General features: G+C 32.7%; 84 protein-coding genes, 5 tRNA genes and 2 pseudogenes (1 of these 91 cut by a window edge). 33 read left to right on the top strand and 58 right to left on the bottom strand.

What is annotated here, in order from left to right:
- The 34 genes and pseudogenes from NNH57_RS05995 to NNH57_RS05830 all read right to left on the bottom strand — a co-directional run.
- The coding region (locus NNH57_RS05995; RefSeq protein ID WP_254504116.1) for an ATP-grasp domain-containing protein at positions 1–794 on the bottom strand (794 nt) is incomplete at its 3' end.
- On the bottom strand, positions 763–2532 hold the full coding sequence (locus tag NNH57_RS05990; RefSeq protein ID WP_108808441.1) for an asparagine synthase-related protein: 1770 nt from the start codon (positions 2530–2532) through the stop codon (positions 763–765). The genes NNH57_RS05995 and NNH57_RS05990, both read right to left, overlap by 32 nt.
- 12 nt (positions 2533–2544) lie before the next feature.
- Complete coding sequence (locus tag NNH57_RS05985; protein WP_082994896.1) at positions 2545–3954, bottom strand: glycosyltransferase family 39 protein; 1410 nt, start codon at positions 3952–3954, stop codon at positions 2545–2547.
- Positions 3954–5045, bottom strand: a complete 1092-nt coding sequence (locus tag NNH57_RS05980) for a glycosyltransferase (RefSeq protein WP_108808440.1) — start codon at positions 5043–5045, stop codon at positions 3954–3956. The genes NNH57_RS05985 and NNH57_RS05980 overlap by 1 nt, the downstream gene beginning before the upstream one ends.
- Entirely contained in the window at positions 5046–5876 is an 831-nt protein-coding gene (locus NNH57_RS05975) for an FkbM family methyltransferase (RefSeq protein WP_108808439.1), read from the bottom strand.
- 19 nt (positions 5877–5895) lie between these two features.
- Positions 5896–7338, bottom strand: a complete 1443-nt coding sequence (locus NNH57_RS05970) for a lipopolysaccharide biosynthesis protein (protein WP_159099266.1) — start codon at positions 7336–7338, stop codon at positions 5896–5898.
- A 58-nt stretch (positions 7339–7396) separates the two neighbouring features.
- Positions 7397–8362, bottom strand: a complete 966-nt coding sequence (locus NNH57_RS05965) for a Gfo/Idh/MocA family protein (RefSeq protein WP_408608262.1) — start codon at positions 8360–8362, stop codon at positions 7397–7399.
- Between the two features lie 76 nt (positions 8363–8438).
- A complete protein-coding gene (locus NNH57_RS05960; protein WP_074408228.1) occupies positions 8439–9035 on the bottom strand; it encodes an acyltransferase in 597 nt (198 codons plus the stop codon).
- Between the two features lie 28 nt (positions 9036–9063).
- A complete protein-coding gene (locus tag NNH57_RS05955; RefSeq protein ID WP_132066187.1) occupies positions 9064–9636 on the bottom strand; it encodes a hypothetical protein in 573 nt (190 codons plus the stop codon).
- A gap of 569 nt (positions 9637–10205) precedes the next feature.
- The gene (locus tag NNH57_RS05950) at positions 10206–10520 is read right to left on the bottom strand and encodes a DUF3467 domain-containing protein (protein ID WP_025665932.1); all 315 of its coding nucleotides are present in this window, start codon (positions 10518–10520) and stop codon (positions 10206–10208) included.
- A 65-nt stretch (positions 10521–10585) separates the two neighbouring features.
- Positions 10586–14884: a DNA-directed RNA polymerase subunit beta' gene (gene rpoC, locus NNH57_RS05945; protein ID WP_074408230.1), complete on the bottom strand. Its 4299-nt coding sequence runs from the start codon at positions 14882–14884 to the stop codon at positions 10586–10588.
- A 98-nt stretch (positions 14885–14982) separates the two neighbouring features.
- A complete protein-coding gene (gene rpoB / locus NNH57_RS05940; RefSeq protein ID WP_074408231.1) occupies positions 14983–18792 on the bottom strand; it encodes a DNA-directed RNA polymerase subunit beta in 3810 nt (1269 codons plus the stop codon).
- 136 nt (positions 18793–18928) lie between these two features.
- The gene (gene rplL / locus NNH57_RS05935) at positions 18929–19306 is read right to left on the bottom strand and encodes a 50S ribosomal protein L7/L12 (RefSeq protein ID WP_025665929.1); all 378 of its coding nucleotides are present in this window, start codon (positions 19304–19306) and stop codon (positions 18929–18931) included.
- Between the two features lie 68 nt (positions 19307–19374).
- Positions 19375–19896 (bottom strand): 50S ribosomal protein L10, encoded by a 522-nt coding sequence (gene rplJ / locus NNH57_RS05930; RefSeq protein WP_024768884.1) that lies wholly within the window; start codon positions 19894–19896, stop codon positions 19375–19377.
- 15 nt (positions 19897–19911) lie between these two features.
- Entirely contained in the window at positions 19912–20607 is a 696-nt protein-coding gene (gene rplA, locus NNH57_RS05925) for a 50S ribosomal protein L1 (protein WP_074408232.1), read from the bottom strand.
- Positions 20608–20625: 18 nt separating this feature from the next.
- Positions 20626–21063: a 50S ribosomal protein L11 gene (gene rplK, locus NNH57_RS05920; protein WP_024768886.1), complete on the bottom strand. Its 438-nt coding sequence runs from the start codon at positions 21061–21063 to the stop codon at positions 20626–20628.
- A gap of 75 nt (positions 21064–21138) precedes the next feature.
- The gene (nusG, locus tag NNH57_RS05915) at positions 21139–21693 is read right to left on the bottom strand and encodes a transcription termination/antitermination protein NusG (protein WP_024768887.1); all 555 of its coding nucleotides are present in this window, start codon (positions 21691–21693) and stop codon (positions 21139–21141) included.
- Between the two features lie 9 nt (positions 21694–21702).
- Positions 21703–21901 (bottom strand): annotated as a pseudogene (gene secE / locus NNH57_RS05910) (preprotein translocase subunit SecE).
- Positions 21902–22003: 102 nt separating this feature from the next.
- Positions 22004–22076 (bottom strand) — tRNA-Trp (locus tag NNH57_RS05905).
- Between the two features lie 58 nt (positions 22077–22134).
- A complete protein-coding gene (gene tuf / locus NNH57_RS05900; protein ID WP_074408233.1) occupies positions 22135–23322 on the bottom strand; it encodes an elongation factor Tu in 1188 nt (395 codons plus the stop codon).
- A gap of 58 nt (positions 23323–23380) precedes the next feature.
- Positions 23381–23452: transfer RNA gene (locus tag NNH57_RS05895), tRNA-Thr, on the bottom strand.
- Positions 23453–23683: 231 nt separating this feature from the next.
- Positions 23684–23756, bottom strand: a tRNA-Gly gene (locus NNH57_RS05890).
- A 101-nt stretch (positions 23757–23857) separates the two neighbouring features.
- Positions 23858–23939: transfer RNA gene (locus tag NNH57_RS05885), tRNA-Tyr, on the bottom strand.
- A gap of 128 nt (positions 23940–24067) precedes the next feature.
- Positions 24068–24141, bottom strand: a tRNA-Thr gene (locus NNH57_RS05880).
- A gap of 101 nt (positions 24142–24242) precedes the next feature.
- Positions 24243–24545, bottom strand: coding sequence for a ribosome hibernation-promoting factor, HPF/YfiA family (gene hpf / locus NNH57_RS05875; RefSeq protein ID WP_074408234.1), 303 nt, complete (start codon positions 24543–24545; stop codon positions 24243–24245).
- A 71-nt stretch (positions 24546–24616) separates the two neighbouring features.
- On the bottom strand, positions 24617–25507 hold the full coding sequence (locus NNH57_RS05870; RefSeq protein WP_074408235.1) for a tyrosine-type recombinase/integrase: 891 nt from the start codon (positions 25505–25507) through the stop codon (positions 24617–24619).
- Between the two features lie 123 nt (positions 25508–25630).
- Positions 25631–25825: a 30S ribosomal protein S21 gene (rpsU, locus tag NNH57_RS05865; RefSeq protein WP_024768892.1), complete on the bottom strand. Its 195-nt coding sequence runs from the start codon at positions 25823–25825 to the stop codon at positions 25631–25633.
- A gap of 88 nt (positions 25826–25913) precedes the next feature.
- Positions 25914–27293: an alpha-amylase gene (locus NNH57_RS05860; protein WP_074408236.1), complete on the bottom strand. Its 1380-nt coding sequence runs from the start codon at positions 27291–27293 to the stop codon at positions 25914–25916.
- A gap of 242 nt (positions 27294–27535) precedes the next feature.
- A complete protein-coding gene (locus NNH57_RS05855; protein WP_074408237.1) occupies positions 27536–28702 on the bottom strand; it encodes an acyl-CoA dehydrogenase family protein in 1167 nt (388 codons plus the stop codon).
- A 148-nt stretch (positions 28703–28850) separates the two neighbouring features.
- On the bottom strand, positions 28851–29729 hold the full coding sequence (locus NNH57_RS05850) for a ComEA family DNA-binding protein (protein ID WP_108808436.1): 879 nt from the start codon (positions 29727–29729) through the stop codon (positions 28851–28853).
- A 14-nt stretch (positions 29730–29743) separates the two neighbouring features.
- A complete protein-coding gene (locus NNH57_RS05845) occupies positions 29744–31345 on the bottom strand; it encodes an alanine/glycine:cation symporter family protein (RefSeq protein WP_074408239.1) in 1602 nt (533 codons plus the stop codon).
- A gap of 99 nt (positions 31346–31444) precedes the next feature.
- Positions 31445–32461 (bottom strand): potassium channel family protein, encoded by a 1017-nt coding sequence (locus tag NNH57_RS05840; protein ID WP_074408240.1) that lies wholly within the window; start codon positions 32459–32461, stop codon positions 31445–31447.
- Positions 32458–32679 (bottom strand): PspC family transcriptional regulator, encoded by a 222-nt coding sequence (locus tag NNH57_RS05835; RefSeq protein WP_024768898.1) that lies wholly within the window; start codon positions 32677–32679, stop codon positions 32458–32460. Before NNH57_RS05835 ends, NNH57_RS05840 begins: the two co-directional genes overlap by 4 nt.
- A gap of 29 nt (positions 32680–32708) precedes the next feature.
- Positions 32709–33989 (bottom strand): DUF2851 family protein, encoded by a 1281-nt coding sequence (locus NNH57_RS05830; protein ID WP_074408241.1) that lies wholly within the window; start codon positions 33987–33989, stop codon positions 32709–32711.
- Between the two features lie 195 nt (positions 33990–34184).
- Here NNH57_RS05830 and NNH57_RS05825 point away from each other — a divergent pair, with 195 nt between their 5' ends.
- The gene (locus NNH57_RS05825; protein WP_108808435.1) at positions 34185–35039 is read left to right on the top strand and encodes a peroxiredoxin family protein; all 855 of its coding nucleotides are present in this window, start codon (positions 34185–34187) and stop codon (positions 35037–35039) included.
- Between the two features lie 374 nt (positions 35040–35413).
- On the opposite strand, the gene NNH57_RS05820 is transcribed toward NNH57_RS05825, so the two are convergent.
- The 3 genes from NNH57_RS05820 to NNH57_RS05810 all read right to left on the bottom strand — a co-directional run bounded on the left by NNH57_RS05820 (position 35414) and on the right by NNH57_RS05810 (position 39237).
- On the bottom strand, positions 35414–36394 hold the full coding sequence (locus tag NNH57_RS05820; RefSeq protein ID WP_074408243.1) for a helix-turn-helix domain-containing protein: 981 nt from the start codon (positions 36392–36394) through the stop codon (positions 35414–35416).
- A gap of 147 nt (positions 36395–36541) precedes the next feature.
- The gene (locus NNH57_RS05815) at positions 36542–37903 is read right to left on the bottom strand and encodes a pyridoxal-phosphate dependent enzyme (protein WP_074408244.1); all 1362 of its coding nucleotides are present in this window, start codon (positions 37901–37903) and stop codon (positions 36542–36544) included.
- A gap of 92 nt (positions 37904–37995) precedes the next feature.
- Positions 37996–39237 carry an ABC transporter permease gene (locus NNH57_RS05810; protein ID WP_108808434.1) on the bottom strand — a complete coding sequence of 414 codons (1242 nt, stop codon included), beginning with the start codon at positions 39235–39237 and terminating at the stop codon, positions 37996–37998.
- An 8-nt stretch (positions 39238–39245) separates the two neighbouring features.
- On the opposite strand from NNH57_RS05810, the gene NNH57_RS05805 reads away from it, so the two are divergent.
- The 4 genes from NNH57_RS05805 to NNH57_RS05790 all read left to right on the top strand — a co-directional run bounded on the left by NNH57_RS05805 (position 39246) and on the right by NNH57_RS05790 (position 45826).
- Positions 39246–40523 (top strand): exo-beta-N-acetylmuramidase NamZ family protein, encoded by a 1278-nt coding sequence (locus tag NNH57_RS05805; RefSeq protein WP_108808433.1) that lies wholly within the window; start codon positions 39246–39248, stop codon positions 40521–40523.
- 114 nt (positions 40524–40637) lie between these two features.
- Positions 40638–42749: an ATP-binding protein gene (locus tag NNH57_RS05800; protein WP_165944068.1), complete on the top strand. Its 2112-nt coding sequence runs from the start codon at positions 40638–40640 to the stop codon at positions 42747–42749.
- A gap of 182 nt (positions 42750–42931) precedes the next feature.
- Positions 42932–45091, top strand: a complete 2160-nt coding sequence (locus NNH57_RS05795) for an ATP-binding protein (protein ID WP_108808432.1) — start codon at positions 42932–42934, stop codon at positions 45089–45091.
- Positions 45092–45181: 90 nt separating this feature from the next.
- Positions 45182–45826 carry a response regulator transcription factor gene (locus NNH57_RS05790; protein ID WP_025665910.1) on the top strand — a complete coding sequence of 215 codons (645 nt, stop codon included), beginning with the start codon at positions 45182–45184 and terminating at the stop codon, positions 45824–45826.
- Between the two features lie 60 nt (positions 45827–45886).
- Here the strand turns inward: NNH57_RS05790 and NNH57_RS05785 are convergent, their stop codons facing one another.
- Positions 45887–46813 carry a PorP/SprF family type IX secretion system membrane protein gene (locus tag NNH57_RS05785; protein ID WP_108808431.1) on the bottom strand — a complete coding sequence of 309 codons (927 nt, stop codon included), beginning with the start codon at positions 46811–46813 and terminating at the stop codon, positions 45887–45889.
- A 3-nt stretch (positions 46814–46816) separates the two neighbouring features.
- Positions 46817–52279, bottom strand: coding sequence for a T9SS type B sorting domain-containing protein (locus NNH57_RS05780; RefSeq protein ID WP_108808430.1), 5463 nt, complete (start codon positions 52277–52279; stop codon positions 46817–46819).
- A 263-nt stretch (positions 52280–52542) separates the two neighbouring features.
- Here NNH57_RS05780 and NNH57_RS05775 point away from each other — a divergent pair, with 263 nt between their 5' ends.
- The 13 genes from NNH57_RS05775 (at position 52543) to NNH57_RS05715 (ending at position 66955) form a co-directional block, all read left to right on the top strand.
- Complete coding sequence (locus tag NNH57_RS05775) at positions 52543–52962, top strand: hypothetical protein (RefSeq protein WP_074408586.1); 420 nt, start codon at positions 52543–52545, stop codon at positions 52960–52962.
- A gap of 82 nt (positions 52963–53044) precedes the next feature.
- Entirely contained in the window at positions 53045–53389 is a 345-nt protein-coding gene (locus NNH57_RS05770; protein WP_074408251.1) for a zinc-ribbon domain-containing protein, read from the top strand.
- Between the two features lie 30 nt (positions 53390–53419).
- Positions 53420–54034: a hypothetical protein gene (locus tag NNH57_RS05765; protein WP_074408252.1), complete on the top strand. Its 615-nt coding sequence runs from the start codon at positions 53420–53422 to the stop codon at positions 54032–54034.
- Positions 54035–54078: 44 nt separating this feature from the next.
- Entirely contained in the window at positions 54079–54762 is a 684-nt protein-coding gene (locus tag NNH57_RS05760) for a Lipl32 family lipoprotein (protein WP_074408253.1), read from the top strand.
- Positions 54763–54872: 110 nt separating this feature from the next.
- Positions 54873–55079, top strand: a complete 207-nt coding sequence (locus NNH57_RS05755; RefSeq protein WP_074408254.1) for a hypothetical protein — start codon at positions 54873–54875, stop codon at positions 55077–55079.
- A gap of 22 nt (positions 55080–55101) precedes the next feature.
- Positions 55102–55866: a hypothetical protein gene (locus NNH57_RS05750; protein ID WP_074408255.1), complete on the top strand. Its 765-nt coding sequence runs from the start codon at positions 55102–55104 to the stop codon at positions 55864–55866.
- A 20-nt stretch (positions 55867–55886) separates the two neighbouring features.
- Complete coding sequence (locus NNH57_RS05745; protein WP_074408256.1) at positions 55887–56930, top strand: SPFH domain-containing protein; 1044 nt, start codon at positions 55887–55889, stop codon at positions 56928–56930.
- Between the two features lie 32 nt (positions 56931–56962).
- Positions 56963–58033, top strand: coding sequence for a DUF6620 family protein (locus NNH57_RS05740; protein ID WP_074408257.1), 1071 nt, complete (start codon positions 56963–56965; stop codon positions 58031–58033).
- 112 nt (positions 58034–58145) lie between these two features.
- Positions 58146–58874, top strand: coding sequence for a hypothetical protein (locus NNH57_RS05735; RefSeq protein ID WP_074408258.1), 729 nt, complete (start codon positions 58146–58148; stop codon positions 58872–58874).
- Positions 58875–59007: 133 nt separating this feature from the next.
- Entirely contained in the window at positions 59008–59445 is a 438-nt protein-coding gene (locus NNH57_RS05730) for a hypothetical protein (protein ID WP_074408587.1), read from the top strand.
- Between the two features lie 515 nt (positions 59446–59960).
- On the top strand, positions 59961–64760 hold the full coding sequence (locus NNH57_RS05725) for a tetratricopeptide repeat protein (protein ID WP_108808429.1): 4800 nt from the start codon (positions 59961–59963) through the stop codon (positions 64758–64760).
- A 56-nt stretch (positions 64761–64816) separates the two neighbouring features.
- Entirely contained in the window at positions 64817–65416 is a 600-nt protein-coding gene (locus NNH57_RS05720; protein WP_108808428.1) for a hypothetical protein, read from the top strand.
- A gap of 309 nt (positions 65417–65725) precedes the next feature.
- A complete protein-coding gene (locus tag NNH57_RS05715; RefSeq protein WP_132066162.1) occupies positions 65726–66955 on the top strand; it encodes a hypothetical protein in 1230 nt (409 codons plus the stop codon).
- A gap of 140 nt (positions 66956–67095) precedes the next feature.
- Here the strand turns inward: NNH57_RS05715 and NNH57_RS05710 are convergent.
- Positions 67096–67515, bottom strand: a pseudogene (locus tag NNH57_RS05710) (YkgJ family cysteine cluster protein); the annotation flags it as partial.
- Positions 67516–67878: 363 nt separating this feature from the next.
- Between NNH57_RS05710 and NNH57_RS05705 the strand changes: the two are divergent.
- Entirely contained in the window at positions 67879–68559 is a 681-nt protein-coding gene (locus tag NNH57_RS05705; protein WP_074408264.1) for a Lipl32 family lipoprotein, read from the top strand.
- Positions 68560–68652: 93 nt separating this feature from the next.
- Here the strand turns inward: NNH57_RS05705 and NNH57_RS05700 are convergent, their stop codons facing one another.
- Positions 68653–69147, bottom strand: a complete 495-nt coding sequence (locus NNH57_RS05700) for a YkgJ family cysteine cluster protein (RefSeq protein WP_074408265.1) — start codon at positions 69145–69147, stop codon at positions 68653–68655.
- 70 nt (positions 69148–69217) lie between these two features.
- Here NNH57_RS05700 and NNH57_RS05695 point away from each other — a divergent pair, with 70 nt between their 5' ends.
- A complete protein-coding gene (locus NNH57_RS05695; protein ID WP_074408266.1) occupies positions 69218–69928 on the top strand; it encodes a class I SAM-dependent methyltransferase in 711 nt (236 codons plus the stop codon).
- Between the two features lie 201 nt (positions 69929–70129).
- On the opposite strand, the gene NNH57_RS05690 is transcribed toward NNH57_RS05695, so the two are convergent.
- From NNH57_RS05690 to lodA, 3 genes are read right to left on the bottom strand one after another with little or no spacing between them, the layout of a single operon-like run.
- On the bottom strand, positions 70130–71797 hold the full coding sequence (locus tag NNH57_RS05690; RefSeq protein WP_074408267.1) for an FAD-binding oxidoreductase: 1668 nt from the start codon (positions 71795–71797) through the stop codon (positions 70130–70132).
- On the bottom strand, positions 71797–72981 hold the full coding sequence (gene lodB / locus NNH57_RS05685) for a lysine-epsilon-oxidase maturase LodB (RefSeq protein WP_074408268.1): 1185 nt from the start codon (positions 72979–72981) through the stop codon (positions 71797–71799). Before lodB ends, NNH57_RS05690 begins: the two co-directional genes overlap by 1 nt.
- Positions 72944–74992, bottom strand: coding sequence for a CTQ-dependent lysine 6-oxidase LodA (gene lodA / locus NNH57_RS05680; RefSeq protein ID WP_074408269.1), 2049 nt, complete (start codon positions 74990–74992; stop codon positions 72944–72946). The genes lodB and lodA overlap by 38 nt, the downstream gene beginning before the upstream one ends.
- 444 nt (positions 74993–75436) lie before the next feature.
- Here lodA and NNH57_RS05675 point away from each other — a divergent pair, with 444 nt between their 5' ends.
- A complete protein-coding gene (locus tag NNH57_RS05675) occupies positions 75437–76207 on the top strand; it encodes a hypothetical protein (RefSeq protein WP_074408270.1) in 771 nt (256 codons plus the stop codon).
- Positions 76208–76310: 103 nt separating this feature from the next.
- On the opposite strand, the gene NNH57_RS05670 is transcribed toward NNH57_RS05675, so the two are convergent.
- Entirely contained in the window at positions 76311–76685 is a 375-nt protein-coding gene (locus NNH57_RS05670; protein ID WP_074408271.1) for a hypothetical protein, read from the bottom strand.
- A 111-nt stretch (positions 76686–76796) separates the two neighbouring features.
- On the opposite strand from NNH57_RS05670, the gene NNH57_RS05665 reads away from it, so the two are divergent.
- Positions 76797–77468, top strand: coding sequence for an RNA polymerase sigma factor (locus tag NNH57_RS05665; RefSeq protein WP_074408272.1), 672 nt, complete (start codon positions 76797–76799; stop codon positions 77466–77468).
- Here the strand turns inward: NNH57_RS05665 and NNH57_RS05660 are convergent.
- The gene (locus tag NNH57_RS05660; RefSeq protein ID WP_108808426.1) at positions 77465–79087 is read right to left on the bottom strand and encodes an amidohydrolase; all 1623 of its coding nucleotides are present in this window, start codon (positions 79085–79087) and stop codon (positions 77465–77467) included. The genes NNH57_RS05665 and NNH57_RS05660 overlap by 4 nt on opposite strands.
- A gap of 303 nt (positions 79088–79390) precedes the next feature.
- On the opposite strand from NNH57_RS05660, the gene NNH57_RS05655 reads away from it, so the two are divergent.
- From NNH57_RS05655 to epsC, 5 genes are read left to right on the top strand one after another with little or no spacing between them, the layout of a single operon-like run.
- On the top strand, positions 79391–80221 hold the full coding sequence (locus NNH57_RS05655) for a class I SAM-dependent methyltransferase (RefSeq protein WP_108808425.1): 831 nt from the start codon (positions 79391–79393) through the stop codon (positions 80219–80221).
- 51 nt (positions 80222–80272) lie between these two features.
- Positions 80273–81670, top strand: coding sequence for a nuclear transport factor 2 family protein (locus NNH57_RS05650; protein WP_108808424.1), 1398 nt, complete (start codon positions 80273–80275; stop codon positions 81668–81670).
- Between the two features lie 4 nt (positions 81671–81674).
- Positions 81675–82430 (top strand): DUF6503 family protein, encoded by a 756-nt coding sequence (locus NNH57_RS05645; RefSeq protein WP_074408276.1) that lies wholly within the window; start codon positions 81675–81677, stop codon positions 82428–82430.
- Between the two features lie 4 nt (positions 82431–82434).
- Positions 82435–82848 carry a DoxX family protein gene (locus NNH57_RS05640; protein WP_108808423.1) on the top strand — a complete coding sequence of 138 codons (414 nt, stop codon included), beginning with the start codon at positions 82435–82437 and terminating at the stop codon, positions 82846–82848.
- Positions 82849–82858: 10 nt separating this feature from the next.
- Complete coding sequence (epsC, locus tag NNH57_RS05635) at positions 82859–83596, top strand: serine O-acetyltransferase EpsC (RefSeq protein WP_108808422.1); 738 nt, start codon at positions 82859–82861, stop codon at positions 83594–83596.
- 17 nt (positions 83597–83613) lie between these two features.
- Here the strand turns inward: epsC and NNH57_RS05630 are convergent, their stop codons facing one another.
- Entirely contained in the window at positions 83614–84309 is a 696-nt protein-coding gene (locus NNH57_RS05630) for a LytR/AlgR family response regulator transcription factor (protein ID WP_074408279.1), read from the bottom strand.
- A 31-nt stretch (positions 84310–84340) separates the two neighbouring features.
- Complete coding sequence (locus NNH57_RS05625) at positions 84341–85357, bottom strand: sensor histidine kinase (protein WP_108808421.1); 1017 nt, start codon at positions 85355–85357, stop codon at positions 84341–84343.
- A 230-nt stretch (positions 85358–85587) separates the two neighbouring features.
- Here NNH57_RS05625 and NNH57_RS05620 point away from each other — a divergent pair, with 230 nt between their 5' ends.
- Genes NNH57_RS05620 through NNH57_RS05610 form a run of 3 tightly spaced genes read left to right on the top strand, consistent with a single transcriptional unit; the run spans position 85588 to position 89374 of the window.
- Positions 85588–86592, top strand: a complete 1005-nt coding sequence (locus NNH57_RS05620; protein WP_074408281.1) for an SMP-30/gluconolactonase/LRE family protein — start codon at positions 85588–85590, stop codon at positions 86590–86592.
- 24 nt (positions 86593–86616) lie between these two features.
- Positions 86617–87120 (top strand): ankyrin repeat domain-containing protein, encoded by a 504-nt coding sequence (locus NNH57_RS05615; protein WP_082994899.1) that lies wholly within the window; start codon positions 86617–86619, stop codon positions 87118–87120.
- A gap of 28 nt (positions 87121–87148) precedes the next feature.
- Positions 87149–89374: a carbohydrate binding family 9 domain-containing protein gene (locus NNH57_RS05610; protein ID WP_108808420.1), complete on the top strand. Its 2226-nt coding sequence runs from the start codon at positions 87149–87151 to the stop codon at positions 89372–89374.
- Between the two features lie 12 nt (positions 89375–89386).
- Here the strand turns inward: NNH57_RS05610 and NNH57_RS05605 are convergent, their stop codons facing one another.
- From NNH57_RS05605 to NNH57_RS05595, 3 genes are all read right to left on the bottom strand, one after another.
- Positions 89387–90505 (bottom strand): helix-turn-helix domain-containing protein, encoded by a 1119-nt coding sequence (locus NNH57_RS05605; RefSeq protein ID WP_074408283.1) that lies wholly within the window; start codon positions 90503–90505, stop codon positions 89387–89389.
- Between the two features lie 61 nt (positions 90506–90566).
- Positions 90567–91340, bottom strand: coding sequence for a LytR/AlgR family response regulator transcription factor (locus NNH57_RS05600; protein ID WP_108808419.1), 774 nt, complete (start codon positions 91338–91340; stop codon positions 90567–90569).
- Positions 91341–91382: 42 nt separating this feature from the next.
- Positions 91383–92426 carry a sensor histidine kinase gene (locus NNH57_RS05595; protein ID WP_074408284.1) on the bottom strand — a complete coding sequence of 348 codons (1044 nt, stop codon included), beginning with the start codon at positions 92424–92426 and terminating at the stop codon, positions 91383–91385.
- Positions 92427–92658: 232 nt separating this feature from the next.
- On the opposite strand from NNH57_RS05595, the gene NNH57_RS05590 reads away from it, so the two are divergent.
- Positions 92659–93858 (top strand): hypothetical protein, encoded by a 1200-nt coding sequence (locus tag NNH57_RS05590; RefSeq protein WP_108808418.1) that lies wholly within the window; start codon positions 92659–92661, stop codon positions 93856–93858.
- A 173-nt stretch (positions 93859–94031) separates the two neighbouring features.
- A complete protein-coding gene (locus NNH57_RS05585) occupies positions 94032–95132 on the top strand; it encodes a nuclear transport factor 2 family protein (RefSeq protein ID WP_108808417.1) in 1101 nt (366 codons plus the stop codon).
- Positions 95133–95256: 124 nt separating this feature from the next.
- Here NNH57_RS05585 and NNH57_RS05580 read toward each other — a convergent pair whose 3' ends face one another.
- The 5 genes from NNH57_RS05580 to NNH57_RS05560 form a co-directional block, all read right to left on the bottom strand.
- The gene (locus NNH57_RS05580) at positions 95257–97050 is read right to left on the bottom strand and encodes a DUF885 domain-containing protein (protein ID WP_108808416.1); all 1794 of its coding nucleotides are present in this window, start codon (positions 97048–97050) and stop codon (positions 95257–95259) included.
- Between the two features lie 162 nt (positions 97051–97212).
- The gene (locus NNH57_RS05575; protein WP_074408287.1) at positions 97213–97569 is read right to left on the bottom strand and encodes a hypothetical protein; all 357 of its coding nucleotides are present in this window, start codon (positions 97567–97569) and stop codon (positions 97213–97215) included.
- Positions 97570–97741: 172 nt separating this feature from the next.
- Positions 97742–98554: a M23 family metallopeptidase gene (locus NNH57_RS05570; RefSeq protein WP_074408288.1), complete on the bottom strand. Its 813-nt coding sequence runs from the start codon at positions 98552–98554 to the stop codon at positions 97742–97744.
- 182 nt (positions 98555–98736) lie between these two features.
- Positions 98737–100515 carry a TonB-dependent receptor gene (locus NNH57_RS05565; RefSeq protein ID WP_074408289.1) on the bottom strand — a complete coding sequence of 593 codons (1779 nt, stop codon included), beginning with the start codon at positions 100513–100515 and terminating at the stop codon, positions 98737–98739.
- A 29-nt stretch (positions 100516–100544) separates the two neighbouring features.
- Positions 100545–103562: a tetratricopeptide repeat protein gene (locus tag NNH57_RS05560; RefSeq protein ID WP_108808415.1), complete on the bottom strand. Its 3018-nt coding sequence runs from the start codon at positions 103560–103562 to the stop codon at positions 100545–100547.
- A gap of 368 nt (positions 103563–103930) precedes the next feature.
- Between NNH57_RS05560 and NNH57_RS05555 the strand changes: the two genes are divergently transcribed.
- On the top strand, positions 103931–104614 hold the full coding sequence (locus tag NNH57_RS05555) for a cell division ATP-binding protein FtsE (protein ID WP_024768942.1): 684 nt from the start codon (positions 103931–103933) through the stop codon (positions 104612–104614).
- Between the two features lie 101 nt (positions 104615–104715).
- Here the strand turns inward: NNH57_RS05555 and NNH57_RS05550 are convergent, their stop codons facing one another.
- Together NNH57_RS05550 and typA are read right to left on the bottom strand one after the other, a co-directional pair.
- A complete protein-coding gene (locus NNH57_RS05550; protein ID WP_108808414.1) occupies positions 104716–105057 on the bottom strand; it encodes a tRNA-binding protein in 342 nt (113 codons plus the stop codon).
- A 412-nt stretch (positions 105058–105469) separates the two neighbouring features.
- A protein-coding gene (gene typA, locus NNH57_RS05545) for a translational GTPase TypA (protein ID WP_108808413.1) crosses the window boundary here: on the bottom strand, positions 105470–107151 show its 3' portion. It continues 118 nt past the right edge of the window; 1682 of the gene's 1800 nt are visible here — the last part of the coding sequence; the start codon falls outside the window, past its right edge; its stop codon occupies positions 105470–105472.

Genomic DNA, 107151 nt, shown 5'->3' with positions numbered 1-107151 from the left:
GCAAAATCAAAAAGGCCATCGGGTGCTTCGGCTTCTAATCCATAGAAATAATTATCATATCCACCACCACTGGCTTTAATACCACGCCCTTTCAATAATGGCCTTTTAAATACATATAGTTTTTCTCCAAAAATGTAAATCTTCCAATCATTCTGCAGATTTGGTATAAAATCTTGTAGTATAAATTTTTGCCTATATAGAGATTCTCTTATGTATCCTTCATGTTTGAGAGATCTTCCATAGTCTCTTAAATCACTACGATAATTACGTTGATTTATTTGTTTGACTTTAGTGATTAATTCTTTTTCAGATTTTATTAAGCAAACTCCCGTTCCCGAAGCACCTTCAGAAGTTTTAAAAACAACAGGGTAGGTAACCTTATTCAAATGCATCAAAAGATCTTTCATAGAGCCATAGACCTGTGCATTAATATTATTTGTCAAGTCTTCGAATTGCCTCATAAGCTCCATAAAAACTTTATTATTATTAGCTCTTAAATGTTTGTATGCAGGAACTACATTCGCACCAGATAACTCTAATGCATATATCACATCTTCTATATAGGATTTATATTTATACCCAATATCTTCTGAAGAGGTATAGATCACATCTTTATCTTTAAAAGTACCTTCACTTAGGTTAATTTCATTGAAATAGGTATACGCCAACCGAAATCCCATATCATTAAAATAGTCGGATAGCTTATCTTTATCCATCCCGCTACGATAAGGAGTATCAAAATGTTTAGATCCAAATTTTGTTTTATAATCCATTAATGCTATTATAGACTTCATAGGTGTTTGTTTTTGATGAAACAGAATGATTAGACATATTGTGTAGTATGGACAAAGACATTAATAATGTATCTCGATATTTTTCTGGTGTATAGGGAGATAAATCGGTAAACATTGTATTTAATCGTTTACTATTAAAAAGTAATTGATCACTATTTATGGTCAAGCGTAATTCTTTCTCATTTGCTTTGACTCCAGAAATAATACCCAGATTGTCTAAATTGGTTTTTGTAACTTTTTTAAGTAGTTTTTTCTTTAAAAACGGAAGAATAATATTATGAATATACTTAGGGTCTCTTACGTCTATAGGGCGATATCCCTTTCCTGTTACCTGGGTATAAATCTGTTGATTAGTCTTCTTTATGATATCTGTATACAGGTATTGACCTTTCATCCTTTTTATAGGATTATCTGTAAAAAAGTCATTATTAGCTCCTCCATACTTTGTAGTAAGTAATGTTTTTACAAAATTATAATCAAGAAATGGTGTTCTAACCGAAACGTATTTTTGCTGTAGCGCAATCCACTGTCCAAAGAATTTTCTAAAGATTTCTTCGAATACAAAAATGTAAAATTGTTGATTCCTTGTTATATCCTGAGGAAGAGATTTTTTGTATTCTATAATTTCTTGGGTAAGTTCATCTAGCTCTACAGCAAATGCAGATGTATTTAAAACGCGAAGAGGTTCTGCATTTTTTATACTTTCTACTAATTCTTCTTCGTTTTGTATTTTAAAGACATTTGTTAATGTTTCTGAAGTGACCGCACCGGCCGAATGTAATGCTCTAAACAATTCGCTTCCTCCTGCTCCGGACAATAAATATTTCGAGTTTTCTGAAACCTTTTTTGTACTATATAAAAAATGAGGATATAAAAGTCCATTTCCCAGATAACCCGATGTGGTATATTCTAGTGCATTTTGGTAATACTCTGATGATATATATTGAGTAACCCCAAGGTCAAAATATTGATATGGTATTTTTAAAGTTTTAGCATTGGCCAAAGGAATACTTACATCATCATTTTCTGGCTTACCAAAAGAAAATGTCTTAAATTTTTGATGGTGATATGTGGCACAACTAACCAATGTTCTTCCATCAAAACCACTTGTAAATGCAATATCAAATTCTTCTTTTGGAAAATATTGTTTTGCGGTCTCTATAAATAGATTACTTAACTGATCTACCGTTTTTTTACCTCCTTTTGGATACGGAACAAACAAACTGGCAATATCAAAATGTTTGGTAACAGTAATTTTATCATTTTTTAAAGTAATAAAAGAATGACAGGGAAGCAAATTGATATTTTTATATAGCGTTCTATTAAAAAAACCATAGTTAAACAAAAGGTTTTCGAGAATAAACTTTTTATCTATTTCTGGTTTTGTAGTAAGATGCTCATTAATTAACTGTAATGATGATGATATTATACAATCATTCTCTGTATAATAAATGGGTAGCATGCTAAAAAAACTATTGTATATTTTTATAGCATTCTCTTTGGCTACAATGGCATAAAAATGCCCTTTAAGCTTAGCAATTTCATAATCATTAACACTAAAAACTTCTTCGACAGAACCTATATAATCACCAACAACTATTACTTTAAACTTTCCAATATTATATTCAAAATAGTTTGTACCCGTAAATAACAAATACCAGTTAGAGGTTAACCTGAGTAATTTTTTTTTCTCTGATTTAGATATCTGCTTTTTATGAAGTAGTATAAAGTCACTCATAGTTTTTCCTGTTTATAATAGTCCACGATTTGATAATTTAAATAAATTCCACATCAATATTGCTGCAAAAATGAATGTTAGATAGCTTAACCAATGCTGATTACGTTTGGGGTATTTTGTAGCAATACCATCTGCCATAAAAATGATTAAAAATGGCAGTGATAGTATTTGAAATCGATCCTGAAATGATATTCCGGATATAGCAAGAATTATAATATATAGTATAGCAAATCCACCAACAAAAATGACTCTTCTATTTTTGGTTTTATAAGCATTATACAATCCTAGAAATACAAAAAAGTATAGGCAGTTTCGTACAATTTCGTTTTGAAAATGTGAATAAATCCCTAATTGTGCTGCTTCAAAATCTAATAATGAAGGAAAAGGAGTAATAATCGCACCAGCAATTAAAAGTGGACTTACAAGAGCTGCTGTATAACTTATTCCTCTCTGTTTAGAAGTATTACTTAACTCATTACCAAATTGATCTTTACTTGCTTCTATTGCTATTTCTACATGCTTATCCATTCCTAATTTTTTCATTACAAAAAAACTTCCGGCGATAAATAGTATTGAAATAAATACAGCCGACATTTTATAATTTTTATTAGACGTCTTATAAAACAAAATCTGTAGTAGTACGCAAAAGATGAGTAAGGGAGCTAGTATTACTCTGAAGTAAAAAAGTATCCCAAAATGAAGTAGAATAAGTAATGAATATAGAACTCTAAATTTTCTCTGTATGATGATTAGTTGGGTTAGATAAGCAATATTTGCAATCAGGAATATCATAAATGTTTCTTTTAACAAAAAACCTGTAAACCATAACAATGCTGGCATTAACATCGTAATAATTCCTGCCATACGAGCTCTTTTTTCATCATAAGAAATCCTGGTTATTTGATATATTCTTATAACCGTGATACTCCCCAGTAGAGCATTGAAAATTTTTATAATCAAAATATTCTTTCCAAAAATGAAATAGAAAAAACCGATAATAATAGAGAATCCATAATCAGATTCATTTTTCCAAAAGCCAGATAAAACACCAAATATGTGTCTTCCGTCTTCTATCGCATCTGCTACTATTGATCCAGAATAATGGTAGTTCCAGGAGTCTGATGCTCCAATTTCCATAGGTAAATTTGCTGGATCATAGAGCATTGTAAGTATATATAGAACTCCAATTGAAATGAGACGATATATAAAGCTGTGCAGAAAAATCCTTTGTATAAAATTGTCTTTTTTTTCCCAAGATTGAGAATAATATTGTAGTCCTGTTACAAAAAGAATAATGGTTCCGAAGCCTGCAAATAGAATTGGTAATGGCATAATGTAATCTGGAAATATCACTACATGAAGTAACAGTATTCCTACTGTAAAAAACATGATAACATTAGTATTTCTCTTTGTCCAGTACATTATGCTGATTTACTTTGATAGGATTGGTTTACCTTTTGTATTTCATAACAGTCTTCAAAACACGATTTAGCATTAGCTGCCATTATTTTTTTATTAGCTTGTGATAATTCAATAAATTTTAGAATTGCAGATGTTAGCGAGGGTACTTCAAAATCCTCGATAAGAAATCCATTATAACCGTCTATAATAATATCTTTGATTCCTCCTGCTGGGGTACTAATTATTGGCACTCCCATTGATAAAGCTTCTAGAATTACAATAGGCATACCTTCCTGGGCAGAGCTTACAATCAAGGCGTCTGCATCCAGTAAAAAGTCTGCTGCATTTTTTTTGGGCCCTGCTAAGAATACATTGGGGGTATTAATTCTCTTAAGTTCATCAACCAGAATCATATCTGTCTCGCGTCCTATCTGAATACACATAGCATCAGGATACTTAGCATACACTTCTCCAAAACTTAAGGATAGTAGTTTATAATTTTTATGACGATTTATATTTCCTATTGCCAGAAAACGTTGTCCTTTTTGCGGTTGTATTGAGAAACTATTCCAAAATGTTTTTATTTCGCTTGCCGCTCTTTCTGGGTAGTGACTTTTTATTCCGTTAGGTATAACTGTTGACTTTAGTTTTGGTAAATTTTTCTTGAGATCCTTATAAATAGTTGGGGCGACACATACATGTAAAATTCTATTGTTTAAAAAACGAAGTTTATTTAAATACCCGAGTACTAATTTCCAATTCTCGAAACTACTATGAATGGTATGTATATAAGATATTTTGGGTTTTAATATTGAGATCCCGTAGATATAGTATAACGGATTATGTAAGTGTACAAAAATGGTTTTAGGAGTTAATTTACCAAGGAGAATATATAGATTAATAAATTGTTTTATACTATACTTTTGGGTCCAGTCCAATTGGTATAGATGAATTTCTTTTGTTATTTTATCAATATAGTTTTTATTCGGATCTGTTATTTTTAGAGCAATGATGGATACATCATTTGATTTTGATTGTTCATTGGCAAGTTGAACAACAAAATTTTCTGCTCCTCCGATATCCAGGGATGATATGACATGTACAATTTTCATCTATCGTTGTTTTCCATATATCCAGCTATCTATTATCTGATGTCCCGTTTGATTATAGGAAACCTGAAAATTATTAGCTTTTAAGAATTTTGACATTTTAATCTTAATCTGTCGGTCATCATCAAAAAGAAAATCATGACAGGAGATAGCAACATTTTTAGTAATCTTGATTGCATTTTCCATACCTTCTATCATTTGTAGTTCGGATCCTTCTATATTAACCTTAAGAAAATCAATGTTTGTTATATTCTTTTTTTCTACAAAATGATCTAAAGTGATCCCATCTACTTCTACCCCTTTGGATTCTTTATTTATGTAATCAACTTGATAATTATTCGATTCTTCAATCCATAATTTTTGATTACTATCGGTAATAGCCAGATTTAAATTTTCGGAAGTTTTAATTTGGTTTTTAGCACATAATTCTACAAGTTTTTGATGACTTGCTCTACTAGCTTCGATAGAATATATTCTACCTTCATTTTCTGTTTTTTCGTCAAAAAATAACGTTTCTGTCCCTATTCCTGCACCAATATCGACAATTACATCTCCTTTTTTAGGCGTATAATATTGACAAGCTATCCGTTCGATACTTCGATAAAGCTTCTTCTTACTAAAATTGAAATATGGTTGTTGTACCAAATAAAGATATTGCTCTCTATTTTTTAACCAATACATATCATAATCTGCATCATATTCTACTTGATTATTAGAGTCTTCAAGTATCCTACTAATCCATCCTAAAAAAGATGCTTTACGGGTTTTTCCCGGAATCAAAGCCATAATACCATTGAGGATTCCTGATATCATTTTTTTTATGATTTGTTTCATCTCTTTAGATTTTTAAATATTACTTTGTCGTTATCTTGCTAGTAATAAGGTTCTGAATTTCAATCAATTCTTTAAACTTCAATATATAGGATAGTACATAGTATATCCCTAAACTTATTCCTACTCCTATGATGAGTTGAATTAAATAGCTACTAAATATTCCACTAATAAAAAAACCTATTCCTGTAGCTACCGTACTAACCAACAGGTATGGAAGAAGATCTACTAATTGGTCAAAACCTGAATAATCAATATATTTTTTGGTATAATATGAGTTAATAAAAAAACCTAAAAAAGAAACCAAAATATATCCAATACTTAACGGAATCAACCCAAACTTATAGGTCACCAGGATTGCAACAATAGTGAGCACATTTTTTATGAGTTCTAATTTTAAGAATAAATCAGACCTTCCTTTGGCATTCAGAAAATTAAGATTGATATACTGTAATGGATGAAAAATAATTTCTAATGATAATATCTGAAGTAAAACAACAGTTGGTAACCATTTACTAGTGATTAAAACCAAAATAATTGGTTTGGCATAAAATATAAGTACAGTAATAATAGGAAATAATAGGAAGCCCGTAAGTTTAACACTTCGCTCTAAAAGATTTTTAACTTTTGAATCTTCCTCTATTACTTTTACCAAAACAGGAAAAGTAACACTTTGAAGAATCGTGGTTACCAGAGTTGCAGGAATTTGCTTAAATAAAGTAGCTCTGGTAAAATATCCCAGTTCTTCTGCTTTATAGATTTTACCAATAATGATGAGATAAATATTCTTAAAAAAGATTTTAAGTAGCCCAGAAATCATTAGTTTAGAACCAAATCTAAAAAGAGCATTAAACGATTGTTTATCAAAAATCAAACTAGGTTTCCATTGATTTAAGATCCAGAATAAAATCGCAATTGATAGACTTCTTACAATGGTTTGATATACTAAAGCCCAGACACCATATCCATTAACAGCCAGATAAATACCAACAATCCCCCCTAGTAGTGCAGACACAATATTGATTATAGCCAGTGTTTTAAAATCAATTTTAGTGGTAAGAAATGCTCTGTGAACAATGGTAGTGGATACAATTATAATATTGATCCCAATAACTTTTATAATATCCACTAGTATTGGTGTTTCATAGAAATCTCCTATAAAACCAGATCCAATAAATAAAATGCCATATAGCATAAAACCTACAATGATATTAAAGAAAAATATTGTAGAGTAGTCATTATTATTTACATTTTTTTTCTGTACCAATGCAGTAAAAAACCCACTATCTACTAAGGACTGAGATATTGCAAGAAAAATAGCTATCATTCCGATAAGGCCGTAGTCTTCTGGCATAAGTATTCTTGCTAATACAATACCTAAAATGAATTGTATCATTAGCGTCGAAAACTTATCAATACTACTCCATACTAATCCAATAGTTGTTTTTCTTTTCAAAATACTCACGAGTAGTTGTTTTTATTTAAAGTAACCAAATTTTAAAGCCAAATCTTGTACTGAAAAATTAGGTATACTGTACTTTTTTCGACCTGTTTAGAAAAGGGTGATATTCTCCTCTTAACGGGCTTAATTCTGTGTTTCTAATATCTTGTACTAATTGTATAGACGGTTTTGCATCGACCAATCCAAAGCCATTATTTTTTAGAATTTCTATATAACTTTTGGTATGTAATTCTGTAAAGCCAGAGCTAAACTCAATTTCTTTTCCATCAACGAGGATAGAACGATATGTTCTTTGGTTTTTCATTTTAACAGACTCAGGTATATTTTCATAATCTATAGATAGAAACCATCTTACACGTGCTTTTTCTAGTTCTAAATATCCAGAGGCATTATAAAGATCATGTTTATGTACAATGTTCTCTGTTGCTCCTCCAAATATCCAAAGTAGCATATCAAAAAAATGAACTCCTATATTAGTTGCTATTCCTCCTGATTTACCGATTTCTCCTTTCCAGGAGCTATTATACCAACTACCTCTAGAGGTAAGGTAGGTAAGGTCTATATCATATATTTTATCTTTGGGTCCTTCATCGACCATTTTTTTAAGAGCTACTATACTATGGTGTAATCGCAACTGCAAGATTGTATTTACTTTTCTCTCACATTCTGCCTCAATTTCAATGAGAGGCTCTATATTCCAAGGATTTAAAACAAGAGGTTTTTCGCAGATTGCATTGGCTCCTCTGCGAAGTGCCATTCTTATATGGGCGTCATGTAAATAGTTTGGTGTACAAATACTTACATAATCTAATATAATTCCTTTTCTTCTTTTAAGTTTTTCGAGGTGTCTGTCGAAACGTTCAAATTCTACAAAAAAATCGGTATCTGGGAAATAACTATCTAATACTCCTACACTATCAAATTTATCTAGTGCAGCCAGAAGGTTATTATCTGTTTCTTTAATAGCTTTAAGGTGTTTTGGAGCCACATAACCTGCTGCGCCAATCAATGCAAAGTTTTTTTTCATCATCATGTCTTTTTTAATTACACTTTAAGATATTTAATCATGTATCTGATAGTACAGAATAGGGGTACAGTAGGAATCAAAATTCCTTTTTGACAGGTTGTGTTTTAAAAACTTGTTGATTATCTAATTTATAGATTTCATTGCTTTCGGGGCAAATAGCAATGTCTTCTTTATCGAACTCTAAACGATGACCATACTCGCTCATCCAGCCAATTTGTTTAGCTGGATTTCCTACCACAAGTGCATATGGTTTTATATTCTTGGTTACAACGGCTCCTGCACCGATAAAAGCATATGCGCCAATATCATGACCACAAACTATGGTTGCATTTGCACCGATCGTTGCTCCTTTACCTACGTTTGTTTTGCTATATTGCCCTCTTCTATTTACTCCACTTCTTGGGTTTACAACGTTGGTGAATACACAAGATGGCCCCAGAAACACATCATCTTCACAAGTAACACCTGTATATACAGATACATTATTCTGTATTTTCACATTATCTCCTATAATAACTTGTGGAGAAATCACTACGTTTTGACCAATATTGCAATGTTTACCTATATTACAATCGGTCATAATATGAGAAAAATGCCATATTTTGGTATCCTTACCAATATCGCATCCATGATCTATTACAGCAGTTTCGTGTACATAATAGTTTGGTTTCATATACTATATTTTAATTATATCAACTCATTTATAACCACATTACAACCGAAATAGAATGTTGCAAATGATTTGCATTTCCCGGGGAATTATTATCTATAGAGAATTTTCCTAATGTTTGAAAATTAAGCCACATATATACCCCAAGTCTAATGTTTAATCCCAGGCCAATATTTATTGTATTATTAACAACTTCATTAAAAAAATTTCCTCCCCATCCTCCTATCAAATACCCAGTATATCCCGCATGTCTAGGATCGTTCCAATAGTTAGAGGTATAATTTTTAGCCATTAGGTCAATTGCAAAATAATTGATAGTTTCTACACTAAAAACGCTATTTATTTTTTTACCTCTTTTAAATTGATTGATTGATGTTGATAGCTCAACTCCATAATCATATTTGAATCTTTTTTCTACCGTAACTTTTAATAGGCGCGATAGATTCCAATTATCTTCAATATTGAGTAATTCATCAAAACGACTTCCAGAATTGTCAACAACATTTAGCCCTAAGCCTACTACCCAAGGACTATCTTCTTGTGCATAAGCAAAAGATATATTAATAACAAATAAGACTAGCAACAGAAGTCGTGTCAAAATCATATTTTATGATCACCATATATGTGTTTCTTTTATCATACCAATCAATTTTTAGGGTTATAAATTGATTAATACATTCGATCAGGGTAAATCAAATCAAGAATTGTTATAAATTCTTCTAAAACACTTTTAATTACTCGTGAACTATATAAATTTATTTGACAAATGTGAGTAATGAGCTCTATAATAAACCTTTTAGCTTCTATTTTAAGATTTATTTTAGATATCTCTTTTGTAAATTTAGCAGATTTTTCTTTAAGTCAATTACTGTTTTACCGCAAAAATATAACTGCCAATAGTTATTTTATATATTTTAGGCTCATATAAGTTTATGTATCAGTTCTTTAAAACTCTACTATCTATAGATATGATATTTAAAATGGAAATGATCTCTATTTTGCTAGAATAGCAAAAAAAATAACCAGAACCTTACTAGCATCCAATACTTTATGTAAGTGTTACATTTATTTTTATTTAGATGAAGAAACCTAAAACTTGTATAATAAAAAAACCGACCTAAGTACTACATAAATATGGTACTTAGGTCGGTTTTTTATTATTATATTTCTTATCTAAGCCTCTCCCGTAGGGCCGAAATTCATAGGGATTGGTGTTTGTTCATAATCTTTAATTTCTCCATGAGCAGCTTCAAATCGATTTACATTGTCACTAAGAGCTTTTAATAATCTTTTGGCATGCTGTGGAGTTAGAATAATTCTACTTTTCACCTTACTTTTCGGTCTACCCGGCATAATGTTTACAAAATCAACTACAAATTCTGAAACAGAATGATTAATAATTGCAAGGTTACTATATGTCCCATCTGCAACATCTTCATCTAGTTCTATATTCAATTGGTTTTGTTTCTGATTTTTATTATCTGCCATATCTAATTTTATTTTAGAATCGTTTGATCAAAAAAAAGCCTGCCTAAAAAGGCAGGCTATTTATATTAGTTATAATTAACTTCTTGTCGCTGTTCCATTCGTTCTTCAAACTCTTCGTTTGAACCAACAATGATACTTTCATAGTCTCTCATTCCTGTTCCTGCTGGTATTCTATGTCCAACAATCACATTTTCTTTAAGACCTTCAAGGCTATCAATTTTACCGCTTACCGCAGCTTCGTTTAACACTTTTGTTGTTTCCTGGAATGACGCTGCAGAGATAAATGACTTGGTTTGTAGCGAAGCTCTTGTAATACCTTGCAGTATTGGAGTCGCTGTAGCAGGAGAAACGTCTCTTGCAGTAACTAAGTTTTTATCATCTCTACGCAAAGCAGAATTTTCATCTCTTAAATCACGAGGAGAAATAATCTGTCCTTCTTTAAGGTTTTCACTATCTCCCGAATCTTCAACAACCTTCATTCCGAAAATCTGATCATTTTCTTCGATAAAATCAGATTTGTGTACTAGCTGATTCTCAAGGAAAATAGTATCTCCCGGATCCTGGATTCTTACTTTACGCATCATTTGACGTACTACCACTTCAAAATGCTTATCATTAATTTTTACACCTTGTAATCGATATACTTCTTGTACTTCATTAACCAAATACTGCTGTACTGCAGAAGGGCCTTTGATTTTAAGAATATCTTCTGGTGTGGTAGATCCATCTGATAATGGCATTCCTGCACGAACATAATCATTTTCCTGAACAAGAATTTGATTAGAAAGTTTTACAAGATACTTTTTAATTTCTCCTATTCTGGATTCTACGATAATCTCTCGATTACCACGTTTGATTTTTCCAAATGATACTACACCATCAATCTCACTAACCACAGCAGGGTTAGAAGGATTACGTGCTTCGAATAATTCTGTTACTCTTGGAAGACCTCCTGTAATATCACCAGCTTTGGCAGATTTACGAGGGATCTTAACCAGGATTTTACCTACCTTAATCTTATCATTATCGTCTACCATAAGGTGGGCTCCAACAGGTAAGTTATAAGAACGTAACACTTCATCTCCTTTTCCTAATACATGTAGTGTTGGTATCTTTTTCTTATCACGAGATTCAGAAATTACTTTTTCCTGGAAACCAGTTTGCTCATCAATCTCTACTTGATAGGTAATACCTTGCTCAATATTTTCATATCTTACTTTACCTGCAAATTCAGAGATAATTACTCCATTATATGGATCCCACTGACAGATTACATGATCTTTATCTATTTTATCTCCATCCTGGATAAATAATTGAGAACCATAAGGAATTAAGTTTGTACTTAAAACAATCTTAGTTTTTGGATCAATAATCTTAACTTCTGACGTACGAGAAATTACTACATCGATCTCATTACCTTCTCCATCTTCTCCTTTAACGGTTTTAAGTTCTTCTATTTCCGCTTTACCGGCAAACTTAGATCTTAATTGGTTTTCTTCAGAAATGTTACCTGCAATACCTCCTACGTGGAATGTACGTAATGTAAGCTGTGTACCAGGCTCTCCAATAGATTGAGCAGCTACAACACCAACGGCTTCACCACGCTGTACTGTTTTACCAGTAGCAAGGTTACGACCATAACATTTTACACAGATTCCTTTCTTTGCTTCACAAGTAAGCGCAGAACGAACTTCTACAGATTCTACAGGAGAATTCTCAATAATCTTAGCAACTTCATCATTAATTTCTACACCAGCTTCTGCTAATACTTCTTGAGTTAATGGATCAATAACATCTTGCAATGAAGTTCTACCCACTATTCTAGCAGCAAGCCCTTCTATAATTTCTTCATTTTTCTTTAACGGAGTTACCTCTACACCTCTAAGAGTACCACAATCTTCTATATTAACAATAACATCCTGAGCAACATCTACCAAACGACGTGTAAGGTATCCAGCATCCGCAGTTTTAAGAGCGGTATCTGCAAGACCTTTACGAGCACCGTGAGTAGAAATAAAGTACTCAAGAATAGAAAGTCCTTCTTTAAAGTTAGAAAGAATTGGGTTTTCGATAATTTCTCCACCAGCAGAACTCGCTTTCTTCGGTTTTGCCATCAATCCACGCATTCCGGTTAACTGACGAATCTGTTCTTTAGATCCCCTTGCTCCAGAGTCAAGCATCATATATACCGAATTGAATCCCTGTTGATCTTCACGAATACGCTTCATAGACAACTCTGTCAACTCAGCATTTGTAGATGTCCAGATATCAATTACCTGATTATAACGCTCATTATTGGTAATAAGACCCATATTATAGTTTGCTACAATATTGTCTACCTGTGAATTTGCATCAGCAATCATGGTATGTTTCTCTTTAGGAATAATAATATCTCCTAAACTGAATGATAATCCTCCCTGGAATGCAAAATTATATCCTAATGTTTTGATTTCATCCAAGAATTCTGCTGTTTCAGGAACACTTGTTACTTTCAAAATACCTCCGATAATATCTCGAAGTGATTTTTTCGTCAATACTTCATTAATATATCCTGCTTTTTCAGGAACTTTCTCATTAAATAAAACTCTACCTGTAGTAGTTTCTATTATTTTAGTTACTAATTCTCCTTCTTCAATATCTTGAGTTCTAACTTTGATATTAGCATTAATATCTAATCTCTTTTCATTATACGCTATAACTACTTCTTCTGGAGAGTAGAACGTTAAGTCTTCTCCTTTTATTTCTAATTCTGGAGTAGATCTACGAGACTTAGTCATATAATAAAGACCCAAGACCATATCCTGAGAAGGAACTGTTACTGGTGATCCATTAGCAGGGTTAAGAATGTTGTGTGATGCTAACATCAACAACTGAGATTCTAAAATTGCTTCTGGTCCTAATGGTAAGTGTACTGCCATTTGATCTCCATCAAAATCGGCATTAAATGCAGTACAAACCAATGGGTGTAACTGTATCGCTTTACCTTCAATAAGTTTAGGCTGAAATGCCTGTATACCCAGACGGTGAAGCGTAGGAGCACGGTTTAGTAATACCGGATGTCCTTTTAAGACATTCTCTAAGATATCCCAAACTACAGGCTCTTTTCTATCTATAATTTTCTTTGCAGATTTTACTGTCTTTACAATACCACGTTCGATCAGTTTTCTGATTACAAATGGTTTATAAAGTTCTGCAGCCATATTCTTTGGAAGACCACATTCGAATAATTTCAATTCTGGTCCTACAACAATCACAGAACGTGCTGAATAATCCACACGTTTACCAAGTAAGTTCTGACGGAAACGTCCTTGCTTACCTTTTAAAGAATCAGATAATGATTTTAATGGTCTGTTAGAATCTGTTTTAACTGCAGAAGCCTTACGTGTATTATCAAATAATGAATCTACAGACTCCTGAAGCATACGCTTTTCGTTACGTAAAATAACTTCTGGAGCTTTGATTTCCATTAAACGCTTCAATCGATTATTACGGATAATCACACGACGGTACAGATCATTTAAATCTGAAGTTGCAAAACGACCTCCATCAAGCGGTACTAAAGGACGTAATTCTGGTGGAATTACCGGTACAACTTTAAGAACCATCCATTCTGGATTATTTTCTCTATTTTTATTTGCATCACGGAAAGACTCAACAACCTGAAGACGTTTTAATGCTTCTGTTTTACGTTGTTTAGACGTTTCGTTATTTGCTTTATGTCTTAGTTCGTAAGATAGTGCATCAAGATCAATTCTTCTTAAGATCTCGATAAGGCACTCTGCTCCCATCTTTGCGATGAACTTATTGGGGTCTGTATCATCAAGATATAAATTTTCCTGAGGAAGGCTATCTAAAATATTTAAATACTCTTCTTCTGTAAGGAAATCCATTTTCTGAACAGCTTCACCTTCTTCATTTTTGGCAATACCAGGTTGAATTACTACGTAACGTTCGTAGTAAATAATCATATCTAATTTCTTAGATGGAAGTCCTAATAAATATCCTATTTTATTTGGTAAAGAACGGAAATACCAAATGTGTGCCACAGGAACAACTAAGTTAATATGTCCCACACGATCTCTTCGTACTTTCTTTTCGGTAACCTCTACTCCACATCGATCACAAACAATACCTTTGTAACGAATTCTTTTATATTTACCACAAGCACATTCAAAGTCCTTTACAGGTCCAAAAATACGCTCACAGAACAAACCATCACGCTCGGGTTTGTGAGTACGATAATTGATAGTTTCGGGTTTTAGCACTTCTCCCTGAGATGCCGCTAAAATTGACTCAGGAGATGCTAAACCTATAGAGATTTTATTAAATCTCTTTACTGTATTCTTATCATTATTTCTTGCCATAATATATGGTTGCTAAAGAATTATTGTAATTTAAAATTGAATAGTTTTATGTTTCATTCGTACCCTTCGACTTTGCTCAGGGTACGAATTAGCATTTACTATTCTTCTAATCTGATATCCAGACCCAGACCTTTTAATTCGTGCATTAATACATTAAAAGATTCTGGTAATCCTGGTTCTGGCATAGGCTCACCTTTAACAATACTTTCGTATGTCTTAGCTCTTCCTATAACATCATCAGATTTTACCGTCAATATCTCACGTAAGGTTGCAGAAGCACCATAAGCTTCTAGCGCCCAAACTTCCATCTCTCCAAAACGTTGACCTCCAAATTGAGCCTTACCACCAAGTGGTTGTTGAGTAATCAACGAGTAAGGCCCAATAGAACGTGCATGCATTTTATCATCTACCATGTGACCAAGCTTAAGCATGTAAATCACACCTACTGTAGCTGGCTGGTGGAAACGATCTCCCGTACCTCCATCATAAAGATAGGTATGTCCAAATCTTGGAATTCCTGCTTCATCGGTAAATTCATTAATCTGATCTAAAGACGCTCCATCAAAAATCGGGGTAGCATACTTTCTACCTAATTTTTGTCCGGCCCATCCTAATACCGTTTCATAAATCTGACCAATATTCATACGAGATGGTACCCCAAGTGGGTTTAATACGATATCAACAGGTGTTCCATCTTCTAAGAATGGCATATCTTCTTCTCTTACAATACGAGCAACAATACCTTTGTTACCGTGACGACCTGCCATCTTATCACCTACTTTTAGCTTACGTTTCTTAGCGATATAAACTTTAGCAAGTTTTATAATTCCAGAAGGTAATTCATCTCCTACAGAGATCGTAAATTTCTCTCTTCGAAGATTACCTTGTAAATCATTTTCTTTAATCTTATAATTATGGATAAGATCTGCAACCATACTATTTAAAGCATCATCGGTAGTCCATGTTCCTTTAGTAAGGTGAGCATAATCATCTACGCTATTAAGCATTTTCTGAGTATACTTTTTACCTTTAGGAAGTACCTCTTCTCCAAGATCATTCATAACCCCTTGAGAAGTTTTACCACCAACGATAGCAAATAGTTTGTCTACCAATTCAGATTTCAGTAATTCGAATTTTGTATCGTATGATCTTTCTAAAGTCTCAATATCTTCTTTATCCTGAGAACGTTTTCTCTTATCTTTTATAGCACGGGCAAATAATTTTTTATCAATTACCACACCATGTAAAGAAGGAGAAGCTTTTAAAGAAGCATCTTTAACATCTCCTGCTTTATCTCCAAAGATTGCTCTTAATAGTTTCTCTTCTGGAGTAGGGTCGCTTTCTCCTTTTGGAGTAATTTTTCCGATAAGAATATCACCTGGTTTGATTTCTGCACCAACACGGATCATTCCGTTTTCATCAAGATCTTTGGTAGCTTCTTCGGAAACGTTAGGAATATCATTAGTTAATTCTTCATTACCTAATTTGGTATCTCTAACCTCAAGAGAATATTCATCAATATGGATTGAAGTAAAGATATCTTCTCGTACTACTTTTTCAGAAATCACAATCGCATCCTCAAAGTTATACCCTTTCCAAGGCATAAAGGCTACTTTCATATTTCTACCTAGTGCAAGTTCTCCTTTTTCTGTAGCATATCCTTGACACAATACCTGACCTTTTTTAACACGATCCCCAACATTAACGATGGGTTTAAGGTTTATATTAGTACCTTGATTCGTTTTACGGAATTTTATTAATTCATAGGTTTTAGAATCGTCATCAAAGCTTACCATTCTTTGCTCTTCGGTTCTATCGTATTTAATGGTAATCTTTTGTGCATCTACATACTCAACAACTCCTTCTCCTTCTGCATTAATCAATACTCTGGAATCTGATGCTACCTGACGCTCTAATCCTGTTCCTACAATAGGAGCATCAACTCTTAATAATGGTACTGCCTGACGCATCATGTTTGATCCCATCAATGCACGGTTTGCATCATCATGTTCTAAGAACGGAATTAAAGATGCAGAAATAGATGCTATCTGATTAGGAGCAACATCGGCATAATTAACATTGGTTGGGTCAATTACCGGGAAGTCACCTTCCATACGTGCAATTACCTTATCAGAATCTATAGCGCCATCTTCTTTTAACGGAATATTAGCCTGAGCTATTAATTTTTCTTCTTCCTCTTCTGCACTTAGGTATGTATATCCAGAAAGATCAACCTTTCCTTCTTCCACTTTTCTATATGGAGTTTCAAGGAATCCCATCGAATTCACTTTTGCAAATACAGAAAGTGAAGAGATCAGACCAATATTTGGTCCTTCAGGAGTTTCAATAGGACATAGACGACCGTAATGTGTATAGTGTACATCACGTACCTCAAAACCTGCACGCTCACGTGATAAACCTCCAGGTCCAAGAGCCGAAAGTCTACGCTTATGTGTAATTTCTGCTAATGGATTGGTTTGATCCATGAACTGAGATAACTGGTTTGTACCAAAGAACGAATTAATTACAGATGATAACGTTTTAGCATTGATCAAATCAATCGGTGTAAAAACCTCATTATCTCTAACATTCATACGTTCCCGAATGGTACGTGCCATACGTGCCAGACCAACTCCAAACTGCTGTGATAATTGCTCTCCTACAGTTCTAACACGACGGTTAGAAAGGTGATCGATATCATCAATTTCAGCTTTAGAATTAATTAATTCTATTAAGTACTTTATAATGGTAATAATATCTTCTTTGGTAAGCACTTGCTTATCCATTGCAATATCAAGTCCCAATTTCTTATTCATTCTATAACGACCTACTTCACCAAGGTTGTAACGTTGATCAGAAAAGAATAACTTGTCAATAATACCTCTTGCAGTTTCTTCATCAGGCGGTTCTGCATTACGTAATTGACGATATATATGTTCTACCGCTTCTTTTTCAGAGTTGGTAGGATCTTTTTGTAAAGTATTGTGGATAATTGCATAATCTCCTTTTTGATTATCTTCTTTATGAAGCAAAATGGTTTTTGCTCCAGATTCGATAATCTCTTCAAGATGATCTTTATCTAAGATAGTATCACGATCTAAAACGATCTCGTTACGCTCAATAGATACAACTTCTCCTGTGTCTTCATCTACAAAATCTTCATGCCATGTATTCAATACACGAGCTGCTAACTTGCGACCTAAAACTTTTTTCAATCCGGATTTAGAAACTTTTACTTCTTCTGCAAGGTCAAATATTTCTAAAATATCTTTATCACGTTCAAAACCAATTGCACGGAAAAGTGTAGTTACCGGTAATTTTTTCTTTCTATCGATATAAGCGTACATTACACTATTGATATCGGTAGCAAATTCTATCCAAGAACCTTTAAAAGGAATTACTCTTGCAGAATATAATTTTGTTCCATTGGCATGGAATGATTGTCCAAAGAATACTCCCGGCGAACGGTGTAATTGAGATACGACTACTCGCTCTGCCCCATTAATACAAAAAGTACCACTGGGTGTCATATAAGGAATTGTACCTAAGTACACATCCTGAACAATAGTCTCAAAATCTTCGTGTTCTGGGTCTGTACAGAAAAGTTTTAGACGGGCTTTTAAAGGTACACTATAGGTAAGACCTCTTTCTATACACTCCTGCAGATCATATCTTGGAGGGTCTACAAAGTAATCTAAAAATTCTAGTACAAATTGATTACGAGTATCTGTAATCGGGAAGTTTTCCATGAAGGTGTTGTATAGACCTTCGTTTCCTCTTTCTTCAGATTTTGTTTCTAGTTGAAAGAAATCCTGGAAGGATTTGATCTGAATATCCAGGAAGTCAGGATAATCAGGTCTATTCTTTACAGAAGAGAAATTCAATCTTTCAGTTTGCGTTGCTAACATCAATGGACGGAATTAAATTAAAATTTAAAAAAGGGTGCGTATTTGTAACTTAATGTTTATATACGCAAAATGGTTTAGACCTCATCAGGCATCATCGCATGATGGGTCTAAACCTATATGTCAATATATGGTAAGCTTATTTAAGCTCAACCTCAGCTCCAGCCTCTTCTAATTGTGCTTTAAGAGCTTCTGCTTCATCTTTAGATATTCCTTCTTTGATTGCTTTAGGAGCTTCATCAACTAATCCTTTAGCATCTTTAAGACCAAGACCTGTAAGTTCCTTTACAAGTTTTACAACAGCTAGTTTAGCACCACCTGCAGCCTTAAGGATTACATCAAATTCTGTTTTTTCTTCAGCAGCATCTCCTCCACCAGCACCACCGCCAGCAGCTACAGCTACTGCAGCAGCAGCAGGTTCGATACCATATTCTTCTTTTAATATATCAGCTAACTCATTAACTTCTTTTACTGTTAAGTTAACCAATTGTTCTGCGAAATCTTTTAAATCTGCCATTTTCTATCGTTTTAAATAATTTTTTTAATTGAAATATAATTGTTAAAAAGTGCGTACACTACTATTAATTACCCTTCTTTTTCGGATAATGTTTTAAGAATACCGGCTATAGTACCACCACTTGATTTTAATGCTGAAATAACATTCTTAGCTGGTGATTGTAATAGACCAATAATGTCTCCGATAACTTCTTCTTTAGACTTAATATTAACTAAAGCGTCTAAGTTTTCGTCACCTACATATACTGCCTCTTCTATAAATGCTCCTTTTAATACAGGTTTTTCGGATTTCTTACGAAATTCCTTAATTACCTTTGCTGGTGCATTTCCGGTTTCAGCAAACATAATGGAAGTATTACCTTTTAATGTCGTTGGTAATTCTCCAAAATCTTTATCTGAATTCTCCATTGCTTTTGCAAGGAGTGTGTTCTTAACTACTTTTAATGATACATTAGCTTTAAAACAAGCTCTACGTAAATTTGAAGTTGTTCCTGCATCTAAACCTGAAATATCAGCTAAATAGATATTAGTGTTATCAGCTAACTGAGCAGTTAAGTCATCAATTACTAGTGATTTTTCTTCTCTTGTCATAATCGTTTATCTTAATTACCCAGCAAAGTTTTTAGTGTCAATTTCTACACCAGGACTCATTGTAGATGATATATATATTGACTTAATATATATTCCTTTTGCAGTCTGTGGCTTCAACTTTACCAATGTTGTTAATAATTCTTTAGCATTTCCAGCTATTTTCTCGGCATCGAATGAAGATTTACCTATTGCTGCATGAACAATACCAGTTTTATCTACTTTAAAATCAATCTTACCTGCCTTTACATCAGAAACTGCTTTTGAAACATCCATAGTCACTGTTCCTGTTTTTGGGTTAGGCATTAATCCACGAGGTCCTAATACTCTACCTAATGGTCCTAGTTTACCCATAACGCTAGGCATAGTGATTATTACATCAACATCTGTCCATCCGCCTTTGATTTTATCAAGATATTCATCAAGACCAACAAAATCAGCACCTGCTTCTTTTGCTTCGGCTTCTTTATCTGGTGTTACTAATGCTAATACTTTAACATCTTTTCCTGTTCCGTGAGGTAATGTTACCACACCACGCACCATTTGATTTGCTTTACGCGGATCTACGTTCAGACGAACAGCAAGATCTACAGAAGCATCAAAATTTACGTTTGTTATTTCTTTTATTAAAGAAGAAGCTTCTTCTACCGAATATGCTTTGTTGCTATCAACCTTAGCTTTCGCTTCTTTTTGCTTTTTAGTTACTTTTGCCATTTTGTAAACGTTTTTGGATTAAAAAGGAGCTTGTCCTTTTACAGTTACACCCATTGAACGAGCGGTACCGGCAATCATTTTCATAGCAGATTCTACAGTAAATGCATTTAAATCCTGCATTTTATCTTCTGCGATTGTACGAACTTGATCCCAAGTAACACTAGCTACTTTTTTACGATTAGGCTCTCCAGAACCTTTTTTCTGTTTTGCTGCTTCCAGTATCTGAACAGCTGCTGGTGGAGTTTTGATAACAAAGTCAAAAGACTTGTCTGTATACACATTAATTACAACCGGTAATACTTTACCAGCTTTATCTTGTGTTCTACCATTGAATTGCTTACAGAATTCCATGATATTTACTCCGGCAGCACCTAAAGCAGGTCCAACTGGTGGGGATGGGTTTGCCGCTCCTCCACGCACTTGTAATTTTACTACTTTACCTATCTCTTTAGCCATTTTTCTAATTTTAAATTAGAATTGTTCTATAAGTGGAAGCAAAAGAACAACTCTGGATCTATAATGTAACAATTATTATATTTTTTCTACTTGCATATAACTTAATTCTAATGGTGTTTTTCTTCCAAAAATCTTAACCATTACTTCAAGTTTACGCTTTTCTTCGTTTACTTTTTCAACAGTACCGTTAAACCCGTTAAATGGTCCATCGATAACTTTCACTGTCTCTCCTACTGTATAAGGAATTGCAACATTATCAGTCTTAACTGCAAGTTCATCAACCTTACCTAGCATTCTATTAATTTCTGCTTTTCTTAGTGGTACAGGATCTCCTCCTTTTACTTCACCAAGAAAACCTATTACACCATTAATAGATTTAATGATATGTGGTATTTCTCCAGAAAGGTTAGCTTCTATCATAACATAACCGGGAAAATACACTCTTTCTTTATTTATTTTTTTTCCATTACGAATCTGCACTACTTTTTCTGTAGGTACAAGAATCTGAGAAACATAATCTTCAAGTCCCATATGAGCAATCTCTCGCTCGATATAGTCTTTAACTTTATTTTCCTGACCGCTTACCGCTCTTACCACGTACCATTTCTTCGTATTATCTACTTCAGCCATTTTAAAAATTTAAGATTTAACTAAAGTAAAATAATATTCTATCACATTACTAAATGCAGTATCTATACCCCAGATAACTAAGGAAAAAATAACCGAAAAAAACGATTACAATCAAAGTAAGTCTTTGTGCTTCTGCCCAAGGGGTCCAAGTCACATGATTCTTTAGCTCATTATATGATTCTGCAATGTAATTTACTAGTCCAGCCATCTTGTTTATTTTTTAAACGAATCAAAAACAAATTTGAATTTCGTTATAAAACTCATTATTATAACAATCCATACTGTATACATACAATATTGATTGACTTTGCACGGGTTGAGAGACTCGAACTCCCGACACCTGGTTTTGGAGACCAGTGCTCTACCAACTGAGCTAAACCCGTAACATAAGTCAAGGTATTCGTATCAACGAATACCTTAACTTGTATATACTATCTTGTATTAGTCTAAAATTTCAGTTACCTGACCGGCACCTACTGTTCTACCACCTTCACGGATCGCAAAACGAAGACCTACATTCATTGCAATTGTCTGAATTAGCTCAACAGTAATAGTTAAGTTATCCCCAGGCATTACCATCTCAACTCCATCAGGAAGAGCAATATTTCCTGTTACATCAGTTGTACGTACATAAAACTGAGGACGGTAGTTATTATGGAATGGAGTGTGACGTCCACCTTCTTCTTTCTTAAGGATATATACCTCAGCTTTGAATTTTTTATGTGGAGTTACAGAACCAGGCTTAGTGATTACCATACCACGAGAAATCTGAGTTTTCTCAATACCTCTTAATAGGATACCAGCATTATCTCCTGCCTCACCTCTATCAAGGATTTGACGGAACATCTCGATACCTGTTATAGTTGAAGTAAGCTTTTCAGCTCCCATACCAATGATCTCTACAGGATCTCCAGTATTAGCGATTCCTGTTTCTATACGACCTGTAGCAACAGTACCACGACCAGTAATAGAAAATACATCTTCAATCGGCATTAAGAAATCTTTCTCAACATCACGCTTTGGTAATTCGATCCAAGAATCTACAGCTTTCATTAATTCTAAAACTGTATCAACCCATTTTTGCTCTCCATTAAGAGCTCCAAGAGCAGATCCAGCAATTATAGGACCATTATCACCGTCATACTCATAGAAAGAAAGAAGATCTCTTACTTCCATTTCAACAAGCTCTAATAATTCCTCATCATCAACCATATCCACTTTATTAAGGAATACAACGATTCTAGGAATACCTACCTGGCGACCTAAAAGTATATGTTCACGTGTTTGTGGCATAGGACCATCTGTAGCAGCAACTACTAAGATCGCTCCGTCCATTTGAGCAGCACCAGTAACCATGTTCTTTACATAATCGGCGTGACCTGGACAATCAACGTGTGCATAATGACGATTCTCAGTTTGGTACTCAACATGAGATGTATTAATAGTAATACCTCTTTCTTTTTCTTCAGGAGCATTATCGATTTGATCGAAATCTCTTGCTTCAGAAAGACCTGCATCTGCCAATACTTTAGTAATCGCAGCAGTTAAAGTCGTTTTACCGTGATCAACGTGTCCAATAGTACCAATATTTAAGTGCGGTTTGGAACGATCAAAAGTTTCCTTTGCCATAATTAATTTATTTAATCTAAGTTATATATTAGTGTTCAATTTAAAATTCTGAACCTAGAGCCAATGACGAGATTTGAACTCGTGACCTCTTCCTTACCAAGGAAACGCTCTACCCCTGAGCTACACCGGCTTTTTACACGAGTATAATGACAAATCAGAGCACTTTCATTACTATAAGAAAGGAATCCGATCAATCATTACATTTATGTTAAAAATCCAACCTTAATTAGTTTATAATTAAGATCTGCTCTATTTTAAAGCTAAAAACCTCAAAAATAAGGCCTCACTCTCTATGCAAGTTTTTCATCCTGCTTTCTTTTACTAATCAAATACATTATTTGAACGTAAAGAAAATTCTTAGAGCGGGAGACCAGGTTCGAACTGGCGACATTCAGCTTGGAAGGCTGACGCTCTACCAACTGAGCTACTCCCGCTTTTAGTTCTGAATTAAAAATTTCAGAACAGAATTTTATTTTTAACTTCTTTCAAAAAAAACATCTAGACAAATTAAGTTGATGTTTATTTTTAAATTATGTGGGGAGAGCAGGATTCGAACCTGCGAAGACGTAGTCAGCAGATTTACAGTCTGCCCTCGTTGGCCGCTTGAGTATCTCCCCGATTAAAAAATTCAATATTTTAAAATGAACTTATTGAATTTTGAGTGCGCAAAAATAGTCATTTATTTTACAATTCAAAATTCTATTTAAAAAGCTTTCTTTTTTATTTAAAAAAAATGCTTTTTTAGAGCCGATGGAGGGACTCGAACCCACGACCTGCTGATTACAAATCAGCTGCTCTAGCCAGCTGAGCTACATCGGCTTTTCACCATGTTTTAGAACATAAAAAAGTCCGCTATTTCTAACGGACTGCAAATGTATAGAATTTATTTCTTTCACAAAACTATTTTTCAAAAAAAATAGTCAAACATGTGTATTTAATTTTTCTTTACGTTTTCTAAGTTGTCTTTCTAACGAACTAACACACTCATCCACACCTTCTTCAAAGGATTTATTAATTTTTTTTATCATAAATTCATCTCCTGGCACACTTAACAAAATCTCTGTAATTTTATTTTCTTTACCACTTGTATTCATAACTTTCAAAAATACATCTGCGTGAATTATTCGATTAAAATGAGTCTCTAACTTATCTAATTTAGTTTGAGTAAAATCCACTAACTTTTGATCAGCATTAAAATTTACGGACTGCAAGTTCACTTTCATAGGTTGTTAGTTTAATTAGGTTGAACAAAATTTTAAGCCAAAAAAGATTGATAAAGCTAACAATTCATCTTTTATTTTTTATTTCTTGGATGAGATTGCTTATATACTTTTGTTAACTGAGCTACACTATGATGAGTATATATCTGAGTAGCAGCTAAACTGGAATGGCCAAGCAATTCTTTTACAGCATTTAAGTTTGCTCCTTCGTTTAGCAAATGTGTCGCAAAAGAATGTCTTAAAATATGCGGACTCTTTTTTACTTTTGAAGATGCCTTACTAAAATAACTATTTATAATGCGATACACAAGTGTTTCGTAGATTTTAACTCCTTTTTTTGTCAAAAGCAAAAAGGAAGGTTCTTGCCCCACAATCAAATCAGATCTCACGGTCAAATACAAGCTTAACGTATCACAAACCGACGAAAGAAGCGGCAAATATCTTTCCTTATTACGTTTGCCCAAGACTTTTATTTGCTTCTGGCTTATATCTACATCTGATAGTTTAAGATTTACTAATTCTATTCTTCTTATTCCTGTAGCATAAAAAAGCTCTACAATCAACCTATCTCTAACACTTTCGAAATCCTGATCATCTCTTAAATCTTTCAAAACATCTTCTACTTCTTGCGTAGAAAATGGTATTTGGAGCTTTTTAGGCGCTTTTAAAGCTTGATGCTTCGCCAGGGGGTTCTTATCTATTTGTTCTGACTTAAGCAGAAATTTATAATATGTTTTAAGAGAAGACACCTTTCTATTAATCGTTCGATTAGAAACACCATCATTAACAAGACTCACAATCCAGGAACGAATCTGAGCATAGTTTGCATCGGCTATCTTCGAAGTATCATATTCTATTTGATAGAACTCTAAAAAAGATAGTAAATCTGCTTTATAGGCCGTTACTGTATGCTTAGAATAATTTTTTTCGTGAAGTAAATATTCTATAAATTCAGAAATAAACATAAAAAAACCGTTAGAAAACAAAAGTATAAAACTTTTGGTATCCTAACGGTTAAAATTTATACTGAAAAACGGTATCTAGCTTCTTATGATAAAGAAACACTATAAAGACAACGTTATTTACTTTTAAATTTCTTCTTGATCTCTTAAGTGTTGAATATATTGCGCTTTTTGAATCTGCGCTCTTCTTTCAACAGAAGGTTTTGAAAACGCTTGGCGTTTACGAAGCTGACGCATCGTTCCTGTTCGATCAAATTTTCGCTTAAAACGTTTTAACGCTCTATCTATATTTTCTCCGTCTTTAACTGGTATAATTAACATAGTGGCACCTCCTTTCTTTAGAAATAATTAGTGTGCAAAGATAATACAAAACTATTATCCACAAAGTTTTCTTCAATAATATTTAATATTATTTCAAAGACCATACAGAATAGCCTTTTGGCGGTGCCTGGATCTTAACCCATTTACCTCCCTGAGTAGTCGGCTCCCATCCCGAATGCCCCGTATAGTCTTTAATTTTTTTATTTGACCAATTGGTCTGGATCCATCTTTCCTGCCATGAATCTGAATTATTAATGTACACCACTAAACCATTTTTACCACTTCCTCCATTTCTTCTAGCGATATATTCGTCATTATCTGTCCAAAGGTTTGTTGTGTTTCCTCCTGCAAGATTGTTATGAATCCAAATTAGATTATTCATTTTATTTTTATCTAACCAATCCTCATAATCTCTATAAAAAATCGCAGGATATCCTTCATGAGTTAAAATGTATGCATAAGCCAATATTTTATTATTAATGATTTCATCAGTATCATGATTAGCAACAAAAGTAACTGCTCTAGAAGCATTTCTTTTCCATAGCATATCTCCACTAAGTGCGTTTAAATTATTTCCTTGAAATGCATCTTTCATTTTGTAATAACATCCAAAATCAAATGCAGACATTTGCGCTTGATCTGTCCACCATTTTAATGTATTTACATTTCCATCCCAATATTCCCCTACAGCAAACCCTCCTACTGCATTTCTAAATTCTTTTGGAACCCAAGGTTCAAATCCTTTTACATAATCAAATCTCCAACCATCAAATTTCATCGTATTTTTATAATACTTAGCTACAGAGTTAGGTTTTTTCCATAACCAATCCTGCACATAACTTTTGTGGTGACACATATCTGCAAAACCTCCAAAAACACCAGAATCATTAGCATGATAATCATTTGGATGAAAATCATACTGAGTTCTTTCAAATAATCCAGATAGAGGGTTATAATCTGTATATGTATTAGAATTAGTAAAAATATTAGCTTCAGAATCTCCTCCACTATTGTGATTAATCACTATATCTGCTATTACACTTAGACTATTATTATGTGCAGTTGTAATTAAACTAGTTAATTCTGAGCGCGAACCAAATCTGGTTTCGGTACTCCCCATTTGATTATACTCCCCAAAATCATAATAATCAAAGGGATCATACCCCATAGATAACCCTCCATTCATAGCCTTACTAACAGGTGGTAACCAAATAGCATCTATCCCTGCATTACTCCAACTATTTACTTTTCCTTTTACAACATTCCACCAGGTGCCTCCTGCCGGAACATCCCAATAAAAAGCTTGCATCATTACTCCCGAACCAATTTGTTTTAATGCTTTTGAAGAAACCTCTTCCTGTAAATCCCCAGACTCAGGTGCTGCTTCGTCTAAAATCTCATCTTTACTACAACTAATAAACAAAAACGTTATAGTGAGAAGTCCATAAAAAAATGTGTTGATTTTCATAATTAACTAATGTTTGTGTTAAATTTTTATCAAATTAAGTATTTTACAAAAGTCGAAAACGTTTGAAATCTCACGCAAACGTTTGCGTGTTGATAAAACTTTAAACTTTATTATTTTTTACTAGTAAAAAATAATAAGTACTTATTTTTAAATCTAAAAAAGTACAGAATAAAAAAAACCTCGAGATTTCTCTCTGAGGTTTTTTTGGTATATAAAATTTTATTTAAAAAATCTATACTATTTTACGTTGCCGCTTTATATTCTTTTTTATCAATTATAATCTTAGCAATTACTTCTCTTAATATTTCAGAAGTTCCGCCTCCTATTGGACCTAATCGGCTATCTCTAAATAGTCTTGCCATTGGATACTCTTCCATATACCCGTAGCCTCCTAATAGTTGCAGACATTTATATATTGCTTCGTCAGCAATTTTGGTAGAAATCAACTTCGACATACTGGCTTCTTTAACTACATATTTCCCATCATTAAGTCGTTTAGCAACAGAGTAATTAAATTCTTTGCACATTTCTACTTCACTTGCAATATCTGCAACAGTATGTCTTAGCGCCTGAAATTTATCAATTGTCTTCCCGAAAGCTTCTCGCTCTGACATATATTGTATAACATATTCTAATGCATACTCTGTTCGCGCATGTGCATTAACTCCCATTATCAACCTTTCTAAAGCAAAATGTTGCATAATATATGAGAATCCTTTGTTTTCTTCCCCCATTAAGTTATTCGCGGGAATTTTTACATTATCAAAAGCAATTTCTCCTGTATCAGAAGCTTTCCATCCCAATTTTTCTAATTTGGTAGCAGAAATTCCTGGAGTATCTCTATCAACAACAAAGATACTTATTCCTTTATTTCCTAGTTCGGGATTTGTTTTTGCAGCAATAACCAGATAATCGCTATAAACACCATTAGTAATAAAGGTTTTAGATCCATTAACTACATAATGATCTCCTTCTTTTATTGCCGTGGTTCTCATTCCTGCAACATCAGATCCCCCAAAAGGCTCTGTAATACCTAAACATCCTATTTTCTCACCAGATATACTGGGTTTTAAGTACATTTCTTTAATTCTATGATCGCCTTCTTTATTTAGATGTGTCATCGCCAAATATGCATGTGCCCATATAGCAGCCGCAAAACCACCAGAATTAATTTTTTGTAGTTCTTCTAAAAGTATCACAGTATAAAACAGATCGAGATCTAGTCCACCGTATTCTTCTGGATACGCAATTCCAAAGTACCCCATTTCACCAAATTTCTCCCAAATAAACCGATCAATATCTCCAGTTTTTTCCCATTTGTCTATATGCGGAGTTACTTCTTTTTTCAGAAATTCCCTGAGACTTTGCCTAAATAATTCGTGTTCTTCTGTAAAATACATACTATTCATATGACAACCTTCGTTTTTTTAGTTAACATATTACTACTCATAATGATTGCTTCCTCAATACAATAAAACCGAAATCCATAAAATGGGCTTATGAATCAATTATTATTTTAATGATTTATCAAAATTCGCAGCAATTTTTTAATGATTCTTAATTCAATGTCAAATATAACTTTATTCTATCTATTTTTTTGAGAGAAAAACCCTCAATTTTTCCTAATTCATTAAAGTTTGAAATATTCCCATTGTCTTCAATAAATTCTTTAATATCCAACGCCATTTCAAAATCAAAATATGGGATTTCTACTAATTCATTGACTGACGCAGTATTGATATTTATTTTTTTTATCTCTTTAGGTGTTTTAACCGTAAATATGGATAAAATTTTATCTTTCTGATTATCATATAGACCGCGAACATCCTCAAGTTGAGTATCCAGAGTAAAGCCTCCTATACTATTTCTATATTTGATTATTCTTTCTGCAACAAAATCAGGCAGGCCAATACTTTGCTCTAATTCTTCACTAGAAACTGTGTTTAAATCTTTTTTTTGATCATATGATTTAATGGGAAATTTCTTCTTAGAATATTTCCTGCTCACTCTGGCATTACTCTTTTTTGTCCATTCTGGAAATTTAAATAAAGGAGAGATAGCCGAAAGAACCGAATCAGAAACCTGAGTTACTTTTTTAAAATCCGCAATAGAATTGATCCATTTATTATCATTTCTGTATGCATGAAGTCGATCTAGCTCTCTTGTAGAAAGCCCTAACATATATCCCTTATGGTCTGAGATAAAATTTGGGTTAAAAGGTTGTAGATGATATTCTTTTTTTTGTTGTTCGGCTACACTCTTAAGCGAGTCTATTTGCTTCTGAAAAGAGGTAAGTTCAGCAAAACTATACTGTTGAGAAGGGGATTTTGGATAAAAATAATATCCTATAAGTGTAGTAAATAGGATAATTGATAAAAGAAAAATCCCATTTCGAAAACGTGAATGTATTTCGAAATGGGATTTTTTATAATTCATAAAGAATAGTCTTTTTAACTTTTTGATGCTTTTATCGCCTCAAAATATCTAGATAGTTGTTTTTTAACGACAGGAAATAAAAAGAACAGTCCAATCATATTTGGAAATACCATCGCAAAAATCATTGCATCAGAGAATGCCCAAATAGAACTCATACTCGCTGCTGCTCCAATTATTACAAACGTTAAAAACAATAATTTATAGGTTAAATCAGCAGCTCTACCTCTACCAAATAAGAATTTCCAGGATTGTAAACCATAGTACGACCACGAAATCATAGTCGACACCGCAAATAATACTACAGCAATAGTTAAAAACACATTAGAATAAGGTATATATTTTGCAAAAGCCATAGAAGTTATTCCTGCACCTTCGTAGGATACTCCATCAATGAAAACTGCTCCAGAACCATCACCTCCATACTCAAATGCTCCGCCAAAATTGAAGATAATAATTACTAATGCTGTCATTGTACATATTAATACAGTATCAATAAAAGGCTCTAGCAAAGCAACAAGTCCTTCGCTCGCAGAATATTTGGTTTTTACCGCAGAATGCGCAATAGATGCAGAACCTGCTCCTGCCTCATTAGAAAATGCAGCTCTTTTAAAACCTACTAATAAAACTCCTATAATACTTCCTACTCCAATAGCTGTTGGATTAAAAGCTTCACTAATAATCAAACCAATAGCATCATCTACTAAAGAGAAATTACCAAAAATTATATATAAACAAGCTAACAAATATAAGATAGCCATAAAAGGAACTACCTTTTCTGTTACAGAAGCGATACGCTTAATTCCTCCAATAATAATAATTCCAACAAGAATTGCCAGGACTATTCCAATCCAAAACCCTGCTCCTGTACTTTGAAGATCTAAAAGTTCTTTCAAAACAACGGTAGCCTGATTAGATTGTGCCGCATTACCGCCACCAAAAGATCCTCCTATACAAAATATAGCAAATATGACTGCTGCAATTTTCCCTAGAACATTAAATCCTCTTTCTTTTAATCCTTTACTTAAATAATACATAGGACCTCCATATACAGTACCATCTTCTCCTACATCTCTATATTGAACTCCAAGAGTACATTCTACAAACTTGGTAGACATCCCTAATAATCCACAAATAATCATCCAAAATGTTGCTCCTGGTCCTCCAAGTGCAATTGCCAGCGCTACCCCAGCAATATTACCATTACCCACAGTACCAGAAACTGCTGTTGCCAGTGCTTGAAAATGGCTAACTTCTCCTTCCTTAGACTCATCACGTATTGTATCTTTTATATCACCATCTACCGCAGCCGATGGATCTCCTAAGCTATGTCCTTCAACATCATCATATTTACCTCGCACCACATTAATGGCTTTTCCAAAATATCTAAAATTAGGAAAACCAAAATAGAGTGTAAAAAACAGGGCACTTAATACTAATAATATGATAACAAACGGAGCACCTTCAAAAACTTCAAAGAAAATTACTGCAGAGAAAAAATCGGATACAGGTTTAAAACCTTCATCTATTTTCTGATCAAGTCCTTTTTCTGTGACCTCTTGTGCGAATGTAAAAAATGGAATGGTAAGTGCTAAAAGTGAAAGAAGAATTCTCTTCATGATTTTGTGAATTAATTGAATTTAATTGTTAAGAAGTGAGCAAGATGGTAAAAAAAACATTTGTTTACAATTTTTTTAGATGTTAAATGTTTCTAATTCTCAAATATCGAACTCCTTATTTAAAAGATTAATTTGTTCTGGGCGGCCTAAAACTACAATCTTAGAACTTGGTTTTAACAAGGTATTAGCTTCTGGGTTTACAATATATTCTCCTTCTGGTGATTTGTAACCTATAATGGTACATCCTGTTCTGGATCTCATATCGATATCAAGAATAGTTCTTTCTATTTTATCATCAAACATGTCTTCAAAAGAAATTTCTTCAATATTTATAGATTTTTTACCTACAATAGAAAGATTATCCAAAAACTCTATTAAATCGGGCACTACTACTAAAGACGCCATGTGATCTCCACCAATTCGATCTGGCATAATAACATTATCTGCACCGGCTAATCGTATTTTCTTATAAGAAGTATCTTGAGAAGCTCTACTAATTATTTTGAGTTTTTTATTAATTTGTCTTGCAGAAAGCACAATAAACAAGTTATCTGCATCTTCTGGTAATGTGCATATTAAACAAGCAGCCCTTTTAATACCTGCTTCTATTAATACTTCGTCTTCTGTGGCATTACCTTTTAGAAAAAACAGGCTTTCATTTTGATATCTTTCTATTACTGCTTCGTCTTTTTCGATAATAATAAATGGTTTATTGTATGCTAACAATTTGGCGGCAGCTTGTTTACCATTACGGCCATAACCAATTATAATAATATGATTCTCAATATGATGTATCATTTTTTGTGTTTTTCGATATTGAAGTCTTTTAGGATCATTTTTACTTACAATATATTCTGTTATTACTGATACAGAATATGCAAATATGGCTACACTAGTCGAGATAAGGAATACAGTAAATAACTTTGCACTATCATCTAATGGTTGAACTTCTCCAAAACCCACAGTAGACAAAGTAATAACTGTCATATATAAGGCATCTACCCAGGAATAGTTAGAAAAAAACCGAAATCCTAGTACTCCGATAGCAATTACTATAATTAATAAAATTAATGCAATATATATTTTTGGCACTCCCCATCTATAGATCTTTTTCATAGGTCAAATACTGAAGTTCGTTTAGTATAAACCAAATCTTTTAATTTTAGCCAAAATGCCAGATTAAGGTATATTACAAAACCTAATCCCACAGTGGCAAAGGTTAAATAAATAAAGAACAACCGTACATTTTTTGCTCGCATCCCCAACCTATCGGCTAACCTGGAGGAAACATAAAATCCGTTACGTTCTAAAAATTGTCTTAGATTATAAAGCATGTCGCAAAATAATTATATTATCCTAAATTCTATTCACCATTTAATAAATAATTCCCTATTGCACATTTTAAACATGCTTTTTGGTCACAGTATGTATTTTTGAGTTGAATCATAGCTTGAGAATGCATTGCATTTTCAATTGGCACATTTAAGTCCATAAAATTGCTAATAATACTGTTTTTTTCAAAAGGTAATTTAGTAATTAACTCAAAAATATCTTCTTCAGGATTTTGTCCTACACTTCTGGCATAAACAAATTTTATAGGAATAATCGTATTGATCAACAACAAGTCAATAAATGATTTTGTTAGTTTCTTTTTACTTGTCTTTGATTCTTTTTCAAAAGTATAATGGTTTTGCCAAAATTCGCTTGTTTCTACACTGAAAAGAGTATAAAAATCATCTATAGTATTACCATTGATCACTTTGCTAAAAAGTTGATGATTTTTAAAATATAACATTGCTAACTGCGCCAATCGTATCGTTGGAAAATTAGGTGGTCTTAACCTAAAAAAAAGAAATGGATCTACGCCATGTGTACTCAATTTAAATTTGTTTTTCAAAAATTGATATTCATTTTTCAAGGTATTGAAATACTCTCCTTTTACATCAACATCTAAAAAACCTGCCTGACCAAAAAATAAGGCTTCTAATTCTTCTAGTTGACCTCTACATTTTCTAAGCACTGCAAAATCTATTGAATTTGCCAAACTCAAAAAAGCGGCTCCATTAGTTTTCAAACCAAAATTTTTGGCCAGTAGTTTAAACAACACAGCTTCCCAATTATTTGCAGAGTCCTTTAGAAGTTTCAAAATTAAAGTCGATTTTTTTTCTAGTCGCTCTAAATACAGTCTTTCTTGCCAATTCGACAACATAAAACGTGAAACTTCGGGAAGCTGTTTTTCACAACTAATCCATTGTTGAACACTTTTATCAAAGAGCTTTTTATAGCGAACCAACAACTCTTCTCTTATGTATTCTTTAAGTTGTAATGTTGGTATAATCGAGTTATCTTTTCTGTATACTTCTACATCATCTTCCCAAACTACATGAAGAATTACATTATCGTATGCAGGGTCATTCTCATGGTTATGAACATACCAGTCACTTGATCTGATATGCACCTCAACATTTCCTGCCCATTTTTGCCCTTGGATAATAAGTCTTGCATTAAAAAAATCAGGTCCAGAGTTTTCTATATTATGTGTCCCTATTTGCTGAAGTGTAAGTTCCTCATGCCTTGTTGTTCTAAGATCAGCAAACCCAAATTTTTTATATTTCCAAAGGTATTGTAAAAAATCCTCAGTCATATATTCTATAGATTGTTTATAATTATAAGACCTACCTGTAAGCAAACAGGTGGTATTAGCTACTAAATATTTCGGGTAGGATAGAAAATAAGAAGAATAGCTTTTCTAAAATTTAGACGATGAAAATACTAAAATTTATTAAAATCTTGTAAGCTCTACTAAATAACATTGACTAATTTTTAAATCAGCATATAAATGACTAATATTTTAAAGTCCATTTTCATATCTGTTTTCCCTGTAATTGCTCTTTATTTTGCTATTGACAGTGTTATACATCTTATTGATCATGGAGTATCTTATAGATATATAGGAAGGTTAATTATTTCGCTTTCTATTGTAACACTCTTCATTTTGATTTTTGTAAAACCCGTTGCGCGGACCGATGCTAATCTAAAAAAATACACGCTACCTATTTCTATTGGTTTCTTAACTAGTCTATTATTTGGAGGTATTATAGAACAAGATTTAAATGGATCTTTACCGGGTATTGGTTTATTTTTAGGATGGGTATTATACATAAGATGGTATTCTACTTTTAATAATAGAGAAAAAAACACGATTATTAAAGTAGGCAATCTGTTACCAGAACTCGAATTACAGGATACAGAAAAAAACAATATAAATACTTCCAAATTTATAGGAAACCCATCAATTTTTCTGTTCTATCGCGGAAATTGGTGTCCATTATGCATGGCACAGATCAAAGAAATTGCTTTGCAATATAAAGAGCTTGAAAAAAGAAAAATTAATATAGTTCTTATTAGTCCCCAACCTCATAAGCATACCAAATCTCTAGCAAAAAAATTTGGATTAAATTTCAATTATTTGGTGGATCAAGGAAATAAAGTTGCGAAACAATTACAAATTTTCTCAAAAAATGGTCTTCCTATGGGTTTCCAAATACTAGGATATAACAGTGATACTGTAATGCCAACGGTAATCATAACTAATAAAGAAGGAAAAATAATCTTTGCAGACCTTACTAATAATTATAGAGTACGGCCAGAACCAGAAATATTTTTAAAAATTATTGATCAGCAAAGTCTTTAGTCTAAAAGACTAACATTAGTTAGTACCCCCCAAAAAAAGAAGGTTAAAGTTGTTATAAACACAAAAAACACAGAACTAACTCCTTTTAAATAGTACGATTACTACTTAATATTCTTAAAATCAAGTTAATTCCTTACAAAAATGTACTATTGGTAAGATTTTATGTATTAATGGAAAACTTAACCACAAATTCATTTCTTTACTTTGTTATGAATTAAAGGGAAAATTAATTCATTCTAAAAATATTAAGATTACAAAACCCTAAGCTAAGTTGAGTTTGTGTTAGGTTATTGATGGTTGCCATTTTTGGCGACCATCTTTATTTTTATATATATCCAAACAATAAGAAAGCCAGCATTTGGGCTTTACATATTTTATGTATTCACATCTGGGTAGATATCAAACTTATTAAAAAATGCTTTTTTAAATTTTGAAGAATTAGAATAATTAAGCGTATCCATTACCTCACGTATTGATAATCCTTCTCCGATAATCATATTGTATGAAATCTCTAGTCTTTTATTATTAAAAAACTCTAAAGGAGTTTGATTATGAATTTCTTTAAACATATTAAAAAAATTTGTACGACTCATATGTGCCATGGCTGCTAATTGATCAACACCAACAAAAGGTTCTTTAAGATTATTTTTTAGATAGTCACTTACCTTATAAATATTACCCACTTGTCCACAATTGATACTAAAAGGATTGCTTTCTGTTTCCCATCTTAATACATCTTTCCAAAAAGTTTCTAATAGCCGAACACCTCTAGCGATAAAATAAAGGTAATTCTCTACCTTATCTACATCAGGTTGTACAATCTGATCAAAAAGACTTGATTGTTTATAAGAAAGATAAAATTTATTAATATGTTGGTGAGAATAACGAATATAATTATCAAGTTTTTCTGCCATATCGTTATTCTTTAAAAAAAAAGGTTTGGTATATGAGCTTTTTAACACGATCATGGTAGATTTTACTTCTGCTCCTTTTGTAATAAAAACTTGTTCTCCTTGTCGAGCATCCATGCATCTCATATTACCTGGGGTATAACTATCAGAATATTGGCTTATAATTTGATCTTCCTTTAATTGATGATCTAAAGCATATTTCCTAAAATGAAGTATAATATCTTTTTCATCGATGGGTCGTCTAATATATTCAATATCTGTATTAGCTTTATAATTGTTTATAATAAGAAAGACTTCTGGAGATATTTTATAATACAACAAATACCCTTCTCCAATCTCGGGAGGGAAATAAATTCGATCAGTAGAACTATTTGGACTTAGTTGTGATCTAAAATAGTCACTTAGTTTGTCTATATCAGAAAAATCAAACAAATATTTACACATACCACCATCAATTTACACTTATCTTTTTAGGTCCATGTAGATGTATTCCTGGTAACCAAAAAAAATAAATAAACACAAAAACAACCCCTTTATTAGCTTACAAAAAAAGCTAATAGAGGGGGAGAATTATTATTTAAATATAAGAATTTATTTTATATGACTAATAACATCATACTTTGTTATGATGTGGTGTTTTCCGTTTTCTAACTCAACTAAAACTGCAGAACTTCCGTTTTTAATAAGTTTGGATATCTCATCAAGTGAAGTTTTAGCGTTTACAATCGGAAAGGAACCTTTCATAACATCTTTAATTGGTGTACTACCAGTATTTTTATCATCTAAAAATGCAGTAAAAAGTGCACTCTCATCTACAGAACCAACAAATCCATCACTATCAACTACTGGTATTTGCGAAATTTTAAATTTACGCATACGCTCAATAGCATGTGATACCAGTTCTTCTGTCTTAACAGTAATCAATGGTTTTTCTATATGATTTTTCACTAAATCATCGGCTGTATATACTTCCTCATCAAGAAAACCTCTTTCTCGCATCCAATCATCATTAAACATTTTCCCTACATATCTACTGCCATGATCATGAAATAAAACCACGACAACATCATCTTTGGTAAAATGTTTGTTTAATTGAAGTAATCCTTTTATAGCCGCTCCAGCACTATTACCTAAAAACATTCCTTCTTCTTTCGCAAGTTTTTGAGTATAAACCGCAGCGTCTTTATCTGTCACTTTGGTAAATCCATCAATAACCGAAAAATCTACATTTTTTGGTAAAATATCTTCCCCAATACCTTCTGTGATATAAGAATAAATTTCGTTTTCATCAAAAATCCCTGTTTCATGGTATTTCTTAAAAACAGAACCATAGGTATCTATTCCCCAGATTTTAACATTTGGATTTTTTTCTTTTAGATATTTTCCTACACCAGATATCGTACCTCCAGTACCTACTCCAACAATAAAATGTGTTATTTTCCCATCTGTTTGTTTCCAAATTTCGGGACCTGTGCTTTCATAGTGCGCTTGAGCATTCGAAGGATTGTCATACTGGTTAACATACCAGGAATTTGGAGTTTCTTCTGCTAATCTCTTAGAAACCGAATAATACGACCTTGGATCATCGGGTTCTACATTAGTTGGACAAACCATCACCTTTGCGCCTACTGCTCTAAGGATATCCATTTTTTCCTTAGATTGCTTATCTGCCATTACACAAATCAGTTTATACCCTTTTATGATAGCTACTAATGCTAATCCCATTCCTGTATTTCCTGATGTACCTTCTATAATAGTTCCTCCTGGCTGTAATCGACCATCTGCTTCTGCATCTTCTATCATTTTTAAAGCCATTCGATCCTTTACAGAATTCCCTGGGTTAAAAGTTTCATATTTAGCCAACACCAAAGCGTCTATATCTTTCACCAATGTATTCAATTGGACTAATGGTGTATCCCCAATAGTTTCTAGTATGTTTTTTGCGTATTCCACTCGTTATAATTTACAACCCCATAGGGTATTTCAACACGGCAAAGATACGACCTAGATTATCGATTGGCAATTTTAAAATAGAGAATAACAAATTATTGAAAACGGATGGATTTGGTTGGTGATATCTTTGCTATAATATATGAAGGGATAAGCAGCATTAATAAACATAATAACATTGTTCCTATATTGAGTAACACAATATATCCTATATCAATATACACTGGAGCTGTACTTACATAATACGTTTCTGGATTAAGCCCTACAACTCCATAATGCTCTTGTATAAGAAGTAAACCTATACCGATAAGGTTACCCCAAAACAAACCTATCAAAATCAAATATGCAGCATTATAGAGAAACACTTTTCTTATACTCCAATCATTTGTTCCTAAAGCTTTTAAAATCCCAATCATAGGGGTTCTCTCAAGAATCAAAACCAATAAAGCGGTAATCATATTAATACCGGCAACCAAAATAATAATCCCAATAATACCAATAATATTAAGATCGAATAGTTTTAACCATTCGAAGATTGTAGCATACTTTAATGAAATTGTCTGGCTATCTAAAGTAGAAGGAATATTCTCATAGATTTCCTGTCCTTTTTTATCGATTTGATCAAAATCATCAATAAAAACTTCAAAATTCCCGACCTCATCCGGTTTCCATTTATTCATTTTTATCACATGTCTGATGTCTGCAAAAAGGAAGGTTTCATCAAACTCTAAAAATCCTGAATTATAAATCCCTACAATCTCAAAAGCTCTAATAAAAGTTTTTGAGTTTGAAGCAGTGTTCTTTTTCAGAAAATATGTAATTACTTTATCTCCAATACTAAACCCTAAACGATTTGCTATATGTGAAGACAACAAAATTTCTTCATTGAGCTCTCCTGTAAAATCGGGTATTCTTCCTTCTACAAGATATTCTTTAAAAGAATCCCAATTATAACCTTTACCCACTCCTTTAACCACCACACCATCAAAATCAGATGCTGTGCGTATAAGTCCCATTTTTGTTGCCACACCTTGCATATGAACAATTCCTTCAACCTCAGAAAATTCTGGATAGAAGTTTTGATTGGTAGATATAGGCATAAGAGATTCTACACTACTGTTATTATCAAAACTAGAAATTAATATATGCCCATTAAATGCAGCAACTTTTTCCCTTATTTTGCGTTGTAGTCCTACGCCAGTAGCAACTGTAATTAGCATCATGATCATACCAACAGCAATAGCAAAGATTGCAATTTTTATAATTGGAGTCGAAATGCTACTTTTATGTTCCTTACCTTTGATGAGGCGTTTAGCAATAAAATACTCGAAATTCAAGCTTAACTATGGTTTTTGTTAGAAATGCATTCAAAAATACATTTTTATTCCTTTTCATAATTTTTATTTCTTGTGTAAGTGGAATAAAAACAACTTTACCCCCTTCTTCTGTAAAAATTGAAAACTCAATATCTGCAGCATATATTGCTCAAGATACTACAAAAATTCAAGAATCTATAGTAGTTGGAGCCAATCTTACTGATGATTATATTCCTATTTTAGAAAATAAGAAAGTAGCTATTGTAGGAAACCAAACTTCTGTTATTTTTAAAGATAGTATTACTAGTCAAAATTATGTACATCTTGTTGATTCTTTATTGTCTAGAAATATTAAAATTCAGAAAGTATTTGCTCCAGAACATGGTTTTAGAGGTAAAGCAGATGCGGGAGAATTAGTTGCTGATAGTAAAGACATCAAAACGGGGCTTCCTATTTTCTCTCTCCATGGAAAAAACAAAAAACCATCTAAAGAAGCTTTATCTAATATAGACATTGTTGTTTTTGACATCCAAGATGTAGGAGTTCGTTTTTATACCTATATTTCGACATTACATTACGTAATGCAAGCCTGTGCAGAAAACAATATCCCTGTCTTGATCTTAGACCGTCCAAATCCAAATGCACAATATATTGATGGGCCAACCTTAGAACCTGAGCACTCAAGTTTTCTGGGAGTACACCCAATACCATTAGTTCATGGTATGACTATTGGCGAATATGCAAAAATGATCAATGGCGAAGGTTGGTTGGGAAAAAATTTGACCTGTGAGATCAATATTATTCCTGTTAAAAACTACTCTCATACTGCTTCATATAGTTTACCAATACGACCATCACCAAATTTACCAAATGATAAAGCTATCAATTTATATCCTAGTCTTGGTTTTTTTGAAGGAACTACCATTAATGCAGGCCGTGGTACCGAAACACAGTTTCAAATTTTTGGTTCTCCTGACTTGAGTATAGAAAAATATGATTATGCATATATCCCCAAGCCAAATTTTGGTTCTAAATATCCTAAACATAGAGGAGAAGTATGTTACGGAAAAGATTTAAGAAAAAGTGAGTCATTAGATTCTATAAACTTAGAGTGGTTAATTGATGCCTATAAGCATACCAAAATCAAAGAAAAGTTTTTTAACACCAAATCATTCACCATTCACGCAGGAACAAAAAAATTGCAACAACAAATTGAACAAGGTCTTTCTTTTCGAGAAATTAAAAATACCTGGATAGAAGGTCTGGAGAAATTTAAGATTAAAAGAGCGCAATATCTCATCTATTAATAGCATTATTTAGTTCTAAAAAACCCCTGTTTTCAGGGATATTGGTATACCGAAGAATTAATACATTTGTTTATGTTAAGATTTCTATCCCTAATATTTACATATAGTATATTAATGCTTCCTTTTACTCTCAAATCTCAGATAAGAGAAGAGACTTACACACCTGTTTACAAGAAGATTACGCTCGAAGAAAAAGAGAAAAAATCACTCGAAGAAGTCTACAAACTTCTTGCTGACAATCAAGATAATAAAGCATATCAAAAAGCTACAAACCTATCTAAGTCTGTTAAGATTAATTATTCTAAAGTTAAAGTAAACCTATTACTTTCCAAATATTTTTATAAAAAATCATTAACCGATTCGTCCATCTACTTTGCTAAACGAGCATTAAAACTTAATCACATTCTTAATGATTCTATAAAAAACAGGACAAATGGATTAATTTATGAATTACTTGGTGCAAATTATATCATAAAAGGCTTATATCTAGAAAGTAAAAAATACCATCTTAAGGGTATTGAAGTCACTCAAAAATATGATGAGAAAGAGTTTTATTATTCACATTTGCATAATCTAGCCACTAGCTATATGATGTTAGGCGATAATCAAACTGCACTACGTTTGTTCAAACAGTGTCTCGAATATAAAGAAGATGAAATATTAACATCCCTAACCTATTCTAACATTGGTGATATCTATAGTAATTTAAAGGATTATAAAACTTCTAATTACTATCTAGAAAAATCAAAAAATCTCTCTAAAAAAACTGGAGACACCTATAACTATGCCGCAACGTTAATAAGTCTTGGTGTTAACTATCAAAAACAAGGACATCACAATGAGGCTATATCTTTTTATAATGAAGCTATAACTATTTCTGAAAAAAATGGATATGATTACATCACATTATCATCAAAATTCGATTCAGGTGTTTCATTTATAAAGCTAAAAGAGTATGACAAAGCAACGGCTCTTTTTTTAAACGTGATTTCTGAAGCAGAGAAATTAGGAATATTAGAAGAACAAATGAGTAGCTATGAAATGTTAAAACAAATCTCACTGACACAAGGTAAGTATAAAGATTCGTACAATTATTTAAACAAAGAAATAAAAATCAAAGACTCAATACATAAATTACAAAAAAGCAAAGCAATCAATGAACTTGAAGTGAAATTTAATACCCTTCAAAAAGAAAAAGAAATAAAAGTCCTTCAGGTCAAAAATGCAAATCGAGAATTGGATTTAAAAAACCAGGAAGAAGCTATCAAAAATCTTAAATTACAACAAGAGATTGAAAAAAAAGAAACTCAGAACAAGATTTTGTCTTTTCAGAATGCCTCAGAAAAAAAACGTAACGAAATTATAGTACTAAAAAAAGATCAGGAGATTCACGAATCTAAATTAGCCAGGCAAAAAAGTATTAAAAATAGCATCTTGTACTCTTTTTTGATTCTTCTTATCCCGGTTATTGGCTTATTGTTTACATATTATCAAAAACTTCAAACTCAGAATGAATTAAACAAAAAGCAAGAAGAGGTAAGTGAGCAAAAAATTTCTTCTCTAATCAAAGATCAAGAGTTAAAACTAATTAAAGCATCTATTAAAGGGCAGGATAAAGAAAGAAAACGTATTGCACAAGAACTACACGATAGTATTGGTGGTAATCTTGCTGCTATAAAATTGCAATTAAATAATACTGTATTTCACGGAGATAAAAAAACAATATCAACAATTAATAATCAATTAGATGATACTTATGATCAGGTACGTAATTTATCACATAACTTGATCCCTAAAAAATTTAGTGAAAACAACTTTTGTGATGTCCTTGAAGAGTATTTTAATAATATTGGTGGTACGACTAGTCTAAGCACTTCTTTTGTAGCATACCCAAGAGCAGAAATTGATATTTTGGATGAAACTCTGCAAATCGAAGTTTTTAAAATTATCCAGGAACTTATTACCAATACTATTAAACATGCCAAAGCTACTTCTTTAGAGCTTCAATTAAATCTAGTAGAAAATATGATAAATGTATTATTCGAAGATAATGGCATTGGTTTTAATACAAAAAACAAAGCTACCGGACTTGGGTTTGAGAGTATCAAAAACCGATTAAAAAAAGTATCTGGCACTTTTCATATAGATTCTAGAGTTAATCGAGGTACTATTATAGATATAGAAGTTCCGGTATTCACACTGATTAATGATAAGGGAATATTATAACCACAAATCGATTCTGGTATACTCGATGGTAAACCGAATTATTTGTAGCCAAATTTTGCAAAAATCAAAATAAAATTAACCCCAATAGAAAGCAATATCTCATCTATCAATAGCATTATTTAATTCTATAAAACCCCTATTTTCAGGGATGTTATTGGATCCAAGAATTAATACATTTGCTTATGTTAAAATTTGTACTAAAACTATTTACGGTTTTTTTATTTTTTTACTCTATTGGCTCGTATGCTCAAGAGGAAGAAAAAGCAACACCTTTATCTCACTCAGAATCAAAAGCATATACAGCCCAAAAAAAACTAATTTCTCAAGCATTCCAAGATCTTGATACAAAAAAAGATAGGGCAGCTTATATTGTAAGTCATAAAATCTTAAAAAAAACCAGATATAGAAAAATAAAATTACAAGCCTACATAAATCTAGGAGTTTATTTTAATGAACGAAATCTAGGGGATTCAGCATTATTTTACGGAAACAAGACTTTACAAATCATTGGTAAAAGAAATGATTCAATCTTTATACAAGGAAAATCATATGCATATAATATAATAGCACTTTCATATGGGCACAAAGGCCTATTTGAAGAGGCCAAAAAGTGGCATCTAAAAGGGTTAGAAATTGTTAAAAAATTGAAACCAAAAAAGCAGTACTATGTAAAATTACATAATTTGGCAATCATGGACATCAAACTAGGCAATTATGATAATTCAATAAAACTTTTAAAAGCTTGTTTGGAGTATAAAGAAGATCCAGATTTTACGTTTATGATTTATAATAGTCTTGCCAATGCATATTCTTCTAAAGATAATTATGAAGTTTCGATGTCCTACTTTAAAAAAGCTCTTGATTTTTTTAAAAATAAAAAAGCTTCGAGAATAAAAGCTGCAATTTTACAAAACATAGGTGCCATATATCATCTTATGGGAGATCATGATAAAGCTATTGAGTATTATTATAAAGCATATCCTATAGCTAAGGAAACAGAATTTCATAGAGCACTTATTGATATCCTAACTAATATCGGTTTGGTTTATCAAGATAAAAAAATATATAATAAAGCTAAAGAATCTTATAATGAAGCCTTATCTATTTCAGAGGAATTAGGTTTTCTTGACAAACAAATAACAATATACAATAACCTCAAAGAAGTTTCTAAAACTCAGAATAATTATAAAGATGCCTATTCATATCTTAAAAAAGAAATAAAAATCAAAGATTCAATAAGTAAATTACAAAAGAGTAAAGAACTTAATGAACTTGAAGTAAAATTTAACACCCTTCAAAAAGAAAAAGAAATAAAAGTCCTTCAGGTCGAAAATGCAAATCGAGAATTGGATTTAAAAAATCAGGAAGAAGCGATCAAAAATCTTAAATTACAACAAGAGATTGAAAAAAAAGAAACTCACAACAAGATTTTATCTTTTCAGAATGCTTCAGAAAAAAAACTTAATGAGATTACACTACTAAAAAAAGATCAGGAAATTCAAGAATCTAAATTAGCCAGGCAAAAAAGTATTAAAAATAGTATCTTGTACTCTTTTTTAATTCTTCTTATTCCGGTTATTGGTTTATTGTTCACGTATTATCAAAAACTTCAGACTCAGAATGAATTAAATAAAAAACAAGAAGAAATAAGTGAGCAAAAAATTTCTTCTCTGATTAAAGATCAAGAGTTAAAACTAATTAAAGCGTCTATCAAAGGGCAGGATAAAGAAAGAAAACGTATTGCACTAGAACTACACGATAGTATCGGTGGTAATCTTGCTGCTATAAAGCTGCAACTAAATAACACTGTGCTTAATGGAAATAAAAAAACAATATCAATAATTAATAATCAATTAGATGACACCTACGAGCAGGTACGTAATTTATCACATAACTTGATCCCTAAAAAATTTAGTAAAAACAACTTTTGTGATGTCCTTGAAGAGTATTTTAATAATATTGGTGGTACGACTAGTCTAAGCACTTCTTTTGTAGCATACCCAAGAACAGAAATTGATCTTTTAGACGAAACGTTGCAAATCGAAATTTTTAAAATTATTCAGGAACTTATTACGAATACAATTAAACATGCCAAAGCTACTTCTGTAGAGCTTCAATTAAATCTAGTAGAAAATATGATAAATGTACTATTCGAAGATAATGGCATAGGTTTTAACGCAAAAAATAAAGCTACCGGACTTGGATTTGAGAATATAAAAAATCGATTAAAAAAAGTATCAGGTACTTTTCATATAGATTCTAGAGTTAATCGAGGTACTATTATAGATATAGAAGTTCCGGCATTAACATCAATTAATGATAAAGTAAGCTATAATCATTAGATCAATCCTATTTTGCCTACCTGATAGCAAATAAGATTAGGATCGCACATAGTGAGTTTTATTTAAACCTAATTACAAAAAAATAAACCAATGAAATATAATTTAATCATAGCAGATGACCATAAAATGTTTTTGGATGGTTTACTAAGCATTCTTAACTCAGAAAAAGAATATAATATTTTATTAACTGCCAAAGATGGTAAACATATTGCAAAATATCTGGAAATTAATCCGGATGAAAAAATCGACCTTATTATCACCGATATTTCTATGCCAGAATTAGATGGTATTTCTCTAAACAAAATTATAAAAGAAAGAAAGAAAAGTATAAGAACCCTAGTGGTTAGTATGCATAATGATGCAGATATGATTGATAATCTTATAGAACATGATGTAGACGGATATGTGCCAAAAAATGCTGAAAAAGAAGAGCTTTTAAAAGCTATAAAAACAATACTTAAGGGAGAGAAATATTTCTCAAAAGATATAAAAGATATTTATTTAGAAAATAAGTTTGCTAAAAAAAAGAAGGAAGATATTAAACTCACTCAAAGAGAAATTGATGTTATTACCCTTATTGCGCAAGAGCATACTACACAAGAAATTGCAGATCAATTGTTTTTGAGTAAACATACTATAGAAAGTTATAGAAAAAATCTTATTGCTAAACTTAATGTTAGAAACCTGGCGGGGTTAACTAAATATGCCTTAAAAATGAAATATATAAAACCTTGATAAGGTATAATTCTATTCTTATCTATACTAAAATTAGGTATTGAATCCTGATCTGGTTAATTATTTCTTATTACCAAACCCATTACCTAAACGGTAACTGAGTATGATTCCGTGTGTATTATTAATGGGAGTATCTCTTAGGGTTTGATTATAATTATACAATACTCGTAAGTGATTAGAAATATAAAATCCTGCAAGAAAATTCATCGAAGAACTCGTTCTGTATCCAGCACCAATCTCAATTTTGTTTTTGTAATTCACTGTAGTATTAATATCTACCTGAATCGGAGCTCCAGAAACATATTTAACCAAAACGCTGGGAGTGATTAATACTTCTTTAAAACGTGAAGCAAAAAAACGATATCCTGCATACGCATAATATGGTGTCTCTAAGTTAATATTATCCTCAGAAGACAAAGAATCTCCTAATAAGTTTGGAGCAGAAGCACCTATATAAATATGCTCTCTATTATACAAAATCCCTACCCCCAAGGTTGGGATAACAGTATTAATATTATTTGCAAAATTAGGATCATTATCAATACCTAATTCTAGTAAATTTTCGTTATAAATCATTGCACCTCCCGTAATCCCAAAAGATAATACATTAGGATTATAAGACCACCATCGTGCCTGGTTATAATTATGATCAAAAACTATTTTATAAGCATATGCTCCAAATAAGCTTGTTGTTGTAGTTACTCCTATCTGGTCACTATAAACTCCTACTCCTAATCCCATATTTTTTGAACGCAATGGCGAATTGACTGTTAACCCAATATTTCTCGGACTACCATCTAACTGATTTAAATATCCTCTATTAGTGAGAGTAATATCAGAATCGGGATAGAAACCGGCATGGGCTGGATTAATAACTACTGTATTGTAATTATAATTTGCAAAAACCGGCGTTTGCTGCCCAAATATTGGGCATAAAAATCCTTTAGATAGTATTGCAACTATCAATAATATATATACTTTTTTCATAAATTAACGCTTTAAAACAAGGAAACCCGTTTGTTTTTTTAAGTTATGAGAACCTTCTATTTTGATATTGAAGAAATATGTCCCCTCGGGTAATTTATCTCCTCCCAAACTTCTCTTTCGATTGGCAATTCCTCTAAAAACTCTTGAAGTATTATTATATCCTTCAACTTCAAAAACTATATCTCCCCATCGATTATAGATCGATACTTTATTGTCAGGATAATTTTCAATATTATAAATCTCCCAATATTCATTGATTCCATCACCATCTGGTGAAAAACCATATCGGGTTTGATCTTCTTCTTGTGCTTCTACATAAACGGTGACCGTATCTTCTTCGACACATCCTTGATCACTGGTAAAAACAACAGTATAGGTTGTTGTTTGATCTGGGTTTGCTATTGGGTTAGCAATATTAGTATTAGTAAGACCTATTGAGGGTGTCCAAACAAATGTTCCGTTACCAGAAGCAGTCGCATTTAATTGCACCTCCTGCCCTTGTGTAATCTCTTCATCATCACCAGCTTCTATAGTACATAATATAAGGGCATCATTATCTTCTATAATTACATTTTGCGTTGTAGTCATTCCCAGGGTAATGCCTGCAGATGGATTGCTAATTGTTACTATTGCCGTTTCTGTGCCTTCTACAAGAGCATCATCAACAATAGTAAAAGTCACTATACCTGTGGTCATCCCATCAGGAATAGTAATGGTAGTAGTACTTAAGGTAAAATCTGAAGTCATAATTCCGGTTCCTGTAACACCGATATCAATAGTTTGATCACCTACAACAGCCATCGAGGAAGTAGCTCTAACTGTTATTATTGTCTCATCTGCTTCTGTACCTGTATTTGACGAAACTGAAAGATTAACTGTTGGGATAGGTGCTGAATCATTATCTATAATAACAATATTTTGTGTTGTAGTCCTTCCTAGAGCAATACCTGTAGATGGATTGCTAATCGTTACTATTGCTGTTTCTGTGCCTTCTATATCAATATCATCAACAATAGTAAAAGTCACTGTACCCGCGGTCATCCCATCAGGAATAGTAATCGTACTATTACTTAAGGCAAAATCTGAAGGTGTAATTCCTGCTCCTGCGACATCAATATCAATAGTTTGATCACCTACAACAGCCATCGAAGAAGTAGCTGTAACTGTTATTACTGTCCCTGCAGTTTCTGTACCTGTATTTGCCGAAACTGAAAGATTTACTGTTGGGATAGGTGCTGAATCATTATCTGTAATAACAATATTTTGCGTTGTAGTCCTTCCCAGGGTAATACCTGTAGATGGATTGCTAATCGTTACTATTGCTGTTTCTGTGCCTTCTATATCAATATCATCAACAATAGTAAAAGTCACTGTACCCGTGGTCATCCCATCAGGAATAGTAATGGTAGTAGTACTTAAGGCAAAATCTGAAGGTGTAATTCCTGTTCCTGTGACAGCAATATCAATAGTTTGAGCACCTACAACAGCCATCGAAGAAGTAGCTCTAACTGTTATTATTGTCTCATCTGCTTCTGTACCTGTATTTGACGAAGCTGAAAGATTTACAGTAGGAGTAGATTCTGAATCATTATCTGTAATAACAACATTTTGCGTCGTAGTCCTTCCTAGAGTGATACCTGTAGATGGATTGCTAATCGTTAATATTGCTGTTTCTATGCCTTCCATAACAGTATCATCAACAATAGTAAAAGTCACTGCACCCATGGTCATCCCATCAGGAATAGTAATGGTAGTAGTACTTAAGGTAAAATCTGAAGATGTAATTTCTACTCCTGTAACACCAATATCAATAGTTTGATCACCTACAACAGCCATCGAAGAAGTAGCTCTAACTGTTATTATTGTCTCATCTGTTTCTGTACCTGTATTTGACGAAACTGAAAGGTTCACTGTAGGAGTAAGAGTAGGAGTTCTTACATCAAAACTACATTGGGTTTCTTTTCCGCTATTATCGGTTACCGTTATGGTAACTGTTGTATCTGCTGTAAATAAGGTTCCTGCAATAGGGTCTTGCGTAATCTCTAGATTGGTATCACAATCATCGGTAGCATCAACATCACCTGTATAATCAGGTAACGGAGATCCTGAACTTAAGGTTTGATTACCAGGGCAAGTTCTAATATTTGGCGCATCAATGTCTGGAATATTCTGACCAAAAACAACAAATATAGTTGGAGCGGGAGCATCTACATCAAAATTATTCATAATATCATATTTACCAATAATGATATCATCAATCATATCCCCATTTACATCTCCTGCATGACTTACTGAAATATTTCTTCCACTTCCGAGGTCTAACCTTATGGGTAACACTGAAACTGAAGGAGAAGTAAGCGTTATTGTAGACTCCCAATTGTTTTTTCCATAAAGTATATATGCCGAATTCCTAGGATTTAAGATAAGATCATCTATCCCATCATTATTAAAATCTCCTGCGTATTCTGTATTTACACTCCTAACACTACTATCAAAAGAAAACCCATTAGTTCCATCAAGAGTCCTAAGGTCAACTATTGCTGGTAATGCTTCCCCTCCAAAAACCACAAATTCATTTCCAAACACTACATCTTGAAATCTGTCATCATTAATACTCCCTGCTTTTGCAACATGTGCAGATAAATTAGGGCGACCAGGATATTCTACTGTAAATCCATTGGTCCCATCAATAGTTGTAACATCAAATATTGCAGGAAAAGGATCACTTCTTTCCCGACCATAGATTATATAATTTCTACCTGCAACACCACCTACTGCAATATCATTACTCCCATTTCCATTAACATTTCCAACTGCAGAAAGATTAATTCTTCCCGATGTTCCTCCAGAATCTCTAATAGTAAATCCATTACTCCCATCTAATTCATTTACTCTTATTTCAACAGGAAATCTAGATCTTGTCCCATAGACAACAAAACTATTAGCAATCGGAAGAAAAGAAGAACCAGCAGAAATGATTGCGATATCATCTATAGTATCACCATTAACGTCTCCTAGATTATCGACTACAACTCCAGCATTTTCGCTACTCCCCACGCCTATGATTGTGAATCCATTAAACCCATCTAAAGAAGAAATATTAAACTCTCTAGAAAAACCACCCCTGCTTCCGAATATAATATGTGTATATCCTAACTCAAAACCCAAAGCAGTATTCCTGTATGGATCACTCACCATTACATCATCAATTCCATCTCCATTAATATCTCCTGCACTACTAACTGATGCCCCTGTGGTTGGATGACCTCCTGTAAACGGAGTATCATTTCGAATGATAAATCCATTAGAACCATCTAAAAGTGCTAAATCTATATTAGGAGGAAAGCCTCTATCTGTACCAAAAACAACATATGCAGAACCATCAAGAGTAATTCGTTCATTCCCATACGGACCAACAGACGGAGCCACAATTCCTGTTGTACCTATTATAAAATCTTGTATCCTATCTCCATTAACATCTCCTGCAGTATCTACATCAAGTTGTTCTCCACCACCACTGCGTCCCATTGCTTTTTCACCATAGAGCAGTATCCCATTATCTCCATTAAGATGGCTAACAGGAAAAGAAGATGTATTACACTCTATGGTTGACGTTTCTGTTTTTATTGTCACTCTAAAATTACAAGAATTGGTATTTCCTGATCTATCTGTTACAGAAACGGTAACATTTGTATCTGTACTTATAATAGTTCCCTGGGGTGGGGTTTGAGTAAAAACAAGATCTCGTTCATATGTGCAATTATCTCTTGTATCCCCAAGAAAAGAAACATAATTAGGTAAAACAGAATTCGCATACAATTCTTGATTAGGTGGACAATTAATTGTTGGTAACTCTGCATCAACCAGATCAAAAGTTTCTCCATAGAAAACATAAGCTCTACCACTATTTGTTCCAAAACTATACCTCTTTATCGCTCCAACTGCAAAATCGGGAGTCATATCACCATTAAAATCCTCTATCATACTAACCGAATGGCCAAAACGATATCTTCCAAATCTAGTATCTTCAAATACAGAATATCCTATGCTTCCTATAATATCAAAAGCTTCTATAGCATCAGAACTTGTAGTTGTTCCTCCAAATACTATAAAAGCCCCCCCCTGAGACCCCGCTCCTCCACTAGTGGAGGAAACAATGATATCTGAAACTCCATCACCATTAATATCTGATGCGCCATCTACTGCAAATCCAAGATTATCTCTGGGATCATCTCCTCTTAAGGTCAAACTATTTGTATTGTTTAAATCCGAAACTCTAAATAAAGAAGGAAAAGAACTACTACCATAAATAATATAAGCTTCTCCAATATCTGTTGCGTCACCTACATCTTTTCTAGGGTCACCTATTATGAAATCGTCTGGCCCATTATTTTCGTTAAAATCTCCTGCCGGCCCTACAGAAAAACCTAAAGCCCCTCCTGTTCCTTCTCCAATAATAGAGAAACCATCAGTAGTACTTAAGCTCTCCAGGTCAATCTCTGCTGGAAAATTATCTCTTCCATAAAGCACACAAACTCGACCAACATCATTACCTCCTACTTCATAATTGGGAAATCCCATAATAACATCATCGAATGCATCATTATTGATACTTCCAACATTACTTACACTAGCTTGTAACCCTGCTTCAGCTTGTAAAAAACCATTTATCACAAAACCATTACCTCCATTAAGTGAAGATACGTTCATATCGGATATAGAAGAACTCCCAAAAATCACATAGGTTCTACCATTATTTCTAAACCCCGGAGTGTCATACCCAGGAGAGCTTACAATTATATCTGACACCTCATCATCATTAAGATCTCCTGCATAACTTACAGAGTATCCAAAATTTGTCCCCATACTTTCTTCAATAATAACACCATTACCATTAGTAGGATTAATATCAGATACAGTGTATGAAGCAGAAAACCCCGTACCCGTAGTCGTGTCTTTCCCAAAAAGGACTATTACTTTCCCTCCACCTACTGAAGAACTAGGAACACCAACTATAATATCATCAAAATCATCACCATTAAAATCTCCTGCTGTACTCACAGAAAAACCTAACTGATTATCTACACCTGTTCCTCTTATAACAAAACCATTATCCCCGTCTAACATAGAAATATCAAATGGTGTTGAAGATACTTCAGACTCACCAAAAATAACATAAACATTTCCCTCTTGATCACCAGAACCATCATAAGGTGCTCCTATAATAATATCAGATACACCGCCTCCATTAATATCTCCTGCATCTTTAACAGAATTTCCAAAAAAATTCTGTGAGTCTGTTCCTTCTGTAAAAAAACCATTAGTACCATCTAAAATAGATATTGGTACTTCTGGGCATCCTTGGCTATAGGACATAAAGACATTTCCCAATACCATTAAACAAAAGGTAAACACCTTTATACTAAACTCTAATTTTCTTGTAAACTGAATCCTACTATTTCTCATTTTTGAAAAAAATTGTTTACGACAAAACTATATTTTCCTTTAGTATTAAAGCTCACTATAAAAAGGGTTTTACCACATATAAATACCCCCCTGTTTTCAGGGTAAATATTTTCACCAGAAAAGGTGTATTTCCCAGCAATTGTATCGCTCATCTTTGTACTGTGATTTTTGGTCTTCAAAACATGTATCAAAAAAAAAACAGATATAAGAAGTCATATATAAAATCACAAAAAATAAATACTAACCCTTTAAAACTAAAAATTATGATCTGGGGAATCACATTAATTCTATTAAGTATTATAGCAGTACCATCACTATTATTATCTAAAAAACCAAACGCGAAAGAACTTTTAGAAAAAATCGAACCGTATCAAGGTTGGATTGGACTTGTATTTTGTTTCTGGGGAATATGGGGAATCATTTCTTCAATCCTTGGTATAGGCTGGCTTGCATCATTTCCAATTCGATGGGTAACTTTTTTAGCAGGAAATATTGTTTCGGCAGTATTAGGATTCATGTTAGGTTTTGGAATGATTAATAAGCTTGTACTATCTAAAAATGAAGCGGCCAAAGAGAAAGCCAACCAACTAAGAGCAAAATTAGCACCAAAACAAGGTAAACTAGGAATCGTTGGTTTAATTGTAGGTGCTGCAATGATCGTATTATCATTTTTGCCTTACTAATATTAACACCTCTATAAAACTTGTTTTTTATAGTACTTACAACAGTAACAACTGCAATTAAGCAGAAAAAATCCGAAACATCATGATCATATTTGGAACAGGTTCTTCAACCATTCATCCTAAAAAATTAGAAGGAGGAAATTGCCCTTATTGTAATACAGAAAACAATATGTGGATACAAGGATATAGAAAATATTTTCATGTGTTTTGGATACCGTTCTTTCCTATCGGAAAAAAAGTATACTCGGTTTGCGGTCATTGTAAAGGAGCTTTTGAAGAAAGAGAATTTCAGAATCAGCAATTGACACAGAGTTTTAACGATTTTAAAAACAATCAAATAAAAACTCCATGGTATCACTTTACAGGGCTTACAATTCTGGTTATGCTTATTGCATTACTTACTGTACTGCCATATTTAACAAAATAGAAATCACGTAGAATCATATAATTTTTTAAAATGAAAAAACTTGTTTTTATAGTACTCCTCTTAACGGTTACATCGGTTATTTCACAAGAAAATAATGCGACCCTAACTATTGTAGGAGAAGCGAACAAGCAAATAGAAGTTAACAACTATGTTCTTACCATCTCGCTAAAACAACTCGTTGCAAATGGATATCAGCAACTTGAACCCAAAAGTCTATCACAGGTTAAACAATCATACAGTGATAAGTTAAAGACTATAGGAGTTGATTTTAGTAAGTTTCAAAAGAATGTTCTCTATCAATTGTATGCATCTTACTCAGAAGTAAATGATATTTCATATTACAATTATACAACAGCTTCAGAAGAAGAGGTGATCAAAATCACCAAACAGAGGATGAATGGTTTAACAATTATGCAGGTCGAAGCAGTAGCCAAAGAAAAAAACAATACAGAATGGGCCGCTTTAACACTCACTGCAATTGAAGATGCAAAAGTGAAAGCAAAAAAAACTGCCGATCATCTCAATAAAAAATTGGGGCATATTATAAAGGTTGAAAATTCTGATTCGAGAACGCAATACATAAATATGCATAAACCAGAAGAAATTCAAAAACATCTTGTAAAAGTAACTTTTACACTAGAGTAATAAAAGAGTATATCAATAAATTAATTAACACATAAAACAAAAAAATGAAATCAAAAATTTTAATCTTAGTTGTTATCCTTGCTTTTGGAAGCAATCTAAATGTCCAAGCTCAAAAATTAAAAAAGTTTGGTAGTTCTATCGAAAAAAAGATAGGTCCCAAAACCATAAAAGTGCCTTATACAGATGTTGTGTCTTATATGGGGTATGCTGCACCTGGTAATGAAGATGAAGTAAAAGACGGTAAGAAATTCTATTACATTTATGTATGGATTCCTGCTGTTGCTCCAGAAATTGGGGTAAGAATGATGTCTCCTGTAGGGAAAACTAAAATCAAAAAAGCAACAAAATCAGCAGCATATACAGATAATGCAAAATCAACTGATTATTTTGACACGTATATTACCTTAGAACGTTCTGATATAACGAGTAAAGATAATATTAGTGAGGGTACTGTAAAAAGTGCTAACTGGGTTACTTTAGATCGTAATGATGATAGCAGTGAAATGCCTAAGCAGCCTAGTGGAAGTGGTTATAACTCTCTATTAAGATATAAAAGTGAAGCAAGTGATCCTCTTAAAGCATTAACTGTTGGATTGTATCGTATCGGTTTTACCACATACAAAACTGGTGAAGTAAAAGGTACTTTCCTAGCAGAGGTTGCAGCTCCTATCAAATTACCAGGAGTAGTAATGGCTAAAACAATCGAAGACTTAAAAAAAGGGCTATAAAACGTAAATTGGAATAGTAGCACCTACGGTTATTCCTATGTTTTTTGCTTCAAAAAATATGGGAATAACCTCTTTTCTATATGTCTTCTCTCTAAACCACCAATTTTAAGATGCAAGAAAACGACGATAAACAAAATTCTAAAGAAGAGAAAAAAAATCTTCTCGATGATATCCTGGCCAATGCACTCTCTTCTACAAAAAAATATGAAGAAACAAATGCAGGTCTCGAAACCAAACGATGTAAAAGCTGCGGAGCGGCAAGACCCGAAGACACAGACCTTAAATACTGTGATTTCTGTGGAGACCAATTCTATTAAAATATAATAATCCTTTAAAAGTATGTCATTTAATGAAACACAAAATAGATGGGATGGATTCCTTAAGAAAATCGAAGATCGATTCGAGGAGATATTAGAAAAAACAGAAGCTGCATTACCTCTATTATTTAAAGCAACTGATTTTGAAACTACTACATTTCATAATGCCTGGCAAGGAATTTATTCTCAAGCTAATGAACTTATCTGGAAAATAGATAGCACATGGGAAGATAAAGTCGAAGAAGCCTTTGAAGATTCAGGAGCAGAATTTGGTTCTAAAAAATTTATACAAGAAAGAGATAAAGGGTATCTAACAAAATTTAAACTTGAACAAAAACTAAAATCATACGAAGTGAAAATTTTTGCAGATGCTGCAAAAAAATTACTAAAAGAAGTAAAAGATACTTTATCCAAAGATTTTTGTTGTACCCAATGTCAAGCTAAACTACCAGTAAAAGATAATTTTTTTAGATCGTATTACAGTACTTGTGAATATTGCCAAACGGTAAATACATTCGAACCAGGAACTAAAGCCAGAAATATCGAACATTTTGCTATCCATGCTCTTGGAGAAGAAGCTGCATTAGAGCACTATCTGCAATATGAAGAGTTTAAGTTTCAAAATTACATACAAGATTCTGAAACGTATGGTAAAGAGGAATTAACGCCTCTATATCAAAAATATGTAGAGACCTACTTAAAGAAGAGAATCGAAATCATACCAGATTATAAAGATCGGTATGAAAAAGATCTCAAGGCTAAAACTGCATTCTTAACTAACTATTAGTAATCCTAAAAGAAAAAAATATGTCAAATTCATTTAGAAGTCAACTCCGTTCGGTAATCGAATGGCAAAACCCAAAACCCGAAACTCTTTTTGAAAAATGGACAGAAAACGGGGACGAGATTAAAAATGCTTCAAAATTGATCGTAGGGCCCGGACAAGGATGTCTTTTTGTATACGAGGGCAAAGTAGAAGGCGTCTTTGAAGAAGAAGGGCTTTACGATCTTAAAACAGGAAATATTCCTTTTTGGACCACCATCAAGAATATCATGTATACCTTTGAATCTGCTCATAAAGTAGGTATCTTTTTCTATAGAAAAGCAGAAATGCAAAATATTCGTTGGGGAACCCCCTCTCCTATCACCTATAAAGATCCTGTTTATAATTTTCCTGTAGGATTAGGTGCTTTTGGTAATTTTTCTTTCAAAATCACTAAACCAGTTGATTTTTTTACCAACGTTATTGCAGGTGACGACTACTATCCTGTAAAGGCAATACAAAAAGTTATTCTATCCAGAATTACTCAGCCTATCAGTGATTTCCTGGCTAACGCTTCATTTAGTTATGTAGAAATTGATAAACATCGTAATGAAATTGCATCATTCTCTCAGAATTCGAGCGCACAAATCTTCGATGAACTAGGTTTTGAACTCCTTGATTTTAGGATAGAAGGAACCAGTTTTGATGAAGAAACCAAAACAAGAATTAGTCGAATTGCAGATATGAGTGCCGAAGCACAGGCAATGAAAGAACTTGGAGTAAGCTACCAGGATTACCAACAACTCGAGGCCTTAAAAAATATGGCAAAAAATGAAGGCGGTGGTAATATCGGTATGCAAATGGGGGCTGGCCTGGGAATGGGTCAAATGCTGGGGAATATGATGAATAATCAAGGACAGCAGTCTACACCTCAACAAAATACTCCTCCTCAACCTCAATCTCAACCTCAACCTCAAAACGACGATCCGATGCAAAAACTAGAAAAACTAAAGAAAATGTTTGATGCTGGCTTAATCGACGAACAGGAATACAAACAAAAGAAACAGGAAATATTATCTCAATTCTAAAAACAAAAATCAATCTTTAAAAATTATACCATATGAGTACAGTTAATGAATTTTATCAAGACGTTTCAGGAAAACAAAAAGACGAATACAGAGATTATCTAGCGATTCTTGATCGCATGGATTGGCACAGCTATGACTACATGACATGGCCATGTGCAGATCTTTCTTTTCAGGACCTTGAAGAAGGTGAAGATTATGATGTGTGGCCATTTAAACCTAACCTAAATGAACCACATTGGGTGGATCTTAATAACCAATTTAAGTCTGGTATCAGAAGATATGGATATGTTAATAAACTCGAAATGCCAGAGCAGGTTCGTGAACTTTCTCACGAGGATGCTACCGATATCCTTAATGATATTAAAAACCTAAAAGATAGTGACCTTTCAGAATTTAATGATCAGATTCGTGAATATGGATTCGCTGATGAAAATCATTTTTTATGGGGGATAGCTTTACTAAACTCTGCTGAAGAAAAAGCATACGACGATGCCGATAATTTTCTAAAAGAGCAAAAAGCTAAACTAGATGCACAGATGGATGCCCATATAGAAGCAGCAGAAGCCGGTGGATTATTAGATCCTATTAATGGCATTGATATGGAAACCTGGGCCGCTGCTAATGCAAAAATAGCAGGAGGTATGGATCTAGAAGAAGTACTTAAAGTTGTAGGAACAGAAAAACCAATCTGGGATGAAGTATCTGCAGAATGGACCGCAAGAATGTCTCAAGACACAACTTTTGCAATTTCTAAGGTATATGGTGATGCTTTTATGAATTCGAACATTGGCAAATTTGCCAATGCAGAAAGCAATCAAGAATCTGAAACTGACTCTTCTGCGGGTAACAATGATATTTATGAAGATTTCGAGCTTTATGTTAAAGTTATGTGTCATCAAAATATGGGAGCGGCTCAAGGAAAAGATGCTGCTTCAATCTTACAAGAATACGGACTTACAGTTACCGATTGGAGTTCTGTAGGTATGCATTGGACTCCAAAAATGGCTACAGATACTCGTATGGCATTAAAAATGGGAGAATTAATGGAAAAATATAATGCAGAATTTGCTTCGGCAAAGGCAGGAGACGATATCGATTTTTAATCCCAATAACATTTTATGTATAGATGGCCTGGGATTCATCTGCAACCCAATTACACTACATTGCAAATTTGATGAAATCAGGTCATCTTGTTTTAAAAAACAAAAAAGAATCATGGAAAATAACATCAAACAATTCGGAATACATATTAAAAGTAAAGATAGTTATCTATCATTTGCAACCATCAATAACACCAGTTTCCCTGAGTTTAGACACCTTAACAAGGTTCCGTCGGTACTAAGAGAAAATGATCACATAGAGATTATTGTATATCTTCAAAATTTTGATAGTGGATCTCTGGTGGCTCAAGCAAGAAAACTAGCATTGGGAGGATTTAATGAAGATGTAAATTTTGGCATAGAGCCTTTAGAAAAAGAAAACATGTATAAACTTACTACCGATACCACAATACCCGATGGTAGTTTCTTGTTTATTTCGATAGGGTGGAATGAAATCTTAGCTGTTTTTCTTGGAGATAGTGAAAAAGAAGCCATCACTTTCTTTTCTGATACTACCTTAAGGCCTGCATATGCTGCTGTTCCTGATCTAGAGGATACCATTAAAGCCTTTCCTAATTCTCAGAAATTAATAGATTTATTACCCGGATGGAAAGAAATTAAACAATTAGAACGACAGGAATTAGAATATAAATATGTCGAAGAAGCCTGGCAAAAATACCAGGAAACCGAAAAAATTTCATTAAAAATAAGATACCTTAAAGATATGCAAATGGCACTTAACGGTTTTCTTGCTAATCATCCCGAAAGTAATAAATCTGAAGAATGCAGAGAAAGACAAATCGAAATTGACACCAAGCTTCCTGAGTTAGAAAAAATGATCTAGTATCTCGATAATTTATAAAAGATAGTTTAAAAAAAACTTCAAAACCTATACCTATCATCTTTGTACTGTGAATTTTAGGATTCAAAACAGGGATCAAAAAAAAATAAGTACTAACACTTTAAAACTAAAAATTATGACCTTGGGAATCACATTGATTTTATTAAGTATTATAGTAGCAGCACCATCATTATTGCTATCAAAAAAACCAGAGGTAAAAGAATTTTTAGAAAAAATCGAACCGTTGCCAAGCTTGATCAGATTTATGATCGGACTTATGTTCTGTTTCTGGGGTTTATGGGGAATCATTTCAGCAGTTTTAAACCTGGGATGGCTTACAACCTATCCTATCTGGTGGATCACCTTATTAGCTGGGAATATTATGGAAGCTGTATTAGGTTTCATGTTAGTTTTCCGCTCAATTAACAAGTTTTTCGTATTCAAAAATGGAGCTACAAAAGAAAAAGCAAATCAATTAAGAGGAAAGTCAGCATCAAAACAACGTAAGTTAGGAGTTATAGGAATCATTATTGGCTGTTGGCAGATCGTAGCCTCTTTCTTATTCTTTATGTAGTAATACCATTTTAATCTTAAAATGTCGCATATCGACTCCTTCTTTTTAACTCTAAATTCCTTGTTCATAAACCCCGTAGCTAAGGCTATGCTTTTTAATCACAGCGTTTTTAGAGCAAAAAACAACTATGCCTTGGATACGGCATTTTAAAATTAAATTGGTATAAGAACATAGAAATAGTTGAGTACAGGTTTTTATATCTCTTCTGGTGTTACAAAAAGGTAAGCTCGGTTTGTGGTTATTGTGAAGAAACTTTTAAAAAAAGAGAATGAATAGATTAGCAATCATACGAATTGCAACAAAATAGATAGAAATAAAGAACAAGTATACCCTGTTTTATAACCAACAAAATCAAACTGTCTTGTTAAAATTGAGAACAGTTTTATAATCAATTTAATACGTATCAATAGCAATATAATTAAAATGTAAATAAGATATTTAGCTCTAATAATAAATTCTCATATTTTGCAACTAGATTATAAATTATTACAGCACTAATCTATAGAAAAAACGCTATGCAATTAAACATCACTACATCGATCCAAAAACAGCTTAAGGAAATCATAGATCAGGCTGTTACTTCAGGAAAAATTAATCCAGAAGAGCTACGAATGATTATCATTTCGCCCAATAAGACTTTTGATGTACTTAAAGTAACCTATAACAATGCCTGGGACGAGTATTATTATGGATCTGAATATGATGATGCATCGGATATTGGTACAATTTCAATATCCGAATGGTTAGATATTGCAGATACGGCTTTTGAAAAGAGAGAAGAATTAGATACTTCTTTTATTGATCAGGCAACTGAGCAGAAAAAAAAATATGCAAAAATAAAGCCTGCACTTACTTTTGACCATATATCTGACCAATTATATAAAAGTTATTTAGTATGCTTACGCGAAGAATTGATTTTACAAATTGAAAATGCTATAAAAAATGTAGCCAGTTCTTATACTCAAAAAGATTTCAAACATGTTGTGGGTTTTGTTACGCACAAACTAACTTTTAAACAGGACGATAATGTAAGAATACTGGCTTTTAATCATCCTAACGGTTCTGGTCCATTTTATAATGTGATGCTTGCGTTGCCTCAGTCAAAATTAACCTATCCATATTTAAAGTTTTATGACACTGGTTTTTATTTATTTTATCCCAAAAGCAATATATACGAAGGTTCTGAAGAAGAAAGTAATATATACACCTATGACATCAAAAATATCGAGTATGGCTTTATACAATCCAAACTTAGAGAAAAAGCTATTTTTAGATTAACCGATGAATTTGAAGATTGGAAACTAGATGGAGGACATATCGAAGAAGAAGAAGGTGATTTACCAGAAGAAGCTTTTTTTAGTGCTTTTGATGAATTTATGGTACAGTTTCCGGATAAAATAATAGATCCTTTGCAGGTTCCAGATCCAATCCATAACGAATCCAATTTTACAAAATGGTTAAATACTATACAGGAACATAACCTCGATATTTCATACAAAGCAGAAGAAAAGCTTTATAACTATGGTGAAGAAGCTTTCAGAAAAACACTAGAACTTTTACCAGATACTAATAAAAACTATTCTGATCTTCAAAAATTCTTAACCGCCAGATTATTTTCTGAAGGACGGTATGAGGAATCAACAGCAATCCTTAAATCTATAAAGCAATTATCAGATCATTATAAAGTACATTTATTAGAAAATTTATATTTCCTAAACCGTAAAGAGGAATTTGATGAGTGCTATGCTTCAATTGAAAGTAAAAGAGCCAAAAAAGATGCATTATTACCAAAGTGGTTATTTGATATTAGATTATATCAAGATCAGAAAGATGAACTTAATAGGCTAAAAGATGAACTCATTTCTTTTATGTCAGAAAATAAAGAGTCTTTTTCGATAGGCAGGGCAGCAATAGCATTATCTAAATTATATACAATTCTTGGAGAAAAAGAAAATGCTTTATACTGTTTTCAGAGAATTTTCTTCTCTGATAATGCCCGTACATTATTTAAAAAAGAGTTTGCCAATTCTTCTTATATGCTTCAAACTTATGATGATTACTTAGCAAAAGAGAAAGAAAAAGAAGATTTTAAATTCAAAGTAAAAGTATCTTCTCTTGTTATTCCGGAAACCGCTAAACAAGAAATAGAAAAAGTACCTTATGAAGATTGTTACTATCTATCTCATAAAATCGAAGATGTTGATTTAAGTTGGGTTGTGCCTATTAGTAAAAATCAATTCATCGCAGTAAATGGTGATAAAGAACTTTTTATAGGAGAAATTACAGATACTTATGAGATCATAAAACATACTGTAATTGCCTTAGATAAGGAAAAAAGATACCACTATTCTTACCATAACGAAGTAGTATATATATCAGATTATGATAAAGGAATTGTAAGATACCAAATCCAGGGAAATACTATTATTCCTATAGAAGGTAGTATTAGAAATACTAAAAAAGTGCCAAAATATGGTAATCTCAATATTTTAGATGGTCATTTGTATGTTTGTAATAATGAATACCTTGAAATCTTTGATCTTTCTAATCCCAATGCGAACCCGATTTCTTCAGACCTGTTTATAGAAAGTGGGTATAGTCTTCATATTCACCATAATCTTCTGGTTGTGGGTGCTGGTGCTGGTTTGGTTCTACTACTAGATATTAAGGACAAAAGCAATCCTACTTATTTATCCAGTATTATAGAAGATAAGACACCTGGAGATATGCATGTAGCGTTTTTTGAGCATTATATGGTTACCCGATCTGTAATAGATATAAGTAATCCTGCTGACCCAAAATTTATCTGTCATAACTGGGACGACCTTGCTCCTATTTATTATTTTTCAGAAAAACCTAATATCCCTTTATGTAGTACAGGCGATGAATTTTTATTTACCACGCTTTCTAAAGAAGATAATGGTAAGATTTCACTCATTAATTGGTTAGAAAGTCTAAACAAGGAGAATTTATATAGTGAACGATTAACCTATAACATAGCAACAATGTATGATGAAGATACTGTTATAGGTTTTACAAAATATGATATCTGTATTTTAGAAAAAGATAAAAACCTTGCTCAACAGAAACAAGAATTTGACATTCAGGATATATTAGAAAAGATGGCTATTGAGTGTTTTGAACATTTGGTAGAACATCATCCCGGTTTTAGTATTGGAAAAGTAGTTCTGGAGCACAAACCTGATTATGGAGTGATATCACTTTCTTTTCAGGGATGCTCAAGTCCTGCAATAGTATCTAGTTTTCATGAGGAATCTGGACTCCCTATGGTCTACTCTAACTTTAACATTTATCCATATTTCTCTGATACTTTGGATATGAATTTTGATCCTCAGCTCATGAAAATGAATTACGATCTTAATTGTGTCATAGATAAAATCATTTCGAATGATAGTTTTAATACAATGACTTCAAAACATGTTTCGATACTTATAAATAATGAATCCAGATATTTAGAATTCCCGGATCATAACTGGAATCCTTATCGCGAAATCAGTTCGTCGCAAGATCCTGAAACTGCCGAAGGCATTATACTTAGTGGTAATGAAAATTTGATCAAGCAATTAGAAAGCAGAATGATTACCGAAGAAGGTGTTTTTAAAGAGTTGATACAGATACTTAATCTGAAAAACCCTAAAGATGAAATTAGAAATACTTCTGGTTCTTTAAAAAATGGAAAAGCTATTTCGAGCAGTTCGACAAAAATCAAACCATCATATATTCAGGGGCCTGTTTTTGGACCGAAACAAGAAAACGATGATTCGAGAGATCTTAGAAAATTAAAAAACCAGGTACTTCAAATCATTGCTTCTCATCCTGACCGAAAAATTATTAGAAATATTATGTTTAATGGCGCAAAATATAGTATCCCAAAACCTGTTTTAGAAAAAACACCAAATGTTCCCAATATAAAAGAAGGATATGTATCGATTCTTGTAAATAACGGATATGGTCTATGGGACGAATTTTCTGAAGATCCCGAAATTAAAGCATTCTTATTAGATATTCTAGATACGCTAAATGATGAATCTCTAAGAGCAAGGTTGGCCTATCGTTATAAAATGTATTCTCATAAATCTATCTACAATTATATCAAAAAATTGTTAACTGATACGTATGATGTTTTAGATTATTATAATTACATCGGTGATGCACACAGAAATACAATTAATATTTCCAAACTTCCTTTGGCAGTTATAAGATCATTTGAAAAGGAGTTATTAGAAATTTTTGAGCAATTTGAATCCGATATCGGTGAAAGGCAAAATCATCGTATAAAAAATATGATTGTACCTGTTTGTGACATGCTTATCAGGTTAGGTCACGAAAAATTTCCAGAGGAATTGATTTCTAGAGCAAATTCTGCGAAACAGTATAATGAACAATATGACGACGACCTTTTTGGAGATGATGATTATGAAAACGAAGAAACATTCTTATTACAGTTATATCGAAAACAACAGGTTAAACACATACTACAAAGTTTTGAATCTGAAGAAGAAAAACCTATTTGGGATAACACTATAAAACCTGAGCCTTATAAAAAATCATGGTATACTACTATAGATGTATTATTTGAACAAGGAGAACACATCTATGGTGAAGATTTTAAAAATATATTCATACAAAAACTATCTAATAATATAGCCAAAGATGAAAATTATGATCACGACAGACTATTAGCTTTTAACTTCATTCATTACACCTATAAGCATATCCAGAAAAGGCCAGAACTGGCAAGCATAGCAGAAATCATTGTTGAGGCTATCACTCAAAACAAAGACAAATTCTCTGAAGAAATTGACTTATACAAAATCAAGGAAAAAAGTAAGTTTGCATTACTCCAGGCTGCCTGGAATGATTTAAAAAATAAAGATCTCGAATTGGCAGAACAAAAAGGGGATGCTATTCTAAAAATAGATCCAGAATTTGGTCAGGTTTATTTTCTAAAAGCGCGCTTGCTGTGGTTAAAAAAAGGAATTCCTGCATATCTTGAAAAACAAGAGGAGTATATCAAAAAGGCTTCTCATGATATAGCAACACTCGCACGGTTATACAACCTCACTGGTTGTGCATTAGATGTAGAGAAACGCTATGAAGAAGCATTACCTTATTTTAAAAATGCTGCACTAACCGCAACCAATGAACCCATGTATCTCGCCAATATCGCAGAGATATATTATAAACTTAAAAACCCAAAAGAAGCCTTAAACTACGTACAAAAAGCTAAACAAAATGGACACTCTTCAGAAATGATGGATGAGATCTCTACCAATAAAGGAATCATTAATTAAGAAAGTCCATGAAGGTACCAATTCGTTTGCTGTTTATTTCACTACCTGTCTTATTTATGAGTGCGCAATCCACATCTCCACAAGAAGAAATATTAGAGTTAAAGAAGCTAGGAAAAAATCACATTATTCATATGGCTCTAAAAGAGTTACATTCTATTTCTAAGCCAGAGGTAACTGAAGATGATTTTCACTTCATACAAATACTGGCCAGTAACAAAAGGATCAAGGTTCATTTTGGATACAATGTAATCTATTTTCCAAAAAACAGTAGTTACAATACAGACATAATTGTAGAATTTCCTTCTAAATCGATCTCTATAAGCAGTGACAATAATAAAGGAGGAAACACTACTTTTTATCGCCCCACAACAGAAGATATGAATGTTATCAATTTTATCCTAAACCGTAATGGAGCTAATAATAACGTGTTTAACAAAGGCAATAAATCATCTGTTGTTATCTCTATTTATGAAAAAGAAAACCATTATTTGGTATACACCACATCCAGAAATCCCGATCAGGGAGGAATTGAGTATATTGAAGAAATACATAAAGAAACAGGAGAAATTCTTTCTACTCTGAGTGGACATTATGATCCCGCACCAGAAACTCCCAGTTTAGAGAAAGAAAAATTTATAGAAATAGATAATAAATAAAAGAACTCTATTGTATTTTCACAGTATTGAGTAGCTAAATAAAGGTGCCTATTTCCTAAGTAAAACAATTCATCACTAATTATAAGACATTCGTCACAAAGTCTGGATTTGACTTCATAATTATATAAAAATTTAACTAAAATTGAATCAAATATAATATGAAGTAAATGTTTTGAAAAAGCATGTTTCAAATATCATAATTGTATACTTTTTGATCTTATTGTTATAATAATCACAGTGATTCAAAAAAGCTTCAAGTTTCATGATAATCAAATCAACATTTACAGCTCACTAAATAAAAAGATGAAAATGAAATTAAAAATTATTCTTACCTTAATATTAATAACCTTTGCGCTAAATGTAAATGCGCAATTTCCAAAAATTAAGAAACCGAAAACATCAAAAATTCTTAAAAAAAAATCTGGTAAAGCTACCAATTCATCTAAAACTTCAACAAAAAATGTTTCATTGGATCAAAATGTGTCCGGCACAGATCCAAAAACTTTAAAAATTGAAAAATCAACAGTAGAAAAAATAGATATTTTAAAATCTATTTTTATTTCTAATGAAAATGTTAAGAAACATACGAAAGAAGAAATAAAGGATGCATTATTTGCATTAGATCAAAAATTAACCACTCTCAATAATTTTTATTCAGATAGCAAGAGGATTCCAGAATTCACAACAGAGTATGATAAATACAAAAAATTGGTCGATGATGAAATTGCTCTTAGAGATGGTGGAAATAAATCTTTATGGCATTTAGAAAGAATTAGTAATAGTGTAGACAGAATAAAAAAGGGGTCATTAGAATTCCCTAATTACAAAGAATATGAGGCGCATAAAGAAGCTTATCAAAACATGGGGATTTCTGATCCTAAAGCAGAAGCTGACATCTCTAATGTGGATAACTACTTTGAAAATACATTAACAAATGAAATAGCTCCTAAATACAAAAAATATGTAATAGAGAAGTTAGCGTATAAATCATTTAATGATGATGAGTGGAAAATGAGGCCTAAAACAGCTATACAAGTAGTAGATAAAACTTTAAAATTATTTAAGGACGATGCCGATATATATCAAGGAGTAAAGGATAAATCATGGGTGGATGATATCAAAAATATGCTCATCACACAAAAACAAAAGTTGAACACCTATATAGATAGTGGCGAATACGATCGTTATTTTGAGCAGTACAGACAGCGTATAATAGACTCTTTTAGAATGGAAACCCCTGGATATAATAATGCTAATTTAATAGCAACTATTAAACAGAAACACCATAATACTTCTAAATATGGAACAATTCAACGTGTTGTTTTGTATAGTAATTGGATTGTAGAAAAAAATGCTTTGGGAGTTCCTTTAGAGAAAAGGATTACCGTACAAGTTGCTACTAAAGCAAAGGATGGAACTTGTCAAGTCTATGAAGGAAAATTATTTCGCACTTATGAAGGAGGTGGAAAATATGGAGGCACTAGATATAATAGTTATATTCATATATCTGAAATAAATTGTAAAAACATTAATAAATAAATTGGTCTCTAAATCCTTAAGCTTTTTTTGTTAGAAAGAGAAAAAACTTATACGAAAACAATTATTTGCTTAGACCCATATTCAAGATTACTCCTATATGCTTATGAATTACATATAGGAGTAATTGTATATAGGCTTATCTATAAAGGTCTTTTAGGTTTCATTTTTTCTACAATATTGTATGCTGTAGGGCAAATTGCTACATTTTTTAGCGTTAAATTAGATATCTCTCGAAATTTTTTATGATCTGTATGTGGGTACTCTCAACATGCTTTTGGTTTTACCTCATAAATCGCACAGTAATTATCGGCCCCAAGAAAAGTGCACGGAGTTTGTTGCAATATCAAGTCTTCATCCTTATCTGTTCGTAGGTATTGTTCTTCAAATTGCCTGGGGTTAATTTTTAAAAACTTTAAAACCCCCTCTACATCTTTATCACTAAATAATGAATCAATAATTTTACACCAATTCACGCATTCTAAACAATCTGTGTTACTAAACTCTTCATGTAACTCCTGCATGATATGATCCAGTTTTTTAAGTAGTTTTTTTTTAAGTTTTATCATAATCCAATCGACATTTGCACTAAATATAAATACTCAAGTTCTAATAAAACTACCAATTCATCTAAACCTTCTTTATATGAACAATTGGATAAAAGATCCTATACCAACATCTTCTTATAATTACTTAAGATATCAGTCTATATTACATATTAAGAATGAGTAGAGATTTTTTCATATAACCTACTGAAAAACAGAATCCATTATTAAAATAGAATAACTAAACGCAAATACGTTATTCTATTCTAATTATAAACTCTCATATTTGTAATTAAATTGATAATCATAGATTATCATAACACTAACCTATAGTGATAAGAAGTGTGTGTGTATTTATCACTAAAATCAAATCAATTATTTATGAAAACAAGAATCTTAATTTTACTAAGCATATTTGCTTTAGGAACTTCTATTGATGCTCAAGCACAAAAACTAAAGAAATTTGGTGGTTTAACCGAAAAAAAGATAGGCCCAAAAACTATAAAGGTGCCTTATACAGATGTTGTAACTTATCTTGGATATGCTGCACCAGGTAATGAAGACGAGGTAAAAGATGGTAAGAAATTTTATTATATCTATGTTTGGATTCCTGCTGTGGCTCCAGAGCTTGGTATAAGAATGATGTCTCCGGTAGGTAAAAACAAAATAAAAGGAGCTACTGCATCTGCTGCATATACAGAAAATGCAAGTTCTAGTGATTTCTTTGATACTTATATTACGTTAGAACGTTCTGATATTATAAGTAAAGATAAAATTACCGGAGAAGCTGTAAAAAGTGCTAACTGGACTGTTCTAGAACGTAATGATGACAGTAGTGAAATGCCTAAACAACCTAGCGGAAGTAGTTACAATTCGTTATTAAGATATAAAAGTGAAGTTGGTGATCCTCTTAAAGCATTAACTGCTGGATTATACCGTATTGGTTTTACAACATACAAAACTGGTGAGGTAAAAGGTACTTTCTTAGCTCAGGTTGCTGCTCCTATCAAATTACCAGGAGTAATAATGGCCAAAACTATCGAAGAGTTAAAAAAAGGATAATAGTATATACAACCTAATTTAATACACACACCAACGGTTATTCCCATATGTTTCTTAAAAGAATGTATGGGAATAATTGTTTTATATATATGTCTATAAAGGCATTTTAGATTTCATTTTTTCTACAATAGTATAAGCCGCAGGGCAAATTGCTACATTTTTCAATGTTAGATTAGATATCTGTTGAAATTTTTTACGATCTGTATGCGGATACTCTCGGCATGCTTTTGGCCTTACCTCATAAATAGCACAGTAATTATCGGCCCCAAGAAAAGTACACGGAGTTTGTTGCAATATCAAATCTCCATCCTCATCTGTTCTTAGGTATTGTTCTTCAAACTGTCTGGGTTTTATTTTTAAAAACTTCGCAATACGCTCTACATCTTTATCTGTAAATAACGGCCCCGTAGTTTTGCAGCAATTCGCACATTCTAAACAATCTGTGTTACTAAACTCTTCATCATGTAACTCCTGCATGATATGGTCTAGTTTTTTAGGCGGTCTTTTTTTAAGTTTAGCAAAGAACTTTTTGTTCTCGTTATGTTTATCTTTGGCCAGTTTTGGTAATTGGTCTATAAATTCTTGCATAGTACAAAAGTAAGACTTTTGAGAATTCTGATTACCAAGTATCGTTTCCTATAATCACAAACTGCACCTCATGAATACAGATATCTTCGGAAAAGCCATCAAAGATTTTTACAATAAAGAATACACTGAAGATATTATTGTACAGGCAAATGATTTTGATGATGATCATATCCCTATTTCTTACCTATTTAGAAGGTATACCGAAATGCCCAAAATAGAACAAAAGGCATTAGAGCTTTCATACGGAAAAGTACTAGACGTAGGTTGTGGTGCCGGAAGCCATAGTTTGTTTCTTCAAAATGAACAAAAACTAGACATAAAAGCTATAGATATATCCGAAGGCGCTATCGAGATTTGTAAAAAAAGAGGAGTACATCATGCCATGTCACAAGATATTTATGATCATACTAATGCCGCGTATGATACCATACTATTGTTAATGAATGGTAGTGGTATTATTGGTACTTTGGATCGCATTGATCGTTTTTTTACTCATATTAAAACACTTCTTGCTCCGGGAGGTCAAATTTTAATGGATTCATCAGATATTTCCTATCTTTTTCAAGATGACGATGGAGGTTTTTGGGTAGATGCCTCTGCTGGATATTATGGAGAAATGCAATACAAATTAAAATACAAAGAACAAGAATCAGAATGGTTTGATTGGTTATATGTTGATTATAATACACTTCAAAATGCAGCTAATGCCAATGGCTTACTGTCAGAATTAATAATTGAAGGAGAAAATAACGATTACCTGGCTAAGTTTACCTTAGCATAATTTTACTTTGACAAAGTATAAAACCCTAAATGTTTTGCGTGAAGGATTGCAGTGAAAATCCCACAGCCTGAGCTTTTTTTTGCGAAGTGCAAAGAATTGCAACACGACGGCGAGATAGCAATGGCCGAGATGAAGCGTTGGTAAAAACCCTTGTAGTTATGCCCAAATACTCAACAAGTGAAATTTGTCGTACCCCATTATTTAGATAATTGTTTTTCGGGTTCTAAAATGATTATATGGATCTTTGGAATAGGTTTCTTTTATTTCTTTTAAACGTTCATAACTTTTATCAAAATAAGTTTTAGTTGGGATTGAACTATCTTTAAAGCTTATAAAAGCCCCTGAAGTATTAGGAATATCAAAATCCCGACTGGTTTCTATCCAATCCAATGAGCGGTTTGTTCTATCATACACAAAGTTATCTTGAAATTCTTCCTTCTCCTCTTTTTTTGTATTCCACCAGCATTGATATTGTATAGTATATAGTTTGTCCTTATAAGGAAAAGCACTATCGGTATTTTCTGCATGTTTCATATAATAATCTCCAACAATAGCTCCTAAAGTCACATAAGTAAATAGTCCCAACTTTCTGTTACCATCTAAAATAAGGTTAGAAAATAAACTCTCGAACAAGGCTTTGTATCCATTTTTACCTTGAGCATCTAATCCACCAGTATTGACTAATCTTGATGTGATTTTATGAGGAGCAGGAATATCATAATCTGGTTGTAAAGGGGTTCCTTCTCTAAGCAACCCTAATTTATTTAAAATTTTGTTGTGTGATTCCCGGTCCCAGTTCCCCATTAAATGAGAACCATATTGGTTTTTATGTGCATAATCTGCTCCGGTTGCAGGTTCTATGGTAAGAGTATAAGGTGAAACTTTTTCTTTAAGATAATCATCTATAAACTTACATAAGCTGTTCTCATCTCCTTCCCAATATCCATAAAAAACACAATTATTATATACTGTGTGGATATTTACAGGTTCTCCTGTATCCCATGGTCTCCCATTTATTTTCAAGTTAGTTCCTATAAGGTTTGAAGTATTTGGTGACTCGATTAACTCTTCCCATTTTTGCAATATTTCAATTGTTGGCACTTCTTCATTTAATGTATCTGGTTCCTGATCTTCATAACAATTCCATTCTACCTCAAAACGATGTAGTACAGCGGGTAAGGTAAAGGTTTGTATACGCAATTCGGTTATGATACCATAGCTCATACCTCCACCTCCTCTAAGTGCCCATAGTAATTCAGGTACAGAACCATTTTTTACATCCAGCTTCTGCAGGGTTCCATCACCCAATAAAATATTGGCTCCAACCAGATGTTCACAGCACATTCCCATTTTACGGGTCCAAGGCCCCCAGCCACCTCCCATGGTAAAGCCAGCAATTCCTACAGTGGCACAAGTACCATGTGGAATCATCACATCTTGTTCTGCGAGCTTAGAAGTAAGCGTTTGAAAGCGGATACCTGGGCCTATACTGGCAATCTTGGTTATCGGATCTATAGTTAACGAAGCCATTTTTGAAACATCAATCAATACCACATTTGTCCCCGTACATTCTCCCTCATGATCATGTCCCCCAGCACGAACCCGAATTGGTAATTTGTTATCTATAGCAGCTTTATACGTAATTACTACATCAGATTCGTTTTCGCAATACACGATAACAAAAGGATTGTATTGAAGTCTTCTATTAAAAATTTGACTATTCTTATTATGTTTATACACGTTATCTAATTCTCCCCAATTGGTCGATATTGTTATATTTGATGGAATATGGCTATTCAGTTCTTTTAAAAATGCATCAATATTGTCTTTCAGTAGTTCTGAAACTGTGTGTAAAGGTTCTTGTATCATCAGTATGATTTCATTTTTGATTTTATAGTATTACTCATTAGTCTTTGTTGCCAAAATTCGGATTCTTTCCAGCGTTGTTCTGTTGTATAAAACTGATTTTTAGTCTGTTGATAATCTTTATAAATAGCATCGATATTGTGTTGATAATCTAACCTATATGTATTGTCCTTGCTATTTTCAAAATCAATGATCGTTTTGGAAGCGTGACAAGCTGAACTAAGGGCAAATCCAATTCCCATAGAAGAAATGGGGTCAAAAGACGCTATGGCATCACCAACAGCGATATAATTTTTTACAGGAGTAATATCTACCAGTTTTGAAAAAGCATTCCGTACCCAGGGCGATTGATATGCCGCCCCCTGTTTTACTTTATTTTTGATATATCTAGTATTTAAAAGTAATTGATTAAATTGATGTGTTTTCTGAAGTTGCTTTTCCTTTGCAATTCCTGCATCTGTAAATAGTGTTAGCCCTATTTTGTCATTGGGTAAGGTAGCACAGTACCACCAACCTTCTTCTACTGTTTCTAATAACACTTCTTGTGCAGGTGTTTTTCCTTTTTCAAAAGTTACAAAAGCCCCTATTGCTACTAATTCATCACTTTTTAGCGGTTTTAATCCCAAATTTCTGGACACTGCATTTTGCCGTCCTGTAGCATCAACCAAAAAGTTTGCCTTCACCAAAATATCACCTTTGGTTTTATGCTTAAGTTCAATCGTCCAGTCTCCTTCTTTGGTTTGCTTAAAATCAATACATCTGGTTCTGGGTAAAATGCTTGCTCCTCTTTGACCAGCTCGTTCTAATAATAATAAATCAAAAGCTTTCCGATCCAGTTGTATACTATCCTCTACTGTGCTTGAAATGGAATGTCTCGAGGACAGATTAGCACTACCCCAGGCAGCTACGTGGTTATAACCATATATAAAGCTGTTTGTTTCAAAATCTGTTCGATGGATATCCACATAAGCAAGTAAGTCAAATATTGCCGGGCTTACCTGTTCCCCTACCCTTAAGGTATCTAAATCACTTTGTTCAACGATCATTACCTTAAGATCTGAATATTTTAATAAACTTAATGCGGTGGAAGCCCCTGCCGGGCCTCCTCCTACAATAAGTACATCTGTTTCAAAATGATATGCCATTGTATTACCTTCTGCTTCTTGTTCCAGATCGAGGCATTTCAAGCCCTTCTGGTGCTATTTCAATCTTATTAAACACGACCATTTCTAAGTGCTCTATCAATAGTTTTGCCTTACTACTTTTCTTCTTTACTTCATGCTTATTCTGCTCAATAAAAAATACAGGTATAGTGGTGTCATTATCTGCATCATTTCCAGTAATCTCTCCTACGGGTACTTCTTTATAAGAGAATTGTTCATTATTTCTTTCGGTCTCTACAATATATGGATATCCTGGAGTTGCCCCATTTTTATCTCTGATAAACCCAAGTGCATACCAATACTCAACCATTTGTACAAAACTGTTGATACCACGAGCATAATTAACCTGTTGTCCTGCAGGTAAGTGCGTTTGTCCTTGTCCCTTATCTGTAAATTCACCTACGATCACATCCCAAGGGCTTTGTGGCGGCCACCAATATGTATAGTAAGTAGGTGGTAACGGAACATTAGTCCCATTACTAAGTGTTATTTTATTGATCGAGGGTACGGTAAAATTGATATACTGGACTGTACATTGAAAAAAGTCGGCTTGCCATGGGCATGCCATTCTTTTGGTTAAATCTCCAGGTTCACAACCACCACCTTCACTCTCATCTCTAGAAGGGTTCAATCCATGTTGCGCATAATACTCTTCATTTTCATACTGTTTGATTACATACGGTGCCTCATAAATTACATCATTTTGCATACTCCATGTAACTTCAATACCAGGACACATCGGTAACCCTACACAGTTTCCTACTCCTACCGTATCCATTGGATTGATAGGATATGCTTGTGGAGTTTCATTATTAACAAATTTTCCTTCTGCCCATTGTCCTAATAAAAACAATTGGGTTTCATTTAATGCCATAAATTTATTGACATTGATATTGCTTACAGAATTACTACCAGAATTCAATGGCATCATCGGAAAGATATCACCTCCATTTTCTTTAAACAATTGTTGTTGTGGTAAATGTGGAGGCACTGGCGGTTGGGCATCATTGTTTCTGAAATAAGATAGATATTGCTTACGGTTTTCTTTATTTCCATCTGATGGATCAGAAAAATCAAAAATGTTACTAGTAAATGCCATCATCGACTGAACGTTGGAAACCCATTGGTAACGACTTATCCTATTGATAATAGGAAGTATGTCTCTTTTAAAATCTACAATAAAACTGGTATTCCATTCACCTGTAGCCTTTGAATACATATCTGGATCCAAATCAAAATTACGTACCCCAACATCAAACATCGTATCACTTAGGGTAGAAATATTTACAATCTCTGGAGCAAAATCAGGAGATCCTACAATCACCCATGCTGAAAGCTTATATTCATTATCATCTGTATCTGTAACGGTACAATATACCGTTCCATCAGAAATATCATCGTGCCAGGTATTAGAGCCTCCATAACTTGTTAAGGGTTCATTTCCTCCTGCATGCCCGTATCCACCAAATACAATGAGTCGTCCTTTATCATCTGTCAATAAATCTCCTAATTTTTCTACAGGTAATCCATATTTCACCTTTGAAGGAGGGAATCGTGCTGGATATCCATTTGGTACATTTTCCTCATCAAAAGCGATTGATTTATTCTTTCCCAGGATAGTTCTAGGTCCTGGGTCTATAATCAAGGTTTGTCTATCGGTCGTATCAGGATTTCGTAAAGGTACTCCACGATTTTCATAACTGTTTTCAGAACCGAATAATAAATTTCCTTCCAGTTCACTAAACTGATACCAGGCAGCTTTTTTATTCGCCAAATGCACTGTCCATTCAATAGATTTGATATGCTCAGAATCCAGAGTGATTTCATTCTGATTTCCGTCAAATATTTTAAAAGGCTGACCTTGTCTTTTAATAAGACCTTTGGCATCTTTAAATTCTTTGATTGGCCCTGTTAGATTCCCATGTTCATCACAATCAAAAGGAAGTCCTCCTATCTGATCTGGTGATAAACAAAGTTCAGTTGTACTGTTTCCTAATCGGGCAACTCCAATAGATGGGTGAATGGATAATTGCATTTGATTTTAATTTTTTGGTTAATTTTTGGTTTTAAGATCTAGAATATGTTTAAAAAGATTTTTTTTAGAAAATGCTATTTACATGTTTGTAACTATACTCATTTTTCAAAAAATAAGACTTTCATAAGTTTGATATGAAAAGTATTCCTATACTAAATGTACTTAAAAATCAGCCTTCAATACTATTGAAAATTCTAAAAAAATGTCTTTATCTGTAAAAACACGTATAAATACGGTTATAGGGCTGTATTTAACCCACCCTACACAAGTATCTTAAAATCAAATACATACGCAAGTTCTCAAAGATCAAAGCTTTCTTAACAGCATTGATGGTACAATCTTTGTGGCAAAGAAATCATTTAACAAAACAACGTTAAACTAGAAATAAGACGTAATATAAATTCGTTTACTTATCTAGTCATAACCTCTTTAAAAAGAAATCCTGTGCAAATAACAAAGCTCTTTGGTTACCTGTTGATCTCTTCTTTTATTCTCATTGGATGTTCTGACGATGACGATAATACATTAACTACAAGTGCCTTACAAGCAAACAACATGAAACCTCTGGGTAGCTCTGCGAATGATCTACTAAGTGCAACCAATTTTAATAGCATAACTATAGAAATAATAGCTGTACAAGGATTCGAACCTACCTCGCAAGCAATACAAGGGTTTAGAGAATTTTTACAAGATCGATTATTTAAACCCGACGGAATTACAATCACACAACGTTCTATACCTTCTTCTGGTAAAGCCCCTTTTTCTATTGAAGAGATTGCAGAAATAGAAAACACTACCAGAACACTATTTAATAAGGAAGATGATATCACTGTATATGTATATTTTGCAGATGGAAGTAAAGAAAATGACACTAATGAGCAAGTAACTTTAGGTTCTGCGTACCTAAATACCTCGATGGTAATTTATGAAGGTACATTGCGTGCATTAAGTGTAAGGCCAAATTCTCCTTCTCTTAGCGCCATAGAAACTGCTACGCTAAACCATGAATTTTCTCATCTAATGGGACTGGTAAATCTGGGTACTCCTTTACAATCTGAACATGAAGATCCAGATGCAAGTAATCACTGTAATGTATCAAACTGTTTGATGGAAGCCGCAATAGAATTTGGTAGTGGGATGATGGGTATGGGTGATGTAATTCCAGAACTAGATGCCCAATGCATTGCCGATCTGCAAGCAAATGGAGGAAAGTAAAATAAGAAAGCACCACCTTTTTATACTGATGATGCTTTCTTGAAAAAAATCACTGGCATTCCTAATACGCTAATCTTTCTCTTTTTTAATCTGCTTATAATTTTTATTGTTCGACTATAGAATCTGCTAATTTCACTAATGAGAATGCTCCTATTGCCATCACAATATCTCTTACCGCTACATCAATATAATGCCCGCTAAATAGAAGAGTTAATGCTATAGCTAATAACCATCCCATAACTACATATCCACCTATCTTGGGGCGATAAAGCACTAAAATACCTGCTATAATTTCGATCACTCCCACAATACTCATAAATGTTTTGGCTTCAAAAGGTAATATAGTTGCGAATCCAGGAGAAACGTACTGACTCCAATCTGTAAGTATATTGATAAATTTGTCTAATCCAGCAACTATGGGCACAAGGCCATATGTATATTTTAGTAGTGTAAAAACTGTCTTAATCTGCGAATCCATAATTTCAAATATTTTTTTGTTATTCGGTTTTTAGATAAAAAATCCACTTTTTGGTTACAAAGTTTTGTAACTTTTTATGCAGTTTTTCATCTAAGCTATAAATAACAAGCTATGGAACCCATTAAAATCAATGATTATAAAACTCATAAAATATCAGATTCTGATGTAATATGCCGTATTCATTCTGGAGAAAAAGAGCTGTATGAAATCTTACTAAGAAGAAATAATCAAAAACTATATCGAGTTATTCGAAGTTATATAAATGATCTTGCAGAAATTGAAGACATAATGCAAAACACATATTTAAAAGCCTATGAAAAACTCTACCAGTTTAAGCACAACTCGCAATTCTCTACCTGGTTGATACGAATTGGAATAAATGAAACTCTAGCTCGATTAAAAACAAAAGGAAAATATCTTAATTTATATAAATCTGAAAATAGCGTATCGAATGATTTTGTTCTCGAGATTCCTGATACTGAACAATTAAATCCCGAAAAAAAAATGATCCGACAAGAAGCAAAACAGATCTTAGAAAAAACTATTGATCTACTAGATGTAAAATATCGAACCGTTTATGTTCTTAGAGAAATTGAAGGAATGAGTATGGCCGAAATATCAGATTGTTTGGGGTTAACAGTTTCTAATGTAAAGGTTCGCCTACATCGTGCCAAAGAGATGATTAGAGAAGAACTCTATGAACTCTCTCAGGATACCGATATCTTCGAATTTGGATTTAGTAAATGTGATACTATCGTAGATAAGGTAATGAATGCTATCTAATACACCTTTTCTCCATCAATATAAGTAGCTTTCACTTTTATATTTGGAATTTGGTCTTCATCAATTTCCATAATATTATCTTCAAGGATTACAAAATCTGCAAATTTACCTGCAGTTATGCTTCCTTTTTCGTATTCTTCAAAGTTACTGTAAGCTGCCCAAAGCGTCATTCCTTTTAGAGTTTCTTCTCTACTAAGTGCATTTTCTTTTTGAAACCCACCTTCTGGATATTGCTTTAGATCTTTTCGGGCTACCGCAGCATAAAAAGTATAGAATGGACTTACATGCTCTACAGGATAGTCTGTACCCAAAGCAATTCTACCCGTTTTTTCTAATAATTTTTTATATGCGTATGCTCCTTTTATACGTTCTTCTCCTAATCGTTCATCTGCCCAATACATATCACTTGTAGCATGAGTTGGTTGTACACTCATGACCAGATTATTATTAAGGATTTCAAATTCTTCGGGAGCCACCACCTGGGCATGCTCTACTCTCCATCTTCTATCTGATTTATTTTGAAGCACATCATAATACGTTTTCATTACTACTGCATTGGCCGAGTCCCCAATAGCATGAGTATTCATCTGAAAAGGTGATCCTGCTAATCGTTTTGCCAGAGTTTTAAAATCATCATTTCCGATGACCATAGCTCCATAATGATTTTCCTTATCTGCATATGGTCGTTTTAGTGTAGCTCCTCTAGATCCTAAGGCTCCATCTGCATATACTTTGAAAGAAGAAACATTTAACTTATCTGTTTTATGTACTCCACTCTTTAGATAATGATCTACATATTCGGGCACATTACTTACCATAGCATACATCCTTATTTTAAGTTCATTTATTTTCTGTAAACTATCTACTAGTGTAATTACTTCGGGGCTCAATCCCGCATCATCTACAGTTGTTAATCCATACCCAAAATTAATTTTTTCGGCATCTTTTAAAGCCTGTATTTGCTCCTTTACTGTAGGTTTAGGGATAACTGCACCAATCAACCCCATAGGATTATCGATTAATACACCAGTAAGTTTTCCATCTTTTTGAAGTATCTCTCCCCCTTCTACTTTGGTATTTACAGTAATTTTAGCAAGATCTAATGCTTTTTGATTTGCTATCATTGCATGGCCATCTACTCGGGTTACCGCCACAGGAGTATCAGGAAACAAGCTATCTAATTTTTCTTTGGTCGGAAATTCTTTTACCTCCCAATCATTTTGATCCCATCCTCGTCCGGTAATAAATGATACATTTTTTTCTTTCTGAAAAGCTACAATCCTATCCAATACTTCTGCATAACTTTTGGTCCCCATCAGGTCTACTTTTTGCTGTTGTAACCCAAGGCCATAAAAATGACAATGTGCATCAATCAATCCAGGTACTATTGTTTTTCCTCCTGCATCCAAAGTATTAGCTGTCGTATATCCCTTTAAGATTTCATCGTTACTCCCTACAGCAATAAATTTACCCCCTTTTATGGCAAATGCCTCTGCTTTTGGATTCGTATCCTCTACAGTATATACATTTGCATTAATAACCAATACGTCTACTTCAACTGGTTTTTTGCAAGAAAAAAGTAATACAGTAATAACTAATAGTAAGGATAATTTTTTCATTATTGTCGAGTTTTTAAAGTTCTAAATGTAAATATATCTTATGGGTGTAGTGGTTAAGATTTTCTTAATATAATAAGAATCCTACTTTAAACCATATCCGTGTTCAAATTCATAAAAACTGTTAAGAGTTGTCTCATTTCATAAAAGTGAGACTGTTTGATACCAAAACTCACGATTTATTCATAAAAGGAAACGATACTTTTGAGATCGTAATACTAACAATCATCATAAAAGAATCAATCAAAAAACGAATAGAGATATTACATAGTCTTTTGGCAACGGCTATACCTTAAAAACAAATTTATGAATACAAACTTACCAAAGGATCATGCTTCAATACAGTATTATGATAGTGATTACCCTTCAGAAGAACACTCTGTTTTTTCTAAAAACTTCGATGATACTGTTTCCTCACAAGGTCTTAAACATGATGTCGATCGTTTTCTTGAATTTGCAACAAAAAATAATGGAGAGGTTCTCGAATTATGTTGTGGGTCTGGCCGTGTAACTATACCATTGGCCAAAGCAGGTCATCGAGTTACTGGAGTTGATAACTCTAGAGGTATATTAGAACAATTTGAACATAATTTACAAAGAGAAGATGAAGACATCCGTCAAAACATACAACTGGTAGAACAGGACATAACCACATTAAGTCTGGATAAAACAGATTACAAATTGGTAATATGTGCGTTTAATAGTCTAATGTGTATTCCTGATTTTGATAGTCAATGTAAGGCATTATCTAGCATTTACAATCATATGTCTAAAGGTGGATTAATAGCAATAGACCTTATGAATCCATTTATTTTAAACCTATCTGGTGATGCCATACCTAAACCATTTTTTACAAGAAAAAATTCTCACACCGGTAATTCGTATACAAGATTTGCAGCATCTGGACCTATGAATAAAAACCAAGTCCAGGAATTATATGGCTGGTATGATGAAGTACTTTCTGACGGTACAGTAAAACGTAAAAACTATAGTATGAAATGGCGTATTATATTTCCTTTTGAAATCAAACTAATGCTTAAACAAGTCGGGTTTAACATAAAAACTATAGAAGGTGGTCACCAAAAAGAACCTTATACTACTGATGCTAAGAAAATGTTTATTGTAGCAGAAAAATAAGGAATTGGGAAGTACCAAAATTTATACCTCATACTATTAATAATACTTTAAATGATAAATAAGAGCAAATACATAAAATGTAGACATATTGTTGTACTATATATTATTTTGATATTCAATTATTCTTTGATTGCGCAATCTAAAGTTTCAGGTATTGAAACCACTACGTATTTTGAATTTCATAATAACTTCTGGATTAATCTTCATTTCTATTTGTATGAAACTGCTGCTGCATCCTACGAAAAACCATTAGATAAGCTGGTTAAAAAAGAGGTTTGGCAAAAACTTAGTCAAAAAGAAAAACTACTTTTTCAAAAAACCATAACCTACTATAAAGATCATATAGATTTAAAAAATCATTTCAACCAGGAATTGATAGGGTTTAGAAAATGGATCATCAACTATACTGAGCAGGACATGCTTCCTGAATCCAGGTTCGAAATTCTTTTCATAAAAAACCTCAACGATTTTAAACGAATCTATAGTACTCATTTTTGGAAAACTCATCGACAAATCAATACCGATAAGTTGCAGGAGAATATTGATCTTATCAAAAAAACAGAAGATTTTATCATTTCTCGAATCGCAAAATTGGCTCAGGCAAAATGGCAGGATACCAAAATACGCATCGATCTTTCGATAAAAAGTCCGGGAGGCGGCGCTTTTACATTAAGTCGAACTCCCAGCTCTATTGTACTAAGTACTATTATTAATTATCCAGAAATAGCAGGTGATTGGGTAGAAACCTTGTTTCATGAAGCAAGTCATACTGTAATAAAAGGACGAAAAGGAGCTATCGCAGAAAGTATAAATAGAGTAAGTGAAAAGTTAAAAGTAAAGCCTCCAAAAAATCTCTGGCATGCCATATTGTTTTACATAACAGGTAAAGTAAGCCAGAAAGCATTTTTAGGACAAGGAATTAATGAGTATACAATATATATGGATCGTGAAAACATTTTTAGTTTTTATCATAATGCAATATATAAGCATTTTACTTCTTATCTTGTTGAAGAAACCGATCTGGATATTGCAATAGAAAACGTAATTAATTCTGTATCTGATAAGCTAGAGCTTGCCCGTACAATTACTACTTTTAATACTGCTTTTAAAGAAGGTAATGTTGCAAAACTTGAAAGCTTGATAACCGATAATTATCGGCATACTAACGGAACATCAAAATCAATAGGAAAAAATGCCTGGTTAGAATATTTAAAAAAGAGAAAAAAAGATATCGATGATGGTCGTTTGGTAGTTACTAATTATGACATGAAGGAAACGCAACTCGAGCTATATGAAAACTTTGCAATTATTACAGCAAAAATAATAACCACCGATATCAAAGAAAGAAATCCTATAGAAAATCAATATAGAGTATCCCACGTCTGGATAAAAGAAGGAAATATATGGAAACGAGCAGGGTTTCATGACAGTAAAATTGAATTAAAATAAAAATATGAAAATCAAACTTATCAAAACATCTCATCTATTTGTTCTGGGCACATTGATTTGTTTGGGTTGCACTACCCAAAAAGAAGAAAAACAACTAGATACTCAAGTCATTCTTCAAAAAAGCATAAAAACGTACGACCCCGATAATCATTGGTCGATGACAAATCTCAAAGTTCATATTCAAGAACCACGCTTATCTAATCCCCACAGGTATTCTATCTTAAAAATGAACAATAAAGATAATAGCTTCGAATTAACAAGAAATAGAGATCTGCATATTTCTACACATATAATAGACGAAAAAGGAATCTCAAGAACACTTTTGGATGGAGAGATTAATACAGATAGTATTCAAATAAAAAAATATCGACTACAACCTGAACGAAATCTTAACTACCAAAAATTTTATCAGCATTTAATTGGTTTACCGATGTCTCTAAATGATGCAACAGTTGATACTTTTGGTAAAGCAAGTAAAGCTATATTTAACGACACCGATAGTTATAAAATTGAACTTGTCTTAAAAGAAATTGTATTTTCTAAACACTGGAATGTATTTATTTCTCAAAAAGATTATACCCTATTGGGTATCGAAATTGTATTTCCCGATGACCCTGCAAAAGGAGAACGCCTTTATTTTTCTGGTGAGATTATCATTGAAGGAGTTAAAATTCCAAGAATACGACATTGGCACGAATATGATACTGATGCTTATTCGGGATCCGATATCATAGTGAAAGAGGTAGTTCTCAATAAGTAAATGTATGAGTAGAATATATGATTTGAAAGAAAAATTAAGCTCCAGAGCATATATTGGAATTTTCATTCTACGAATTTTTGTGAGTTTGCGTTTGCTATATGGAGTAATAGACAATATCGTTAGTTGGGAACAAATGTTAGAATTTTCTGGTTTTCTTCACATCAACGGTTTTCCTTTTCCTGTAATTAGTGCTATCCTATCTGTGTATATACAAGCTATAGGTGGCTTGTTGATTCTTATCGGTTATCATATACGATTAGCTTCATTAGTTCTGGTAATAAACTTTATAATAGCGGCACTAGTACATATACGTCTTGGTGATAGTATTGAGGCCATGACACCAGCATTGGCTATATTATTCTGTTGTCTTGCCTTTATATTTATGGGATCGGGTAAACTATCTATAAGTAAACCTTAAACTTTAAAAAATGACAGGCAATATTTGGGATAGAATTCGATTAGAATTAGAAAACACTTTAGAACCGATTGCAAAGAAAATTTTAGATCAATACGAAAAACAATGCAAGGACTTAGCAGATGTTTTAACCATCATACTAAGTAAAAAGCTTTCTGATGATCTTATAACTTCTAACGAGTTAGCCGCTATTTTTAAGGAGATTCTCACTGATAACATAGAACTAAAAGATACTTTTAAGCAAGATCTCACCTCCTATTTCGAAAGAGATTTTGCCTGCATCCATTATTTTGAAGTATTGTTTTTTTTCAGGGGATACCAAGCATTACAAGCGCATCGATTTTCTCATGAACTATTCAAAAAAGGAAATCTGGTAACTGCTAAATGGTTACAAAATCGAATTTTTGAAACCTATGCAATCGATATACATCCTGCAGCAAAAATCGGGAAAGGCTTGGTAATAGACCATGGGATAGGCGTTGTTATAGGAGAAACTTGCGAAATTGAGGATGATGTATTTATTTTTCATAATGTCACCTTGGGTAGTACTGGAAAAACAGAAGGAAAACGGCACCCAAAAATCTGTTCTAACGTAGTTATTGGAGCGGGTGCTACGATATTAGGGAATATAACTATAGGGGCACATTCTAATATTGCTGCCGGAGCTGTAGTGTTAAAAGATACAGCATCAGGCATCACAGTTGCAGGAATACCAGCAAAACCTAAAGGAAAGGCAAATAAAATACAATAATTTTCTCAAGAGAAACCTTAGGACTTCTCTAAAAAAGACAATAATGCATTTCGATATGTTAAGCTTATTGGGATATGTCTTTTTTTAATTTCTACATACTCTTTGGTATATGTTTTTATTTTTTCGGTATTTACAATATAAGATCTATGTATGCGCATAAAAGAAAAAGAAGGTAATCGTTGTACGAGATCACTCAGTTTTTCATAGACAACCAAAGTATGTTCTGTTGTATGAATTTTGACATAGTTACTTAAACCTTCGATATATAATAATTCTGAAAAATTAATTTTAACCATTTTTTTATCAGCTTTCACAAAAATATGATCTACTACAGGTATAGACGTGACCGTAGTATTTGAAAAATCAGGGTTAATTTTCTGAATAGCTTTTAAAAATCGATCAAAAGAAAAAGGCTTTAACAGATAATCAACTGCACTTAAATCGAAGCCTTCTAGAGCAAACTCACGATGTGCAGTTGTAAATATGATTTTAATTTTATGCTCTACAATTTTGGCTAGATTTAAGCCCGAAAGCTTGGGCATTTCAATATCTAAAAACATCACATCTACCGAATGATTCTGGATATAATCCAAGACTTCAAGAGCATTTTTAAACTCTCCTGTTAGATCCAAAGTAGAGACATCTCCAATATATTTTTTTAAAATATTTCTTGCAGTCTGTTCATCATCTACTATAATACATCGAAGCTTCATCTGTCTCTTTTATTTTTTGCAACTTACCTTATCAAATAGCAATTTTTAATACAATAGTATATAATCTTTCTTCATCTTTAATATCTAATTGATATTGATCATTATATAGGATATCTAGTCTTTTTTTGATGTTCTGTAAACCAATTCCTTTTAGTGAAGAATCTTCTAAAGTAGCTTCTGGTTTTGAGTTTATAACTTCATAAATTAGTTGATTATTTACTACCTCTAATTTAACAATTATATGAGCAATTTTGGTTTCGTTTTTTAAACTATGTTTAAATGCATTTTCTACAAATGGCACTAAAATAAGAGGAGGAATAGATACCGGATCTATATGTTCGGGAATAGAAACCTGTACATCTACCCTATCTTCAAAACGAGATTTTTCTAAATCAATAAAGTCATTTAGCAAACTAATTTCTTTTTCTAAAAGAATAAATTTTTGAGAACTCTCGTATAAAGAAAAGCTAAGGAAATCTGATAACTTAAGTATAAGTTCGGGGGCTTTTTTTGAGCTTTCTAAAGATAGTCCGTAGATATTATTTAAAGTGTTAAAAAGAAAATGAGGATTAATTTGTGATTTTAGATACTTCAATTCTGATTGCAATTTTTCATTTTCAAGAGTTTTAGCCCTCTTTTGTAACTCTGCTACTTTCCAAATAATCGAAATTCCAATAATAAAAATTAAAGGAGAAGCTATGATCATAGAAGCCTGTAAAAACTTATACGGTAGCCACATTCCAGAATCCGTCATATTAGGATAGAGAATGGATAATATCTCATAATTAATAATTCGTTGAATAAATCCAGAGACTATTAATGTGAGTATAGTATACACAAAATATTTTACCGTTTTACCTTGCAATAAGAGTTTTGGCAACAGAATAAAATAATTAAAATATACGATAATAAGTCGCATCGGCATATTCATAAGCTCAAAAGCCAATGCCTCGGTATATTTCCCTTTATAACTAGCTTCAACAATAGTAAATATTGCGGTATATACAATCCAAAAACCAATATGAAACCAAATGCTTTTAATCTTCATTGATAACAAAGCTATATGATTTTTGGTTTTCAGTCCTACCCAAATCCATAATTTATGCAAATCTATAATTTACTTATGCGTAATCAACTCACATAAGTACAATGCAATTACACATTAAAAAAGAAGAGTTTAATATAAAATCGATCTTCTCAATTCCTTTATCAAATACATTCGTCTAGGAAGAAAAAAAATAAACATTATCCACCTCACATATTTTTAAAACAAAAGAGATGAAAACAGTTATTTATATCATTTTTTTTATCGGATTTGGTTTTTATGGTAGTGCACAAAAACCAAATGAGCAATTCAACAAAAGTTTTATAGCCTATACGATTCCCGAAAAAGATCTATTACCCGAAAACGTGGCTTATGATCCCGCAGATATGTCTTTTTATATAGGAAGTACCCGAAAAGGAAAAATTATAAAACGATCCAAAGACGGGACATATCGTGATTTTGTAAAACCACAACAAGACGGTTTACATATGATTATCGGGATGAAAATTGATCCGATACGAAGACACTTATGGGTATGTAGCTCTGGAGGAAGTAATCTTATAGGGTATAGTAGAAAAGATAAAAACGAGGGACGTCCTGCGGGGATTTTTAAATATGATTTGCAAACAGGAAAACTCATCAAAAAATATTGGATCGATATCCCAGGAGAAGTTCATTTCTTTAATGATATCGTTTTAGATACATCGGGAAATCTGTATGCTACACATATGTTTTCTAACCCTATGATATATACCATTCAGAATAATGAAGATGAACTAAAAGTCTTAACTTATCTTTCTGAAATAAAATACCCTAATGGAATTACTATTTCTGATAACAATACCCATCTATTTATAGCACATTCTGAAGGAATTACTCGCATTCATATCAAAACCAAAAAAAAAGAAAATATACAATATCCTAAGAGTACAGATACAACTAATAGCAAAAGCATAGACGGATTATACTTTTATAAAAACTCTTTGATCGGTATACAACCTGGTAAAAACTCGGTTAAAAAATTCGTCCTCAATACAGAGCAAAGTGCTATTACAAAAACTGTATTACTAGAACACAATCACCCTATAATGAACAATCCTACAACAGGAGTTTTGGTAGATCGCGAATTGTATTACATCGCAAACGCACAATTCGGAAGCTTTAATAAAGACGGATCACTATTCCCTATGGAAAAATTATACGAACCCACCATTTTAAAAGTAAAACTAGATGACTAATAACATCTTATAAAAACACTAATTATGGACAGGAAACAATTTTTAACTACTGGTGTATTAACTACTGGACTATATATTGCAGCTCCGCATGTGATATTTTCGAAAGAACAGGAAAAACCACAATTAGACAAAAAAATAGTGCAGAATTTTGTTGGCGCTGGACATAAAAGTTTAGAAACAGTAAAAGAATTATTAGCACAACACCCTACACTGATCAATGCTGCACATGATTGGAGAGGTGGAGATTTTGAAACATGTTTGGGAGCCGCAAGTCATGTTGGATATAAAAAACTGGCTCAATACCTATTAGATAATGGAGCTCAAGCTAATGTATTTACTGCTGCTCTTTTTGGAAAGATCGACATCATCAAATCGATACTAAAGTTTTCTCCCGGAACACTACATGCAAAAGGACCGCACGGATATACTCTTCTTCATCATGCAGAACGAGGAGGTGAAGAATCAAAAGAAGTTGCCGAGTATCTAAAATCTTTAGGTCTAAAGAAGACAAAAATAGACCTCTTTTAAACAATCAAAAAACGAACAGAAAAATCAAATGAGGTCTATTTTTATCGTATTTATGCTGGTGAGCGTAGTATCATCGGCACAAGAAATTATTGATATTCCGTTAGGAAAAAGTGCTATTACTTTGGATGGAAAATTAGAAGAGAACGCATGGAGCGATGCTTTAGAATTTTCTGACTTTAAGCAAATAGATCCTAATATAGGAACTCCGGCATCAGAGCAAGTTATAGTAAAAATTCTATACGATAAGGAATATCTCTATGTAGGTGGAATTATTAATTTTAGAGATCCTTCTCAAATATTCGCCACAACACTAGAAAGAGATGTAGCTCAAGTAAAAGACGATTATTTTCAAATACATATCGACACTTACAATGATAAAATAAATACGCTCATTTTTAGAACAAATCCATTGAGTGCGCGACAGGATATGGAAGTAAGCCGTAATGGAGAAGAGTTTAATACTTCGTGGAATACCTTTTGGGATGTTAAATCACTCATTACAGAAAAAGGGTGGAGTACAGAAATGAGGATTCCGTTTTCATCGTTACGATATGAAAAATCTTCTGAGAATATGATGAGGATTAAAGCAACGGTAAAATATAAAGAGATCAATGAGCGTATAACATCTCATCTTAAAAATATAGATATTGGTAATGCACTACATCATTTTACAAATGCCCAAGAAATACGCTTTACAGGTTTACCGGTAACAAAACCACTATATATAACTCCGTATATAAAGGCAAATGCTATTCGGGAAAACCTCATTAACGAAGAAGGCACAGCATATGAAAGCAGCACTACCATTTTAGAACGTAAACAATATGCAGATCATCAGGTATTAGATAAGATATTGAGTAATACGGGATTAGATGTAAAATTTAAGCCTAATGCAAATCATACGATAGATTTTACATTAAACACCGATTTTGCAGAGGTAGAAGCAGATGATCGAATCGTTAATATTTCTCGTTTCCCAATATTTTTAAATGAAAAGCGATTGTTTTTCCTTGAAAACGCTGATATCTTCAACTCTAATCAATTTGATCATCGCTTATTTCATTCCAGACGAATTGGTATTCAGGATGGTGCTTCAATTCCTATTATAGGTGGTATTCGATTTACAGGCGGGAATACAAAATGGCAATACGGGCTTTTATCAATGCAAACACATGAGGTAAATGAAGTAGCTGCTTCTGCTAATAAGAGCGTAACCCGAATTAAAAAAAACATAGGGAAACTAGGGTCATATATTGGTTTTATAAATACCAATTCATTAAGTAGTGAAGACCATAATCATTTAATGGCTATAGATGCAAATATTCGTTTAACCAATACCGTTAGAACTCAATTAACAGTAGGTACAACCTTTGATAAAGAAAAAGGAGATTGGAAACCAATGTATGGAGCTTCAATAAACACATTTAAGAACAATGGTTTTGGACTGCAATACAGGTTTCGGGAATACACAGAAAACTTCGACCCTAAATTGGGTTTTGTCTCTCAACCAAATACCAAACGTTTAACATTAAATCATGGGTGGAGAAAGTCATTTACCAATCATTCATTCTTGCAATTTTTTTCGATAGGTCATTATTTTAGAAAAAACTGGTTGTCTAATTCTGGTAATCACGATTTTTTTCAAACGAATTTCTACATGACAGCGATACATAAAAAAGGACATCGTTTAACCATGTTTTTTCCTATCTATCAAGAAGATAATTTATATCGTGATTGGGAAATAGCAGAAGGAGTAACTATTCCTGCTGCACAGTACAAGATGTGGAAATTTAATCCTATTTTTATTTCTGGAGATGCAAAACCATATAAGGTTACATTAGATACAGAAATAGGAGAGTTTTATGGCGGAAACCAGTTTACTATGTCGTATAATGTTTCTTATGATTTTAGCACACTCTTTCAAGCTCAATTAGGAGGTACATATAATAATCTTAGGTTTCCTGAAGAGTATGTTAGTGAAACCTCTAGAAAACTAAATTTAAGTCGGTATTTTTCGAGGTTAAAATTCAATTTATCTTCAAAAACATCATTAAACTCTTATGTGCAATACGATACACGAAGTGATCGGTTAGGGTGGAATCTTAGGTTTAGATATAACCCTACAGAAGGTACAGATCTATATGTCGTCTATAACCATAATGCCAATACTAATAGAAATGCATTGCAACCCAGATTGCCATTTACAGATAATCAAATACTGATTATCAAATTTTCTAAAACCTTTATACGATGACCCCTTTTTAATCTATTCTAATAATTTATTACGTATTACACCTGCCTTATACTCATTAGGAGTTATACCAGTATGTTTCTTAAAAACTCTATAGAATGTTGCTTTAGAATTAAATCCTGATAATAAAGCAATACTGGCCAGGTCATAATTATTATACTTTTCTTCTTTCAGATTATTTTTAAATTCTTTAATTCTATATTCATTCACAAAATCAGTAAAACTAGAATATCCTTTTTCGATCAAAACAGATCGAATTGCAGATTTGGTAATCCCCGAAGAAAGAGATAATTCGTCTATAGTGAGGTTTGGGTTTTTAAACACTTCGTTGGCAGAGAAAAATTCTTTGATATGTATAAAAACATCTGCATTTTTTTGAAAGTCATTCACAGGTTGATGTATAGAAGCTATCAGAAAATATTTTTTTACCCATTGCAATTCTGTAATCCCGTAAAAGAGTAAGAATATAAAAAGAAGCATATATATAGGAACAGCCCAATATTCATAATAAGGTAATACAACAGTTTCTGTTAAGTTCTCAATGATGCTAACATCGGTATAAATACTAAGAAATAATATAAATCCCGGTATAATGGTAAACAATAAATGAGTATTTACTATGGTATAAAAACTTTGAAATCTAATTTTTGATTTTTCTTTTAAGTTTATTCTTATATGCTGTTTAAATTCTTTTATCCCTAAAATGAAATAAGAAATTAACAGGGTCCAGTAGAAAAAATATCCCACTGCTTTTAACCTTACAATCATTGAATCTTCCTGGCTTATAAAAAAATAACGATAAAGAGACAATCCAAATAAAGCAAATGGAAGTATTAAATGAATCCATTCTTTTTTATGGTTCCATTTTTTACTTAACGATTTTAAATAAAGGTATAAAATGGGTCCATAAAAATACCCTTTCCATCCTCCAAAAAAAGCATACATGTAAGGTTCTTTTTTGAAGAAATCACTAAAAATAAGAGCTATATGTGCATTAGCTACAAGAAGGCAGTATATCCCCAGAAAGACATTTTTTGTATTTTTTGTAAATACATTTACAGAGCCTACTACTACTAATTGAATTGTAATACATAGCTGGATACCAATAAAAATCTCATTCCAATGATACATCATATAAAAATAGCTTTTTCTTTTTTTATCCTCATAAAAAGAAAAGTTTTATCATGTTTATCTCCTATTTTCCGTCGAGTATAAGTTTTAACCATCTCGATCGTTCTGGGCTCAAATGTATTTCATCGTGGTATTCTGGAGTTAACAGTACCGATAATTGACCGGGTTTTGAAGGGGTTAATTTCTTTATTGCGTTTATGTTTACCAAAAGTTGCCTGTTTAATCGAATAAATTCTTTAGGGTTAATTATCGTTTGTAATTGGTTTAAAGAATCATCTAAAGGAAATAATTTTCCATCTAAAAGCTTTGCAAAAACCAATTCGTCTCTATAGAAATACGCTATATCACTTATTTTTACTGGCGTCATACTATTTCCTGATTTCAGTAAAAACCGTTCCTTATACACTATTTTTTCTTCTTTTTGTATGCGTTGAAGTAAATCTATATTTCTAATAATCCATTCATCTGCTTCTTTGACTCGGCTTTTAAAGAATTTTCTTAATGCGTTTTGTAAATCTTCCTTATTAATAGGTTTTAGTAGATAATCAATTCCTGTTGTTTTAAAAGCTTGTATAGCATATTCATCATAAGCGGTAATAAAAATAATAGGAGCATCGATGATAACTTCTTTCAATATGTCAAAAGAAATCCCGTCGGATAGGTGAATATCCATAAAAATTAGATCTGGATGTTTATTTGATCTAAACCAATCTATACTTTCTGTTACTGTAGAAATTGAAGCAATGACAGAAATATCTGTACTGATCCTAGCAATTAGCTTTATTAGATGATCTCTGGCAGTTGCTTCATCTTCTATTATCACTGTCTTAATTTTCACTCATTTAATTTTTTATAATCTATTGATACTAAATAAAAAAATTTAAACATTGCTGTTTGTTTCATTGGTTGTTGGCAGTAAAGGTATAGATACTCTAAACTCATCTTTGGTATTCGAAATAATCACCTTATTCTCGGTAAGGAAATCATATCGTTTTGTTATATTTTCTAATCCAGTGCCGGTAGTACCAGCTGTACGTTTAGGATTATTGTTGTTTTTTACTGTAAAATAGTTTTCTGTTACTTCAAAGTGAATGTGTAACGGTGATCGTTCATCTATTCTATTATGTTTTACGGCATTTTCAATAAGTTGTTGTAACACTAATGGAGGAACGCTTTTATATTCAAAAAATGCTGAATCTACTGCATCATGTACTTTTAGAGCAGTTTTATAGCGTTGTTCAATAAGTAAAAGATATTGTCGTGCCATCTCGTATTCACGTGATATAGGTATAATTGCCTTTTCATTATTTTGCAGAATATATCTATATACCGATGCTATATTTTTCAGAAACCTTTGTGCCAGTTCACCATCCTCATCAATTAAGTAATATAACGTATTAAAGTTATTGAACATGAAATGTGGATCGAGTTGATTTTTTAGAATTGATAAATTTGCCTTTATAATTTCCTTTTTGAATTGTTCATTTTGTATATGAGAAATGTAGTACTGATTTTTCCAGTTAAATGTCAGCAAAATAAGGCCGAAGATCATACAAATTGCCAGCCCGGTCAAAGCAGAGAATATCACATGTTGTATCATAGGAGGTTCACTACCGAGGATCAAATAGTCTAACCATTTATAAAAATAAAAAAAGATTGTATAGATAACTGTTCCTCCAATACTACTTCCAAAAAAGATCCAAATAGAGTTTAGGTTCTTTTGCACCAGCTTTTTCTGAAACTCATGAATTACTTCAAAACTTAAGTAAATAATAGACATCCATAACAACAAAAAAAGTAGATCTACTTTAGGAGCTTCTCTAAATTTTGATGCAATTGCTATAATGCTAAACATAACTATCCCTACAATAAAAACGATAACAAGTCGCCATCCCAGTGATATTTTAGGTGTTTCTATATTCATATCGAATCTTTTTACACTAATAAAAATAGGCAATTGAAGGCAAAATCTATTTTATGAAAGCAGATTTACTCTACCTTTTCATAATCGTATCGTCATGTTCATATCCTATATTGCATAGTTTATCCTTTAAAAAAATAAGTTCGAGAGTATAATATTAGGGTTCGTGATATTCTTCAAAAAAACACAGAGCAAACGAAGTATTTTTGAAGTATCAATCTCAAAATAATATGCAATGAAAACTATTTTTTCTTTAATTCTAAGTATTACCTTTTTATCTACAACATTCATATACTCACAGGATAAAATTGATTTATCAAAGTACAGTTTTCAGATAGAGGATCTCAAAAATGATATATTTTTATCCTTCACAAAACAGCGATTAAAAAATAGTCAATTTGTATTTGTAGGAGAACAGCACGGCATTAAGGAAGCAGGGCTTTTTACAAACACAATATACAATATCGCACAACCTTTTGGTTATCATACGCTCTGTATAGAAACAGATGCTATAGCTGCAGAAAAAATAACGACCATAGCCTCATCTAATGACCCTATCGGTAACGCAAAAAAATTACATCAGGAGTTTCCTTTTGCTATTCCTTTTTATAATAATGAAGATGATTATGATCTGTTTACCAATGTAATTAAAAAGAAAGGAATGCTCTGGGGGATTGACCAAACTTTTATGGTTCAGTTTCGTCTTAATTTTGATTATATTATTTCTACTACAGATAATACACCTTTAAAAGAAAAACTACAGGAATTAAAAAAGGAGGCCAACGAAGGTTATCAATATGCTATAGCTAATAAAAAGTACGGAGCGACCTACATTTTTAAATATAACGAAGCTTTACACAAATCGTTGCTAGAACTAGCTACTGATGCCAAAGAAATCGAAATTTTAAAACAACTGTGGAAAACTAAGGAAATATACGCCTATAATATGATCACCAAAGAGTATTATAAAAATAACAATACGCGAAGTCAATTAATGAAACGTAATTTTTTAAACTATTATGATAACACAAAAGATCGTAATACTACTCCAAAAGTGATCTTTAAACTAGGAGCTAATCATGCGGCAAAAGGGCTAAATCGAACTAATATTTATGATATTTCTAATATGGCTAGTGAATTGGCTATTACCAACAAAATGCATTCGTTGCATTACCTTGTGATGGGTATAACCGGAAAAGCAGCTATGGGAAATCCATTTACTCCTAATCCTGTAGTGCCATTTGATAATACTAAAGATTTTCCTGAAGAAATTCAAAAAGTTATACCAACCATAACCAAAAAGTATTATGTACTGGATTTAGTTTCTTTAAGACCTCTTGCTTATGCTAATTTTTCTGATGCCTTTAAGAAAACTATATTTAGATATGATGTTCTTGTCCTAGTACAAAATGCCGAAGCATTTAAGGGTTTTTGATGGTATGACTCTATATTTTATTCTGTGAATTACTTTTAATATTGTAACGTCTCCCTGTTATTTTCGAATTTTTAAAATTTTCCTTAACAAACCTTTATTAATTACCTATACAAGTAATTGTTACTTTTAAGAATGTAAGAGAAATATTTTCAGGATACTTTAATCACAATATTATGAATAAAATAACTGCTGTATTATTAGTGCTTTCCATTTTATCATGTCAAAAACCAGTTGACATTAAAGCCGAAAAGCATAAAATTCAATCACTAATGGATCTGGTAGAAAAAGCTCATTTTAACAAAGATGCCAATCAGTTTTATCAACCTAATGCAGAAGAGTGGTATGATGTTAGAAAAGGCAGTATACAACGAATAAAAAAATCGGATAGGATTTCGGGTACTCAATCATATTTGGATACTATGGAATTTCACCAACTAGTTAAACGTGATGATCCTATTATTGAAATATCTGATGATGGTTCTATGGCTAGCTATATTGGATCAGTGACTGTAAAAGGGATTTTAGAGGATGAACCTGTATATTGGGTAGTTTCCTGGCAAAGTGTTCTAAAAAAAATCGATAATGAATGGAAAATCATTAGCACTGCCAATACCGAGGCCGATGCGCATACTACTGCAGAAATAGTTTTGAATCAAGTAAGAACTAATTTGGGTATTTCTGGCGACTCTGATATAGCTTCTATCTATGCTCTAGCAGATTGTAAAGGCCCCAATAATTCTTTTAAAACTCTTATACTATCTAGAGAAACCGATGGGAGAATGGAACAAGTTAATAACAAGGACCATAGTATTATAAAACATGGAAAAAACACCTCATGGTATTATGACGTAAACACACAATCACTTACCGAGTCTTTAAGTACTGAAATGCAAATATTTGCACGAGGTCATGAATTACATTGGTTAAGTTTTAAACCCGAAACCCGATATGCCACTCCTGTTTTAAAGGGATTTACTAAATTTCAGAATCAAACTGCATTTCATATTCAATTTAAGGATAACGCTAATAGACCTGTTAATTTTTATTATGCTTTCAATTCCTTTCTTCCATTAGGTTTTGATATCAATACGAATGAAAAAGGAGATTTGGTAACTGTTATTTTTAAAGATTGGGAAAAAATAAATGGGATCTCTGTTTTTAAACAATCAACCTTTATTCAAGGTACTGATTTATATAACTACAATTTTATCGACATCAAAATAAATCAAGTCAGGGATCAGGACTTTAAAAGTAAAACAGGTTTAATAAAGTAAATCTTGGCTTAGTCATTTATAGATCTAAACAATAGAATTCAATCCTAATAGAACATATTAAAAAACGCGCATAAGTTTATGCGCGTTTTTATTTTATGGATTAGAATACCGTTTTACTAACTTATTATTTATTACTGGCAATCCATGTATTGATTTTATTTTCTAGCAATGCCAATGGTACACATCCGGTTTCTAAGACCTGATTATGAAACTGGCGAATATCAAACTTATCTCCTAGTGCTGCTTCTGCTTTGGCACGAAGTTCTCTTATTTTTAACTGCCCAATTTTATAAGATAATGCCTGACCTGGATTAGCCATATAGCGTTCTATTTCGGAAGTAATCCCAGCTTCTGATTCTGCCTCGTTATCTAAAGAATATTGAATTGCCTGCTCACGTGTCCATCCTTTAGAATGTAATCCTGTATCTACAACAAGACGAACAGCACGATGCATCTCTGCTCCTAACATTCCGAAATACTGATATGGATCTGTGTATAAGCCTAGTTCTTTACCCAAAGACTCACTATATAATGCCCATCCTTCGCCATAACCACTATACCATAATGTTTTTCTGAATTTTGGTAATTCTTCGCTTTCCTGAGTTAATGAGATTTGATAATGATGGCCTGGTATTGCTTCATGTAAAAACAACGACTCATCACTATACGTATTATACTTGGTTACCTCTGGAATCGGTGTATAAAAAATCCCTGGGCGAGTACCATCTAATGACCCTGGATTATATTCTGCACTAGCAGAGTTCTCACGAAAAGCTTCTGTTCTACGTACTTCAAATGGTGTTTTTGGCTTTACATCAAACAGTTTTTCAATCTGTGGTTTCATGCGATCATGGATTGCATTAAAATTGTCGATCACTTGCTGTGGTTCTGTAAATGGCATCAATTCTTTCTTATTACGCACATGATCAAAAAATGATTTTAGATCGCCGGCATATCCTACTTGCTCTTTAATTTTTTCCATTTCAGAGGAGATCCTGGCAACTTCAGAAAGTCCCAGCTTATGAATCTCATCGGCTGTCATAGTCGTTGTTGTGTACAACTTGATTTGATATTGATAAAAGTCTTTTCCGCCAGGAATACCTTCAATACCAGAACTAGTTCTACCCGCTTCCATATAATCTGTACTCATAAATTTATGAAGGCTTTTATAGGTAGGAACAATTTTTTCGGAAACCATTTTGCTGTAAGCTTCTGTTAATTGTTTTTTGTCTTCATCAGAAAAATCTTCTGGAAAATTCTTTACAGGAGTATAGAAAAGATGTTGATCTAAGTCTTCAACTGTTAATGCTTCTAATTGCGGAAGCACTTTTACGATCAACGATTTTGGTAACACATATCCTGCAGCCATACCTTCTTTCATTTTTGCTTCGGCAGATGTCATCCAATCTATATATCCTTCCAGACGTTTTAGCCAATTATTATAATCTTGGACAGTCTTAAAAGGTTGTGCACTAGCACCACTCGCCAATTGCCCGGCAACAAGATTAATAGACCACATTTGATCAATAGGAAAATAGTCTTGTTTAAAATTAAACCTTTCTAAGTTCATATCACATTCCCAGTTGAGAATTGCCTTAGTCATTTTCTCGCTTTCAGATAGTGTAGCATCATCAAATTGCGCCAATTGCTCTTTATACTTTTTAAAATAAGCTTTGGTTTTATTTACTGTTTCATCTGCCAACGGATTAGGAAATTGGTCGTTAAATCTATTATCCCCGGCAAAGGTAGCTTGTACTGGATTGAGCTGTAGACCTTCTTCATAATAATTATCTAGCATCTCATTAAATTTGGCACTAACATCTACCTTTTCTTCAGGTTCTTTGGTAGCAGTAGCTTCATTTTTACAAGCTGTAAAAATCATAGCAAAACAAGCTATAAAAAGCATCTTTTTGATCATGATATGGTATATTTTGATTTAGGAATGGAAGATAGGAAAATTAGCACGAAAAGAAATGCATCTTAACAATGTAGTAACTTCTCTAAACAAACGTGACCTCACAGGTTTTCGAAACCTGCGAGGTCAATGATGTATTGGGTTTTTGATACGGTTTTGGTAAGCTTACTTTTCTATAAGTAAAATAGCTTGTTTGCTTTTTTTAGTTAAAAATTTTGTTTTTAAAACACTTCTTTTCAGGGCTATTAGGCAAAAAACAATACGCTCAACTATAAGAGAGTATAAAAATACATTAAGGATTAATCCCCCTACTACAGTATAGATTCCTTTACCTAATGTAGCATATCCTATAGTAGTTGTAGGAAGGTTAATTATCGAATGTAATTTTAGTAAAAATTCTGTTGTAGGAGTCAAAACGAGTGTTCCTTCATTGTTGGCGTACCCAATTAAACTGCATATTGCTGCTAAAACATATAGTAAAATAAATGTAACAATATATGTATGTATATTAATCTTTTTCATCTGTATATCTTGTATTAAAAATTATAATAAAACTGTTCTTAATACTGTGCAAGATATAGCCGTTTAGGCAGGTACAAAACACGGTAAACGATGAAAATTAGGGTACTGAAAACAGGGATGTTTTATACCCTATTTACCGGTATAATATATTTAGAATCTATCAAAAAGTACATTAATATTCCCTACGATACTTTTCTTTTTCTTTAAGTGCAATAGCTTGTTTTCCGTTTCCGGTTAAGAATTTTGTTTTTAAGGTAATTCTTTCTTTTAGTCTTTGAAAAAATACGATGAAATGTAAATGTGGCCCTGTAGCCCAACCAACATCACCGCTATACCCAATAAATTGACCTATTTTTACCTGATCACCGATGTTTACTTGTGCTCCATTTTTTTTAATATGGGTATACTCGGCAAAAGTACCATCGCTATGATAAATAAGAATAAAATTATTATACTTGGCACAATCTGCAGAAGTGCAACTTTTACTAAAACTTTCTTCGATATCTACAACTACTCCATCTCGTGCCGCATAAACCTTAGTTCCTACAGGCATTTTAAAATCTAATGCATTTTCATTTTGGTGAGAAGTAGCTCCATTATATCCCTGAGATAACCAATATTCTTCTCCTTTTTTAAAAGGTAAGTAATATTTAAAACCGGTATCGTATTTTTTTTGGTTATGATCCCCATGATTATAGATAGATTCATACCCCAGTTTTATGCGTTTTTTTCTATCAATTACTTTTAGATCTGTAATCGTGTGTCTTTTTGTTTTTGCTGGTACTACAAAAACTTTATTACTTCCATTAGTTGATGTAAGATTTTCTAACCTGAAATCTATTTTTGCAGACACCGGAGTATATTCGTCATTATCTGCCAGAATCTTAAACCCATTTTCTGTTTCTTCATAATAGAGTTTAAAGTTATCCTGGGAAAACATACCTATTGAAAACAGGCAAAAAATAAGAAGTAAAGTACCTTTCATAAGTTTTATTTTATGTAAACAACTACAAAAACTATACCGATAGTAATATGTTAATCAATCGATTAACCATATATTACTTATACAAAAACCAAATCTTTATATCTAATATATGTATAAATGATTGATGTTTTTATTACTATAAGGTACCAAAAATTTTAAATTTATCTAATTCTAGATTAAATTTAGTAGTTAAACTTATACGTAACTCCTCCTAAAACTTGTATATCCTGAACAGGGAAATTTACCCAACGTTCATAATTATCTCCTGCCAGATTGTTTCCTTTAATAAAGAAAGATAGTTTATCACTTAATCGATATCCTAAATTTACATTAGCATCAAAATAGGAATCTAGAGTTACCACAGACTCAGGAACTGTAGGTAAAGAAATGACTTGATTATTAATATCTTTTCGTTCGCCAACATAAAATAACTGTGCTCCTACGTACCATTTTTTATTGATTTGATAATCCATAAGTACCGAAGCTTTTAGTTCAGGGAGATTCCATGCTTCTTGTTCGTCTTCTGAGCTATAATTAAAATATTCTGCTGAGGCTCCTAGCTTAAATTTTTTGCTAATTTCAAAATTTAACTCTCCATATCCTATTAAGGTATTAACATCGTCATAGCGATATGAGAATGAGTTTCCGTAATCAAACCCTTCACGTTGTAATGTTGCTCTAACATTATTAACAAATAAAGGTTTCTCGTCTTCTGAAATATAACTTCCTCTAAAATTATAACTTACTACATCAGATATTTTCCCTTTCAATCCTACATAAGCATCATATAACATGTTTGTAGGCTCTATAACTAAAGTTGGGGATACAAAAGGATTTTTTTGCACAGCATCCCGATACGTATTTTGTCGTAAATCACCTTCAAGTCCGCCATAGGCAATAACAGCTTCTTCTAATAATCTATAGGAAGCAGTTACTTTGGGATAAATAAAGAAATCATTATCACTATTCTCTGTATCAATACTATAATACACTGCTGCTCCAAGATTTAAGGTAAGATTATCTCTTAATATTACAAGACTTGGATTGACCCCAACATTTAAAACGCCGTACTCATTTGGTGTCTGGAACGCAAGATCGCGTTCGAAACTTCCTTTTAAATAATCTGCGATAAAATTAGTTGTGATTAGGTTATCTCCTATTTCGAACTCGAAAGTAGGTTTTGCTATCACATGGTGTTCTACAGAACTTAAAGCATCGCCAAAATATCTATAATTTAATACTGCTTTCTTAAAATACAGGTCATCAAATTGAAGTTTCCCTCCTAGTTTTGCTCCAAAATAACTTTGTTGTGGATCAATTGCATTAATCTGTTCTTGTGTTAATGAAGGAATATCTGGTAACCCATACCAATTGTATAATTGGTGCTCTGCTCCTACTTCTATCCCATATGTATAATCTCTTGTACGGGACGTATAATTAAGGTCAAGAAAAGTATTATAAAATTTATCATCTAATTGCACCTCTTCTATGCCTCCCTGTGATGAATTATGATGTAAATACAATCCAATATTATCTGATCGGTTAAGCTGAAAATTACTATAAAACTCTGCGAGAACCGATGTAAAGTTCCCAAATCCTAATGTAGCATAGTTATCATAGATATCTATGGGTTTTGGTCTATCGATATTGGCTGCTCTTCCTTTTGCAGGTGTATATGTAGACGCCACAGGAACAGAAAAAATACTATATCGTATTTGCTTTTTCTGCTGTGTCACAGAATCATTAAGAACGGGAGTGGATTTTACTTTAAATGCATCACTAATTGTTGGTGTGTATGCTTTTACAATAACCACACGTTCTGTATCCAGAGTTTCATTTTCTTTTTCCTGAGCGAAGCCATTTACCCCAATTATAAAAATTGACACAAAAAGTAACACTCTAGACCCCACAAGTCTTAGAGACTTATGAGATTTATTTATTTTCTTAAAATATGTAAACATACAATACAACTCGTTTTACTAACTGATTATTACTGTTCGGTTTGGATGGATGAATTTGTTTTTGCTTCTTCGGCTTTGATTTTTCTGAGTTCGGTTTGCGCTTCATCGATTACCTCGGGGAAATCGGTGAAATTTTTAATTACGCTTTCCAAAATATATGTGGCTTGATAAGCATCTTTAAGTCCGTAAAAGTTTTTGGCCATAAGCACTAATCCTTTAGAACCGTATAATCGATATCCGGGAAAATCTTTAGATAATTTTTGAATGGTTTCATTAGAAACCTTGTAGTTCCCTTCAAGATTTTTAAAATACGCATTATAGTATAATGCTTCGGCAGCCAATTCTCCTGTTGCTATTTTTTGTACCTCGGCATATGCTCTCTTTGCACGTTGCATATCTACAGTCTTAAATGCTGCGCGGGCAGTAAAAATCTTAGCATCACTTTTTACATCATTTTGAATTTTTGGATTCGCCAAAACCTTATCAGCATATTCAATGGTTTTTTGATAATTCAACAATTGATAATAAGACTTCATCAGATTAGATTGTGCAAAAATGATATTTTGTGGATAATCGGCATCACTTTCTAAACGTTCTAACACCGGGATTGCTTTTTCATATTTACGATTCTCTAGATATACTTGTGAGAGCCTTGCCAGTGCTTGTTCTGTAAACTCAGTTCTATCCTGTTGCAATACAAATTCGTAATGTGGGATTGTTGCATCTTTATTTCCTTTCTTGAAATACAGTTGCGCTAGGTGAAAATGACTTTTAAGAGCGTGCAAACCATTAGGAAATTCATTGAGGTATTTCTCAAAACCGCTAATTGCACCATTATCATTATTTTCTACAAACTGTTTTTCTGCAGCTTCAAAAGCCGTATTATCCAGATCGGCATCACTAACATCTACAAAACTTAATCCTTTTACCCAGCTAGCATACTCATTTGTCCTTCCTAAATCTACATAGATTAATCGTGCAGTATTCACAGCCTGGATTGCTTCGTCGGTACCGGGATATTCTGCAACTACTTTTTTAAATTTTGATAAAGCTCTGTCTCCCTGATTTCCGTTATAATAAATTAGTCCTTGTTTTAGTAATGCTTTTGGCACATATGAACTTCTGGGGACATCTCTAATTAGACGATCATAAGCTTCGATACCTCGTTGTGTTTTATTTTCGGAAACATACACATCACCAAGAGCAAACATAGCATCATCCCGATATGTGGATCTGGGATACATTTTTAAGAACATTTCTAGGTCCTGAATCTTTTTATTATGCTTATTTACAAAGCCATAACTAATTGCTTTTTGATAATGCGCATAATCAGAATCTGGTCCATTTTTTTTAATTGCCAGGTTATAGGCTTCCATTGCCGGCCAGTATTTACTAGAAATAAAATGACTATCTCCTAATCTTAGATAGGTATCTGTTTGTCTTGCTTCATCGGTTTTGTTACTCTTAGAAAAAGTTTCAAAATATTGAGCCGCCTGGGGGTATTGTTTCAACTTAAAATAAGTATATCCCATATTATAATCTATATGTTCATACTCACTGGTCGATGAAGCTCCTGTACTACCCTTAAATTGTTTAAATCCAATCAAAGCATCATCAAAATTGTTTAGTAAGTAATCACTCTCAGCTTTCCAGTATATAGCTTTTGCTGTAAATGCCGGATCAACTTGTTCTTTTAGAGATTTATCAAAATAGAGTATTGCTTCTGGATAATTATTTTCAGAATACAATTCTATCCCACGGTAAAAAGCTACTTTTTGATACACTTCTTTATCTGCAAAATTTCTACTTCCTTCAAGCAGATCCATTGCTTCTTTATAATTCTTTGATGTAATATACGAGCTGATCAGCAGTTCTTTGATTTCTTCTTCAAATTCTGTTTTAGGATATTGATCTAAATAGGATAGTAAAACTTTTGGAGCACTCTCGAAAGAGTTTCCTATTTCATAGCTTAATTTTGCATAATTATACGTAGCATCTTCCTTGATTTTAGCTTCAAAATCCATCTCTGAAGCATTCTTAAAAGCATTTAATGCTTGTTGTTTTTGATCTGTTTTAAGATACGATTCTGCCAGGTGATAATATGCATTTTGGGCTGTAGCATTACGCCCATCTACAATTTTATTAAATTCTGAAATTGCATTCTCATACGCTCCTTGTTTATAATAAGCATATCCCAATAAATAATAATCTGTATTGTTCCATTTGCCTTTTCTTCCTTTATACTCTTTAAGGTATGGAGTTGCTTTATCATACTCTCCAAGATTAAAATAACTCTCTCCTATAATTTTATTTAGCTCAGATCTTTCTGAACGTTTCGATTTAGGTAATTGTACTAATCCTTCATTAATAGCTTCTTCAAAATTTCCTGACTTGAAGTTCATATCACTCTGGAAATATGATAAATTCTTATTATACTGATCCAGATCTTTTACTTCATCAAACAATTTATCGGCTTCTTTATAATTATCTCCTTCGTAAGCAATAAAACCCAGGTAATACTTTGCTTTAGCACTATATTCTGGAGAATCTTCTACGCGATTTAAAAATTTCTTCGCTTCGTTAAATCTCTGAATTTTAAAATAAGCATACCCATTATTAAAATTATATTTCTCCTTTTCTGCCCGACCTAAATTACTTTCATCAACTTTATCATACCATTTACGAGCGTACGCATATTTACCATTATCAAAATAGTATGTTGCTGCATCCAGGTACGCTGCATTACGCTTAATACTTGTAGGGTATTGTACTACAAAATCTTCTAAAAGTTGATCTGCTCCTTTTTGATTTAGCCACACCGCACAATTAGCAATATAATAGGTGCAATCGGCATCAATATTCTCATCTGTAGAGGCATCTTTGACCTTATCAAATAAGTTTTGAGCTGCCAGAAATTGTTTGTTATTATACAATTCGAGAGCCTGATTATACAGTACTAATTCATTGGTGTAAATTGCGGATTGCTGTGCAGACATATATGTAGACAGAACAATCACAAAAAGCATCGAGGTGATGTATTTGTTCATTTAAGTAAGTATTACAATCTAAAAAGTAAATATCGTTTCCCGCGAATAAATTTTGTGTTAAAGATACCCTAATCTTCTATTTTAATAACGAAATATTTTAGATATAATTACATCGTAAATTTAGAATTGTGAATACTTTATGAATATTAAAACTTTACTTTTGGTGTAATTTGCTCAATACAGATCAATAAAAATGATAGTTTTGCCTTCAATTTAAGGTTTAGGTTTTATAGAAATTAAAATATTTATTATGAAACTCTGTTATTTATTTAGAGTAAATGAACTCGTTTAAATTTTTTCTATACCTGATTTTTTTTAACAGAAAACTTTTTACTTTTACCAAGTATATTAATTCAGAATCATAAACTATGTCTAATACGGTATTAAGCCTCAAAAATGCTTCAATTTATCAACGCGAAAGCTTAATTCTTTCTGATGTCAATGTAGAAGTGAACAAAGGGGATTTTGTATATCTTATTGGTAAGACCGGTACAGGTAAAAGTAGTTTTATGAAAACGTTGTACGGGGATCTTCCTTTGTTAGAAGGTGAAGGGAGCATTGTTGATTTTGATTTACCTACCCTACAAGAAAATCAAATCCCTTTTTTACGCAGAAAATTAGGTATTGTATTTCAGGATTTTAAATTACTTAATGACAGAACTGTAAAAGGGAATCTTTTATTTGTCCTTAAAGCCACAGGGTGGACAGATGAAAAAGGAATGGACAGTAAAATTGATGATGTATTGGATAAAGTAGGTATGAAAACCAAAGATTTTAAATATCCATATCAATTATCGGGAGGAGAACAACAACGCATTGCTATTGCCAGAGCATTACTTAATGATCCCGAGCTAATATTAGCCGATGAGCCTACCGGAAATCTAGACCCGCAAACATCTGTCGAAGTTATGGAAGTTCTACGGGATATCAATAAAAATGGTAACACCATACTTATGGCAACTCACGATTATGCTTTATTGCTCAAATATCCATCTAAAACATTAAAATGTGATGGAAATAAAGTATTTGAAGTTGTACAAAGAAAAGGGTAAAAAGAGATGTGTAGGTTTTAATAAATCTAGAGCTTCAGGTTGATTTTGTTATCTGTTTTCTACATAAACATTAAGAAGCATATTTACTTTAGCTAGAGGGACTACCCTACTCGCAATCCATTTTCAACCTTTAAATCTGGACTTAACAAGGTTACTTCTTTATCTTCTCCTACAGCTCCTAAAACCAAACATTCACTCATTATATTGGCAATTTGCTTTGGCGGAAAATTGACCACCGCTATAACTTGTTTTCCTATAAGTTCTTCGGGTTGTTGGTAAAGTTGCGTGATCTGCGCAGAGGTTTTCCGCTCTCCCAGTTCTCCAAAATCAACAATCATTTTATAGGCTGGGTTTCGTGCTTCTTTAAAAATTTCTACATGTATTATAGTCCCCACTCGCATATCTACATTCATAAATTCTTTCCATTCTAAACCTCGATCCATTATTTTTTATTTCAAATTATTTCTTAAAAGTATTGAAGTTCTTTTAAAAAATAACATTTTAAGTATCGATCTTTCAAAAGAGCAGTAAAAACCGTATCGAAACAGTGTTTTTTGCGTATTTTATCGCTATTAATTGTATTTTACCGATATTTTGTTGTTTTTTACAAGCGTAGTTACAGGAATTATTCTTACATTTGTACCACACAAGTAAAACATTGTATACGATAATTTGCCCCAAAATATAGAATTAGCCCCAAATACCCCAATGCATACCCCAAAATATCGACGATAAATCCCGAGTTAACTCGGGATTTTATTTTTAATACCAGTTATAGTTTTAACTTACTGTAATAAAAAACCCCCGAGAATCTCTCGGGGGTTTTTTATTTTTATATGTATACCTTAAAAGAGTTTAAACGATTTTATTTCGTTTACGTTCAACTTCTGTTAAGTAGATTTTACGCAATCTTAAAAAGTTAGGAGTAACTTCTACGTATTCGTCTTTTTGGATATATTCTAAAGCTTCTTCTAATGAAAACTTGATCGCAGGTACAATCTTAGCTTTATCATCTGCTCCCGAAGAACGTACATTTGATAATTTTTTTGTTTTGGTAATATTAACAGTCATATCATCACCTCTAGAATTTTCTCCTATCACCTGTCCTTCATAAATATCTTCTCCCGGATCTACAAAGAATTTTCCTCTATCCTGTAGCTTATCAATAGAATATGGTATCGCAGAACCTTTTTCCATAGAAACTAATGAACCATTAATACGTCCAGGAATATCTCCTTTAAGTGGTTGATATTCTTTAAAACGGTGCGCCATAATTGCTTCACCTGCGGTTGCTGTCAATAATTGATTACGTAAACCAATAATTCCTCTAGATGGTATCATAAATTCACATACCATACGATCTCCTTTGGCTTCCATACTAAGCATTTCTCCTTTACGCATAGTTACCATTTCTACAGCTTTTCCTGATACATGCTCAGGTAAATCAATAGTTAATTCTTCGATTGGTTCACATTTAGCACCATCTATTTCTTTAATGATTACTTGTGGTTGTCCTATCTGTAATTCATATCCTTCACGACGCATGGTTTCAATCAATACTGATAAATGCAGTACACCTCGCCCAAATACTATAAATTTATCGGCACTATCTGTATCATTAACTCTAAGTGCCAAATTTTTCTCTAGTTCTTTTGCTAATCTTTCTTTAATATGTCTAGATGTTACAAATTTTCCGTCTTTTCCAAAGAAAGGAGAATCATTAATCGTAAACAACATACTCATAGTAGGCTCATCGATAGCAATAGTTTTTAATCCTTCAGGGTTCTCTATATCTGCTACAGTATCTCCAATTTCAAAACCTTCAAGTCCTACCAGTGCACAAATATCACCAGCTTCTACTTTTTCTACCTTCATTCTTCCAAGGCCTTCAAAAGTGTGAAGTTCTTTTATTTTAGATTTTTTTATTGTTCCGTCTCGTTTTACCAAAGAAACCTGCATACCTTCTGTTAAAGTTCCTCTTTGTAAACGTCCAATAGCGATACGTCCTGTAAATGATGAGAAATCTAACGATGTGATTAACATTTGAGGAGTTCCTTCTTCAATTTTCGGAGCAGGAATATGCTCAATTACCATATCAAGTAGAGGTTCGATATTATCTGTTTCGTTCTTCCAGTCATCACTCATCCAGTTATTCTTAGCAGAACCATATACTGTAGGAAAGTCTAATTGCCATTCTTCTGCACCAAGTTCGAACATTAGGTCAAATACTTTTTCATGTACTTCGTCTGGTGTACAGTTTTCTTTATCTACCTTATTAACCACAACACATGGTTTTAGCCCAAGGTCAATTGCTTTTTGCAGTACAAAACGAGTTTGTGGCATAGGCCCTTCAAAAGCATCTACCAAAAGTAGTACTCCATCTGCCATATTCAATACGCGCTCTACCTCTCCTCCAAAATCGGCGTGACCAGGAGTATCTATGATATTAATTTTGGTTCCTTTATAAGTAACCGAAACGTTTTTTGAAGTAATGGTAATACCTCTTTCGCGCTCCAGGTCATTATTATCTAAAATTA

Origin of the sequence: Aquimarina spinulae, from assembly GCF_943373825.1 — a bacterium.
Taxonomy (GTDB): domain Bacteria; phylum Bacteroidota; class Bacteroidia; order Flavobacteriales; family Flavobacteriaceae; genus Aquimarina; species Aquimarina spinulae.
This window is presented reverse-complemented; position numbering and strand designations above follow the sequence as displayed.

What these genes read in the sequence shown, in the direction of transcription:
- NNH57_RS05990 (WP_108808441.1), bottom strand. Translation starts at nt 2,532, where the DNA reads ATGAGTGACTTTATACTACTTCATAAAAAGCAGATATCTAAATCAGAG.
- NNH57_RS05985 (WP_082994896.1), bottom strand. Translation starts at nt 3,954, where the DNA reads ATGTACTGGACAAAGAGAAATACTAATGTTATCATGTTTTTTACAGTA.
- NNH57_RS05980 (WP_108808440.1), bottom strand. Translation starts at nt 5,045, where the DNA reads ATGAAAATTGTACATGTCATATCATCCCTGGATATCGGAGGAGCAGAA.
- NNH57_RS05975 (WP_108808439.1), bottom strand. Translation starts at nt 5,876, where the DNA reads ATGAAACAAATCATAAAAAAAATGATATCAGGAATCCTCAATGGTATT.
- NNH57_RS05965 (WP_408608262.1), bottom strand. Translation starts at nt 8,362, where the DNA reads ATGAAAAAAAACTTTGCATTGATTGGCGCAGCAGGTTATGTGGCTCCA.
- NNH57_RS05960 (WP_074408228.1), bottom strand. Translation starts at nt 9,035, where the DNA reads ATGAAACCAAACTATTATGTACACGAAACTGCTGTAATAGATCATGGA.
- NNH57_RS05955 (WP_132066187.1), bottom strand. Translation starts at nt 9,636, where the DNA reads ATGATTTTGACACGACTTCTGTTGCTAGTCTTATTTGTTATTAATATA.
- NNH57_RS05950 (WP_025665932.1), bottom strand. Translation starts at nt 10,520, where the DNA reads ATGGCAGATAATAAAAATCAGAAACAAAACCAATTGAATATAGAACTA.
- rpoC (WP_074408230.1), bottom strand. Translation starts at nt 14,884, where the DNA reads ATGGCAAGAAATAATGATAAGAATACAGTAAAGAGATTTAATAAAATC.
- rpoB (WP_074408231.1), bottom strand. Translation starts at nt 18,792, where the DNA reads ATGTTAGCAACGCAAACTGAAAGATTGAATTTCTCTTCTGTAAAGAAT.
- rplL (WP_025665929.1), bottom strand. Translation starts at nt 19,306, where the DNA reads ATGGCAGATTTAAAAGATTTCGCAGAACAATTGGTTAACTTAACAGTA.
- rplJ (WP_024768884.1), bottom strand. Translation starts at nt 19,896, where the DNA reads ATGACAAGAGAAGAAAAATCACTAGTAATTGATGACTTAACTGCTCAG.
- rplA (WP_074408232.1), bottom strand. Translation starts at nt 20,607, where the DNA reads ATGGCAAAAGTAACTAAAAAGCAAAAAGAAGCGAAAGCTAAGGTTGAT.
- rplK (WP_024768886.1), bottom strand. Translation starts at nt 21,063, where the DNA reads ATGGCTAAAGAGATAGGTAAAGTAGTAAAATTACAAGTGCGTGGAGGA.
- nusG (WP_024768887.1), bottom strand. Translation starts at nt 21,693, where the DNA reads ATGGCTGAAGTAGATAATACGAAGAAATGGTACGTGGTAAGAGCGGTA.
- tuf (WP_074408233.1), bottom strand. Translation starts at nt 23,322, where the DNA reads ATGGCAAAGGAAACTTTTGATCGTTCCAAACCGCACTTAAATATTGGT.
- hpf (WP_074408234.1), bottom strand. Translation starts at nt 24,545, where the DNA reads ATGAAAGTGAACTTGCAGTCCGTAAATTTTAATGCTGATCAAAAGTTA.
- NNH57_RS05870 (WP_074408235.1), bottom strand. Translation starts at nt 25,507, where the DNA reads ATGTTTATTTCTGAATTTATAGAATATTTACTTCACGAAAAAAATTAT.
- rpsU (WP_024768892.1), bottom strand. Translation starts at nt 25,825, where the DNA reads ATGTTAATTATACCAGTTAAAGACGGAGAAAATATAGATAGAGCGTTA.
- NNH57_RS05860 (WP_074408236.1), bottom strand. Translation starts at nt 27,293, where the DNA reads ATGAAAATCAACACATTTTTTTATGGACTTCTCACTATAACGTTTTTG.
- NNH57_RS05855 (WP_074408237.1), bottom strand. Translation starts at nt 28,702, where the DNA reads ATGAATAGTATGTATTTTACAGAAGAACACGAATTATTTAGGCAAAGT.
- NNH57_RS05850 (WP_108808436.1), bottom strand. Translation starts at nt 29,729, where the DNA reads ATGAATTATAAAAAATCCCATTTCGAAATACATTCACGTTTTCGAAAT.
- NNH57_RS05845 (WP_074408239.1), bottom strand. Translation starts at nt 31,345, where the DNA reads ATGAAGAGAATTCTTCTTTCACTTTTAGCACTTACCATTCCATTTTTT.
- NNH57_RS05840 (WP_074408240.1), bottom strand. Translation starts at nt 32,461, where the DNA reads ATGAAAAAGATCTATAGATGGGGAGTGCCAAAAATATATATTGCATTA.
- NNH57_RS05835 (WP_024768898.1), bottom strand. Translation starts at nt 32,679, where the DNA reads ATGCTTTATAATCTAAGACAATTTTTAGAACGTAACGGATTTTATGTT.
- NNH57_RS05830 (WP_074408241.1), bottom strand. Translation starts at nt 33,989, where the DNA reads ATGACTGAGGATTTTTTACAATACCTTTGGAAATATAAAAAATTTGGG.
- NNH57_RS05825 (WP_108808435.1), top strand. Translation starts at nt 34,185, where the DNA reads ATGACTAATATTTTAAAGTCCATTTTCATATCTGTTTTCCCTGTAATT.
- NNH57_RS05820 (WP_074408243.1), bottom strand. Translation starts at nt 36,394, where the DNA reads ATGTGTAAATATTTGTTTGATTTTTCTGATATAGACAAACTAAGTGAC.
- NNH57_RS05805 (WP_108808433.1), top strand. Translation starts at nt 39,246, where the DNA reads ATGGTTTTTGTTAGAAATGCATTCAAAAATACATTTTTATTCCTTTTC.
- NNH57_RS05800 (WP_165944068.1), top strand. Translation starts at nt 40,638, where the DNA reads ATGCTTCCTTTTACTCTCAAATCTCAGATAAGAGAAGAGACTTACACA.
- NNH57_RS05795 (WP_108808432.1), top strand. Translation starts at nt 42,932, where the DNA reads ATGTTAAAATTTGTACTAAAACTATTTACGGTTTTTTTATTTTTTTAC.
- NNH57_RS05790 (WP_025665910.1), top strand. Translation starts at nt 45,182, where the DNA reads ATGAAATATAATTTAATCATAGCAGATGACCATAAAATGTTTTTGGAT.
- NNH57_RS05785 (WP_108808431.1), bottom strand. Translation starts at nt 46,813, where the DNA reads ATGAAAAAAGTATATATATTATTGATAGTTGCAATACTATCTAAAGGA.
- NNH57_RS05780 (WP_108808430.1), bottom strand. Translation starts at nt 52,279, where the DNA reads ATGAGAAATAGTAGGATTCAGTTTACAAGAAAATTAGAGTTTAGTATA.
- NNH57_RS05775 (WP_074408586.1), top strand. Translation starts at nt 52,543, where the DNA reads ATGATCTGGGGAATCACATTAATTCTATTAAGTATTATAGCAGTACCA.
- NNH57_RS05770 (WP_074408251.1), top strand. Translation starts at nt 53,045, where the DNA reads ATGATCATATTTGGAACAGGTTCTTCAACCATTCATCCTAAAAAATTA.
- NNH57_RS05765 (WP_074408252.1), top strand. Translation starts at nt 53,420, where the DNA reads ATGAAAAAACTTGTTTTTATAGTACTCCTCTTAACGGTTACATCGGTT.
- NNH57_RS05760 (WP_074408253.1), top strand. Translation starts at nt 54,079, where the DNA reads ATGAAATCAAAAATTTTAATCTTAGTTGTTATCCTTGCTTTTGGAAGC.
- NNH57_RS05755 (WP_074408254.1), top strand. Translation starts at nt 54,873, where the DNA reads ATGCAAGAAAACGACGATAAACAAAATTCTAAAGAAGAGAAAAAAAAT.
- NNH57_RS05750 (WP_074408255.1), top strand. Translation starts at nt 55,102, where the DNA reads ATGTCATTTAATGAAACACAAAATAGATGGGATGGATTCCTTAAGAAA.
- NNH57_RS05745 (WP_074408256.1), top strand. Translation starts at nt 55,887, where the DNA reads ATGTCAAATTCATTTAGAAGTCAACTCCGTTCGGTAATCGAATGGCAA.
- NNH57_RS05740 (WP_074408257.1), top strand. Translation starts at nt 56,963, where the DNA reads ATGAGTACAGTTAATGAATTTTATCAAGACGTTTCAGGAAAACAAAAA.
- NNH57_RS05735 (WP_074408258.1), top strand. Translation starts at nt 58,146, where the DNA reads ATGGAAAATAACATCAAACAATTCGGAATACATATTAAAAGTAAAGAT.
- NNH57_RS05730 (WP_074408587.1), top strand. Translation starts at nt 59,008, where the DNA reads ATGACCTTGGGAATCACATTGATTTTATTAAGTATTATAGTAGCAGCA.
- NNH57_RS05725 (WP_108808429.1), top strand. Translation starts at nt 59,961, where the DNA reads ATGCAATTAAACATCACTACATCGATCCAAAAACAGCTTAAGGAAATC.
- NNH57_RS05720 (WP_108808428.1), top strand. Translation starts at nt 64,817, where the DNA reads ATGAGTGCGCAATCCACATCTCCACAAGAAGAAATATTAGAGTTAAAG.
- NNH57_RS05715 (WP_132066162.1), top strand. Translation starts at nt 65,726, where the DNA reads ATGAAATTAAAAATTATTCTTACCTTAATATTAATAACCTTTGCGCTA.
- NNH57_RS05705 (WP_074408264.1), top strand. Translation starts at nt 67,879, where the DNA reads ATGAAAACAAGAATCTTAATTTTACTAAGCATATTTGCTTTAGGAACT.
- NNH57_RS05700 (WP_074408265.1), bottom strand. Translation starts at nt 69,147, where the DNA reads ATGCAAGAATTTATAGACCAATTACCAAAACTGGCCAAAGATAAACAT.
- NNH57_RS05695 (WP_074408266.1), top strand. Translation starts at nt 69,218, where the DNA reads ATGAATACAGATATCTTCGGAAAAGCCATCAAAGATTTTTACAATAAA.
- NNH57_RS05690 (WP_074408267.1), bottom strand. Translation starts at nt 71,797, where the DNA reads ATGATACAAGAACCTTTACACACAGTTTCAGAACTACTGAAAGACAAT.
- lodA (WP_074408269.1), bottom strand. Translation starts at nt 74,992, where the DNA reads ATGCAATTATCCATTCACCCATCTATTGGAGTTGCCCGATTAGGAAAC.
- NNH57_RS05670 (WP_074408271.1), bottom strand. Translation starts at nt 76,685, where the DNA reads ATGGATTCGCAGATTAAGACAGTTTTTACACTACTAAAATATACATAT.
- NNH57_RS05665 (WP_074408272.1), top strand. Translation starts at nt 76,797, where the DNA reads ATGGAACCCATTAAAATCAATGATTATAAAACTCATAAAATATCAGAT.
- NNH57_RS05660 (WP_108808426.1), bottom strand. Translation starts at nt 79,087, where the DNA reads ATGAAAAAATTATCCTTACTATTAGTTATTACTGTATTACTTTTTTCT.
- NNH57_RS05655 (WP_108808425.1), top strand. Translation starts at nt 79,391, where the DNA reads ATGAATACAAACTTACCAAAGGATCATGCTTCAATACAGTATTATGAT.
- NNH57_RS05650 (WP_108808424.1), top strand. Translation starts at nt 80,273, where the DNA reads ATGATAAATAAGAGCAAATACATAAAATGTAGACATATTGTTGTACTA.
- NNH57_RS05645 (WP_074408276.1), top strand. Translation starts at nt 81,675, where the DNA reads ATGAAAATCAAACTTATCAAAACATCTCATCTATTTGTTCTGGGCACA.
- NNH57_RS05640 (WP_108808423.1), top strand. Translation starts at nt 82,435, where the DNA reads ATGAGTAGAATATATGATTTGAAAGAAAAATTAAGCTCCAGAGCATAT.
- epsC (WP_108808422.1), top strand. Translation starts at nt 82,859, where the DNA reads ATGACAGGCAATATTTGGGATAGAATTCGATTAGAATTAGAAAACACT.
- NNH57_RS05630 (WP_074408279.1), bottom strand. Translation starts at nt 84,309, where the DNA reads ATGAAGCTTCGATGTATTATAGTAGATGATGAACAGACTGCAAGAAAT.
- NNH57_RS05625 (WP_108808421.1), bottom strand. Translation starts at nt 85,357, where the DNA reads ATGAAGATTAAAAGCATTTGGTTTCATATTGGTTTTTGGATTGTATAT.
- NNH57_RS05620 (WP_074408281.1), top strand. Translation starts at nt 85,588, where the DNA reads ATGAAAACAGTTATTTATATCATTTTTTTTATCGGATTTGGTTTTTAT.
- NNH57_RS05615 (WP_082994899.1), top strand. Translation starts at nt 86,617, where the DNA reads ATGGACAGGAAACAATTTTTAACTACTGGTGTATTAACTACTGGACTA.
- NNH57_RS05610 (WP_108808420.1), top strand. Translation starts at nt 87,149, where the DNA reads ATGAGGTCTATTTTTATCGTATTTATGCTGGTGAGCGTAGTATCATCG.
- NNH57_RS05605 (WP_074408283.1), bottom strand. Translation starts at nt 90,505, where the DNA reads ATGATGTATCATTGGAATGAGATTTTTATTGGTATCCAGCTATGTATT.
- NNH57_RS05595 (WP_074408284.1), bottom strand. Translation starts at nt 92,426, where the DNA reads ATGAATATAGAAACACCTAAAATATCACTGGGATGGCGACTTGTTATC.
- NNH57_RS05590 (WP_108808418.1), top strand. Translation starts at nt 92,659, where the DNA reads ATGAAAACTATTTTTTCTTTAATTCTAAGTATTACCTTTTTATCTACA.
- NNH57_RS05585 (WP_108808417.1), top strand. Translation starts at nt 94,032, where the DNA reads ATGAATAAAATAACTGCTGTATTATTAGTGCTTTCCATTTTATCATGT.
- NNH57_RS05580 (WP_108808416.1), bottom strand. Translation starts at nt 97,050, where the DNA reads ATGATCAAAAAGATGCTTTTTATAGCTTGTTTTGCTATGATTTTTACA.
- NNH57_RS05575 (WP_074408287.1), bottom strand. Translation starts at nt 97,569, where the DNA reads ATGAAAAAGATTAATATACATACATATATTGTTACATTTATTTTACTA.
- NNH57_RS05570 (WP_074408288.1), bottom strand. Translation starts at nt 98,554, where the DNA reads ATGAAAGGTACTTTACTTCTTATTTTTTGCCTGTTTTCAATAGGTATG.
- NNH57_RS05565 (WP_074408289.1), bottom strand. Translation starts at nt 100,515, where the DNA reads ATGTTTACATATTTTAAGAAAATAAATAAATCTCATAAGTCTCTAAGA.
- NNH57_RS05560 (WP_108808415.1), bottom strand. Translation starts at nt 103,562, where the DNA reads ATGAACAAATACATCACCTCGATGCTTTTTGTGATTGTTCTGTCTACA.
- NNH57_RS05555 (WP_024768942.1), top strand. Translation starts at nt 103,931, where the DNA reads ATGTCTAATACGGTATTAAGCCTCAAAAATGCTTCAATTTATCAACGC.
- NNH57_RS05550 (WP_108808414.1), bottom strand. Translation starts at nt 105,057, where the DNA reads ATGGATCGAGGTTTAGAATGGAAAGAATTTATGAATGTAGATATGCGA.